This window comes from Mesorhizobium sp. CNPSo 4661 (genome assembly GCF_057784215.1).
Genome location: NZ_JBWGIO010000001.1, coordinates 282,713 through 394,597, shown reverse-complemented (window position 1 = coordinate 394,597; position 111,885 = coordinate 282,713). Strand labels below are relative to the sequence as shown.

Here is a 111,885-nt window from a genome sequence, read left to right as displayed (position 1 = left end):
CAGAGCCATTTGGGTCGAAATGGGCTACGACAGCCACTTTATCCATGATGGCTGCTCACCTTCTTATGCCAATGGCGGTAGACGTATCGAGCGGCTGAATGCAATCGTGGCCAGCTACGTAGGATAATTGACGTTCTTACAGCCATCTGGCTAGGAGGTGCGATGGTTGCGAGCGCTTCCTTTGGCAAAGAGACGCTTGGAACTTCTTGATGTTCGGTTTGCGCAACGATCTCGTCAAACAAGCGCGACCGAGCAGCATCGATTCCAACGGGCTCGCTGCCTTCATCAAAATGCTTCCCGCGAAGCGTCTCCTCCAAATATGAGAGCCCCCATCGCTGGTCGGGCTCAAGGTAGCAACCTTCGCCCCACTCATTCCACGCGTTAATGAAGACAAAGCGGTTGTCTGGATTGGGATGGTCTTGCCGAGCTTGGAAACGCAAGAAGCGAAGCCATTCACCATAAAGTTTAGGTGTTGAGTTAATAACTATGGTCGGATTGTTCTGCCGGCGAGCCGTATTGTCCCATCCTGGAATAATCCCCCTGAACATAGCGAAGGACGGCCTTGGTCGGTTAGCGCTTTGGGCGATCATCTTGCGATAATCAACTATGCCGCCAGAGAAGTTCGGATTCGTGATGGAAGGAAATTCAGAGGGATGATTTTGCGGCCCGTTAAACTTATGAGGCGGGAATTCGACGAGAGAATCAGCTTCAACTTCTTCTGGTGTAGTTATGTCGTAAAAATCCACCACACTAATGTGGATACCCGAGAATCCATGGGCGACGACACGATCTCGCCATATCGAAAACCAACGCTTGGGGTCGGGTATATCCTTCGCCCGATAGACCACTAACAGTGGTTTCCCATTGATCTTGATATACCTGTCATCCCTGAAGTAGCCGACCATTCCATCGATGAATTTTTCGGCGTCCCCTTCAGCATATTTCTGATGAAGTAAGATGTCTTTGGTATTTCCGTCCCAGGCTCGCGTCCAATTTTCGTTGGCCCAACATAGGCAAAACTTGAAATTTATGTCGCTCTCCATAAAGAGATCAACAGGCTTTTCCAGAATTCTTCTGCCGCTAAACCAATAATGATAGAAACAAAACCCATGCAACCCATATAGCTTTGCCATTTCTACCTGCTCACTCATTACGCCAGGGTGAGTGAGATCATAGTATCCGAGTTCCCGCGGTATCTTTGGTTGGCCATGTCCTCCAAAATTTGGAGTCGCGCGAGCCACATTAGACCACTCAGTAAAACCAGGCCCCCACCATTCGGAATTTTCGGCGACTCGGTGAAATTGAGGGAGATAAAACGCAATAAGTTTCGTTTCGTCGTTAACTACGCTTACCGCTTCTTGGCTGTCTGGCTCCTTGGAAAGGGCTTGATATGACGGAGAATTAAGGTCGGCGCCTGGTACAAATCTTGACATACATTCAGGTTGGATTTCGATCATTCGCATTTCCGCCCGGAGAGCCTGTATCTGGCGAATCTTCTCTTCAATGAGCGTTTTCGCCTCTAGAAGTTCTTGGGATGTATTCCTTGCCTCTTCTTTCAAGCGCTGCAGTTCAGCTTGCTCATTCACCAGTTGCTCCGCTTGAACTCGAGTCTCCAAAATCTTTTTCTCGTACTCCGACGTAAGCCTGGCAATCTCGGCACCACGCTGTTCAGCTAATTGCTCTTGTGCAACCCTATCTTGATTCAGAATTTCAAGGCGCGCATTCATTTCGGGGAAGAACGCTTCCCCGAAAATTGGCGACATGGTGTCGAATTCGGCTTTGATGCGATCAAGATTTTCGAGCGCAACTGGGTCAGCATCGTCGGATTTCAGGGCTGTCAAAGCCGCATAGGCATCTTTGATCCAGTCTACGATCCGCGGGTCCGCTTGGAGCAAGTCGGCACTTGCGGCAAAATGTCGATGATCCGCCGAGAAATGTTCAGCGAGTAGCGTCTTCCACTCCGTTGGGGGGTGTGGCCAGTCGATGCGAAGGGAATCTGTGATTCCCTGGATGCCCGAGCGCCAATCGTCGAGCATATTCTCATAAGACAAGAAGATCCGTGGCTGGTCCCGCGTCGCGCGCTCGGCATCCAGTTCATGGCGAAGCCAAAGAAGAGAACTGAAGCCTGCCGTAAATCCGTCCCGGTTCTTCAGTGAGGCGATCACAGCCAACGGATTACGCGAGACCAGCGTATATCGAACGTCGATATGCATTCGTTCGAGAATATCCGCATAGAGCGGCACGAAACGCGAAATGCGAGGTTCCTTCAGAACGAAAAGCGTGGCGCTGCCATACTCTTCGTCGATCACCCTGGCGATCTCGGCCTTGTAGAATTGCAGGCGCGCGGTCCCAAGGTCGTTGACGTCGAACGAGCGCCAATCATCCCAACTGCTGCCGGCCTCGGCAAGCATCTGGTCGTGCAGTTCGATGAGGCGTTGCGGCTCCCAATGTCCCGTCGGATTTGACGGATTCGCCCCCAACAAATTCTTCGGCAGTTCGGCGCCAAGCAGGCTGATCGCCCTCGTCAGCGCGCTGGTGCCCGAGCGGTGCATGCCGAGCACCATGATGCAGGTGCGCTTCGCCGGCTTGGTCTTCGCCGGCTTGGCCTTGGCGCGCTTCTTCGGCGCCGCTTGATCGGCCGGCTGCGCGCTCGCATCGCGCAGTTGCTCCGGTGATGGATTCTCGTTCATGCACTCAATGCCTGTTTCGTCTCGCTGCCCCCCAGCCGCCGAACCACGCTTTCCGCCGATACCCGCCACCCCGGTGCCTGCCACCCGAACACACCGGCAAACTTCGCGCTCGACAGCCGCGAATTGGCCGGGCGCCTCGCCTTGGTCGGATAGTCGCTCGTCGCGATGTCGCGCACGCTCGCGTGCGGGCCACCAAACGCCCGGCTTGTGTCGAGGATGTGACGGGCAAAGCCGCTCCAGTTGGTCTCGCCGCCGCCCGCCAGGTGATAGACGCCGAAGGCGGCGAAATTCCTGTCGGTTTGCAGTCTCGCCGCCGCATGCAGGATCGCCTCGGCGATGTCGAGCGCCGATGTCGGGTTTCCCCACTGATCGGCAACGACCGAAATCTCGTCTCGGCTGGCGGCAAGCCGAAGCATCGTCTTGACGAAGTTGTTGCCGAAGGGGCTGTAGACCCAGGCCGTGCGCAGGATGAGATGGCGCGGGTTGGCGGTCGCTACCGCCTCTTCGCCGGCGAGCTTGGAGGCGCCGTAGACGCCGAGCGGCGCGGTCGGGTCGGTCTCGACATAGGCGCCGTCCTTGGTGCCGTCGAAGACATAGTCGGTCGACAAATGGATGACCGGAACGCCGAGCCTTGCCGCCGCTTCGGCCACCTTGCCGGCGCCGGTTGCGTTCACGGCGAAGGCCAGGTCCTTCTCGTCCTCGGCCTGGTCGACGGCGGTGTAGGCGGCGGCGGAAACGACGATGTCGGGCCTTGCCGCTTCAAGTGCCGCGAACACCGTGTCCGGCCGCGCCAGATCCAGCGCCGGCCGGCCGACGGCGACGACTTCGAGGCCGTCACGGCCCCGCGCCGTCTCGACCAGGCTTGCGGCAACCTGGCCCTCGCGTCCGGTGACGGCAAGCCTCACGTGGCCACCTTCCTGCTCTCGGCCTTGCTTCCGGTCGGGCTGCTTTCGCTCTTTGCGTTTTCGATCGGGGCGCTTTCGGCCGAGCGCGTTTCCACCCTGCCCCGGCCCAGCCGTTCACCGTCATAGCGCTGCTCGCGGATCGGGCCCCACCACCATTTGTTGTCGAGATACCAGTCGACGGTCCTGGCCAGGCCGCTGTCGAAATTCTCCCGCGGCGCCCAGCCGAGGTCGCGCGCGATCTTGGCGGCGTCGATCGCGTAGCGCCGGTCATGGCCGGGGCGGTCGGTGACGAAGGTGATCAGATCGCGGTAGCTTTTGCCGCCTGCGCGCGGCCGCTTCAGATCGAGCAGGCCGCAGATCGTCTCGACGACGCCGAGATTGGTGCGCTCGGAATTGCCGCCGACATTGTAGCTCTCGCCCGGCTGTCCCTTGGTGGCCACCAGTTCCAGCGCGCGCGCGTGATCCTCGACGAACAGCCAGTCGCGCACATTGGCGCCGGCGCCGTAGACGGGCAGCGGCTTCTCGTCGAGCGCGTTGAGGATGACCAGCGGGATCAGCTTTTCAGGAAAATGGTATGGCCCGTAATTGTTCGAGCAGTTGGACAGCACCACCGGCAGGCCGTAGGTCTCGTGCCAGGCCCGCACCAGATGGTCGGACGCCGCCTTCGACGCCGAATAGGGCGAGGACGGCGCGTAAGGCGTCTCCTCGACGAACATGCCGCCATCGAAAGGCAGGTCGCCGAACACCTCGTCGGTCGAGACATGGTGGAAGCGGAAGCCGGGCTTGCGCTCGTCGGACAGCCCCCGCCAGTATTCCAGCGCGGCATTCAGGATGCGATAGGTGCCGACAATGTTGGTCTCGATGAAGGCGCCGGGGCCGTCGATCGAGCGGTCGACATGGCTCTCGGCGGCGAGGTTCATGACGATGTCGATGTCGTCGCGGCGCAATATCTCCAGCACCGCGCGCTCGTCGCAGATGTCGGCCTGCTCGAAACGATAGTTGTGCGCGTTCTCGATCGGCCTGAGCGAAGCGAGGTTGCCGGCATAGGTGAGCTTGTCGAGATTGGTGACGCGGTAGGCCGGATTGGCGCACAGATGCCGGCACACGGCCGAGCCGATGAAGCCGGCGCCACCGGTGACCAGAAAATTCATGCCGCCGTCCCTCCTCACGCGAAGACCTCCGCCGCGCCGAGCAGAGGCGCCTTGCGATCCTTGTCCGAAAGCTGGAACCCGGCGGCAATTGCCGGCCATTCGATGCCGATCGCGGGGTCGTCGAAACGGATCGACCGGTCATGCTCGGGCGAATAGGTGTCGGTCACCTTGTAGAGCACCTCGGTATCCGGCACGAGCGTGACGAAGCCGTGCGCGAAGCCTTTCGGCACCAGGATCTGGTTGCCCTTCTCGGCCGATATCTCCAGCGCCTCCCATTTGCCGAAGGTCGGCGAGGTGCTGCGGATGTCGACCACGACATCGAGCAGGCTGCCCCGGATGACGCGCAGCAGCTTGGCTTGCGCGCGCGGCGGCAGCTGGTAATGCAGGCCGCGCAGCACGCCTGCCGCGGCGGAATAGGAATGGTTGTCCTGAACGAAGACGAGATCGATGCCGGCCTCCGCGAAGCGTTGGGCATTCCAGGTCTCGCTGAAAAAGCCGCGCGCATCGCCATGCCGCTTCGGCACGATCTCCAGCACGCCGTCGAGGCCGAGCGGCCTGACCTCAAGCACCACGTTCCTCCATCAGGTCGGCCACCCGCCGGCGCAGATAGGCTGCATATTCGTTCTTGCCGAGCCGTGCGGCGCGCTCCAGGACCTCGTCGGCGCTGATCCAGTCCTGTTCCAGCGCAATCTCCTCAGGGCACGCGATCTTGATGCCCTGGCGATGCTCGATCGTGCGCACGAAAGACGATGCCTCGAGCAGGCTGTCATGCGTGCCGGTGTCCAGCCAGGCATAGCCGCGGCCGAGGCGGTGAACATGCAACTCGCCACGTTCGAGATAGACATTGTTGACCGCGGTGATCTCGAGCTCGCCGCGCGCCGAAGGACGGATCGTCGAGGCGATGTCGACCACATCGTTGTCGTAGAAATAGAGACCGGTCACGGCCCAGTTGGACTTCGGCTTTTGCGGCTTCTCCTCGATCGTCAGAGCCTTGCCGGTAACCTTGTCGAAGGAGACCACGCCGTAACGCTCGGGATCATCGACATAGTAGGCGAAGACCGAGGCGCCGCCATCGCGCGTCGCAGCCTCGCGGCAGAGCTGCGGCAGGCCGCCGCCGAAATAGATGTTGTCGCCGAGGATCATCGACACGCTGTCCTTGCCGATGAAGTCACGGCCGATGATGAAGGCTTCGGCGAGGCCGTTGGGCTGCGGCTGCTCGGCATAGGACAATTCCAGCCCGAATTCGGAACCGTCGCCCAGCAAAGCCTGGAAGACCGGCAAGTCGCGCGGAGTTGAAATGACCAGAATCTGGCGAATTCCCGCGAGCATCAGAACGCTCAGCGGGTAATAGATCATCGGCTTGTCGTAGATCGGCAGTATCTGCTTAGAAACCGCTAATGTAAGCGGATAAAGGCGTGTTCCGCTGCCACCCGCAAGGATAATTCCTTTCAACAAGCTCTCCTTGAACTACCGCGGCCCCCGCCTCGACGCCAAGTTGCCCGTGCTTAGGTTTCGAGCGCTGGCTTGTCAATGTCGGCTTTGACTGCTTCCCGACGCTGGTTCACCACTTTCTATCATCCGGCATGCGCTGGTTTCGAGCGAAATCCGACCGCGCCATGAAAAAGGGCCGGCGGGCGCCTGTCGCCCGCCGGCCCCTTTTCTCGTCGATCGTTCTCAGCCGCGCTTGAGCAATGCCCACACGGCCGGCACCAGGCTGGCGGCCAGAGCCACCTTGATCAGGTCGCCGACGATGAAAGGCAGGACGCCGAACTGCCAGGACTTTTCCGGCCCGATGAGGATCGCCAGCCAGGCAAAACCCATCGCCATCATCACGACCTCCGCCGTCAGCATGGCGCCGAACAGCTTGAACGGATTGCGGTCCCAGCCGCGATCGGCCGCCCAGCCGGCGATCGCCGCCATGACCACGAAGCCGGCGAGATAGCCGCCCGTCGAGCCCAGCATGTAGGCGATGCCGATGCCCTTTTCCGGCGTGCCCTGGAAGACCGGCAAGCCGAAAGCGCCTTCGGCGAGGTAGAGAAGGAGCGTCGCCACAGCCAGCCGCAGGCCGAACGCCGAGGCGATCAACAGCACAGCGAGCGTCTGCAGCGAAAGGTCGACCGGGCCGAGCACCACTTTGGTCTTGGCCGAAAGCGTGAGCAGCAGGGTTCCGGCGAGCGCCAGGAAGAGCTGCGTCGCGAGCCGGGCAGCGCCCCGATCCGGCAGGGTGAGAGAAACAAGCGGGCGCATCGTGGTTGCAGTTGCCATGGTCTTCCCCGTTCTGGCTAATTCACTGGGTGGCTGATTTGCCGGCTTTAAAGCGCATCGCGCAAGAGCGGATTGAGGCGATGCGCTTCAAAAATTTGTCTTGATGCATGCCGTTCTCCCAAAACCGCTGCGCAGTTTTGGGCGACATGCATTGATTTTCCTATATTGGCTTCCGTATCGGGCGGCAATCACTTTGCCGCATTGCAGCGGAGCTAGCCGGCATGGCCCTTGAATTCGACACCAGCTTCGATCCCGCCTATGGCCGGGCGGTTGCGGTTGCGCCGGACGTGCTGCGCGTCACCGCCAGAAATCCGAGCCCTTTCACCTTCCACGGCACCAACAGCTATCTCGTCGGCCGCGACACGCTGGCGGTGATCGACCCGGGCCCGGAAGACGACGCCCATCTCGAAACGCTGCTCAAGGCGATCGGCGACCGGCCGGTCAGCCACATCTTCGTCAGCCACACCCATCGCGACCATTCGCCGCTCGCGGCTCGATTGAAGGAGCTGACCGGCGCGCCGACGCTTGCCGAAGGCCCGCATCGGCCGGCGCGGCCTTTGCGCATCGGCGAGGTCAATCCGCTCGACGCCAGCGCCGATCTCGGCTTCGCTCCCGATATCGTGCTGGCCGACAATGCGCTGACCCAGGGCGACGGCTGGGCAATCCGCACCGTGCTGACGCCCGGCCACACCGCCAACCACGCCGTGTTTGCCCTCGAAGGAGCCCGAACCCTGTTTTCAGCCGACCATGTCATGGCGTGGTCGACCTCGATCGTTGCGCCGCCGGACGGCGCCATGGCCGACTATATGAGCTCCCTCGACAAGCTCTTGGCGCGCGACGATCGTTTGCTGTTGCCGGGCCATGGCGGACCTGTGAGCGCGCCGCAAAGGTTCATGCGCGGTCTCAAGACACATCGCAAGATGCGCGAAAGGGCGATCCTGGAACGCATCCGCGCCGGAGACCGGACGATCGCGGAAATGGTCGCGGCGATCTATCGCGACACAGACCCGCGGCTGCATGGCGCGGCCGGCCTTTCGGTGCTTGCCCATATCGAGGATCTGGTCGCGCGCGGCTTGATCATCACGGACGGCGATCCGGCCATAGACGGCGTTTTCGCGCCCGCTGCGTAGGCTCTATTCGGCTGGCGCCGCTCCGACTTGCCCGGCGACCTCCTGGTCGAGCTCGCCAAGGAAATCCGTGATGCGGGCGGCATTGTCGCCCAGGTCGTAGCGGCCATAGCGCGAAGCCGAGCGCATGTCGACGATGACCTGCTCGCCGTCGTCGGTGACGCGGATGGCGACGTCGGCCGGCAGTCCGAGCACGAAGCCCTTGGCCAGCGCATTGATCGTCGCCTCGCTCTGACCGTTGATGTCGGGATAAGGCGCCGTCAGCTGCCAATCGCGGCGGTCGAGCACGGTTTCGACAGCGTCGACGACGGTTTCGAAAGGCAGGTTGTAGCTGCGCCCGCTGACCAGCGGATAGGCATCGGCCTGCAGGCTTTGTTCGCCCGGCGTCGGCGGCGACAGCTCGTTCATGTCGCCGGTGCGATCGCTGGTGTCCAACACCGGCGGATCGTCGAGATCGGTCGAGATGTCGCGCAGCGGCGGATAGATCGTCGCCCAGTAGACAGCGACGCCGTAGGGCGCCAGCACCAGAAGCGCCAGCAGCGCGCCGATCGAGAGATCGCGGCCGCCGCGATCGCCGAAACTCCAGACCCTGGACAAACCGAGACCGGCCAGCAACAGGGCAAGCGCCGCCAGCAGCGCCACGAGCGCCAGCACCCACAGGAAGGGCGGCGTCTCGACGAGACCCAGCCTGTAAGCGGCAATGACGGTGAGCAAAAGGACGAGGGAAAATGCCCCGATCCGCCGCGACCAGCCGGCCGCGCTTGACGTCTGCCGTTCAGGAATAGATGCCATTCTTTGCCGTGTCGTCCCAACCCGGGTCGAGAGTTAGCGGGTTTTGGCGCCGGCTTGAAGCCGAAAGATCGAACATTTTTCGTCAATCCGTCGGCAGGCGGTAATCCTTGAACTGGTCGCGCAAGCTGGTCTTCTGGATCTTGCCGGTGGCGGTGTGCGGAATTTCGCCGACGAAGGCCACGTCGTCGGGCATCCACCACTTCGCCACCTTGCCGCTCATGAAGGTGAGGATGTCGCCCTTGCTCGGCTGCCTGCCGGGCTTGCTCACGACGACGAGCAAGGGCCGCTCACCCCATTTCGAATGCGGGATGCCGATGGCCGCCGCCTCAGCCACGTCCGGATGGCCGACAGCGAGATTCTCGAGATCGATGGTCGATATCCATTCGCCGCCCGATTTGATGACGTCCTTGGCGCGATCGGTGATCTGCATGTAGCCGCTGGCGTCGATATGGGCGACATCGCCGGTGTCGAACCAGCCATCGGCATCGAACTGCTCGGCGCCGGCGCCGCCATAATAGGCGCGCGCCACCGCGGGGCCGCGCACCTTGAGATGTCCGAAGGTCTTGCCGTCCCAGGGCAGCGCGTTGTCGTCGTCGTCGGTCACTTTCATTTCGACGCCGAAGGGCGGAAAACCCTGCTTGCCCTGGACATCGAGCCGCGCCTCGCCGGTCAGCGTCTCATATTGAGGCTTCAGGGTGCAGAGCGTGCCCAGCGGCGACATTTCGGTCATGCCCCAGGCATGCACCACCTGCACATCGTAATTTTCCTGGAACTTCGCGGTGATGGCGCGCGGACAGGACGCCCCGCCGATGACGACCTTCTTCAGGTAGGGCAGCTTCTTGCCGGTCTCCTCCAGATATTGCAGCAGCATCATCCACACGGTCGGCACGGCGGCGCTGAACGTCACCTTTTCGGTGTCGAGCAATTCATAGATCGAAGCGCCGTCCATCCTGCAGCCGGGCATCACCAGCTTGGCGCCGATCATCGGCCCGCTCTGGCCGAGACCCCAGGCATTGGCGTGGAACATCGGTACGACAGGCAGGATCACATCCCGGGTGGATATGCCCATGGCGTCAGGCATGGCGGCCATCATGGCGTGGAGAACATTGGAGCGGTGGCTGTAGAGCACGCCCTTCGGGTCGCCCGTCGTGCCCGAGGTGTAGCACATGCCGGCTGCGGTGTTCTCGTCGAAGGTCTTCCAGGCGAAGGCGCCGTCGGCCTCGGCCAGCCATTCTTCATAGGCGACGGCATTTGCCAGCGAGGTTTGCGGCATATGCGCCCGGTCGGTCAGCACGATCACCTTTCTCAGCGACCGGACCGCACCGGCGATCTTTTCCAGGAGCGGCACGAAGGTCAAATCGACGAAGATCGCCTTGTCCTCGGCATTGTTCATGATCCAGGCGATCTGCTCGGGAAACAGCCTCGGGTTGAGCGTATGATAGATCGCGCCGATGCCCATGATGCCGTACCAGGCCTCGATATGGCGAGCCGTGTTCCAGGCAAGGGTCGCGATGCGGTCGCCAAGCCTGAAGCCGTCACGATCCAGCCGCTGCGCGACCTTGAGCGCCCGGTGATGGATTTCGGCAAAGGTGGTGCGCACGATCGGGCCTTCGATCGAACGCGACACGACCTCCCGGCTGCCGTGCTGGCGTTCGGCATGGTCGATCAGCTTGTGGCAAAGCAGCGGCCATTCCTGCATCAATCCGAGCATCTGTTGCTCCCCTTCGCGCATTCGCGTCGTTTGTTTCACGCATTGTGGAACGAACCGGCGGTTTGTCCAGCCGCCATAAGTCGAAGCCCGTGGATGGATCGAAGAACCGGAAAAACCGCCATAATCCGGCCATCGTCGCCGTTAAGTTTCATTAACGGGCTGGGTGAGATTGGCGAATGGAGTGGTTCGCATGGACGCGCAGCTCGACGATAAAGCCCTCGAAAGCACGCTTGCCGAAAGTCTGGACGATCTGACGCCGGACACCAAAATTGTTTCCGATGATGAATTTGCCGAAGTCGTCGGCGGCGCGCTGGAGGCCGTCGGCGGAACGTTACTGTTCAAGATGCGCGTCGAAAACGGCGCCGAGGGCGAGCATGTCGCCGCGGCCTGCATCGGCAATGCCGACAATCGTCAGTTCCTGCTGCTCACGCTGCCGGCCAGCGGAGGCGCGCTAAAGGTCGAGACCGCGGCGAGGAGCACCAATCCGGTGGCGGGCATTGCCGCCGCCTATGCCGGCCTCATGGATGCCTTCAAGACGGCCGCCTGACGCCGACTCGCCCGGGGCGACAGACGTTCAATGAATGGTGATGGCGCCTTGCGCGGCGCAAGCTTGCACGAGGCGGGTGCTCGACACATGTAAGTCTCCCCCAAGGAGACCATTCATGGACAAGCTTGCCAATCCAGCCCCCGGCTTTCAACGCAATCCCGACAAGGTGATCACGGTCGAATCTTATCGCGGCACCGTCACTGTCCGCGCTGGCGACAGGATCATCGCCACATCGACTGCGGCAAAGATTCTCTCGGAGCCACCTTACCCGGCCGTTTTCTACATCCCGTTCGACGATATCGATTTCGGCAAGCTCGCCCCGACCGACCATTCGACACATTGCCCATACAAAGGCGATGCCAGCTACTGGAGCGTCCAGCCGGCCGGCGAAGCCGGCAAGAATGCGATGTGGGCTTATGAGCATCCGTTCGACGAAATGGTCGAGATCCGCAATCACGGCGCGTTCTACACGAACAAGGTGACGGTCGAAGCCACGCCCGGTTGAGCGACAGGCTGGATTATCACAGACGTTTGAGATCGGCCGAAACGCCTTTCCGTCGTCATTCTATGGCGAAGCAAGGAGCGAAGCGACGCGGCGAAGACCATAGAATCCATTCCGTGACTTCGAAGCCACGCCATGGTCCGGAATTCTGCTCCGCTGCGCCCTATGATTAAGGTAACGGAACGGATTCCAGGGTCTTCGCGACGGAGCTGCGCTCCTGCTCCGCCCTGGAATGACGAGGCTACGACCCCTCGCACCGCCCCTCAGTCCGTCGTGCCGTCATTGCCTACGGCATCGTCGAGGCGCACGAAGGTCATGCCCTTCTGCTTCAAGGCGAGCAGCCCCTGGACCACGCCCTCGCCGGCCGCATGGGTCGGCTGGTTGATGTGGGCGATGATGACGTCGCCGTCCTTGGCGGCGCCGATGCGGCGCGCCGTTTCCTTCGCGCCGAGCAGCGAGCCGCCGTCGCCGTTGACCGAGAAGCCGGCGACCTTGAAGCCCAGCCTGCGGATCATGGCGATCGCCGAGGGGCTGTATTCGGCGGTTGCGCCGCGAAACCATTTCGGCGCCGGCCCGCCTGCGCCGGCCAGAGCGGCAGCGCCGGATTCAACCTCGGCCTGCACGGCGTCCGGACTGCCGGCGCTGCGGATGCCATAGATCTTCTGCGGCGTATCGACCGCCGGAATGTGGCGGCCGCCGTGGTTTTCCAGTTCGAACAGATCGGGATGCGCCCGCATGATCTCGACGGCTTCGGCATTGCGCTTCAGCCAGATGCCGGTGACGAAGATAGTCGCCGGTATCCTGTTGTCGACGAGCGCCGAGAGTATCCTCGTGTCGGTCTTTCCGCCGCAGGCATCGAGCGTCAGGGCGACGCGCCCGCCGCCGCCCTCGACGCCCTGCGGCTTCACATGAAGCTTCGGTTCGAGCAAGGCAGTGGCATTGCCCGCCGACGCGGTGAACACCGACAGCGCCATCGCGCAAAGAGAGTTTCGAAACACGCGCATTCCTTATTTCAAGTCCTTCATATCGAACGTTTTGCCACATGAAAACCGCGCCCAAAGGCGACCGGCATCAAGGCGAAAATCAGGATGCCCAACCCGCAAACGCGGAATTTTCCCGCAATATCAAACCGTGCTGTTGAGGGCCACCTCTGTCCGCGACAGAAGCTCGCGCACGGCATCGACGACCGAGGCCACTTCGACGCGCCAGACGCAGCATGCCTTGCTCGGATCGGTCCGGTGACACAGGTCGCCGCCCACGCAGTCGCAAGGCATGGATGGTCGCATCGAAATGCTGGGCGCACCGACCGGCCCCCACCGGATCGGGTTGGTCAGACCAAACAGACCGACCACCGGCGTGCCGGTTGCCGCCGCCATGTGCATCGGGCCGCTTTCGTTGCCGAGAAACAGCCGTGCCTCCTGGAGCAGCGCCAGCAACGTTTCCAGCGATAGCGCCCCTACCAGATTGACGACCGGCGTGCTGACCATGGCCATGATCTGGTCGTTCGCCTCGGCCTCATCGGGACCGCCAACCAGAACGACGGAGAGACCGGTTTCGGTCGATATCGTGTCGATGGCCGCGGCGAAGCGCTCGGGCAGCCACCGGCGCCCCGGGAAGCTCGCACCGGCATGCACCACCATGAAGGCTTTGCGCCGAAGACCGGAGTTGTCCAGCAAGGCCAGGGCCCGCGCCGTTTCCAGCGGCAGCGGCTGGATTGAGGGAGCCTTCACACGCAGATCCACGCCAAGCGCCTCCAGCGGCGAAAGATAGCGATAGAGAAAATGCCTCTCGCCGTAGCCGAACGGCTTTGCCTGGACATTGATGGATTGGCGCTCGAAACGACGCAATGGGTGTTCCGACGGATAGTAGCCGACCCGGGTCTTCGCATTGACGACCATGGCGATGAAATGCGACGTTCTTGAATCGGTCAGGTCAATGGTCATATCGAAGCCGAACCGGCGTAGATTGCGGATTACTCGCCAGAGTTCCAGGCCGCGCTGCAATATAGTGCCGCGCGCACTGCCACGCCTGAAAGTAACGGTCTCAGACGCGATCCCGTGTGCGGTCAGGAAGCTTCCGAAACGGGTCTCGCAAAGGAAGACAACCTTGGCGCCGGGATATGCGATCTGGAGATTCTTCGCCAGCGCGGAGGCAAGAATGAGATCGCCGATGTACTTCGTTTGCAGGATCAGGATCGAGCGGACGGGGCCAACCGGCAACATCCTTGACCGGGCTCCGGACGGATCGGACTCCAGGGAGCTGGGCTGGGACATCGACATGCGGGACCATCACGCGTATTTCAAGGTGATCTCATATACAGGACGATCAGGCCCTGGGCCACAACGACTCTTGCGAGCCACCAAGAGCCTCGAGGCGGCCGACGGGCGGCAGCTCGCGTTCCCGCCCGAGCGGCGAACCGCGCACCAATAAATTCAGTGTCGGAATGTGCCTTGAAACGGTGTCGAGATTCAGGGCCGTCACACGCACGTTCGCGTGACATTGCATACAAAATCGTAAGGAATGCCCTTAAAGCGCGCCGCCCCGAAACGGATTCAGGCGGTGCGCTTCAAGTCTTTGTTTTGATGCATGTCCCAGAACCGCTGCGCACTTCTGGGCGACATGCTCTTTGTTTTGATGCATGTCGTTGTCCCGGAACCGCTGCGCACTTCTGGGCGACATGCATTAGGAACCGCGTTTTGCAGCGCTCTTCGCCGCCGCCACGGCAGCCTGCGCGGCCGCCAGCCTGGCGATCGGCACCCGGTAGGGCGAGCACGACACGTAATCGAGGCCGACCTCCTCGCAGAAACGGATCGAGGCCGGATCGCCGCCATGCTCGCCGCAGATGCCGAGCTTGATGCCGGGCCGCGTCGCCCTGCCTTTTTCTGCCGCGATCCGCACCAGCTCGCCGACGCCGTCGATGTCGAGCGACACGAACGGATCCTGCTCGATGATGCCCTTCTGCCGGTATGTTTCGAGGAAGGACGCGGCATCATCGCGAGAGATACCAAAAGTCGTCTGCGTGAGATCATTGGTGCCGAAGGAGAAGAATTCGGCCGCTTCGGCAATGACATGGGCGCGGATCGCTGCGCGCGGCAGTTCGATCATCGTACCGGTCAGGTAGTCGATCTTGGTGCCGGTCTCCTGCATGACGCTCTGCGCGACCGCATCGATGCGCGCCTTGACGTATTGCAGCTCCTTCACGAGGCCGACCAGCGGCACCATGATCTCCGGCACCACCAGCGCTCCGGCCTTGTGGCCGGCCTCGACCGCCGCCTCGAAGATGGCGCGTGCCTGCATCTCGGCGATCTCCGGATAGGAGACGGCGAGCCGGCAGCCGCGATGGCCGAGCATCGGGTTGAATTCGTGCAGCGCCTCCGTGCGCTGCCTCAGCTTGTCGGCCGACACGTTCATGGCCGAGGCGACCTCGGCGAGCTCGGCCTCGGTCTTCGGCAGGAACTCGTGCAGCGGCGGGTCGAGCAGGCGGATCGTCACCGGCAGGCCGGCCATGATCTCGAACAGTTCGAGGAAGTCCGAGCGCTGCATGGGCAGCAGCTTGTCCAGCGCCGCTCGCCTGTCCTTCTCGGTGTCGGCCAGGATCATCTCGCGCATGGCGACGATGCGGTCGCCATCGAAGAACATGTGCTCGGTGCGGCACAGCCCGATGCCCTCGGCGCCGAAGGAGCGGGCCATGCGCGCGTCGAGCGGCGTTTCCGCATTGGTACGCACCTTCATGCGGCGCGCCGCATCGGCCCATTCCATGATGGCGGCGAAATCGCCCGACAGCTCCGGCTGCAGCATGGCTACAGCGCCTTTTAGCACCTGGCCGTTGCCGCCGTCGATGGTGATGGTGTCGCCCTTGCGGAAGGTCTGGCCCATCGAGAGCAGCGTGCCGGCCTTGTAGTCGACGCGCAGCGAGCCGGCGCCCGACACGCAGGGCTTGCCCATGCCGCGCGCCACCACCGCGGCATGACTGGTCATGCCGCCGCGCGTGGTGAGGATGCCTTCGGCGGCATGCATGCCGTGGATGTCTTCGGGGCTGGTCTCGATGCGCACCAGGATGACTTTACGCCCTTGCGCCCTGGCGTCCTCGGCATCGGCGGACGAAAAGACGATCTCGCCGGTGGCCGCACCCGGCGACGCCGGCAGGCCCATGCCGATGACATCGCGCGCAGCCTTCGGGTCGATGGTCGGATGGAGCAGTTGATCGAGCGAGGCGGGATCGATGCGGGCGACGGCCTCCTCCTTGGTGATCAGCCCGTCCTTCGCCATGTCCACGGCGATCTTCAGCGCCGCCTTGGCGGTGCGCTTTCCAGAGCGGGTCTGCAGCATCCACAATTTACCGCGCTCGATGGTGAATTCGAGGTCCTGCATGTCGCGGTAGTGCTTTTCCAAGCGGTCGGAGATGTCGACGAAAGCCTGGAAGGCGTCGGGCATGAGCTTCTGCAGCGACGGCTTGTCGGAACCGGCGGCGATGCGCGCCGCCTCGGTGATGTTCTGCGGCGTGCGAATGCCGGCCACCACGTCCTCGCCCTGGGCGTTGACCAAGAACTCGCCGTAAAGCTGCCTGTCGCCGGTCGAGGGATTGCGGGTGAAGGCGACGCCGGTCGCGGATGTCTCGCCCATATTGCCGAACACCATGGCCTGGACGTTGACGGCCGTGCCCCAACTTTCCGGGATGTCGTGCAGGCGCCGGTAGGTGATGGCGCGGTTGTTCATCCAGCTCGAGAACACGGCGCCGATCGCGCCCCACAGCTGCTCCCGCGGATCCTGGGGGAAAGGCTTGCCGAGCTCTTCCTCGACCTTGGCCTTGTAGAGCGAAATCACGCTCTGCCATTCCTGGGCCGAAAGCCCGGTGTCGAGCTCGTGGCCGAGGCTCGCCTTCTGGTCCTCGAGGATTTCCTCGAACACCTCATGGTCGAGGCCCATCACGACGTCGGAATACATCTGGATGAAGCGGCGGTAGCTGTCGTAGGCAAAACGCGCATCGCCAGAATCGGCGGCCAAGGCCTCGACCGTCTCGTCGTTGAGGCCGAGATTGAGCACCGTGTCCATCATGCCGGGCATGGAGGCGCGGGCACCGGAGCGCACGGAGACCAGGAGCAGCTTCGACGGATCGCCGAAACGGCGGCCGGTGATGCGGCCGATATGATCGAGGGCGGAGACGACATCCGCCTCGAGCCCGGCGGGATAGGTGCGGCCGTTGGCGTAATAGGCGTTACAGACTTCGGTGGTGATGGTGAAACCGGGCGGCACCGGCAGCCCGAGGCTGCACATCTCGGCCAGATTGGCACCCTTGCCGCCGAGAAGATTGCGGTCACCGGCACGGCCTTCGGCGGCACCGTCGCCGAAGGTGTAAACCCACTTGGTCATGCTAGCCCTCCAGTTCGTGGAAGATAGAACACCCCGGACGATGGCCCGGTTCCCCGCCTTCCCCGACCCGAGCGATAGGATGCTGCAGTGCGAAAGGCAAGGCACTGGCCTGATCGTCGCCGAAACTACAATCGATTAAGCAAAAGCTGCGTCAAAAAGACTTGCCGGAGGGGTCCGGCGCGATATAGAACATAACAGGAACATATTGGAGTAGCGTGATGAAACTCAACGGAAAACTCGACTATCTCGAACTGCCGGCGACGGGCGGCACGCTGGACAGCGTCAAGTCCTTCTACAGCGCCGCTTTTTCATGGTCGTTCACCGACTACGGCCCGACCTATGCCGCCTTTGCCGAAGGGCTCGACGGCGGCTTCCAGACAGACGCCGGCGAAGCCCCGGCCAAGCCATTGCCCGTGCTCTATTCCGAAAACCTTGAGGAAACGCTGGACGCGGGCGAGAATGCCGGCGGCGCCATCGTCAAGCCGATCTTTTCCTTCCCAGGCGGCAGGCGGTTCCACTTCACCGATCCGGCCGGCAACGAACTGGCCGTTTGGGGACATTAGGAAAGACACGGGATTTCGAGTTGTTTTTGCTGTTGACAGCCGGGGGGCAGCCGGGCTCATTCCAATGAGCGGCGGCAATCTTCCAACAGCAAAGCAGACTGATGAAATTCGGCTCAAGCGGCGTTCGGGGTTTGGCTAGCGAATTGGTTGGAAGGCCAAGCGGACTTTATACCGAGGGTTTCGCCCGGCGCTTGCGGTCGACCGGATTTCAGCAGGGCAAGGTCTTCGTCGGGCGTGACCTGCGCGACAGCAGCCAAGCGATTGCGCAAGACTGCATGGCGGCGCTGGCCGCAAGCGGCTTCCAGCCGGTCCATTGCGGCCCCATCCCAACGCCCGCGCTTGCCTATTTTGCCCTCCTGCACGGTGCCGCGGCGCTGATGGTGACCGGATCGCACATTCCCGCCGACCGCAACGGCATCAAGTTCTATGGGCCGAAGGGCGAGATCGACAAGGCGGACGAGGCCGCAATCACGCAGGCGGTCGCCGAGTTGTCGGACCACTATCCCTGGCCGCCGGCCCATGCGGACTGGCAAAGCGGCCATGAACAGGCGCTCGCGGCCTTTCGAGACCGGGTTGGCGGCATTCTCGCCCCTGGCGCCCTTTCGGGCATGAGGCTCGGCGTCTACCAGCACAGCACCGTCGCGGGCGAGTTGCTGGTCGAGGTCCTGAGATCCTTTGGCGCCGACGTGATGCCGATCGGGAAAACGGACGTTTTCGTGCCTGTCGACACGGAGGCCGTCGGCCCGGAAACGATGGCGAAGGTGAAGGACTGGGTGCGCGAATTCAAATTCGACGCCGTGCTTTCCGCCGACGCCGATGCCGACCGTCCTCTCGTCATCGACGACGAGGGCGAGCTGTTCCGCGGCGACCTGATCGGGCTGGCGACGGCGCTCTTCCTCAAGGCCGACATGGTGGTGACGCCCGTAACGTCCAATTCGGGCATTTCACACGCTTTCGGCTTCGAAGTGGTGAGAACGAAGGTTGGATCGCCCTTCGTCATAGCGGGCATGGAGGCCGCGCAATCGACCGGCGGCATCGTCGTCGGTTTCGAAGCCAATGGCGGGGTTCTCCTGGGCTCGGACTGCCTGGTGAACGGCAGGACCTTGTCGGCGCTGCCGACGCGGGATTCGTTCTTGCCCATCCTTGCGGTTCTGGGCACGGCGGGATCGACGGGCAAATCGCTGTCGGGCCTGCGCAAAACCTGGAACCTTCCGGTCTGCGCCAGCGAACGGCTCCAGAATTTCCCTGTCGAGGCATCGCGCGGCTTGATGCGCAAGCTCGCCGACCGCGATGCGTTGCGGCAATTCCTTGCCCCCTTCGGCACCGTCGCGGATGTCGATGAGACCGACGGTCTCAGGGCACGGATGACCAGCGGCGAGATCATCCATTTGAGGCCTTCCGGCAACGCCCCGGAAATTCGTTGCTATGCCGAGGCCGCCAGCGCCGACAAGGCGACCGAAATTGTGGCAATGGCGCTGGAACGGGCGCGGGACACCACACTGGCGGGTGAACCAGAGGCCGTGTAACGAAAGTGACGCCGGCGGTTGCCGCAGGCCTGAAGCGCGGCTGGTTAATAACAAGGGGCTCGCGCACCCGCACTCGCTCTATCCCAGAAAGCATCCATGACAAGGACAGCATTGATAACCGGCATTACGGGGCAGGACGGCGCCTATCTGGCCCAACTCCTGCTTTCGAAGGGTTATAGCGTCCACGGACTGGCGCGACGGTCGAGCACGGCCGTCAACACCGCGCGGCTGAAATGGCTGGGCATCGAGAACGACGTGCGGATCGTGGACGGCGATCTCACGGACCTGTCGGGCCTGATCCGGACCATGCGCGACGTAAGACCGGACGAGGTCTACAACCTTGCCGCTCAGTCTTTCGTCAAATCCTCATGGCAGCAGCCGATCCTGACGGGCAACGTCACCGGCATCGGCGTCACGAATGTTCTCGAGGCGCTGCGTCTCGAAATCCCCGAGGCGCGTTTCTATCAGGCTTCGTCTTCAGAGATGTACGGCCTTATCCAGGAGCCGGTGCAGTCTGAGACCACGCCTTTCCATCCCCGCTCCCCCTATGCGGTGGCGAAGGTCTACGGCCACTGGATCACCGTCAACTATCGCGAAAGCTTCGGCCTGCACGCTTCGAGCGGCATCCTGTTCAATCACGAATCGCCGCTTCGCGGCATCGAATTCGTGACACGCAAAGTCACCGACACCGTCGCGCGCATCAAGAAGGGCCTGGCAAGGGAACTGCGCCTGGGCAACATCGACGCCAGGCGCGACTGGGGCCACTCCAGAGACTGTGTCCGCGCCATGTGGCTGATGCTGCAGCAGGACCAGCCCGATGACTATGTGGTCGCCACCGGCAGGACGACGACGGTGCGCGACATGTGCAGGATCGCGTTCGAGCATGTCGGGCTGAACATGGACGACCATCTCGTCATCGATCCCGACCTGTTCAGGCCGGCGGAAGTCGAAATCCTGCTCGGCAATCCGGCCAAGGCAAAGGCGAAGCTTGGATGGGAAGCGACGATCTCCCTGGAAGAGATGATCCGCGAAATGGTGGACGCAGATCTGGCGCGCCACTTCGCCGCCAGGCGTTGAAGGAAGCGGCCGGCATGCGCGTTTTGATAACCGGTGCCAACGGGTTCGTCGGCCCCTATGTGCGCGACGCGCTGCGCTGCGTTTGCGGCGATGGCGTTGCCGTTGCCGCGACCTCCAAAGATGGCGGTCCGCATCCCGCCTTCGGCCAGGTCGAAGAGCTGGACGTGACGGACCCGGCCGCCGTCCAGGATGCCATTGTCCGTCACCGGCCCAGCCATGTCATTCACCTGGCGGCGGTCGCGGCCCTGGGCGCCGCCCAGGCCGATCCCCGCAACACCTGGCGCATTCATGTGGGCGGCGCGCTCAACGTGGCCAATGCCATAATCGACAAGGCTCCGGGCTGCTGGCTGGTTCATGTCGGGTCGGGCCTGGTCTATGGCGAGAGCGCCAGGACCGGGCGGCCGCTCGACGAAAGCACGCTTCTTGCTCCGATCGACGACTACGCCGTGACCAAAGCCGCGGCCGATCTCGCGCTCGGCGCGCTTTCACGCCAGGGGTTGAAGTGTGTCCGGATGCGCCCCTTCAACCATACCGGTCCGGGTCAGACCGAGGCATTTGCCGTGCCGGCTTTCGCCATGCAGATTGCACGGATCGAAGCAGGCCTGGCTCCGCCGGTTATCCGCGTCGGCAATCTCGATGCGCGGCGCGATTTCCTGGATGCGCGCGACATCGCCGACGCCTATGCGCGCGCGGTGCTGAACAGCCGCGACCTCGCCCCGAACACCATCTTCAATGTCGCATCCGGCGTGTCCTGGCGGATGGGAGACATTCTCGATCGGCTGCTGGCCTGGAGCAGCGTCAAGATAGCCACGGAGCAGGATCCCCTGCGGCTGCGACCGAGCGACCTGCCATGCATCGTCGGCGATGCGACCCACGCCCGGACCCTGCTTGGCTGGGCGCCCGGGCATTCCTTCGAGGATACGCTCGCGGCCGTCCTGGAGGATTGCCGCGCGCGCGTGGCCCAGGTCCCGGAAGCCTGAGCTGACCTGCTCACGGCCGGCACAAGCGCGAGCCGCGCGGCCGCGTGGGGCTTGCGATCCATCCCCGGCGATCGGGACGACGAACCGGCCGGGGAATGGCGGCCCTTATCGCTGCCGATTTTAGTTGATCTCCCGGCATTGAGCTTTGCTCCGCCTCGTCCTATAAGGCCGCGCGCAGCGGGCATGCCCCGCCTGCTGGGGCGTCGCCAAGTGGTAAGGCATCGGTTTTTGGTACCGACATTCCCAGGTTCGAATCCTGGCGCCCCAGCCAACTGTCATCGGTCCGTTCCAGACGCATCGGTTGCCCATCTTGGGAAGGGCACGCGGCGATTGCGGTGAGGCTTGGTCAGCCGATGGCGGCAGGTTTCGGAAGCCATCGCTTTTCGACCAGGCAAACCATCGTGTAGGCAGGATCAAAAACGTTTCCGACGTGATACCGGACAACCTGTCCCATCAGATGCGATGCGGCCGTCGCGGACAATCCATAGTCGCTGGTCAACCAGTTCAGCATATCCGTGGTTGCGTGCTGGAGAGCCTGGTCAAGCGGGCGTGCGTTGCCAACAGAGAAGATGTGCGTCTCGTTCTCACCGCGAGGCCATACCAGCCGCCTGCTTTTTTCCACAGTCAAGCGTAGCTCGACTTCAAAGCAGGTTTCGATCCCGGTTCCGACGATCTCACCATCGCCCTGCGCTGCATGACAATCGCCCGCGAAGAAGAGCGCACCCTCTACGGCAACGGGAAACCAGACGGTCGCGCCGGGCCGAAACCCGCGGTAATCCATGTTGCCGCCGTTTTCCGCGCTGGTTGCGGTGGAGAAGTCCTGGCCCAACGAGGGCGCCACACCAAAGCAACCGATCATCGGCTCGAGCGGCAAAACGAAGCTTTCAAGGCCTTGAGGCGGCTCCTGCAGCACCGCAGTTCGCGATTCCAGATCGATCCGCCAGGTGACTTTATCCCTTGCCGGCAGCCCGCGGGCAGCCTCCGGATCGACGACGTTCGCAGCCAGCGACGAGATCGTCCAGCCGGAAGGGCGGATCGGGTCCATGCGCAGGATGTCCACACGCAGCGCGTCGCCCGGTTCAGCTCCGGTCACGAAGATCGGGCCGTTCATCGGGTTTGGACCATGAGCCAGTCGCGCACCGTTCTTGTCGAAGCCCTGAGCGTCGAGCGTTTCCGTGATCACGATATCGCCGGACGCGATTGCGAGCGCCGGCGCGATCGTACCGAGGACATTGTGCCAAATGGAGTTGATGAGCTTGTGCGTTGCCATCAGATGGCAGTAACGAAGGCGTTGCCGCGCGGCAAGTGGGCGGATTGAGCTCCTGATGCCGATGAGCTTTGCCCCGCCTCGTCCTATTAGGCCGCGCGCAGCGGGCATGCCCCGCCTGCTGGGGCGTCGCCAAGTGGTAAGGCATCGGTTTTTGGTACCGACATTCCCAGGTTCGGTTCCTGGCGCCCCAGCCAGCCCCTCTCGCATGGCTTGCCCCGGCGTGATCCGGCGCAGGGTTGGCCTCGTTTCAGCTGCGCTGCGTGGCGACCTGCCTCGGAATGAGGAATCTTGCCGCAAGAGCGCAGAGCAGGACGGTAAACATCAGGATCAGCGCCACCAGCGCGTTGATATCCGGCGAGAAACCGAGTCGCATCATCGCCCACAGGCGCACCGGCAGCGTCGTCTGGGTGCCGGTGACCAGAATGGTGATCATGGTCTCGTCGAACGAAAGGGCGAAGGCCAGGATGGCGCCGCCGACCATCGCGCTCGACAGGTTGGGCAGGATGACGCGCCAGAAAGTCTGCCATTTGGTCGCGCCTAGGTCGTAGGAGGCCTCGACCAGCGTGCGGCTCATCGACTGCAAGCGCGTCAGCACCGTGCGGTAGACGATGGCGAGCACGAAGACCGTATGGCCTATGACGACCGTCAGCAGCGAGCGTTCGAGCCCGATCTCGCGGAAGAAGATCAACAGCGCCAGGCCGCTGATGATGGGCGGCATCAGGAACGGCAGGAAGACGATGAACTGCAGCAACGAGCGGCCGGCGCCGCGGCCGTGATAATAGAGGGCCAGCAGCGTGCCGCTGACCACCGCAAGCACGACCGTGCATAGCCCGACGACAAGCGTGGTGCGCAGGGCCGCGAGTATCTCGTGGTTCCCGGCCAGTGCGGCATAGGTCGAAACGGTCGGCGAGGACCAGTCGACCTCGCCGCGCGCCACCGGAAAGAAGGACGACACGATCGGCACGAAAAGCGGGCTGTAGAGCAGCACCGCGACCAACGTGGCGACAGCGGCGAGAAGTATCGTGGACAGGCGCGGCGCGACGATCAAAACGAAGCCCCCCGATTGCGCCCGAACCGCTCGCCGGCAAGGATCGCGGCGATGACCACCATGGCCAGCGCCACCGAGAGCGCGGCGCCGAAGGGCCAGTTGAAGGCGGTGCCGAACTGGCTGTAGAGGATGCGGCCGAAAGTGAAGCCGCTGATCCCGCCGACCATCTGCGGCGTCAGGAAATCGCCGATCGCCAGCACGAAGACGAAGCTCGCCGCCGAGGCGACACCGGGCAAGGAAAGCGGCAGGGTGATCCTCAGGAAAGTCTGCAGGTTGCTTGCGCCAAGGTCGTCGGATGCGCGCAGCAGCACCTGCGGTATGCGCTCCAGCGCCAAGAAGATCGGCAGGATCGCGAACGGGATCAAGAGCAGCGTGAGCGTAAGCAGGATGGCGTTCATGTTGAAGACGAACAGCGTCGACGGCTCGGCGATGATGCCCAGTCCCACCAGCGCCTTGTTGAGAAAACCATTGAGGCCGAGGATGCTGCGGATCGCGTAGATCTTGATCACGTAGCTCATCAAGAGCGGCACCATCAGCAGCATCAGCAGCGCGTAGCGCCAGCGGCCGCGCAGCGTGGTCAGGAAATAGGCCGTCGGATATGCGAGCAGGATCGAGATCGCCGCCACGGAAAGGCAAAGCACGATCGTGCGCCAGAACACCGGGAGGAAGACCGGGTCGGTGAAGAAGCGAGCATAGTTGGCAAGCGTCGGCGCATAGGCGATCTGGCCTTGGTCCACGCTGAAGAAGCTATAGACGAGGAAGATCGCCAGCGGCATCAGGACGAACACCACCGGCAGCGCAAAGGCAAGCGCGGTGACCAGCGGCGACCAGCGGATGGCGACGGGACGCGCCAGGCCTGCGCTTCTCATGCCAGCACCAGGTGGCCTTCATGCGGCGCGAAGGAAAGCGCCACGGTGTCGCCAACCCTCAGGGCGCTGCCGTCCACCCGGCTCGGGAAGCGCAACCTGAGGCGCTGCGCGGCATCGCCGCCAGCCATAATGGTGGCTACCGTCGAGGAGCCTGCAAAGGCAAGATCGGCAACGGTGCCGGAAAGACGATTGTCGGCATCGCCGTCGCCGGCAAGGTGCAGTGCTTCGGGGCGGAACGCGGCGAAGCCGCGGGCGCCGGTGGCCGCAGTCTTGAGATGCGGCTGGCCGGCGACCGAACAGACGAGCCGGCCGAGCACCGTCTCGATCGCGCGGAATTCGCCCTGCGCCTCGCCGAGCGTGCCGGCCACGAGATTGTTCTCGCCGAAGAAACGCGCCACGAACTCGCAGTTCGGCTTGTAGTAGAGGTCATGCGGCGCGCCGAGTTGGCGGATGTGGCCGGCCTCCATCACGCAGATCCGGTCGGCCATGCCGATGGCCTCCTCCTGGTCGTGGGTCACGAACAGGAAGGTGGTCTTGACCTCACGCTGGATCGACTTGAGGAATTCCTGCATCTGCCGGCGCAGTTCGAGGTCGAGCGCCGCGAGCGGTTCGTCGAGCAGGACAAGTCGTGGCTGACAGATCAGCGCACGAGCGAGCGCCACGCGCTGCCGCTGGCCGCCCGACAACTGCGCCGGAAAGCGTTCGGCGAAGCGCCCAAGCTGCACCAGCTCCAGTGCCTTGGCGACGCGTTCCGCGATCTCCGGGCGCGGCACGCGGCGAACCGACAGGCCGTAACCGACATTGCCGGCGACGGTAAGATGCGGGAACAGCGCGTAGTCCTGGAACACGGTGTTGAAGGGCCGCCGGTTGATCGGCATGCCGCTGATGTCGCGGCCGTCGAGCCGGATTTCGCCCGAGGTCAGCGGCTCGAGGCCGCCGATCAGCCTGAGCACCGTGGTCTTGCCCGAACCGGACGGCCCGAGCACGGTCAGGAATTCGCCATCGCGGATCGCGAGATCGATGTCGTGCAGCACGGGAACCGTGCCGTAGGATTTCGAGACGGAGCGCAGCGTGAGCAGGTCGCTGTTCAGGTTCATCACAAACTTCCAGAAATACGCTGTTGGCGGCCCGATGCCCGGACCGCCAGGTCCTTGAAAGCTCGGCGGAAGGATATCAGGGCGTCGCCTTGATCTCGTTCCACAGGTCGGAGCGCTTGGTCGGGTCCTCGACATTGTTGAGCCAGACCAGCTTGTCGTTGCTGCCGGCGCTGCTCGATTCGACCACGGTATTGCCGAAGCCGGTCCGCTCGGACAGCGCGCCGCTGACCTTCTTGCTGAGCATGAAGTCGATCCACTTCTCGGCCGCCTCCTTGTCGCGAACCCCTTTCGAGATGACCCAGTTGTCGAGCCAGGCGAGCGCGCCTTCGCTCGGATTGATGTAGGCGACGTGGGCGCCGATCTTCTGCAGGGCCTTGACCTGCTGCTGACCGTAATTGGCCCAGATCAGGGCGACGTCGTTGTTCTGGTAGATCTGCTGGGCCTCGTCGGCGGTGGTATAGAAGCTGAGCACGTTGCGCTTCAGCTCGACCAGCTTGGCCTTGACCGCCGCCATCTGCTCGGCGTCGAGATTGAACGGGTCCTTGTAGCCCAGCGTCAACGCGGTGAAGGAGAAATTGTGCTCGCCATTGTCATAGGCCAGCACCTTGCCTTTGTAGGCCGGATCCCACAGCACCGACATCGAGGTCGGCGCCGGCTTGACCTTGTCGGTGTCGTAGATCAGTCCGATGGAATCGAAGCAGAACGGAATGCCGTAGACCTTGCCGTCCTTGGTGTCGCCGCTGACCTGCGTGAGGTCGCGGAAGCGCGGCAGCACCTCCTTCTGGTTGGGAAGCTTGGCAAGGTCGATCGGGTTGACCAACTCGGCCTTGATGTAGCGCTGCAGTTGCGCGGTGTTGACGGCGAAGACATCGAAGTCCTGCCCTTCGCTGCCCTTGATCTTGGCCCAGATCTCGTCGTCGCTGCCGATGAAGACGACATCGACGCCGATGCCGGTTTCGGCGGTGAAGTCCTTGACCCAGTCCGCATCGGCGTAGCCGTCCCAAGCCAGCACGCGCAGGTTGGCGGCGAGCGCCGACGAAGCCATCAGGCCGATGCCCAGGCCGACACTCGCTATCCCTAGAAGCAGTCTCTTCAACAGCATGATCATTCTCCCATTTGTTGTTGTGATGATCTCAGTCCGCGGGTCTTGCCGTCACAGCGCGGTGACGGCCACCAGCCCCTCGTCCGGCACCGCCTGCATCGGGTTGCGCAACGGCTTGCCGAATTCCGGTGCCTGGATTTCGTATTCGTCGCCTGGTGCCGTCTTGATGCCAGAGGCGTAGCTCATCACCGCTGCGCCGAAGAAATAGGCGTGCAGATCGCCCGGCCGGCGGTGCATCGGGTAGCGGAAATGGTAGTGCTCGAGATTGGCGATCGAATGCGACATGTGCGCTTCGCCGGAGAGGAATTCCTGCTCCCAGATGACAGCGCCGTCCCGCCGGATGCGGGAATGTCCGCGCACCTCCCGCGGCAGCTCGCCGATCAGCAGCTCGGGACCGATCGAGCAGGAGCGGAGTTTCGAGTGCGCGAGGTAGAGATAATTCTCGGCCTCGGTCACGTGGTCGGAATACTCGTTGCCCAGCGCGTAGCCGATGCGGTAGGGGCGGCCATCCGGTCCGTTGAGGTAGAGGCCGACGATCTCGGCCTCCTCGGCACCCGCCTTGGCGAAGGCCGGCAGCGGCAACGCAGCACCAGGCGGGACGACGCAGGTGCCGACGCCCTTGAAGAACCATTCGGGCTGGACGCCCAGCTCTCCCGGCGCGGGTTTGCCCCCCTCCAGCCCCATGCGAAAGATCTTCAGCGAGTCGGATTCGGCGGCGTCCTTGCCGTGGGTCAGCACATGCATCTTGTCGCGCGCGGCGGCGCTTCCCGTATGCGTCAGGCCGGTGCCGGTGATGAGGAAACGCGCCGGCTCCGGATGGTCGACCGGTGCGAGCACGCGGCCTTCACGCAGCAGCTGGTCGTAATCGACTTTCCCGCCGCCGGTCCGCTCCTCGACGAGCGACGCAATGGACCTGCGCTCGGCGATGGCCGCCGTGGCAAGTTCGAGGACGGTTTCGGTTCCGACCAGGAGGTTGAGGTGATCGCCATCGGCGCTGACGCGGCCAACACGACGGCTGCCATCGGGCAATTCGAACTGAACGAGACGCATGATGCTACCTTTTTGCTGCGGTCCGATGGCGGTCACACCCAGCCGCCATCGACGATGAATTGCTGGCTCGAGCACATGCGGCTGTCATCGGCGGCAAGAAACAGCGCCATGCGCGCAATGTCGGAAGGCTGCAGCCTGTCGGGCAGGCACTGCCTTTCCTCGATCTGGCGCTCGCCGGCCGGCGTCAGCCACAGACGCATCTGGCGCTCCGTCATCACCCAGCCAGGCACCATGCAGTTGACGCGGATGCGCTCGGGGCCCAGTTCGCGGGCGAGCGCCCGCGTCATGCCGTAGACGGCCGCCTTCGCCGTCACATAGGCCGGGCAATCCGGATCGCCGACCATCCAGGTGATGGAACCGAAATTGATGATCGAGCCGCCGCCAAGCGCCTTCATCTGCGGGCGCACGGCCTGGGCGGCGAAGAACTGGTGGCGCAGGTTGACGGCCATGCGGTCGTCCCAATAGGCGACGCTGACATCGGCGGTCTGGTGGCGGTCGTCATTGCCGGCATTGTTGCAGAGTACCTGGATGGGGCCATTTCGCTCTCTCCCCTGTTCGACGGCTGCCTGCAGGGCCTCGACATTGCGCAGATCGCAGGGAATGAAGAACGGTTCCGGATGGCCTTGCGCCGCGATCGCCGCCACCAGCCGCAGGGAAGGCTCCGCCGCCGTATCGACGAACGCGACGCGGCTGCCTTGCGCGCAGAAATGGCGCACGAGGCTCTCGCCGATGCCGCTGCCACCGCCGGTTATGAAGACGCTGCGGCCCTTGAGGCTGGGGTAGACGGCGTAGGTTTCGGTGGTCATCGCGGCACCTAATGCGAATGGCGGGGAATGCCGGCGTCGCGGCGGCCGACGAGGAAATCGAAATCGCAACCCCTGTCGGCCTGCAGGACACGTTCGACGTAAAGGCTCTGGTAGCCGCCCTGGGGTGATGCCGGCGGCTTCCAGTCGCCCCGGCGGGCGGCAAGCTCCTCCTCGGAAACCAGCAATTCGAGACGCCGGCCAGCCACGTCGAGCTCGATGAGATCGCCATCGCGAACCAGGGCAAGCACACCGCCCGCCGCCGCTTCCGGAGCGACGTGCAGGACCACGGTGCCATAGGCGGTGCCGCTCATGCGCGCATCGGAGATGCGCACCATGTCGGACACACCCTGCTTCAGGAGCTTGGCCGGCAGCGGCATGTTGCCGACCTCGGCCATGCCTGGGTAGCCGCGCGGCCCGCAATTCTTGAGCACCATCACGCAGGAGGCGTCGATATCGAGGTCGGGATCGTCGATGCGGGCGTAATAGTGCTCGATATTCTCGAAGACGACCGCCCTGCCCCGATGCTGCATCAGCGCCTGGGTCGCCGCCGACGGCTTTATGACGGCGCCATTGGGGGCGAGATTGCCGCGCAGCACCGATATGCCGCCTTCCCTGGTCAGCGGCCGGTCGAGCGGCCGGATCACCTCGCTGTTGTAGTTCGGCGCGCCGTCGACCAGCTGGCCGATGGTCTTCCCACTGACGGTCATGGCGTCGCGATGAAGAAGCCCCACTTCATCAAGCGACGCCATGACCGCAGCCAGCCCCCCGGCATAGTAGAAATCTTCCATCAGGAACCGACCCGACGGCATCAGATCGACGATGGTCGGCACATCGCGACCGAGGCGATCCCAGTCGTCGAGGCTGAGATCGACGCCGACGCGATGCGCGATCGCTATGAGGTGCAGCACCGCGTTGGTCGATCCGCCGATGGCGCCATTGACCCGGATGGCGTTCTCGAAGGCCTGCCGGGTGAGGATCTGCGAAATCGTCACGTCCTTGTGGACCATGTCGACGATCTGCCGGCCGGCCAGCTGCGCAAGCACGCTGCGACGCGAGTCGACTGCCGGTATCGCCGCATTGTCGGGCATGCCGATGCCGAGCGCCTCGACCATGCTGGCCATGGTGGAGGCGGTACCCATGGTCATGCAGCTGCCGGCCGACCGGCTCTGGCCTTGCTCGGCCGCCAGGAAATCCTCGACCTTCATGCGGCCGGCCTTCACCTCCTCGGCGAATTTCCAGACATGGGTGCCGGAACCGATATCCTGGCCGCGGAACTTGCCGTTGAGCATCGGCCCGCCGGACACCGCGATGGTCGGCAGGTTGCATGACGCCGCCCCCATCAGGAGGGCCGGCGTGGTCTTGTCGCATCCGACCAGAAGCACGACGCCATCGATCGGGTTACCGCGGATGGACTCCTCGACATCCATGCTCGCCAGGTTGCGGAACAGCATGGCCGTTGGGCGCATATTGCTTTCGCCGAGCGACATGACCGGGAATTCCACCGGCAGGCCACCGGCCTCATAGACGCCGCGCTTGACGTGATCGGCGAGCGCCCGCAAATGCGCATTGCATGGGGTCAGTTCCGACCAGGTGTTGCAGATGCCGATCACCGGGCGGCCGTCGAACGCGTCGGCCGGAATACCCTGGTTCTTCATCCAGCTGCGATGCATGAAGGCGTTCTTGCCTTCACCGCCGAACCATGCCGTCGATCGCAGCTTTCGCTTCTGCTCGCTCACGATTTCTGTTCCTTACGGCGCCTGTTGCGGTTCTCGACACTGCGGCGAACATCTTCCTCGGCGTTGTCGATGAGCACGAGAAGAGCCTGCTGTGCACCGCCTCCATCGCCGGCGGCGATCTTCTCGGCCACCTCGCGATGCAGCGGCAGCGAGTGGCGCTGCCCCTCCGGATTGTCGTTGGAGAGACGGAAGCTCATCATCAGGGCTGTCTCCACCAACGCCGCCAGAGAGCCGATCAACTCATTGCCCGTCATGCGCAGGATGGTCTGGTGGAAGACGAGGTCGGGCTTGGCGAAGCGGTCGCCGTCGTCACCCACGGCCTCCATTTCGGCGAGGGCGGCATTGAGATCGGCAAGTTGTGCCGGCGTCGCGCGCTTGGCCGCGAGCGCTGCCGACATCGGCTCGATCGCCCGGCGCAGCTCGAATAGGGCCGTGACATCCTCGGCGCTGACGCCCGCCGCGTAGCGCCATGAAAGGACGTCGGGATCAAGGAAGTTCCAGTCGGAGCGCGGGCGCACCCGCGTGCCGGTCTTCGGCCGCGACTCGACCAGCCCCTTGCCCGCCAGGACCTTGATCGCCTCGCGCAGCACGGTGCGGCTGACGCCAAGCATCTCACTGGAATCGTCGGCATTGGGGAGCGCCTCGCCAGGCAGGAAATCGCCCTGCACGATGCGCAACCCGATCTGCTCGACGACCGTCGCATGCAACGCCGTCGAACCGCTGGCGACCGCCGCGACGACCCGCGACGTGCGGGCGGTGCTGAAGGATTTCGTATTCTTCATACTATTCATATGATATGTCTTTATCCGGCCGGCGATGAGAGTCAAGCCATTGGAGGGAGGATGGACGGGAATTTTGAGACGAGAGGCTCGCGTGGGATGGTCGCGATCGCCGATGGCCTGGCGACGGTCGAGATCGCCCCGACCGTCGGCGGCGCGCTGGCATCGTACCGCTGGCAGAGAAATGGGCATTCCGTCGACTGGCTACGTCCCGCTGGGCCCTCCGCGCTCGACAGCCGGTCGGCAAACGTCCGCTTCATGCCGTCGGAAACGATCTCGACGCGATAGCCTCGGCCGGGCCGACCGCCCGCTGCAACCTCGACCTGTCGCGGCGCGGCGCCCCCGGTCGTGATCGCTACGGCCCGGCATGTCGGCCTAAACCTTTTCCACCGACGGGCGTTGTTCGTTCCAGACTAACCGAACACGACAGCTCACGGAGAGGCTCAATCGATGTATTTCATGGCTTTGGCCACCGACTATGACGGCACGCTGGCGCATGACGGGCTGGTCAACGCCAGCACAATCTCGGCGCTGGAGGAGCTCAAGAAATCGGGGCGAAAGCTGATCCTCGTCACAGGTCGCGAATTGCCCGATCTCAAGGAGGTTTTTCCGGAACTTTCCTTGTTCGACAAGGTGGTCGCCGAGAACGGCGCGCTGATCTACACGCCGGCCAGCGAGGAAGAACGCACGATCTCGCCCTCGCCTTCCGTCGATTTCGTCGACAGGCTCAAGAAGCGCGGCGTGAAACCGCTGTCGGTCGGTCGTTCCATCGTCGCCACCTGGGAGCCGCACCAGGCGACCGTGCTCGACGTCATCAAGAAGCTCGGGCTGGAGCTGGAGATCATCTTCAACAAGGGCGCGGTGATGATCCTGCCTTCTGGCATCAACAAGGCGACCGGGCTGGCGGCTGCGCTGGAAGACCTGAAACTGTCGCCGCACAATGTCGTGGCCGTCGGCGACGCCGAGAACGACCACCCTTTCCTGAGAGCCTCGGGCTGCAGCGTCGCGGTCGCCAACGCGCTGCCCGCCGTCAAGGAAACCGCCGACCTCGTCACCAAGGCGCCGCGCGGCAAGGGCGTCGAGGAACTGATCCGCAAGCTGATCAAGCGCGATCACCAAATCGCCAAAAGGCGCCCGCGCGGCGTGTTGCTCGGGACCTCGCGTGGCAAGGAGATTTACCTGTCGCCAACGGAGACGGTGCTGATCGCCGGAAGCTCGGGCATCGGCAAATCGACCCTGGCCACGGCGCTGACCGAGCGGCTGGTCGAGAAAGGCCTGCAGTTCTGCATCTTCGATCCCGAAGGCGACTATGACGGGCTGAAAGGCGCGGTGCCGCTCGGCAACGGCTCGACCGCGCCGAACAAGGAACAATTGCTGGAATTGATCGAGAAGCCCGGGACCAATGTCGTGGTCAACGGGCTGGCGCTGAAGGTCGACGAGCGCCCGGACTTCTTCGCCGAATTGCTGCCTGGCCTCGGCAATGTCCGCTATCGCACGGCCAGGCCGCACTGGCTGATCATCGACGAAGCGCATCATTTGATGCCCAAGCGACGCTGGGATACGCGATCCGTGCTTTCGATCGAGCTGCCCGGCACGGTGCTGATCACCGTGCATCCCGAAGCGATTTCCACCGATGCGTTGCGTCTGGTGACGGCAGTGATCGCGCTCGGACCCAAGGCCAAGGGCGTGATCAAGACCTTCTGCAAGGAAACCGGGCTCAAGGCGCCGAAGGACATTCCGCTGCCCAAGGGCGACCGCGTGCTTTTCTGGCGGCCGCATGAGGCCAAGAAGCCGTTCACGGTGAAGGCGATCGAGCCCAGCCAATCGCTGAAACGGCACAGCCGCAAATATGCCGAGGGCGAGCTCGACGAAGCGGGCAGCTTCTATTTCACCGGACCGAAGAAGGCGATGAATCTGCGGGCTCACAATCTCATCATCTTCGCCCGGATGGCCGAAGGCATCGACGACAAGACCTGGGAATATCACCTGCGCGCCGGCGACTATTCCAAATGGTTCCGTCACCAGATCAGGGACAAGGACCTGGCCCGCGAAACAGCCGAGGCGGAGAAGGACAAGACGCTATCGGCCGACGAGAGTCGCAAGCTGGTGATCGACGCCGTGCGGAGGCGCTATACCGCGCCGGCTACCGCTCCGGAGAAGTAGGCTGGTTGCCTATCGTTGGCTGAGGATTTTCTTGACGAGGTCATCTTTTGTGCCGAGGGTTATGAACAGTTTGTTCTTGTTTTGTTCATAAAATTTGACTAACCTCTTAAGCAGCCACAAAGGTGGGGGAGCTTGATGGTGCAGATTCTCGAATCATCGATAAGGCGTTAGTGCTTTCGCATGAGCCCGTTCGATGCCCACAAGGACGTCCTCTCTGCGCTGGAGTGGAAAAGTTATTCAGTAAGCCGCTCTGATAAAGAGCTCTTGCGCGCATTCGTACTAAGAGCACTGGAGATGCGAGACTGTTCTATCGTGTATGCGAGCGACGCGAGCCGAGCCCCCTTCTACATCGTTTTCGACACGCCAGCCGGCGAGCGACATGGCATCCTCGTATATGCGTTTTTTGCAAATGCGAAACTTATTACAAATCGTCCTGCCGACGAGCATCGATTTCAGGTCAAGTACGGCGGAAATCTCAAAGGCGTGCTTGAAGTCGCGATCGACTCCAGCAGACTTGTCACAACATTGTTCGTGGGCATTGACCTGAAGGAAGGCCTGTTTGTAGCCGCCGATCCGGTGATGAACACCCCAGCACCGATGTCGCGCTCGATCGAGTTCAAGCACGAGCATGTAGAGTCAATTCGGCTGCAAGGTTGGGCTGTCTGGGAGCGCGATAGGCGACCTGGAAAATCAAAAGATCGCCCCACAGCCGAACTTGAGGATTACCGAACCGAGGTTCTGGTCGGAGGCAAGCAAGACCGGTTGCTTGACTTGATTGCTCTGGAGCGGATTGCTTATCGGCTAGACCCAGGCGAGCGGCACCTAGTAGCGGACAAACTCAAGGCACTTAGACCGGCTAAGGCTATTTCACACCCCATCCTCGAAGAATTTGGGATCGCGTCAGACGCCCTCTTTGACCTTATAGAGGGCGCTAGCCGTCTGAAAATGGCGGTCCGCGGATGGGTCGCTGAGGAGCACCTTGCAACTACACTCAGTAAGCTCAAGGGCGTTTCTGAATGTATTCGCCTTGAAGCTGATGGCAAGCCAGATATTTCGCTCAGATGGAAGGGGGGCGCGCCGATCTTGATCGAATGCAAGAACACACTTCGCTCGACCTATTCAGATGGTCGGCCGAAGGTCGATTTTCAGAAGACGCGCGCCTCTAAGGGTGATCCATGCTCTCGTTACTATCGGCCGGAGGACTTCCCGGTTCTAGCAGCATGCCTTCACGCGGTGACGGAGAATTGGGAATTCCGTTTCGCGCTCACTACAGACCTGGAACCGCACAAAACCTGTATCGGCCGAATAGCAAACATGATCGGGGTAGCAGAGCCGATCTTCTCAGTCAGCGCCGAGAAAGTTTTCGAATCGCACTATGCGAGAACCGCGTGAGGTGAACATGACGCTTAAAGCTATTTCCTTGTTCACTGGCATTGGTGGGCTCGATTTCGGATTTGAGGCGGCAGGGTTTGAGACGCGGGTCGCGCTCGATTTTGACGAGACGGCATGTGCAACTCTAAGATTGAATCGAAATTGGCCCGTCCTTGAAGGACCTATCGCCGCGATTTCGTCCGAGACTATCTTGGCGACTGCCGGTCTCAGGCTCGGTGAGGCAGATATTCTGATCGGGGGACCGCCTTGCCAGCCGTTCAGCAAGTCCGGCTATTGGGCTCGAGGCGATTCTCGACGGCTCTCCGATCCCCGCGCTGACACTCTGGTCGAGTATCTTCGGGTACTTCGCGACACACGCCCCAAGACATTCCTTCTAGAGAATGTTCCCGGCCTAACGTATCGAGGTAAGAGCGAAGGAATCGTGGCCTTGCAAGCTGGGGTCGAGGAGATCAATCGCGATCTCGGAACCGACTACGCGCTGGAATGTCGAGCTCTGAATGCAGTGGACTATGGCGTGCCACAGCTCAGGGAACGTGTCTTCATTGTCGGTTCAAGGGACGGGCGGAGCTTCCGATTTCCATCGCCAACGCACTTCCGATCGGACAGCGTCGAAGCTCTCGCCGGTAAGAACCGACACCGCACCGCTTGGGACGCGTTTGCCGATCTCGATCCCATCAAAGACAAGTCATCGCTGAAGGTCAAAGGCAAATGGGCCGATTTACTGCCCTCTATTCCTGAAGGGCAGAACTATCTTTGGCACACCGACCGTGGCGGTGGTGCTGCGCTTTTTGGATGGCGTCGACGCTATTGGAACTTCCTCTTGAAGCTGGCAAAGGACAAGCCATCATGGACTATTCAAGCACAACCGGGTCCGGCTACCGGACCTTTCCATTGGGAAAATAGGCGTCTTTCAAAGGAGGAGCTTTGCCGGCTCCAGACATTCCCGGATGGGCTTCGCTTCAATTGCAACCATGCGGAAATTCAAAAGATGGTCGGCAATGCCGTGCCATCCGCGCTCGCTGAGAGTTTAGCTCGAGAGGTGGCTGCGCAGTTCTTTGGCATCAATGGAGCCCACGGGATGTCAACGTTAGCGCCATCTGCACAGGAAGCTTTTCCGCCCCCCGAAAGGAGACTGCCAGTCGCGAAAAAATTTCTTCACTTAGCCCATAGTGATTCAGCGCATCCCGGCACCGGTCTCGGGCGAGGCGCCGTCTACCGAGAGCGCGAAGCTGCTTGAGAGAGAAGCTCAAGCAACCTTCTTCGCAAGGACTCATCGTGCTGTGTCTCGCATTCCCATATCGTCACAGAGTGCCAGCCTAGCTCACGAAGGCGCATGTCAATTTCTTGATCTCGCATTGCATTACGCTCCAACTTGGGAAGCCAATATTCCAGGCGTGATTTTGGCTTACGCGCAAGGCGGCATCCCGCATGCTGATGCCAAAAGCAGCCGTGAACGAAGATGGCTGTCCTACGCTTCGGAAGAACAATGTCGGGCGAACCCGGCAAATCGTGGCGGTGCAGTCGGAAGCGATAGCCGAGTGCGTGTAGCAGCTTTCGAACCTGGATTTCTGGCCTTGTGTTCTTCTTCCTTATCAAGCGCATGTGGGCGCTGCGCGCTTCAGGCGAAAGACGATCTCCCATGACCCAGAATACTCGATACAGGCAACAGCAGCTACCTTAGGAGGCTATGCCTGCACGATTTTGCTACGTGCAGTTTGATAGGGGCAAACCTAACACTGATCCGCCTCAGCTCGCCTCGCGCATCGCTTCGGCGGCCTGCAGGTCGACCGAGACCAGCTGGCTGACGCCCTGCTCGGCCATGGTGACGCCGAACAGCCGGTCCATGCGCGCCATGGTGATGGGGTTGTGGGTGATGATGACGAAACGCGTCTCGGTGGTCTTCGACATCTCGTCCATCAGATTGCAGAAGCGTTCGACATTGTGGTCGTCGAGCGGCGCGTCGACCTCGTCCAGGACGCAGATCGGCGCCGGATTGGTCAGGAACACGGCGAAGATCAGCGACATCGCCGTCAGCGCCTGCTCGCCGCCCGAAAGCAGCGTCATCGTCTGCGGCTTCTTGCCAGGCGGACGGGCGAGGATTTCCAGCCCCGCCTCCAGCGGATCCTCGGACTCGATCAACTGCAGCTCGGCCGTGCCGCCGCCGAACAGATGCGAGAACAGCCGCTGGAAATGGCCGTTGACAACCTCGAAGGCCGAGAGCAACCGCTCGCGGCCCTCGCGGTTGAGGCTCTGGATCGCCTGGCGCAGTTTTCTGATCGCCTCGATGATGTCCTCTCGCTCGGAGACGATGGTTTCCAGACGCTCCGACAATTCCCGCTGCTCTTCCTCGGCGCGCAGATTGACGGCGCCGAGCCGCTCGCGCTCGATCTTCAGCCGGTCGAGCTGGCGTTCGATCTCGGCCATGTCGGGCATCGGATCGTCGGCTTCGAGGCCGGTATGCTTGATGACCAGATGCGGCGGCGTGTTCAGCGCTTCCTGGATGCGCGCCTCGACCTCGACGCGGCGTTCGTCGGCCGCGGTGAGCCGCTCCTCGGCGCGAACGCGGGTTTCGCGCGATTCGGCGAGCGACTGGATGGCGGCGGTAGCCGCCTTGTCGAGCTCGGCCTGCCTGTTCTCCGCCTCCTGCAGGCGGTCGCCTGCGGCCTGACGCAACGCCTCGGCCTCGGAGAGCTGAGTCAGCAAGGCGCGGCGCTTGGCGTCGATCTCGTCGGGCGCATCGGCCAGCCTCTCGCGCTCTGCTTCGGCCTCGGCCTTGCGCTCGCCAAGGGCGGCGATCTGCGTCGAGGCGTTTTCGGCGCGTTCCAGCCAATTCTTGCGCTCGGCGCCGATGGCATCCAGCCGGCGAATGCGCGCCTCGGCCTCGCGCCGCAGCCCTTCATGCACGGCGCGCGCATCGGCAAGCGTGGCGCGATCGCGCGACACGTTGGCGGAGGCCTGTTCGAGTTGCAATTGCAGATCGCCAAGATCGGGCGCGTCCTTCAGCATCTCCTCGGCTTCGAGGAAGGCGGCCTGCGTCTCCTCATGGCTATCGACGATGCGAGCGCGTGCCTCTTCAAGCGCGGCGCGCCGGCTCAACAGCTCGCCGCCGGCCTTCTCGGCCTCGGCCAGCGCGTTGCGCGCGGCATCCAGCGCATGCTGGGCGTCGCGGCCGGCCTGGCGTGCATTGCGCTCGGCCTCGCTTGCCTGGCGCATCGCCTGCTCGGCATGCGCCAGCGCTTCCTCGGCCTCGCGCACGACGCGCGTCGCCTGCACGGCTTCGGCATCGAGCTCGGCCAGGCGGTTCTTCTGCGCCAGCCGCAGCGCGGCGGCGGTCGGGGCGTCGGCGCTCGCGGTCAGGCCGTCCCAGCGCCACAGCGCGCCGTCGCGGCTGACCAGCCGCTGGCCAGGCGCCAACAGCGCTTGAAGACGGCGGCCATCGGCGGCTTCGACGATACCGATCTGCGCCAAGCGGCGCGCAAGCTGCGCCGGCGCGCGCACGACGCTTGCCAGGCTCTTCACGCCTTCGGGCAGCGACGCATCGCCGGGCTGCACCGCGCTTTCGCCCCAGTGCACCGGGGCGCTGCGGTCGAGCGGAACATCGAGGTCCTCGCCAAGGGCTGCGCCAAGCGCGGTTTCATAGCCGCGCTCGACGCTGATCTGCTCCAGCACCGAAGGGAAAAGATCGCCGCCGCTGGTGGCGTTGAGTATCTTGGCCAGCGTGCGCGCTTCGGTCTCGATGCGCGCCAGTTCCGCCCTGGCGTCCTGCAGCGGAGGCCTTGCGGCGCTTTCGGCGGCGCGCGCCTCGGCGACGGCCTGCTCGGCGGCGATGGTGCCGGCCTCGCTCTCTTCCAGCCGGGCAAGCGCATCTTCGACCAAAAGCCGCTTCTCGGCCGGATCCGGCAGGCCGGAAATGCGCGCGACGATGTCGGAAAGCTCGCGGTCGACCTCGGCGAGCTGGCGGGCGAAGCGGTCGCGACGCTCGGCTGTCTCGCGCAGGCTGCGCTCGATCTGGTGGCGCGAGGCGGCCGCCTCGGCGCGTTCGGCGGTCAGCGCAGCAAGCTTGGCTTCGCTTTGCGACAGCGTCGCGCCGGCCTGTTCGAAAGCGGCGCGCGTGGTCGCCTCGCGCTCGGCGGCACCGGCGTTTTCTGAATTGAGCTCGGCTTCCTCGGTGCGCAGGCGCTCGAGGATATCGGCGTTGTCGCGCACCATCCGCTCCTCGCGGGCGATGTCGGCGTCCAGCTGCTGCAGTCGGCGTTCAAGCTCGGTCTGGCGGGCGCGGATGCGGCCGGCCTCTTCCTCGATCTGCGTCTTGGCGATCGACAGGCGCTGGAAGGCGGCAGCGGCGGCGGCTTCCGCGTCGCGCAGGTCCGGCAGCCGATGCGCGGCGATGCCCTGCTCTCTTGCCGCGGCCATCTGGGCGGCGGCCCGGTCGCCGACCAGCGTGGTGGCGACGGCAAGCGCGGAACGCGCCTCGCCTTCCTGGGTCTTCGCCAGCGTCCAGCGCAGATGCAGCAGCGTCGCTTCGGCCTTGCGGATATCGGCCGACAGGTTCTTGAAGCGCGAGGCCTGGCGCGCCTGGCGCTTCAGGCTCTCGATCTGGCCTTCGAGCTCGCCGACGACGTCGTCCAGGCGCTCGAGGTTCTGCTCGGCCGCCTTGAGCCTGAGTTCGGCCTCATGGCGGCGCGTATGCAGGCCGGAAATACCGGCGGCCTCTTCCAGCAGCGCGCGGCGGGCCTGCGGCTTGGCCTGGATCAGCTCGCCGATGCGGCCTTGCCCGACCATGGAAGGCGAACGGGCGCCGGTCGACTGGTCGGCGAACAGCAACTGCACGTCCTTGGCGCGCGCTTCCTTGCCGTTGATGCGATAGAGCGAGCCCGCCTCGCGCTCGATGCGGCGTGACACCTGCAATTCATCGGCATCGTTGAAGGCGGCGGGCGCCGTGCGGTCGGTGTTGTCGAGGAAAAGCGTGACTTCAGCGGTGTTGCGGGCCGGGCGCGCGCCGGAGCCGGAGAAGATCACGTCGTCCATGCCGGACGCGCGCATGTTCTTGTAGGAGCTTTCGCCCATCACCCAGCGCAAGGCTTCGACGAGGTTCGACTTGCCGCAGCCGTTCGGCCCGACAATGCCGGTCAGCCCGCGTTCGATGACGAACTCACCGGGCTCGACGAAGGATTTGAAACCGAGGAGGCGAAGGCGCGAAAATTTCATTCGCGCCGCCCCTTAAGCGGGTTCCGCAAAAGTGTTCCGCGGTTTTGCGACAAGAACCCGCGACAAGACAAAGGTCCGCGCGCGCCGAAGCCGGACCGCTTCGGCGCGGCCTGGATGTCAGAGCAGAGGGTCGATGATGGCCGACATTTCCTCAATCGACATCGCCCCTTTGTAGGTCTTTCCGTTGATGAAGAAGGTCGGCGTCGAGTCGACCTTGAACTCGTCCGCTCCGCGTTTCTGGACTGCTCTCACATCGTCCAGAAGTTTCTGGTCCGTCAAGCAGGACTCAAAGGACTCCTGTGTAAAACCGGCCAGCTTGGAGATCTGCAGCAGCGCTTCCTTGGTGTTGTTGACGCCAACCCAGCTCGGCTGCTGCTTGAACAGCACGTCGACCATGGCGAAGTAGTTGTCCTTGGAGCAGCGCGCCAGCATGAAGCCGGCCTCGGCGCTCGGATCGAACGGGAACTCGCGCAGGATGTAGCGGGCCTTGCCGGTGTCGATATACTTGGTCTTCAACTCAGGGAAGGTGGTCATGGCAAAATGCGCGCAATGCGGGCAGGTCATAGACGCATATTCGACGATTGTGACCTTGGCGTCATCCTTGCCGAGCTGCTTTTCGGGCAGGGCGCCAGGCTTCAGCAGCTCGGCCATGTCGACGTCGCCGCTCGATTGCGGAACCTGAGCCGCAGCCGGAGTAGCGGCCGGCTTGGCGGGCGTCGACGGATCGGCCGGCTTCACATCGGCGGCCTTCGCCTCCTCGCCGGAGTTGCTGCATGCGGCAAGCAACGCCACCGCAGGAACAGCGGCCAGCGTGGTCAGTACGTTTCTGCGGGACAAGCTATTGCCAAACGGGGCGCGGTTCATGCGAATCACCTGATATGAGTTGGATTTTGCAATGCAGCGGCTAGAAAAGGCGAGAGTTGGCGCGAATTAAGGCATCGCGTTCCCCAATCCAATCGCGAAACTCGGTCATGAGCATCACGAATGCGCGAGATTGGTGACGCATTCATGACGTTTCTTACGACCCTTTGCGCTTCCTTTCACCCATAATCGTGGCGCCGAGCCGCTCCAGCGAAGCGCGCAGGCCGTCATCCTCGATCTTGCCGACCAGATGTGAGAGCTTCGATTTCTCCGCCTCGCTCAAAGGGAGCGGCGCCGGTTTCGGCCGCGCCTTTTGCGAAAGCACCGGCTTTTGCAGGATCTTGATGCGGCCGACCGCGTTGAAACCCAGGAAGGCGTTGACGCGGTTGATCACCTCGCCGGCCTCGTGCTGCAGATGCAATGCCGCCATACCTTCGCAGGCGATGATCAGCGTCGCCGGCTCGAAAGGATCGTCCTCGTGCAGGCGGCGCGGCCACTGGATCTTTTCCGGCCGCGAGTGGGTGGCGAGCCGCGGCCCGGCGATCTCTTCCCAGGACTGCACCAGCCCTATCGAGATGCCGGCGCGCTTCTTCAGCACCGGATCGAGTATCTCGGTGGCGAGATCGCTCACCGGAACGGGATTGCCGAAGGCCCTTTTCCCTGCCATGTGCGTTCTCCAGTTCCCCAACTCATCCGATCAATGGCACCGCTCGATCAGACCCGCAAGGCATCACAGAACGCCGCAGCCGGCGATACCGGATCCGGAGATACCAGCAAAGCTGGATACTTGGATATCGGACCCCGCCTGCTTGCCTGGTATGACGCGCATCATCGCGACCTGCCCTGGCGCGTCACGCCGGTCGCGTTTGCGCGTGGCGTGAGGGCCGATCCCTATCGCGTCTGGATGTCCGAGGTGATGCTGCAGCAGACCACGGTCGAGGCGGTGAAAGCCTATTTCCGCAATTTCGTCGAGAAATGGCCGACGGTCGAAGCGCTGGCCGCGGTGCCCGCCGAGGATGTAATGAAGGCCTGGGCCGGTCTCGGCTATTATTCCAGGGCTCGCAACCTGAAAGCCTGCGCGGACCTCGTGGCGCTCCGGGGCGGCCGCTTCCCTGATACCGAGGCGGGCCTGCGCGAATTGCCGGGGATCGGCGCCTATACGGCGGCGGCGATCGCGGCAATCGCCTTCGACCGGCCGGCGGCGGTCGTGGACGGCAATGTCGAGCGGGTCGTGACCCGTCTCTACGCGATCGAAACACCGCTTAGCGAAGCCAAGCCGCAAATCCGCGCGTTGGTCGAGAAGCTGGTGCCGCAAAACCGGCCCGGCGATTTCGCCCAGGCGATGATGGACCTCGGCGCCACGATCTGCACACCGAAGCGGCCGCGCTGCATGCTCTGCCCGGTGCGCGAGGATTGCAGCGCAATCCTCGCCGGCGACCCGGAACGGTTTCCGGTCCGCCTGCCGAAGGACGACAAGCCGCTGCGCAAGGGTGCGGCCTTCGTCGCCGAGCGCGAGGACGGTGCCATCCTTATGCGCAAAAGGCCGGAGAGGGGCCTGCTCGGCGGCATGACCGAGGTGCCGACGACCGGCTGGACGGCGCGGGTCGACGGCGCCACGACCGCCGACGCCGCGACCTTTCACGCCGATTGGCGGCGTGCCGGCCAGATCGGGCATGTCTTCACCCATTTCGCGCTCGAACTCGAAGTCTTCCATGCCCAAATCAAGGACGATGCGCCGGCAGGACATTTCTGGTCGCTGGCCCATGAAATTTCCGGGGAAGCGCTGCCCACCGTCATGAAAAAGGTAATCGAAGCGGCGATACCGGGCGCGACCAAGAAACCGAAAGGCCCGCAATGACCGAAATCCGCCATATCGTGTTCGACATCGGCAGGGTGCTGATCCACTACGATCCGAATATCCCGTTCAGCCGCCTCATTCCGGATGCCGACGAGCGGAAATGGTTCTTCGACAATGTCTGCACGCATGACTGGAACATCGAGCAGGATCGCGGCCGCACATGGGAAGATGCCGAGGCGCTGCTGATTGCCGAGCATCCCGATCACGCCGAGAACATCCGTAATTTCCGCCGCCATTGGCACGAGATGGTGCCGCATGCCTATGACGACAGCGTCGCCATCATGCTCGGCCTGATCGAGCGCGGCCACGATGTGACCATGCTGACCAACTTCGCCGCCGACACGCTTGCCGAAGCCAGGCAGCGTTTCGACTTTCTCAACCGGCCGCGCGGCGTGACCGTGTCGGCCGACATCCGCCAGATCAAGCCCGACCGCGCCATCTACGATCACCACGTAACCGCATTCGGCCTCGAGCCATCGGCCACGCTGTTCATCGACGACAGCCAGAAGAATGTCGACGGGGCCAAGGCCGCCGGCTGGCAGTCGGTGCTGTTCACCGACGCCAGGACGCTTAAAGCAGACCTTGAGCGGTTCGGGATTGCAGCTTGAACTGAATCGCTTGCGGCGATCCGTTGAAGTGTTGATTCAGGCCCCTGCCCGCTCCATGCCGAGGCGGGCGATGCGGCGCAATTCGTCGATCGGGGTCAGGCCGCCGCTGCGCTCATAGTGCCAGAAGGTCCAGCCGTTGCAGGCGTCGAGACCCTGCACTTCGGCGCCGATCTTGTGGATAGAGCCGGCGCTGTCGCCGATCGCCAGCGTGCCGTCGGCGCGCACTTTCGCGGCCCAGCGCTTCTTGGCGTCGTAGAGCGTGGCGCCCGGCGTCACCAGGCCGTTGTCGATCAGGCTGATGAAGGCGACGCGCGGTTCGGAGCGCTTGCCCGAAAGCACGGTGAGATCGGCGTTTTCCAGCGGGCGCACAGCGGCGATGCGCTCATTGGCGGCGTCGATATAGGCCTGCTCGCGCTCGATGCCGACGAAATGGCGGCCGAGGCGCTTGGCGACGGCGCCGGTGGTGCCGGAACCGAAGAAGGGATCGAGCACGACGTCGCCCGGCTTGGTCGAGGCCATCATGATGCGGGCCAGCAACGCCTCCGGCTTCTGCGTCGGATGCAGCTTGTTGCCGTTCTCGTCCTTCAGCCGCTCGCCGCCGGTGCAGATCGGGAACAGCCAGTCGGAGCGCATCTGCAGATCGTCGTTCGAGGCCTTCAGCGCTTCGTAATTGAAGGTGTAGCCCTTGGCCTTCTGGTCGCGCGAAGCCCAGATCATCGTCTCATGCGCGTTCTGGAAGCGGCGGCCGCGGAAGTTCGGCATCGGGTTGGTCTTGCGCCAGACGACGTCGTTGAGGATCCAGAAGCCGAGATCCTGCATGCGGGCGCCGACGCGGAAGATGTTGTGGTAGGAGCCGATGACCCAGATGGTGCCGCTGGGCTTCAGCACGCGGCGCGCCGCGAGCAGCCAGGCGCGGGTGAAGGCGTCATAGGCCTCGAAACTCTCGAACTGGTCCCAATCGTCGTCGACGGCGTCGACCTTTGACTGGTCGGGCCGATGCAGGTCGCCGTCGAGCTGGAGATTGTAGGGCGGGTCGGCGAAGATGATGTCGACCGACTTTTCCGGCAGCCTGTCGAGGGCGGCGACGCAATCGCCCTTCAGGATGGTGTCCAGCCATTCGGACTGCTGGGGAGCGTGGGAAAGCTCGTCGAGAAGACGCACGGCTGACATCAAAACACCCAAAGGAACGCGTTACGGTTTACTGGCTGTTATGGTTACCGATCAGCGTAAACATTCGGTGAAGACCTGAGACCGGGCTCACGCGGTTTGCGCCCGCCCGCCCGTTGGTGTATGCCGCGCCCGCCTAGAGCCGGATTCAGATTTCAGGTCGACATGACCTGAAATCTGAATCCGGCTCTGGATCAAAGAAATGGAGCATGATGTCGTCCGAAAACCGCTCCACACTTTTCGGCATCATGCTCTAAGCCAGTCAGGCCCTTCCCCAATTTCTTTCGGATTGCCATGCCCCAGCCAGATCTTGTCATTTTCGATTGCGACGGCGTGCTCGTCGATTCCGAAATCGTCGCCGCGCGCGTCGAGGCCGAGCTTTTGACGTCGGCCGGGTTCGAGATATCGGCCGAGGAGCTTGCCGAGACCTATGCCGGCCTGACCTTCAAGGACATCATGCTGCGGGTCGAGGAAAAGTCGCAGATCCCGTTCCAGGCCTCGCTGATCGACCGCGCCGAGGAACTGGTCGACCGCAAGCTGCGCTCGGACGTGCGCATCATCGACGGCGCCCGCGAGGCGGTCGCCGCCGTCACCGCGCCGCGCGCGGTCTGCTCCAATTCGTCGACCGAGCGGGTCGAGTTCATGCTTGAGAAGGTCCGGCTGCTGCCGTTCTTCGCCGGCCGCATCTTTTCCGGCCTCGATATCCCCAGCAAGAAGACCAAGCCGGCGCCGGACGTGTTCCTCTACGCCGCCGAGAAGCTCGGCGCCAACCCGAAGAACACCTTCGTCATCGAGGATTCCGTGCATGGCATCGCCGGCGCCAGGGCGGCCGGCATGCGCGTCATCGGCTTCACCGGCGCCGGGCACAGCTATCCCGGCCACGCCGACGCGCTGACCGAGGCCGGCGCCGAAACGGTCATCCGGCGCTGGGCGGAACTCAACAGCACGATCGCGGCGCTGTCGGAGTGGTCGGAAGACGCCTAGAGCGTTTCACCGTTTCACGGAAACGGCGAACCGCTCTATCCCTTTGTTTTTACGCAATTCCGGACGGAAAACCGCTCACACCTTTCCCGGAATTGCTCTAGGGTTCGTTAGAAGCCTGCCCGGCTGGCCAGTCTAGTTCATGGCCGGAGCGCGCTTCTTCTTCTTGCCTTTCGACTTGTCCGCCGAGGCGGCCGGCGTGTTCTCGTCATAGCCGGCATAGGCCTGGTAGTCGCGCGCGGTCGGCTCCGGCACCACGACATTGCTGTCGACGAAGACGAATTGGGTGGCGGCCGAGGGATCGGTGACCTGCACCTGGTACGGATGCAATTGCGAATAAAGCACCTCGTCGCCGTGCTGGACCGCGATGCGGATCGGCATGGTGACGGTGCCGGGCGCGAACATCGGCCCCGGCACGACCTTGCCGGCGACGGCTATCTTCATCGACATCTGGCCGTTGGCATGGGTGCAATCGCGCGTCACGTCAGTGATGGCGGCCTGGTAGATGACCTTCGACGGATCGTGATCGGGATCGATCGGCTGGCCGTTGGGACCGGTCTGGGCGGCCGCGGCGGCTGCCTCGGCCTCGGCTTGCGCCGCGGGATCAAGCTTCTTTTTCTTCGGCTTCGCCGCGGTGCCCTTGGCGTAGGTGTTGAAATAAGCGGTGCCGTCGCGCAACGTCACCTTCGGGCAATAGGCGCGCAACTGGCTGGCGAGGATCTTGGGATCCTGCGGCGGCGGCGGCGCGGTCGGATCGCTCTTCTTGCCAAAACCCAGGTCCAGTATGCCATTGTCGCCCGATTGGCAGCCGGCGGCGGCGAGCATAAAGCCGGTGAGCGCCAGACCCGCGACAAGACGACGGTTGACCGAATAAAACGCCATGAAACTGCACTTCCCTCTCACAAAGCCGGTGACGTATAGCAACCGCGCGGCAAAAATGCGACTGAGCCGGCTCGGAAAATTAACCAATTGCCGTGGATGACGCGACCGGCAGCAATGGGCCTTTGACGATGCAATATGTGAGTACCCGCGGGGATGCGCCCGCGCTTGGATTTTCCGACGCGGTGCTGGCCGGGCTGGCGCGCGACGGCGGGCTTTATGTGCCGCGCGAGTGGCCGCAATTTTCGGCAGCCGATATCCGCGCAATGCGCGGGCTCGCCTACCCCGACCTTGCCATCCGCGTGCTGACGCCCTTCCTCGGCGGCGACATCGCGGCGCCCGTCTTCGAGCGGCTGGTGCGCGAGGCCTATGCGACTTTCCGGCACGAGGCCGTCTGCCCGCTGGTGCAGACCGGCAAAAACACCTTCGTCCTCGAGTTGTTCCATGGCCCGACGCTGGCCTTCAAGGACGTGGCGATGCAGTTGCTGGCGCGGCTGATGGACCATGTGCTTGCCGAACGCGGACAGCGCGCCACCATCGTCGGCGCGACCTCGGGCGACACCGGGGGTGCCGCGATCGACGCCTTCGCCGGCCGCGACCGCACCGACATCTTCATCCTTTTCCCACACGGCAAGGTCTCGCCGGTGCAGCAGCGCCAGATGACGACGTCGAGCGCGGCAAACGTCCACGCGCTGTCGGTCGAAGGCAATTTCGACGATTGCCAGGGCCTGGTGAAGGACATGTTCAACGATCACGCCTTTCGCGACCGAGTGTCGCTGTCGGGCGTCAATTCGATCAACTGGGCCCGCATCATGGCCCAGATCGTCTATTATTTCTCGTCGGCGCTGTCGCTCGGCGCGCCGGACCGGCCGGTTTCCTTCACCGTGCCGACCGGCAATTTCGGCGATATTTTCGCCGGTTACGCCGCCAAGCGCATGGGCCTGCCGATCGAACGGCTGATCATTGCCACCAACGACAACGATATCCTGGCTCGTACGCTGGCGAGCGGCGAATACCGTACCAAGGGCGTGTTCGCCACGACCTCGCCGTCGATGGACATCCAGGTGTCGTCGAATTTCGAGCGGCTGCTGTTCGAGGCGGCCGGTCGCGACGCCGAGACGGTCAGGCGTTATATGAACGGGCTGAAGCAGTCGGGCGCCTTCACCATCGAGGGAGGCGAGCTCAAGCGCATCCGCGCCGAGTTCGACGCCGGCCGCGCCAGTGTCGACGAGGTCGCCGCGACCATCCGTACGACGCTGGAAGCGAGCAACTACCTGCTCGATCCGCACACGGCCGCCGCCGTTCATGTCGCGGCCGCGCACGCCTCCGGTCCGGTGCCCATGGTGGTGCTCGGCACCGCGCACCCGGCGAAATTCCCGGCAGCGGTCGAGGCCGCGAGCGGCATCGCTCCTGCCCTGCCCGCATGGCTAGGCGGCTTGATGACAGCCGACGAAAAATACACGACACTTCCCTCCGACTTGAAAATGGTGGAAGATTATGTGAACCGCCACTCGCGGGCGGCGCGTTAGGGAGTACTTGCCATATGGGTGTTGAGGTAAGCCGTCTGTCGAACGGCCTGACAGTCGCCACCGAAACCCTTCCAAGCATCGAATCGGTCGCCCTAGGTGCCTGGGTGAAGTCAGGCGCTCGCAACGAGCGCGACGAAGAGCATGGCATGGCCCATCTGCTCGAGCACATGGCGTTCAAGGGCACGAAGCGCCGCAGCGCCTTCGAGATCGCTTCGGAAATCGAGAATGTCGGCGGCGAGATCAACGCCGCCACCAGCGTCGAGACGACCTCCTACTACGCCAGGGTGCTTTCCGGCGACGTGCCGCTGGCGGTCGACATACTGGCCGACATCCTGCAGGAGTCCGAATTCGATCCCGAGGAGCTCGAGCGAGAGCAGCATGTGATCCTGCAGGAGATCGGCGCCGCGCACGACACGCCCGACGACATCGTCTTCGACCGTTTCACCGAAACCGCCTTCCGCCATCAGACCATCGGCCGCTCGATCCTGGGCACGCCGGAGACGGTCAAATCCTTCACCTCCAAGCAGCTGCACGACTTCATCGAGCGGCAATACGACGCCGAGCGGATGGTCATCGTGGCCGCCGGCGACGTCAAGCACGACGCTTTCGTGCGCGAGGTGGAAAAGCAGCTCGGCGGCTTCCGCGCCAAGGCGGCGGGCAATATCCCGCAATATGCGCAATATGTCGGTGGCGACTTCCGCGAGGACCGCGACCTGATGGATGCGCAGATCGTGCTCGGCTTCGAGGGCCGCGCCTACCATGTGCGCGATTTCTACGCCTCGCAGGTGCTGTCGATGATCCTGGGCGGCGGCATGTCGTCGAGGCTGTTCCAGGAGGTGCGGGAGAAGCGCGGCCTCTGCTACTCGGTCTATGCCTTCCACTGGGGTTTTTCCGACACCGGCATCTTCGGCGTGCATGCCGCGACCGGGCAGAGCGACATCGCCAAGCTGGTGCCGGTGATCATCGACGAATTGCAGAAGGCCGGCGAGAGCATCCAGCAGGAAGAGCTCGACCGGGCGCGGGCGCAATACCGCGCCGGCCTCATCATGTCGGCCGAAAGCCCGGCCAGCCGCGCCTCGCAGATCGCAAGGCAGCTGCTGTTGTTCGGACGGCCGATCGCCAAGGAGGAATTGATGGAGCGGCTTTCGGCGCTGACCGTCGAGCGGCTGACCGACCTCTCCTCGCGGCTGTTCTCGACCAAACCGACGCTTACGGCGGTCGGCCCCGTGGGCACGCTTGCGCCCTACGAAGCGATCCTCGAATCGCTTGCGGGCCCGCAGACGGCGGCCCGCCGGCTCGCCGTCTGACCCTAAGCAGGTTGCGCAAAAGTGTCCCACGGTTTTGCGATCAAAACCTTCGAGAAACCAGGGAATCTAGGCAGATATTCGTGGGGCATCCCACGAATATCTGCCTAGAACTGCTCCCGTGTTCGCGCTCCCTTTCTTTCGCCGCGACCTGCCGGCACTGAAGGGCGAAAAGGTCACGCTGCGCGTGCCCCTGACCAACGACTACCGCGAATGGGCGGCGGTGCGCGGCGAAAGCCGCGCCTTCCTCGAACCCTGGGAGCCGCGCTGGCAGCCGGACGAGCTCGACCGCACCGCATGGCGCCTGCGCATCAGCCGCTACCGCGAAGATTACGCGCAAGGCACGGCGATCGCCTTCTTCATCTTCGAAAAATCGAGCGGCAAGCTTGCCGGCGGCATCACGCTCGGCAACATCCGTCACGGCGTCGCGCAGAGCGGCCATATCGGCTACTGGATCGGCGAACGCTTCGGCGGCCACGGCCTGATGACCGAGGCGGTCAAGCTGGTGTCGCGCTTCGCCTTCGATACGCTGCGGTTGCACCGGATCGAAGCTGCCTGTATCCCCGAAAACGCCCGGTCGATCCGTGTGCTTGAAAAAGCCGGATTCCGGCGCGAAGGACTTCTGCGATCCTATCTCAGGATCAACGGCATCTGGCAGGATCACTACCTCTACGCCCGGATCGCGGACGATCCGCCGGGCGATGGAACGAAGGGCTGAATGTGACGAATTTTCCGCGATTCGCGTCGCTGTTCGCCCTTATCCTGGCGGTCGTTGTCACGTTTTTCGCGGCCATGCCGGCTTTCGCCGTCGAGCCGATCAAGATCGCGCGCGACGACAAGGCGCTCGACCTTTCGCGCGCCTTCGACCTGTACCCGAATCAGGGTGAGAATTTCCAGGTCTCGACCGCGCCCGGACCCGACGGTATCGTGCGGCGTATCGAGGTGGAGGCCAAGGACACGCGCTCGAGCGGCGACTGGGCCGTGTTCGCGCTCGCCAACACCACCGACCAGCAGCTCGACCGGCTGATCGTCGCGCCGCATTTCCGCCTGGTGAACTCCGGCATCTTCTGGCCCGATCTCGGCTCGACCCGCATCGCCGCCATCACGCCCAGCGAGGGCTTCGCGCTCGACCGCCAGACAAGTCCCGACGCCGATGTGTTCCGGGTGACGCTGAACCCCGGAACAGTGGTGACCTTCATCGCCGAGCTCGCCTCGCCGAAGCTGCCGCAGATCTATCTCTGGGAGCCGGATTCCTACAAGGACTCGGTCAATTCCTACACACTGTTCCGCGGCATCGTCATCGGCATTTCTGGCCTTCTGGCGCTGTTCCTGACGATCCTGTTCGTGGTCAAGGGAACCTCGATGTTCCCGGCGACCGCGGCACTCGCCTGGGCAGTGCTGGCCTATATCTGCGTCGACTTCGGCTTCCTCAACAAGATCATCGAGATATCGCCTGGCAACGAGCAGATATGGCGGGCTGGCACGGAGGTGGCGCTTGCGGGAACCTTCGTGGTGTTCCTGTTCGCCTATCTCAACCTCAACCGGTGGCATGGCCATTTCAGCTATGGCGCGCTGGTCTGGATCCTCGGACTGCTGTTGATCGCGGGCGTGGCCATCGTCGATCCGGCGGTTGCCGCCGGCATTGCCCGCATTTCGTTCGCCGCCACCGCGCTCACCGGCCTCGGCCTCATCATCTTCCTCGGCATTCGCGGCTATGACCGGGCGATCATGCTGGTACCGAGCTGGGTGATGGTGCTCCTGTGGCTATGCGGGTCGTGGATGGCGATCACCGGCATGCTCGACAACGACATCGCCCAGCCGGCGCTGGGCGGCGGGCTGATCCTGATCATCCTCCTGATCGGCTTCACCGTCATGCAGCACGCCTTTGCCGGCGGCGCGCTGCACCAGGGCCTGTTCTCCGACCTCGAGCGGCAGGCGCTGGCCGTCGCCGGCTCGGGCGACATCGTCTGGGACTGGGACGTGCTGCGCGACCGCGTCGTCACCAAGCCGGACATCAGCCTACAGCTCGGCCTTGCGCCCAACAGCCTTGGAGGGGCTGCCCGCAACTGGCTGCCGGTGCTGCATGCCGACGACCGCGACACGTTCCGCACCACGCTCGACGTGGTGCTGGAGCACCGCCGCGGCAAGGTGGCGCAGAACTTCCGCCTGCGCGGCGCCGACGGCCACTATCACTGGTTCTCGCTGCGCGCCCGGCCGGTGATCGGCTCCGACGGCGAGGTGATCCGCTGCGTCGGCACCATGGTCGACGTCACCGAGCAAAAGAAATCCGAGGAAAGGCTGCTGCACGACGCCGTGCACGACAATCTGACTGGACTGCCGAACCGCGAATTGTTCATGAACCGGCTGGAGGCGATCATCTCGATCGCCCGCACCGAGGACAAGGTGCGGCCGACCGTCTTCATCATCGACATCGACCGCTTCAAGCAGGTCAATGACGGTCTCGGCATTTCCGCCGGCGACACCATTCTTCTCACCGTCGCACGCCGGCTGCACCGCATCTTGAAGCCGAAGGATTCGCTGTCGCGCTTTGCCGGCGACCAGTTCGCGCTGATGCTACTTTCGGAGCAGGATCCGGCCCGCATCGCGGCAATCGCCGACGCCATCAAGCATGCGATCAACAATCCGATCACTTTCGCCAAGCGCGAGATCGTGCTGACCGCCTCGATCGGCCTGATCACCTGGACGACGGCGCAGACCTCGGCCGAGGACATGGTCAAGGACGCCGAGCTTGCCATGCACCAGGCCAAGCGCTTCGGCGGCGACAGGATCGAGCCGTTCCGGCCCGCCTTCCGCACCGTCGGCACCGACCGGCTGCAATTCGAATCAGACCTACGCCGCGCCATCGAGCGACGCGAGTTCACGCTTGCCTACCAGCCGATCGTGCGGTTGGAGGATGGCAGCGTCGCCGGCTTCGAGGCCCTGCTGAGATGGGACCATCCGCGCCGCGGCATGATCCCGCCGGGGGACTTCATCCCGGTGGCCGAGAATTGCGGGCTGATCGTGCAGCTCGGCCTTTTCGCCATGCAGCAGGCGGCCGAGGACCTCGCGGGCTGGCAGAAGCAGATCGGCGACGCGCCGCTGTCGATCTCGGTCAACCTGTCCAGCCGCCAGCTCATTCGCCGCGACTTGGTCAGCGATGTCCGCTCGGTCATCGCGCGCGCCAATCTGAAGCCGCGCTGCTTCCGGCTCGAGCTCACCGAATCCCTGGTGATGGACAATCCCGAGCAGACCGCGCATGTGCTGACCAAGCTGAAGCAGCTCGGCATCGGGTTGTCGCTCGACGATTTCGGCACCGGCTATTCCTCGCTTTCCTATCTGACGCGCTTCCCCTTCGACACGATCAAGATCGACAAGAGCTTCGTCGACGACTCGACGCCGAAGCGCGCGGTGCTGCTCAAATCCATGGTCAACATGGCGCATGAGCTCGGGCTTTCGGTGGTAGCGGAAGGCATTTCGGACGAGAGCGACGCGCTGGAGCTGCGCCAGATGGGCTGTGAATATGTCCAGAGCTTCATGTTCGGCGCGCCGATGCCCGGCGACCAGGTGCTGAAGACGCTCAGGGAGCAGTATCCGCTGACCAAGGCTTAGAGGCCTATCAGCGCTTGGCGGAGACCTCCAACATCGTCATTCTAATGCATGTCGCGCAAAAGTGACCTCGGTTTTGCGGCAACGACATGCATCAAACAAAGGACCTAAAGCGCGTCGCCTGAATCCGTTTCAGCGCGACGCGCTTTAGGGTCTGCGCGCGTCGCTTCGCTCCTGCTTCGCCCTAGAATGACGACGTTGGGGAAGCTCGCGCTAACCTAACAGGATGACGAGCGCGCTATGCGTGCCCCGCGGCGGCGCTGAGATGAGCAAGGTCGATGCCGATCGAGGCGAGGATACGGTCGTATTTGCGCTCGATGTCGGTGTCGAAGAGAAGCTCGGGCGTCGCGGGACAGGTGAGCCAGCCGTTCTCGGCGATCTCGGTTTCGAGCTGGCCGGCGCCCCAGCCGGAATAGCCGAGCGCCATCAGCGCACGACGCGGCCCGCGGCCGGTGGAGATGGCGCGCAGGATGTCGACGGTTGCCGTCAGGCAGATATCGTCGGAGACGTTGAGCGAGGACTCCACGCGATAGTCGCCCGAATGTAGCACGAAGCCGCGGCTGCGGTCGACCGGCCCGCCATTGCGCACGACGAAATCGCGCGTGTGCGCCGGCAGGCGGATCGCTTCCTGCTCGTTCATGATGCCGAGCTGCACAAGCAGGTCCGGAAACAGCATCTGCTGCGTCTGGTTGATGATCAGGCCCATCGCGCCCTCGTCGCTGTGGGCGCAGATGTAGATGACGGAGCGCGCGAAACGGTCGTCCTTCATGCCGGGCATGGCAATCAGGAACTGGTCGTCGAGGAAACCGCGTCCGGCGGCTCCCTTCTTGTGGCGCAGCAAGTCCATGGCTTGAGCGTAACGCGTTTCGGCCGCGCCGAAAAGATGGCGCCGGTCCCGGATGTAACGCAAATATGATACCGGAAAAGCGATGAAGTCATTGCGCGGCCAAGAACGGACGGTCAAATCACCGCATGCGATACATGAAAATACTGGTTCTCGGCGTCGTTTTCGGGTGGGCTGCAAGCCTCCCGGCCGAGGCCTCCTCCTCGATCTGGTACAACAGTGAAGGCGGCAAGGTTCGGCTGGTGACCACCGGCAAGCCCGACGAGGCCGGCAAGATCCACGGCGTGCTCGACATCGCCTTGAAGTCCGGCTGGAAGACCTATTGGCGCGATCCGGGCGACGCCGGCGTGCCGCCGCAGCTCGACATATCCGGCAGCACCAACATCGCCGACGCCCAATTGTCGTTCCCGCCGCCGCAGCGCCATGACGACGGCTACGGCAAATGGGCCGGCTATGACCGTCCGGTATCGCTGCCGGTGACCTTCACGCTGTCTTCGCCCGACCAGCCGGCGACCATCGACGCGCATGTCTTCCTCGGCATCTGCGAGACGATCTGCATTCCGGTGCAGACCCGGCTCAGCGTCGACCCCGGGGCCGATCCGGACAACGCGACCGACGCGGCTCTGGTGAAAACCGCGCTCGCGACGCTGCCCTCTCCGGCCCGGTCCGATTTCGGCGTCAGCGTGCTGCCCGGCGACCACGAGACGCTTGTCGTCCAGGCGCAGTCGCCCGGCGACCCGGCATCGGTCGATTTCTTCATCGCCGGCGAGCGGGACTACATGTTCGGCGCGCCGGTGCGCAGCGAGAAGGACGGCAAGCTCGTCTTCACCGTGCCGATCCTCGACCGGCCGTCGGCGACGCCGACCGATGGCGGGCTCTATTACACGCTGACCAGCGCCGAGGGTTCGGTGGACGGGCTGCTGCCTTTCCCTTGATCCAGCATTTGGCCAGCGGTTGCGGGAAATCGTCCGGTCCGATATCGAAGGCATCGACCCTTCCACATCCCCCCAAGCGAGGCTCCCCATGACCATAGCGGTTGGCGAAAAACTGCCCGACGTGACCTTCAAGACGATGACCGCCGATGGCGCGAAGGACATAAAGGGCAACGAGATCTTCGCCGGCAAGAAGGTGGTTCTGTTCGGTGTTCCCGGCGCTTTCACGCCCACCTGCAGCAACAACCATTTGCCGGGCTATCTCGAAAACCATGACGCCATTCTGGCGCGCGGCGTCGACACGATCGCCGTCGTCTCGGTCAACGACGTGCATGTCATGGGCGCCTGGGCGCGCTTCTCCGGGGGTGAAGGCAAGATCCTCTATCTCGCCGATGGCAGCGGCGATTTCGCCAAGGCCGTGGGGCTCGACAACGATCTTTCCGCAACCGGCATGGGCCTGCGCTCCAAGCGGTTTTCGATGATCGTCGACGACGGCAAGGTCACCGCGCTCAATGTCGAGACAAAGCCCGGCGTCAACGAGAGCGGCGCGGCCAAGATCCTCGAGCAGCTCTAGATCAGGATGACGTTTCGTTGACGGGATCATGCTCTGATGTTTGACACAATCTGGCGCGCGATGGCGATCGGCATCGGCGCCACGGTGTTCATGGATATCTGGGCGATTATCCTCAACAAGGCGATCGGCCAGCCTTTACCCAATTGGGGCATGGTTGGACGCTGGGTCCGGCATCTGCCCGAGAAGGTCTTCCACGACGATATCGGCAAGGCCGCGCCCTATGCGCATGAAAAGGCGCTCGGCTGGGCCTTCCACTATCTGGTCGGTATCCTCTACGGCGTGGTCCTGGTGGTGCTCGCCGGCGCAGGCTGGCTGGCGGCGCCGACCTTCCTGCCGGCCTTCATCCTCGGCATCGTCACGGTCGGAGCCGGCTGGTTCCTGCTGGCTCCAGGCATGGGCGCCGGCTGGGCGACATCCAGGCTCCCCAACCCGACGAAAGTGCGTGCGCTCAATCTCGTGGCGCACACGGTGTTCGCGCTCGGCATGTTCTCGACGGCGCTGCTGATCCGCTGACGTTTCCGTCATCGCCAGTGATGAGTTCAAATCAGAACAGACGGCTTAGATCCCTGCGTCCGTCGACGACGCGAATAATCTCGACCAATTCTACCGGGCCATTATCCGTGTCGGGTATTGTTTCATAGAGCAGCACAAATGGCGCTGCCACCAGCATGCGCGTCGCCGCTCGAATGTCAGGCCGCCTTACGCCCAAACGTGGCTGGTCCGCCAATTGCAGAGCCCGGTCCTCTATCCAATCATAGTAGCGATCGGCGGCCCTTGTGCTTTCACTGCCGATGGTCACATAAATGTCGATTAGATCGACTCTGGCCGCTGGCGACCATACTACCTCAACGGCCATTCGACGCAGCGTCCTTCAGCCTCTGCCGAGCTTCCTTTCTAAGGGCGTCAAAGTCCAACGGCTCCGGTTTTCCGCTTGCCTTGCCTTCGTCCCAGAGCCGCTGCAGTCGCCGAACATCCTCTTGTCGCAGTTCGCGTTTTGTCAGCCAATCCCGCACCGCTTCGCGTACGATTTCGCTCGTGGTGGCGTATTCACCAGTTTCTACGGCCTCCCGCATCACAGCCGCCTGCTGCGTTGTGACCGCCACGCTGATTTTTTCCACGTTTGCCATGGGCCATTATCCTTGCTCTATAGTAGTAAATAATACTCCCTTTGCAGAACCGCAATCAATGGCGCTGCTGGTCCACTGACGATCAATGGCCGCGATGCGGCGCCGGATCGTCGATCGGCCGCCAGCCGTGCAGGATGAGGCGCGCGCCGATATCCCAGGCGAAGTAGTTGCCGCCGCCCGCCGGCTGATCCGCGATGCGGCTGATTTCCCGTCCACTGAAATGGAGGAGCAACAGCGTGCCGACACCGCCATGGCCGACGAAGGCGATGTTGGATTCACCGGCCGCAAGCGCGGCTTCGACCTCCCCCACAATGCGGCTCTGCGCGTCTATCGCCCGTTCCCAGCCTCGGATGCTCTCGTGCGGCCTGGCGAAGAACTGATCGGCAACCGCCTCGAATTCCTGCGGCGGCAGGAAGCCGGTTGCCGACCGGTCGTTCTCGTGCATCCGCTCGCGCACCTCGACCGCAAGGCCGAGATGGTCCGCCAGGGTTTCCGCGGTTTCGATCGCCTTGCGTTCGGCGGACGACACGACGCGCCGGATCGAGCCGATCCAGGGCTGATCGAGCATGGCGACGGCCCTTGCCCGGCCGATGTCGGACAATCCCCATTCAGGCACGGGAACGCCGGCGTCGATGCGCACCTGGGGGTGTGTGATGTAATAGGCTATCGGCACGACATGCTTCTCCGGTCAGAGTGCAAGCCAGCCCGCCGAAATCAATAGCTCTGGGTGGAGCGACGTGCCCTTGGGGTTGCCGGCTGGCTTGCCGGTGTGGCCGGCCTCGGCGCCGCTGCCGGCTTCGGCATTGCAGAGGTGGCCGGCCCTTTCTTGAACGGCGCCATGCCTTCGCGCGCGAGCTCGTCGGCGCGCTCGTTCTCGGGATGACCGGCATGGCCCCTGACCCAGTTCCAGGTCACCTTGTGGCGCCGGTTGGCTGCGTCGAGCGCCTGCCATAGTTCGCCGTTCTTCACCGGCTTCTTGTCGGCGGTCTTCCAGCCGTTCTTCTTCCAGCCATGGATCCATTTGGAAATACCGTCCATGACGTATTTGCTGTCGGTGTAGAGATCGACCGTGCAAGGTTCCTTCAGCGCATCGAGCGCGGTGATGGCGGCAAGCAGCTCCATGCGGTTGTTGGTCGTCTCGGACTCGCCACCCGACAATTCCTTGGTCTTGCCGTTGAAGCGCAGGATGGCGCCCCAGCCGCCCGGCCCCGGGTTGCCGGAGCAGGCGCCGTCGGTGAAGATTTCAACGTGCTTGCTCATGTCAGTCCGTATTCGGAAGGAGATCGGATCGCGCGGTGAAAGCGCATGCGGCGGATATATTCGGTCGGATCGCGCTTCATCACCAGCCCGCCATCGGGAATGGTCAGCCAGTCATAGAGGCGGGTCAGCATGAAGCGCAGCGCCGAGCCGCGCGCCAGCATCGGCAGCGCCGCCTTCTCGTCACCCTGAAGCGGCCGCACCGATTGGTAGCCGGCGAGCAGCGCCGCCCCCTTTGTCAGGTTGAAGGAAAAATCCTTCTCGAAGCACCAGGCGTTGAGGCAGGTGGCGACATCATAGGCGTAGAGGTCGTCGCAGGCGAAATAGAAGTCGATCAGCCCGGACAGTTTCTCGCCGAGGAAGAAGACATTGTCCGGGAACAGATCGGCGTGAATGATGCCTTGCGGCAGGCTCGCCGGCCAGTTGCGCTCGAAATCCTGGAAGTCGGCGTCGACCTCGGCCGCCAAGCCCGGCTCGACCTCGTCGGCGCGTTCGCGCGAGGCAGCCCAGAGCTTGCGCCAGCCGTCGATCGCCAGCGCGTTCGGCCGTCTCATCTGGAAATCCTGGCCGGCGAGATGGAGACTGGCGAGCGCCTTGCCCACTTCCGCGCAATGCGCGGCCGTCGGCCGCCTGAGCGACAGGCCTTCGAGGAAGGTGATGATGACGGCGGGCCGGCCGGCAAGCGTGCCGATGACGGTGCCGTCATGCGCGGTGACCGGCAGCGGGCAGGAAATGCCCTTCCTGGCGAGATGGCCCATCAGGCCGAGAAAGAACGGCAGGTCGGCCTTGTCGACGCGCTTTTCGTAGAGCGTCAGGATGTAGGAGCCGGTCGAGGCGTGGACCAGGAAGTTGGAATTCTCGGTGCCTTCGGCGATGCCCTTGTAGGAGAGCAGCTCGCCGACCGGATAGGCCTTCAGGAACGCACTGAGTTCGTTCTCGTTGACGTCGGTGTAGACGGCCATCCGTTTTCACGCCGCTCCATTGACGAAGGCCATGTCGGCCGCCGTCAGTTCGACATCGCGCAACACCCGCATCACCGGAAAATCCTCCGTTTCCGTGGCCGTTATGGCCAGATCGATGGTGACGTCGAAACGCTGCCGGAACGCGTCGATGATCTCATCGACAATGATCTCCGGCGCCGAGGCACCGGCCGACAGGCCGAGCGTCCTGATCCCGGCGATCTCATCCCACGGAATTTCCGCGGCGCGCTGCACGAGAAGCGACATCGTCGCGCCCGCGCGCTCCGCCACTTCGACAAGGCGACGCGAGTTGGACGAATTGGGAGCGCCGACGACAAGGAAAAGATCGGCGCCCGCCGCCGTCTCCTTCACCGCTTCCTGGCGGTTGGTGGTGGCGTAGCAGATCGATTCGGCCGCGGCCGCGTGCAGTTCGGGAAACCGCTCCTGCAGCGCCCGGATGATGCCGGCGGTGTCCTCGACGGACAAGGTCGTCTGGGTAACGAAGCCGAGGGCAGAGGCATCGACCGGCACGAAGCGCGCCGCATCGGCCTCGGTCTCGATCAGCGTCACGGCGCCTTCCGGCAATTGGCCCATCGTGCCGATCACTTCCGGGTGCCCGGCGTGGCCGATCAAAAGCACATGGCGACCGAGCCGCTGGTGACGCATCGCCTGCTTGTGCACCTTGGAGACCAGCGGGCACGTGGCATCGAGGTAGAAGAGATTGCGCGCCTCGGCATCCGCCGGCACCGACTTCGGCACGCCATGCGCGGAAAATACCACCGGCGACTGACGATGCTCCGGCGGAATCTCGGACAGTTCCTCGATGAAGACGGCGCCCAGGCTCTGCAGGCCTTCGACGACGTAACGGTTGTGCACGATCTCGTGGCGGACATAGACCGGCGCGCCGTATTTCTTCAGCGCCAGCACGACGATCTGGATGGCGCGATCGACGCCGGCGCAGAAGCCGCGCGGCTGGCAGAGCCTGATCGTAAGCGGTGGCTTTTTCTCAGTCATGAATGCGAGGCCGGTTCAGTCGGAAAGCTGGAGGGAAATGAGGCGTGCACCCCTGCCCTGTCAAGAGCGGCAGGCTTCACGCTTCCTTCGCTGGACGGCGAAGCCTGAGGATGAGAACCGCTGCAAGGGCGGCGGCCAAGCCATACCAGGTGACCGCGTATTGCAAATGGTTGTTCGGGAGGTCGATGATGGTGACGCCGCCGACCGGCAGGCCGCCCGGGTTCGGCGTCTTGTCGGCATCGATGAAGAACGGCACCAGCACGAAGCCGGCAGGCAGGCCAGCGGTCGCCCCCATGACGTCGCGATCCTTCCAGAAGAAGATATTCTTGGCGACATCATTATCGGGGAGCATCATCGACGGCTTTGCGGGCAGCGGATTGCGGGCAAGCCCTGTCAGCGTCACCTTGCCGGCAACCTCACCTTGTTGGCGCTTGGCAGGATCCTTGAGATCGTAGGGAACGAAGCCTCGGTTGACGAGCACGAAGCGGCCGTCCTCCAACTGCAGGGGCGTGTAGACGTTGAAGCCCGTGTCGCCTTGCCAGGTGGAAAAGAAATGGCGCTCGCCCCGGTGCAGGAAAGTGCCGGTCACCGTCACCGGCGTGTAATCGACATCATGGGAAGCGGCGAATTCCTTCTCGATTTCGGCCAGCGGCAACGGTGTGGAATGGGTGCGCTTGTCGATGGTCGCGAGCAGGCTTTCCTTCCAGTGCAGGCGCTGCACCTGCCAGGTGCCGAGCCCGATCAGGACGGCGAACAGCACGAGGCCAAGGCCGAGCAGCAACGCCGAGCGCGGCCGCGAACGGCCGGCGGCCAAACCGGTCGTTTCGGTCATTCGCTGGAATCCAGCCTGCCCTCGGAGGCCTTCCTCGAATACTGCAAGGTGATCAGCACGCCCTTGATCAGGCGCAGCGCCGTCAGGCAGAGCACCAGCGCCAGCGGTATCCACAACATGAAGTGCAGCCAGAGCGGCGGACTGAACGTCACCTCCATCCACAGCGCGAGGCCGACAACGACGAAGCCGATGATCAGGATGACGAACACCGCCGGGCCGTCGCCGGCATCGGCGAAGGAATAGTCGAGCCCGCAATTGTAGCAGCGCTTGCCGACAGTCAGGAAACCCGAGAACAGCTTGCCTTCGCCGCAGCGCGGGCAGCGGCCATGCAGGCCGGCAGAGATCGGATCGATGGGTGGCCAGATCGCCTTATCTTCACTCATTTTATGATCTCGATCGGTGTGCCGTCGGCCACCATTGTCCAGATTTCATCCATATCGGAGTTCGTAACTGCAATACAGCCGTCGGTCCAGTCGACCATTTGAAGCACCCTGCCCAGCCAACCGAAACCATTCGGCTGGCCGTGGATCATGATGAAGCCGCCAGGATCGACGCCCAGCGCTGTCGCCGCCGCCTTATCGTCGGCATTTGGATAGGAGATATGGATCGACCTGTGCGCGACGCTGTTGGGGTTGCGCCAGTCGAGCACATAGCGCCCCTCCGGCGTTCGCTCGTCCCCCTCGCGGTGCTTGCGGCCGACCGGATCGCCGCCGAGCGCGATGCTGTAGCGGCGCAGAATTTGGCCGCCGCCGATCAGTTGCAACTGCCGTTGCGATTTCTCGACACGCACCAGATCGACCGTTTGCCCGGGCCACATCCCCCTGTCGAACAGTGGGCTCGTGGTGGTCAGATACGCGCAGATGATCAAGGGAATCTTCGCCCACATGACCTAGCGATGGCCGGCCATTGCGCCGAAAAGAAGAAGGCGGCCGCGTCGCCGCGGCCGCCTTCCAAAACTCCTGAAAAACTGCTGAAAGCAAATTCCGGAAAATCGCTACGCGCTTTCCCAGAATTGCTTTTTATCAGTGGCCTTCGATCAGCGCGCCGTTCGAGGCCCAGACATAGATCGCGCTGAACAGGAACAGCCAGACCACGTCGACGAAGTGCCAGTACCAGGCTGCCGCCTCGAAGCCGAAATGCTGCTTCGGCGTGAAGTCGCCGCGCATCGCACGCACCAGGCAGACGAGCAGGAAGATGGTGCCGATGATGACGTGGAAACCGTGGAAGCCGGTGGCCATGAAGAAGGTGGCGCCGTAGATCGAATCCTTGAACGCGAAGGGCGCGTGCATGTACTCGTAGGCCTGCACCATGGTGAACAGCATGCCGAGGCCGACGGTCAGCACCAGGCCGTTGATCAGGCCCTTGCGGTCGCCATGCAGCAGCGCGTGGTGCGCCCAGGTCACCGTCGTGCCCGACAGAAGCAGGATGATGGTGTTGTAGAGCGGCAGGTGGAAGGGATCGAGAACCTCCAGCCCCTTCGGCGGCCAGACGCCGCCGGTGAAGGCGGTGCGTGCATATTGCGAGGCTTCGCCGGGGAACAGGCTGGCGTCGAAGAAGGCCCAGAACCAGGCGACGAAGAACATCACCTCCGAGGCGATGAACATGATCATCCCATAGCGCAGGTGCAGCGACACGACGCGCGTATGGTGACCCTCATGCGCTTCCTTGATGGTGTCCGACCACCAGGCGAACATCGTGTAGAGCACGATGATCAGGCCGATGAAGAACAGCCACGGATTGGCGATGTTGTGGCCGAAGACCGGGAAGTTGCCGGCCTTCAGATACTGCATCAGGCAGACGCCGCCGACGGCGGTCACCAAGGCGCCGATCGAACCCAGGAAGGGCCACGGGCTGGGGTTGACGAGATGGTAGTCGTGTTGTGGTTTTGCGTGCGCGTCTGCCATATCAACCCCCGAGGCTTGCTTCGGAATCTGGAACTTTGTTGCTGCTGCCAGCGGCCGGCGCCGACGAGGCGACCGGCTGTTTCTTTTCGACCGGGAACATCGTGTAGGACAGGGTGATGGTCTTCAAGTCCTTGAGTTCCGGTACGTTGACGATGTCTGGATCGACATAGAACACGACCGGCATGTCCAGCGTCTCGCCGGGCTTCAGCGTCGTGTCGGTGAAGCAGAAGCACTCCACCTTGTTGAAATAGGCGCCAGCCATCTCCGGCTGCACGTTGAACGAAGCGCGGCCGGTGATGGCGCGGTCGAACTTGTTGGTCGCGCTGTAATGCGCCTGCGCCGTCGCGCCGATCTTGATCGTCACCGAGCGGGCGACAGGCTCGAACTGCCACGGAATGCCATTGGTGTTGGCATCGAAGCGGATGGTGATGTCGCGGTCGAGCACGCGGCCGGCATATTGCTTCTCGGCGCGCTGCGTGGTGCCGCCATAGCCGGTGACCTGGCAGAACATCTTGTAGAGCGGCACCGCCGCATAGGCCATGCCGACCATGCCGGTGAAGAAGGCCAGGCAGACGGCGGCGACGATGCCGTTGTTGACCTTGCGGGGCTTGCTGCTGGTCTCGCCGCCCATCAGCCGCCTCCCAACAGGCCGGAGCCGGTGATGCTGGCCCCGCTGTGGCCGAAGCGCACGATTGTGGCGGCATAGAAGATGATGACCAATGCCGCCAGCGCGATGCCGATGGCGATGGAGCGGTTGCGGCGTGCCTTCTGCTGGCGTTCGGTCAGCGTGACCAGCTCGAGTTTCTTGTCGGCCACGGTCACACTCCCCCCATCATGAGGGCGCGACCGACCACGCAGTCGACGAGATAGGCGGCAAAGATGGCGAAGAGATAGAGCAGCGAGTAGCCGAACAGGGCCTTGGCCGGCTTCATCGCACGGTCGTCATCAGCCATGGCAAGCACTTTCCAGGCATACCAGACGAAGCCCGCGCCGAGGACCGCCGAGACGACGCCATAGCCGGCCGTGGTGTAGCCGAGCGCCCAAGGCAGCACGCCGACCGGCGCCAGGATCAGCGCATAGGCAAAGATTTGCCGACGGGTAGAGGCCTGGCCGGCGACATTCGGCATCATCGGGATGCCGGCGCGGGCGTAGTCGTCGGACTTGAACAGCGCCAGCGCCCAGAAATGCGGCGGCGTCCACAGGAATATGATCAGGAACAGGATCACGCTTTCGAGGCTGACCGAGCCGGTCACCGCGGCCCAGCCGATCACCGGCGGGAAGGCCCCGGCGGCGCCGCCGATGACGATGTTCTGCGGCGTCCAGCGCTTCAGCCACATGGTGTAGATGACGGCGTAGAAGAAGATGGTGAAGGCGAGGAGCGATGCCGACAGCCAGTTGACCAGCACGCCGAGCGTCATCACCGACAGCACCGACAGCACCAGGCCGAAGCTCAACGCCTCGCCCGGCGTGACACGGCCGGCCGGTACCGGACGACCGGCAGTCCTGGTCATCACCGCGTCGATATCGGCGTCGTACCACATGTTGAGCGCGCCGGAAGCGCCGGCGCCGATGGCAATCGCCAGGATGGCGATCATCGCCAGCAGCGGGTTGATGGCAACGGGCGCCGCGACGAGGCCGACAAAGGCCGTGAAGACGACCAGCGACATGACGCGCGGCTTCAACAGGGCGAAGAAATCGCCCGCGGTCGCTTCCGACATGCGAAAGCCCGCTTCCTCCATCAATCTGTCTTCGGCAAGGGCCATGCGTACTTAAAGTCCATCATTCCGTTGGCCAAGACCGCCGGACAAGCCGGCGGTCTCGTATGCGTCGGGACGCTGCCTACTTGATCTTCGGCAGCTGTTCCCACTGGTGGAACGGCGGCGGCGAAGGCAGCTGCCATTCGAGCGTGGTGGCACCCTCGCCCCACGGATTGGCGCCGGCGACGCGCTTCTTCTGGAAGGCCTCGAACACGCCGTAGAGGAAGATCGCAACACCGACGGCCGCGATGTAGGAGCCGTAGGAAGACACCATGTTCCAGCCGGCGAACGCGTCCGGATAGTCGACGGTGCGGCGCGGCATGCCGGCGAGGCCGAGGAAGTGCTGCGGGAAGAAGATCAGATTGACGCCGACGAACGTGACCCAGAAGTGGGTGTTGGCGATCATCGGCGAGTACATGTAGCCGGTCATCTTCGGGAACCAGTAGTACCAGCCGGCGAAGATGGCGAACACGGCGCCCAGCGACAGCACGTAGTGGAAGTGGGCGATCACGAAATAGGTGTCGTGCAGCGAGCGGTCGAGGCCGGCATTGGCCAGCTGAACGCCGGTGACGCCACCGATGGTGAACAGGAAGATAAAGCCCAGCGCCCACAGCATCGGCGGCTTGAAGGAGATCGAACCGCCCCACATGGTGGCGATCCAGGAGAAGATCTTCACGCCGGTCGGCACCGCGATGACCATGGTGGCGAACACGAAGTAGCGCTGCGTGTCGAGCGACAGGCCGGTCGTATACATGTGGTGCGCCCAGACGATGAAGCCGACGGCGCCGATCGCCACCATGGCGTAGGCCATGCCGAGATAACCGAAGACGGGCTTCTTCGAGAAGGTCGAGACGATATGGCTGACGATGCCGAAGCCCGGCAGGATCAGGATGTACACTTCGGGGTGGCCGAAGAACCAGAACAGGTGCTGGAAGAGGATCGGGTCACCGCCATTGTCCGGCACGAAGAAGGAAGTGCCGAAATTGCGATCGGTGAGCAGCATGGTGATCGCGCCCGCCAGGACCGGCAGCGACAGGAGCAGCAGGAAGGCGGTGATCAGCACCGCCCAGGCAAACAGCGGCATCTTGTGCAGCGTCATGCCGGGAGCGCGCATGTTGAAGATGGTGGTGATGAAGTTGATGGCGCCGAGGATCGACGACGCGCCGGCGATATGAATCGACAGGATCGCCAGATCCATCGCGGGGCCAGGCTGGCCGGAGGTCGAGAGCGGCGGATAGATCGTCCAGCCGCCGCCGACGCCGAATGCGCCCGGCGCGCTCGGCAGGAACATCGAGGAGAGCAGCAGGATGAAGGCCGGCGGCAGCAGCCAGAACGAGATGTTGTTCATGCGCGGGAAGGCCATGTCCGGCGCGCCGATCATGATCGGCACCATCCAGTTGGCGAAGCCGCCGATGAGCGCCGGCATGACCATGAAGAAGATCATGATCAGGCCGTGCGCGGCGCCGAAGGCGTTGTACATGCTCTTGCCGCCGTCGATGGCGGCGTCGCCCTGCATGCCGTAGACCATCTGGGCGAGGCCGCTGAAGATCTGGATGCCCGGCTCCTGCAGCTCCATGCGGATGGCGACCGAGAGCGCGCCGCCGACGATGCCGGCCATGATCGCGAAGATCAGGTAGAGCGTGCCGATGTCCTTGTGGTTGGTCGAGTAGACCCAGCGGACCCAGCCATGCGGCCTGTGGTCGCCGTGATCGTGAGCTGCAGCCTCTGCCATGTTCCGCTCCGTTCCCTAAATCCTGCTAACCCGCGGCATCAGTTGCCGGCGGCCGCTACCTTGTTGGTACCATCGATCTCGGCCATCAGCGCCTTGTTGGCGGCGGGCACGTTGGTCTTGGCCGTATCCAGCCAGGTCTTGAACTGCGCGTCGGACACGACGCGCACCGCGATCGGCATGAAGGCATGGTCCTTGCCGCAGAGCTGCGAGCACTGGCCGTAATAGAGGCCTTCCTTCTCCGCCTTGAACCAAGTCTCGTTGGTGCGGCCAGGAACGGCGTCCATCTTGATGCCGAAGGACGGCACGGCGAAGGAGTGGATGACGTCGGTGGCGGTGATCAGCACGCGGGTCGTGGTGTTGACCGGGACAACCAGCTCGTTGTCGACCGCCAGCAGCCGCGGATAGAGGGCGCGATCCTCCTTGCCAGCCTTGGCGCGGTCGGCATCCTGAAGGACCGCCGAGTTGAACGAGAAGGTCTTGTCGACCTGGTACTCGTAATCCCAGTTCCACTGGTTGCCGGTCGCCTTGACGGTGAGCTTGGCTTCCTCCGGCGGCGTGTACTGCGCGGTGAGCAGCTGGAAGGAGGGAATGGCGATGAGCAAGAGCACGATCACCGGCCCGACCGTCCAGATCACTTCGATCAGCGTGTTGTGGCTGGTCCTGGATGGCACCGGATTGGCGCTGGCGCGGAACCTGACGATGCAGACCAGCAGCAGCAGCAGAACGAGGATGGTGATCGGGACGATGAACCACATGGTGTAGTTCCCGAACCGCTCGATCTGCCGCATCATGTCGGTCGCGGGAGCCTGGAAGGTCATCTCCCATTCCCGCGGCTGGTCGGCACGGGCCGCAGCACTGGAGAAGAGCACGGCCGATGCTGCCGTACCTGCCAAGAATTCAGCGCTTGCCAGGAATTTCCTCATCGCCCTCTCGTCTCCCACTTCCCGCGATCTGATCGCACCAATAACGGACGACGCCGGAATTGGGAATCCCGGTCTGTCCCTAGGCTGGTTCAAACCATACTCTATTTCCCTCCGCAAGAAAGGAGCGGAGGAAACCGTGCGGCATTTTTGCGCGCACGCCGAAGGCCGTGTTCGGCGCTCGCCATGCTATATGCGCAGCGGTCGCAATTCGGGCGAATTTGCTTTGGAAAAGCATGTAATTGCCGGTATCGGGGCGGACCGGCGGCGGTCTCGTCCTTTACTTGGCCCCGGCGCGGCTTAAAGTGCCGTGATTCGCAATGGAGCCGTTATGACTTCCTGGCTTTCGAGAACCCTGGCGAAGGTCGTCCTTGCCGTCGCCTTGCTCGGTGTCGGCGTAGCCGTCGGCGCCGCCGCCTCGCCGAACAACGCCTCGCCGCCGAGCGGCACGGTGAAGTCGACGCATGGCGCATGGTCGATCATCTGCGATACGCCTGCCGGTGCTACCTCCGAACAATGCGTGATGATGCAGAACGTCGTCGCCGAGGATCGCCCTGAAATGGGGCTTTCAGTCGTTGTGCTGCGCACCGCCGACAACAAGGCCGAGATCCTGCGCGTGCTGGCGCCGCTCGGCGTGCTGCTGCCCAACGGCCTCGGCCTCAATGTCGACGGCAAGGATATCGGCCGCGCCTATTTCGTGCGCTGCTTCCAGGACGGCTGCTATGCCGAGGTGATCCTCGAAAAGCCGCTGCTCGACACGCTGAAGAGCGGCACCTCGGCCACCTTCATCGTCTTCCAGACGCCCGAGGAAGGCATCGGCATTCCCGTCGATCTCAAGGGCTTTGCGGACGGCTTCGCCGCCCTACCTTGATCTTGTCGCCATGCGCCGCGGCCATTCCCGACGCTGAGGTCGGACGGCGAATGCGGATTTGGTGGCAGGAGGTTCCATGCGCACGTCGTTGTCCGCTTTCATGGCTGGCCTGGCGCTGGCCGGTGCGGTCTCTGTCGCCCGGGCCGAGGATGCCGAAATCCTCCAGAGGCCCGACCCGGCGGCGATCCTCGACATCGCCAAGGGCTTCGGCTCGGCCAGGATGGACAAGGACGACAATGGCGATCCGATGCTTTCAGGGCGGATCGAGGGCGTCAAATACGTGATCTACTTCTACGGCTGCGAGGATCACGAGAACTGCAAATCGCTGCAATTCTCGACAGGCTACACCGACCCGCTGAGCGCCGACCAGGCCAACGCCTGGAACGCGAAATACCGCTGGGTGAAGGCCTATGCGGGCGACGGCTCGAATTTCAGGATGGATGTCAGCTTTGCCGGCGGCATCACGAGGGCCAATGTCGAGGAGCAGTTTTCCAACTGGAACGCGATGGCCGCCAACATCAGGGACTTCGTCGCCGGCAAGTGACGGCGACGCAATCGTCAGCTTGATCCTGTTGGCGATTGTGCAACGGCGGCTTCGCGCCTACATCCCCCAGATCAAAGAGGTAGAGCATGATGTCGTCCGAAAACCGCTTCACACTTTTCGGCATCATGCTCTAGAACGATTTGTTTCCACGAATGGATTTGCCATGACCAGCCTGATCGGCCAATTCGACATTTCCGACGATCGCGTCAAGGAGATCGTCGCCGACACAATCAAGGGCGCCGACGACGGCGAGTTGTTCCTCGAATACAGCGAGAGCGAAGCGCTGATGTTCGACAATGGCCGGCTGAAGACGGCCAATTTCAACACCGACCAAGGGTTCGGCCTGCGCGCCGTGGCCGGCGAGGCCAGCGGCTATGCGCATTCCAGCGATCTCTCCGAAGCCTCGCTCAAGCGCGCGGCCGACGCCGTCTCGGCGGTAAAGGGCGGCTATTCCGGCCAGCTCGCCGGCGCGCCCGCACGCACCAACCGTCACCTCTATGGCGACGAGAACCCGATCCCCTCGCCTTCCTTCGAGGTCAAGGCCAAGCTCTTGCAGGAGATCGACGGCTGGCTGCGGGCGAAGGATCCGCGCGTGCGCCAGGTGACGGCGTCGCTCGCCGCCTCGTGGCAGCATGTCGAGATCGTGCGCGGCGACGGGCAGATCGTGCGCGACATCCGCCCGCTGGTCCGGATCAACGTTTCCGTCGTGGTCGGCGATGGCGACCGGCAGGAGAGCGGCTCCTACGGCATGGGCGGCCGCAAGAGTTTTGGCGAGTTCGTCAGTGAGGAAAGCTGGAAGCATGCCGCCAGCGAGGCGCTACGGCAGGCGCTGGTCAACCTGGAAGCGGTCCCGGCGCCCGCCGGCACGTTCGATATCGTGCTGTCCAGCGGCTGGCCGGGCGTGATGCTGCACGAGGCTGTCGGCCACGGACTGGAAGGCGACTTCAACCGCAAGAAGACATCGGCCTTCGCCGGCCTGATGGGCCAGCAGGTGGCGGCGAAAGGCGTCACCGTGGTCGACGACGGCACCATCCCCGAGCGGCGCGGCTCGCTCACCGTCGACGACGAAGGAACGCCTTCGGCGCGCAACGTGTTGATCGAGGACGGCAAACTGGTCGGCTATATGCAGGACCGACAGAACGCCCGGCTGATGGGCATGACGGCGACGGGCAACGGCCGCCGCGAGGGCTATGCGCACCAGCCGATGCCGCGCATGACCAACACCTACATGACCTCCGGCGACATGGAGCCGGAAGAGATCATCGCCTCGGTCAAGAACGGCGTCTACGCCGTTTCCTTCGGCGGCGGCCAGGTCGACATCACGTCAGGCAAGTTCGTGTTCGGCTGCACCGAGGCCTACATGATCGAGAACGGCAAGGTGACGCAGCCGATCAAGGGCGCGATGCTGATCGGCAACGGGCCGGACGCCATGCACCGCGTCAGCATGATCGGCAACGACATGAAGCTCGACAACGGCATCGGCATGTGCGGCAAGGCCGGACAGGGCGTGCCCGTCGGCGTCGGCCAGCCGCATCTGCGGATGAACCAGATGACGGTTGGCGGCACCAGGGTTTGAGCGCGTGAACGCTGGAAAGGCCACAATGTCGGCTTCTGAAAAGCTACCCATTGTCTCGACAAAAGAGATAGCCTGCGGGCCGGTGCCATCGACCAATGTCCAAACCCAAGATCGTCATCCTGACGGGCGCCGGCATCTCGGCGGAATCGGGCGTCGCGACGTTTCGCGATCCGAAGGGGGTGTGGGCTAGTTTCGACTTTGAGGAGGTCGCGACCCCGCAGGGCTTCGCCCGCAACCCAACCAAGGTGCAGGACTTCTACAACATGCGCAGGCGGCAGCTTGGCGACGTCAAGCCCAATGCCGCGCATGAGGCGCTGGCCAGGCTCGAGCAAGCCTTTCCCCGCGAAGTCCTGGTCGTCACCCAGAACATCGACGACCTGCATGAGCGTGCCGGCTCGCGAAAGCTGATCCACATGCATGGCGAGCTCTGTCGCGCGCTTTGCCAAGATTGCAGCGCCAGCAGCGCCTGGGCCGACGACATCGCCGACCATTCCGAGTGTCCGGCCTGCGGCGCCAGGGGACGGCTGCGGCCAGACGTCGTGTGGTTCGGCGAGATGCCCTATCGCATGGAAGAGATCAGCGAAGCGCTGGGCGGCTGCGACCTCTTCGCGGCGATCGGGACGAGCGGCAGCGTCTATCCGGCCGCCGGCTTCGTAGAAGAGGCACGCATCGCCGGCGCCTTGACCGTCGAGCTCAACCTGAAATGCGCCGGCTGGGCTTCCCGTTTCGACGAGCAACTGGAAGGGCCGGCGACGCAAGTGGTGCCCGCCTTCGTCGAGCGCATCCTTTCGGGCACGGGCTGATGGTTTCCAGCCCGAACTTCCCGCCGGCACCTTGAAGTGAACACAATCGTGTTAGGACATTATTAATTGTTTAATTGGCCGGGCCGGCGTTTGCGCATTAGCCTGTCGCCAGTCTCCTCGTTGCGGTGGTGTTGGCAGTGAAGCGATCCCCTGGTGTCTCGACCTCTTCTCTCCTCCTTGGCTTCATTTCGTTGGTTGGCGTTTCGTCGCTGCAAGTCGGCCCAGCGGCCGCGCAGTCGTCGCTGGTCAAACTAGCGTCGACGCGGCCTGCGGCCAGTTCCGCCACCGTCGGCGGCAGCACCAGCGTCCCATATGGCTGGCTCGATTTCTGCCATCGCCGGCCGAAAGAGTGCAAGGTGCCCGCCTTGCCTGCCGCCAGCGTCAAGCTGACCGCGCAGAACATGAGCATCCTCAAGCGGGTAAACCAGAAGGCGAACCGCTCCATCAAGCCGGTCAGCAACTATGACCACTGGGGCACGATGATGGACCACTGGGACTATCCGGTGGACGGCAAGGGCGATTGCAAGATCTACGCGCTCTACAAGCGCAAGCTTCTCCAGGAGGCAGGATTTCCCCGTCAGGCGCTGTTGATGACGGTGGTGCGCGACCTTCACAATGAGGGCCACACCATCCTGACGGTGAAGACCGACAAGGGCGATCTCGTCCTGGACAATATGGTCGACGAAATCCGCCCCTGGAACGCCACCGGCTATTATTTTCTAAAGCGCCAGTCGCAGCAGAACCCGAACACCTGGGTGTCGATCAATCAGCGCGGCGGTACGGCGAAACGGCTGACGCCGAGTTCGTAGGCAAAGCGGCCGCTTGGAGAGATCTGCCCTTCGCCTTTAACACGATGGTCCGCGCCATGGACTCGTGGCCGCCTCTCGCAGGTTCATGGGTCGGAAGATCCGGCCCATGAAAGGATCGCTTCCGTCCGACAGCGGCAAGCCTATTGCTTGCAGGGCGGCTCGCCCGGATGCCCGCAGCTCGGCTTCTTGTTGCCTTGCGGCGGCTGCTCCTTGGGCTGCTGCGTCAGACGCCGCTCCTGCTGCTGGACCTGGAACTTCGGCTGCGCATGGAACTCCGGTTTCGGCGGCTTGGCGAACACCTGCACATTCGGCTTTTCCTGCAGCTTGAGCTGGCGCTGCGCATTCTCGTTGGGCCTGTTTACCTTGAAGTTCTGCTGGACCTCCGCGCCACCAGAATCTGCACCACCGTTTTGCAATTTGCGGAACTTCTTGTTCCCGTTTGGTGAGCCCTGATTCTGGTCGGAGAACACGTTCGGATTGTTCTTCCCGAGGCGCTCCTGCACACTAGGCCGATTGTTGGTTGGCAAACCGTTGACGGTTGGCAGCTTGCGGAACTTCTTGCCCTTGTCGCTTCCGTCGGCCGAGCCTTGATCGCTCGGTCCGACGACGGACTGGCCTGCCGTCAGATCCTTGCGTGTCAGCTTCTTCGGTTTGCCTCCGTTCTGATCGGACAACACTTTCGTATTGTTCTTCCCGAACTTCTGCTGGGCGCTCTGTCCGTTCTCGGCCGGCAGACCGTTGACGGTCGGCAGCTTGCGGAACTTGCCATTCTTGCCCTGACCGTTGCCGGCTCCGTTCTGCTGACCGCTACCGGTAACGGCGGCACCGGCATTTCCGGTTGCCTGCTGGTTGGTTCCCGGGGTGCCCTGCTTGCCGAGCAGCTTCTTCGACTTGTCGTTGGGGAAATTCTGGCCATTCAGCACCGGCTTGCCGTTGACGAGCGGCAACGTCTTGCCGTTCGTTCCCGGCAGTGCGTGATCGGTCGAGAGCTTGCCCAGTGTTTTCGAAAGCGGCGCCGCACCGCCTGGCTGCTGGCCTTGCGCCGCACCTTGGCCGATCTTGCCCTGAACGGGATTCTGGTTGGACAACGCCGCCCGCTTCTGCAACAGCGGCGGCAGCGCCACCTTGGTAGCCAGAGCCGCGGCACCCAGCCCAACCGCGCCGGCGGTCAGCTTCTGGCCGGTGGTGAGGCCGCCACCCTGCCCTTGCTGATTGTTCTCGTTGATCGTCGTGTTGTTGATAACGGTCGTGTTGTGGATGTTGTTGAAGATGAAATTGTCCGGCGGCGGCACGATGTTATGCGGCGGCCTGACCCATACCGGCACGGGCACGAAGACCGGCGTCGGCAGGACGAAGACGTCGACCGGTGGCGGAGGCGGCGCCAGCACGACAAAATCCGGCGGCGGCGGCGGCAGGAAGATCACCGTAACCGGAGGCGGCGGGTCGAAGTCGAAATCCGGGTCGTCGAAATAGAGCACCGGCCGGTCGACATAGATGATTTCCTCCGGCGGAGGCGGCGGCAAATCATAGTCATAGACGGTGAATTCCTCCGGCGGCTCCAGCGCAGCATCGAAATGCTCGAGCCGACGACGCGCGTCCCAAGCGTGCGGGCCATGCGGATAGCGCCGCAGATAAGACCAATAGGCCTCCGGCGTGTCCCGCAGCCATGTCTCGCGCCAGGTGATCGCCTCGCGCCGCGCCGCGATGATGGCGCGCACCCGCTTGGCCATGGGATCGTGCGGATAGGCGACGAGGAAATCCTGGTAGCCGCGCATGGTATCGCGGTCGAGAGCCGCGACATAGGCGTCGTGCGCATCGAAGTCGCGTATTTCCCGAGTGCGGTTGGACCGGGATTCGGCCTCCGAAACCTTGGGCGCAGGCGCGTCCGGGGCACGATCGAAGAAGACGAAAGGCACATTGATCTTCGAGGCATTCCACGGCACTTGCGCGCCTTGCGTCACCTCGTTGACCCGCAGCCGCGTGCGGTCGAACACGTCGTCGAGCGACAACCCGCCTTCGCGTATCATCTCGGCCAGCGCCTGAGCATAGGCGCCATAGGGGCCCTTGCCTTCAGGCGCGACCGTTCCGGGGGCGGCATTGAACGCAATCAGCATGTTCGGGTCGGGGTCGACCAGCGCGAGGCCGCCAGCCAGCGGCTGGCTCATTTGTGGGAAGTCATTCGGGCGCGCCGCGTCGAGGACCACGATATTGACCTTCGCCGGCAGTCCCGCCAGCGACTTGGTGACATCGGACAGCCGCATGGCTTGAAGCGGCACGTCGGCCGGATTGGCGATCTGGGCGTCGACCGGCAAGAAATAATTCTCGCCTTCGAACTGCACCCCGCGGCCGGCGAGGTACACGAAAATGACCGCATCGGGACCTGCGGCGGAGACCTTTCCAAGGAAATCACGCAACGCGCCGCGCAGTGATTCCTGATCCACATCGCGGGCCCCAACCACATCGAAACCGGCCGCCTGCAGGGTCTGAGCGATCAGTCCGCCGTCGTTGGCGGCTGTCGCGAGCTCTCCGGATTGATAGGCGCCATTGCCGATGACGAAGGCTAGCCGCTTTTCACCTTGCGCCAGCGCTCCGGCCGCGGAACCGACCGCGAATATGACGAGAACGACGACGAGACCGAGGAATTTCTGAAGCGTGCGCATTGCAATCCGCCATCCATTCAAAGTGGTAACGCTCCAGAGGTCGGAACGTTTCCCGAACCGCCAAAATTTAAGTCCCGCAAAAAGGCGGCTTTAGGGCGCAATTTCGTCGAAGGAACAGAGGCTTCACAAAATTTCTTGCCAACCGCCAGTCGTAGGCTATCGCCGCCGCTTCGGCTTCTCCAGCAATGCCACCGCCTCGACATGCGACGACCACAGGAACTGGTCGATCGGCGTGACGCTCTTCAGTTGATAGCCGCCGTCGATGAGGGTGCGCAGATCCCGCGCCAGCGTCACCGGATTGCAGGAGACGGCGGCGACCAGCGGCACGTCGGAACGGGCGATCTGCTTCGACTGGTCCTCGGCGCCGGCGCGCGGCGGATCGAAGACCAGCCCGTCGAAGACGTTCAACTCCTTGAAGGTCAGCGGCCGGCGGAAGAGGTCGCGGCGTTCGCTGGTCACCCGCTTCAGACCGGTGGCGAAGCGGTAGGCGCGGTCGAGCGCGGCAAGCGCCGGCGCATCGCCTTCGACGGCATGGACCTCCGATTTCGCGCCAAGCCGCAGCGCAAAGCTGCCGCAGCCGGCGAACAGGTCCGCGACCTTCCTGGCGCGCGACAGATGCTGGCTGACGAGACCAGCCATTGCCTGCTCGGCGGCTTCCGTCGCCTGCAGGAAGGCGCCGGGCGGCAGAGCGACAGCAACCGATCCGAATTGCACCATCGGTTTCTTAGGCTCGACGACGATCTCGCCATCGACGGAAAGCCGCGCCAGACCCTCGGCCATGACGAAGTTCGAAGCGATGCGGCGCTGGTGGTCGCCAAGCTTACCGGCATCATGGACGGCAATGTCGAGGCCCGAGGCGGTGACGGTCACGGTCATATGAAACGCCTTCGACGTCGCGCAGACCAAGCCGGCCAGGGCGCGCAATTTGTCGAGCGCCGCAACGATCGCCGGCAGCGAGATCGGGCATTCCTCGATCGGGATGATCTCGGAGGACAGCGCGCGCACGAAGCCGAGCAGCATCCCGGTTTCGGTGCGCCTGGCGCTGAACGTGACGCGGCGACGGGTGTGCGGCGCGCAAGGCACCAGCGCGGCGATGTCACAGGCGATGCCCTTGGTCTTCAGGGCCTGCGCGACTTTCTCGCGCTTCCATTGCCGGTAGGCTTCCGCTTCGAAATGCTGGAGCGCGCAGCCGCCGCATTCGGTGAAATGGCGGCAGGCCGGGTCGATCCTGAGCGGCGAGGCTTCCAGCACCGACATCAGCGTGGCACGGTCCTTCTGGCGCGCGGCCATGACCGCCTCGCCCGGCAGCGTGAACGGGACGAAGACCTCCCCGCCCTCCGCATTGGCGATGCCGTCGCCCTGCGAGCCGAGCCTTGCGATCGTCAAGCGTGTGCTCATCACCCGTCCTTCGTGGCGGCGAGCAGGAACTCGCGGTTGCCGTCGCCGCCTTCGATCGGCGACGGGTGGAGTCCCAAGACCCGCCAGCCGGAAATACCAGCGAGCCAATCGCGCAGGTTAGCTGCAATGCGCGCTGCATCGCCTGGATCTTTGAGCAGGCCGCCCTTGCCGATCGCCTCGCGGCCGGCCTCGAATTGCGGCTTGACCAGGAGAATTGCCCTGGCGCCCTCGCCCGCCAATTCCAGCGCCGGCGGCAGCGCCAGCTTCAGCGAAATGAACGAGACGTCGCAGACCAGGAAACCGGGGATGCGGCCGCCGAGATCGGCTGCCGTCAAATCGCGGGCGTTCAGCCCTTCGATCACCGTCACGCGCGGGTCGCCGGCAAGGTCGGGATGCATCTGGCCGTGGCCGACATCGATCGCCGTGACATGCGTGGCGCCGCGCTCGAGCAGCACCTGGGTGAAGCCGCCGGTCGAGGCGCCGACGTCGAGCGCTTCGCTGCCGGAAGGATCGAGGCCGAAATGGTCGAGGCCGGCGATCAGCTTCAGCGCCGCGCGCGAGACATAGGCCCGCGCCGGATCGTCGATGGCGACCAGGCAGTCCGGCGCGACAGGCTGGCCGGGCTTGCGGGCGACGATGCCGTCGACCGTCACCGTGCCGCGCTCGATCGCGTCGCGGGCGCGCGAGCGGCTGGCGAACAGGCCGCGCCCGACGAGCAATTCGTCGAGCCGCTGGCGCTGGCTGGCTGGCAAAGGGGAACTCATCGGCCTTCATTGGCGAATGCCGGGCGCGAACGCAATGGGTTTGAATATCGGGCAGCAGGCTGCAGAATGCCGGCGGGAACAGGCCATTCGTCAGCCAATGGAGGTGGCAATGCTGAAAGGTACCTGTCATTGCGGCGCGGCGCACTGGACGCTGGAAGGCGATCCCGGCGGAATCACCGCATGCAATTGCACGCTTTGCCGGCGCTACGGCGCACTCTGGGCCTATGACTATCTCGACGAGCGCATCCATATCGCGGGACCGCTGAAATCCTACACGCGCGCCGAGGTGGCGAAGCCCGCGCTGGAAATCCTGTTCTGCCCGACCTGTGCCTGCGTGATCGCCTGGCGCGGCATGCGTTCCGACGAGAGCGGCCGCATGCGCATCGCCGTCAATGTCAGGCTGGCGCCGCCGCAGGACGTCGCCGACCTGCCGATCGACCATTTCGACGGCCTCGACAGTTTTGACGACCTGCCGCGCGACGGGCGCTGCGTGCGGGATATGTGGTTTTAAAGCATGTCTCCCGAAAGTGGTCCCGGTTTCGGGACAAAGACATGCTTAAGATCAAAGACTTAAAGCAGGTTGCGTGAATCCTTTTTCACGCGACCTGCTTTAAAAGACAGTTCGCGAAACCTGGCGCTCGACGGCCGGCGTCAGGCCGTCATTGCCGGATGCTTCCTTGCGCGGCGGCTCAACCGAAGTGGGCGCGACAGGCGCAGCATCCGGCACCACGACGAGTTGAGGAACCTGCTTGTAGGAGAAGGTGCCGCGGATGTTGCCCATCTTGCCGGCGACGATCTCCATCGCCGCCTTTTCGAGATTGCGGTCGTAACGCGTCTCGGCTGCCGCCGGCGCAGCCATGGCAGCCAGCAAGGCCATGCCGCAAAGGAACGCCTTCATTGTTCTTACCCCGTGCCTGGGACCAAGGTCTTAGCAGGGCGCCGTTGAAAATCGGCCAAGAGACAGGGTAAGCGAACCGCCAAATGGAAGCGTTAACAACTAGTTACGATCTTGAAGTGACGCAATTCCGGACGCAAAACCACGCACACTTTTGCTGGAATTGCTTCCGGCAGCCGGCAAACCGATTCAGCGTGTTGAAGCCTTGATTCAGGCGCGCTGCGCCTGCACGCCGCGACCGAGCGCAGCAAAGACCGTGCGCACGATACCTGCAGAATCCAGGCCGGCATCGGCATACATCTTCTCCGGCTTGGCATGATCGGTGAACATGTCCGGCAGCACCAGCGGGCGCACCTTGAGGCCGCTTTCCAGCAGGCCTTCATGGGCAAGGAAATGCAGCACCTGGCTGGCGAAGCCGCCGATAGCGCCTTCCTCCACGGTCACCAGCACCTCGTGTGAACGGGCGAGCCGGCGGATCAGATCTTCGTCCAGCGGCTTGGCGAAGCGGGCGTCGGCAACCGTGGTGGACAGGCCTGCCGCGCCGAGCTCCTCGGCCGCCAATAGGCAATCCTGCAGCCGCGTGCCGAAGGAAAGCAGCGCGACCTTTGTCCCTTCCTTCAGGACGCGGCCCTTGCCGATTTCGAGCACCGCGCCGCGCTCCGGCATGTCGACGCCGACGCCGTTGCCGCGCGGATAGCGGAAGGCGATCGGACCGTCATCATAGGACGCCGCGGTGCGCACCATGTGGCGCAGTTCCGCCTCATCGGCCGCGGCCATGACGACGAAGCCCGGCAGCGTGGTGAGGAAGGTCGTGTCGAAGGCGCCGCAATGGGTGGCGCCGTCGGCGCCGACGAAACCGGCGCGGTCGATCGGGAAGCGTACCGGCAATTTCTGGATTGCAACGTCGTGCACGACCTGGTCGTAAGCGCGCTGCAGGAAGGTGGAATAGATGGCGGCGAAGGGCTTGTAGCCTTCGGTGGCCAGCCCCGCCGCGAAGGTCACGGCATGCTGCTCGGCAATGCCGACATCGAAGGTCCGCTGCGGAAACACCTCACCGAACAGATCGAGGCCGGTGCCGCTCGGCATGGCGGCGGTGATGGCGACGATGCGGTCGTCCTCGCGCGCTTCCTGGATCAGGCTTTCGGCGAAGACCTTGGTGTAGGCCGGTGCATTGGCCGGCGCCTTGGCCTGCGCGCCGGTGATGACGTCGAACTTGTTGACGCCGTGATATTTGTCGGCCGCGGCCTCCGCCGGCGCGTAGCCCTTGCCCTTCTGGGTCACGACATGGATCAGCACCGGGCCCTTGCCGTTGTCGCGCACATTCTTCAGCACCGGGATGAGATGCTCCAGATTGTGTCCGTCGATGGGGCCGATATGGTAGAAGCCGAGCTCCTCGAACAGTGTGCCGCCGGTGACGTAGCCGCGCGCATGCTCGACGGCGCGGGTAATGGCGCGGTCGGCGCGCTTGCCGAGATAGGATGTCAGCTTCTTGCCGAAGTCGCGCAGGCCCAGATAAGCCTTGCCGGAGGCGAGCCTGGCCAGATAGGCGCTCATGGCGCCGGTCGGCGGCGCGATCGACATGTCGTTGTCGTTGAGGATGACGATCAGCCGGGCATCGAGCGCGCCGGCATTGTTCAGCGCCTCGAAGGCCATGCCTGCCGACATCGAGCCGTCGCCGATGACGGCAATGACATTGTTGCGCCCGCCTGACAGGTCGCGCCCCATGGCCATACCGAGGCCGGCCGAGATCGATGTCGAGGAGTGTGCCGCGCCAAACGGGTCGTATTCGCTCTCGGCCCGCCGGGTGAAACCGGAGAGGCCGCCTTCCTGGCGCAGCGTACGGATGCGGTCGCGGCGGCCGGTCAGGATCTTGTGCGGATAGGCCTGGTGGCCGACGTCCCAGATCAGCCGGTCGTCCGGCGTGTTGAAGACATAATGCAGCGCGACGGTCAGTTCGACGACGCCGAGGCCGGCACCGAGATGGCCGCCGGTCTGCGACACGGCGTCGATAAGTTCGGCGCGCAGTTCCGCGGCAAGCTGCGGCAACGCGCCCTCATCGAGCGTCCGCAGGTCCGCCGGAATGCGGACCTTGTCAAGCAGCGGCGTGTCTGGCTTCACTCGGGCGCGTCCTGCCTCAATTGATCGAACACGGCGCTACCAGCAAATTGCGCCTTAATCATGCGCCGGAATAGGCCGCCGGCGGGCGAATGTAAATGCGCGCCAGTGACGCGCAGGCATTGCTCGTTTCGGTGAACCATCGCAAACGTCTGCATTGGCGAAGCCTTCCCAATGTCGTCATTCCAGGGCGAAGCAGGAGCGAAGCTCCGTCGCGGAGACCCTGGAATCCATTCCGTGACTTCAAACCAAGCGTGCAGCGGAGCAGAATTCTGCACCGTTGCAATGCTCGGAGGTCACGGAATGGATCCTCGGGTCTACGCGCGTCGCTTCGCTCCTTGCTTCGCCCGTGGATGACGACGCGACCGATGTATTCAGCCAATCGCCACGGCATGCGACCTTGCTGACGCAGGCATGTCCGGGCAGTCGAAATTCTGCGCTACTAACCTTCCGGCAGCGGAATGAACTCTTCCTCATCGCCAGGAACGATATCGAAGCGGCCCGTCTTCCATTCCTGCTTGGCCTGCTCGATGCGTTCCTTCGAGGACGAGACGAAATTCCACCAGATGTAGCGCTTGGAGCCGAGCGAGGCGCCGCCGAACAGCATGAAATGCGCGCCGCGCTCCGAGGAAACGACGATCTCCTCGCCCGGCTTGAACACCAGGAGCCGCTCGGCCGGGAAAACATCGCCGGCGATCGAAACGTCGCCTTCCAGCGTGTAGATGGCGCGCTCCTCGGCATCGGCCGGAATCTTCACGCTGGCGCCCGCCGCCAGGCTGAGATCGGCGTAAAGCGTATCCGAAGCGGTCGCAACGGGCGAGCGCAGGCTCTCGAATTCGCCGATGACGACGCGACCGCTGACGCCCTCAGCATCGATTTCAGGCAGGCGGGCCATCGAGGTGTTGGCGAACACCGGGGCAATTTCTTCCTTGCCGTCGGGCAGCGCCAACCAGGTCTGCAGGCCGGAGACCGACATCGGCGCGCCGCGCAGTTCCTCCGGCGTGCGCTCGGAATGAACGATGCCGCGTCCGGCGGTCATCAGGTTCACGTCGCCGGGCGCGATCACCATTTCGGTACCGAGCGAGTCGCGGTGCCTGATCTTGCCGTCGAACAGATAGGTGACGGTGGAAAGCCCGATATGCGGATGCGGGCGCACGTCGAGCGCATGACCGGCGCGCAGGATGGCCGGTCCCATGCGGTCGAAGAAGATGAACGGCCCGACCAGACGGCGCTTTGCCGTCGGCAAGGCGCGTCGCACCTCGAAACCGCCGATATCCTTGGCGTTCGGAACGACCATCAGCTCGATCTGGTCGCAGGCGAAGGCATCGCCGGGCTCAGGATCGTTTCCCGGAAAGAAGCTCATGACCGTCCCTCAGGCGAAGCGCAGCGCCGACCTGGCTTTCGCCTTGGCGGCCTCTTCCTCGCGGTTGCGCGGTTCCTGGCTGGTTTCGAGCGAGTCGATCAATTCGCGCGCGATCGCGGCGATCGCCTCCACCGCATGGTGGAAGGCATGTTCGTTGCGCTTGGACGGCTTGGTCGAGCCGCTGAGCTTGCGCACGAACTGAAGCGCAGCATCATGCACTTCGTCATTGGTCGCCGGCGGTTCGAAATTGGCCAGGGTCTTGATGTTGCGGCACATGGCTTGAACTCCTTACCTGCTTGCTCTGCCCACCCTATTCCAAATCAGTCCGCGTCCAGCGGCTCCGTTCCTGCCGGCTTGCCGTCGCGCGACAGCCTGATCTTCTCGACCTTGTCCTCGGCGGCCTTCAGCAGCCGGTCGCAGTGCGCCTTCAGCGCCTCGCCGCGCTCGTAGATCCTGATCGACTGGTCGAGCAGGACGTCGCCGCGCTCCAGATCGTCGACGATCTTCTCCAGCGCGTCGAGCGCCTGCTCGAAGCTCATCGCCTTGACGTCCTCATTGCCTTCCACTGCCATACCCTATCCCTTCATCAGCCGCCCGACATGGGCGGCGACTGAAAATGCCAGTCCCTGCAGATCGTAGCCGCCTTCCAGCAGGCTGACGAGCCTGTTGGAGCTGTGGCGCCCGGCGCGCTCCATCAGCTGGCCGGTCGCCCAGTCGAAATCGTCCTCAGTCAGGTTGATCTCGGCGAGCGGATCGCGGTGGTGCGCGTCGAAGCCGGCGGAAATGATGATGAGGTCCGGCGCGAACGCATCGATGGAGGGCAGCACGCGTGACAGGAAGGCATCGCGGAACAGGTCGCTGCCGGTCTGCGGCGCGAGCGGCGCGTTGACGATGTTGCCGGCGCCGGTCTCGCTCTTCGCGCCGGTGCCAGGATAAAGCGGCATCTGGTGCGTCGAGCAATAGAGCACCGACGGGTCGTCCCAAAAAATGTCCTGGGTGCCGTTGCCGTGGTGGACGTCCCAGTCGACGATGGCGACGCGCTCGGCCTGGTGCTTCTTCTGCGCGTAGCGGGCAGCGATCGCGGCCGTGTTGAACAGGCAAAAGCCCATCGCGGTGGTCTTTTCAGCATGGTGACCCGGCGGACGCGCGGCGACGAAGACATTGGCGGCGCGGCCTTCGAAGACATCGTCGACCGCGGCGTTGGCGCCCCCGATGGCCGTCACCGCGGCCTGCCAGCTTTTCGGGCTGGCGCTGGTATCGGCGTCGATCGAGACGATGCCGTTCTCAGGGATCGCCGCGCGCACGCGCTCGACGAAATCCTCGGGGTGCGCATAGAGGATGGTTTTCTCGTCGCCTTCGGGCGCCTTGACGCGGTCGAGCGCCGAAAAAGCCTCGTCGTCGAGCACACGCTCGATGGCGCGCAGGCGGTCGGGCCGCTCGGGATGTCCGGGCGGCGTAAGATGTTCCAGGAAGATCGGGTGCGTGTAGAGACGGGTGGCCATGGCGCCTAATCTAGGCACCGGCGGCACGGATGACCATGTTTGAAAGCCGAATGGCTGGGGAAAATTGCGCCAACCCGTGTCGCTGGCACCATTGGCGCAGCCCAAGCTTCGCGGTAAGGTCTCGTCGCTGCCTGGTGCCCGCGACGCGGGAGAATCGGGAACACGGTTGAAATCCGTGGCGTGCCCAACGCTGTGAGGGGGACCGCGCCGGCAAGAGCCACTGTCGATGACGGGAAGGCGCCGGTGCGGGACGATCCCGAGCCAGAAGACCGGCCTGGCAGACATGGTTTTCCGCTTGGTCAGGCGGGAGACTGCTTATCGCAAGGGGAAAAGCGATGACGGCAGCAGCGATCGCCACGAGCGGCGACGACTTTGACCAATTGGCGCGCGACGCGGTCTACAGGGCGATGTTCACCAGGCGTGACGTGCGCAGCCATTTTGTCTCCGACGATCTCGATGACAGCGTGCTGGCGCGGCTGATCACCGCGGCCCATCACGCGCCGTCGGTGGGCTACATGCAGCCGTGGAACTTCATCGTCATCCGCGACGCGGCAAGGCGGCGGCAGGTGCGCGATCTGTTCCTCGCCGCGCGCGAACAGGAACTGCCGGCGATCGAGGCGGAACGGCAGGCGCTCTACCGCAAGCTGAAGCTCGAAGGCATCTGCGAAAGCGCGCTCAACCTGTGCATCACCTGCGACCGGCAGCGCTCGAAAGACTCTCCGCTCGGGCGCTGGCACAACCCCGAGATGGATCTCTACAGCACCGTCTGCGCGGTGCAGAATTTCTGGCTGGCGGCGCGGGCGGAAGGTGTCGGCGTCGGCTGGGTCAGCATCATTGAGACCGAGGCGCTGAAGCAGCTCTTGTCGATCCCGGAGCATGTCACGCCGATCGCCTATCTGTGCGTCGGCCGCGTGTCGCAATTCGCGCCGAAACCGGACCTCGAGGCGCATGGCTGGGGCAAGCGCCTGCCGCTGCCGGAGCTGGTGATGAGCGAGACTTTCTGCGGCGCCGGCGAAGCGCCGCTCAAATCGGCAATCGCGAGGCTTCGTGACGTCGACCAGCCGACGCCATAATCAGGCGGCCCGAGGCGTATCCCAGCGCGAGCCGCCGAAGGAGCCCAACGCCTTGTCGCGCAGTTCCCTGAACTTGGACGAGGCCTCGGCGAGCCGGCGGTCCCATTCGGGATTGGGCGTCTGGCCTTCGATGGCTTCGAAATAGACCTGCATCAGCGAGGCGATGGCGAAGGGCTCGATGAAGGCCGCCTTGAAGGCCCAGGCAAACACGATCGCCAGCACGAAGGCCCAGCCGGCAAGCTGTCCCGGCATGACCCAGAGGATCGCGGCCGCGGGCGCCAGCATCAACAGGAAGATGACGAAGGACACGCCCCACATGATCACCGCTAGCCAGACGGCGTTCTTGATCATGTGCTTGCCGTTCTGCGCGTAAAGCACGACGCCTTGGCGCGCCGTCTCGAAAGGCGAATTCGAATTGATGCGGATGTTGTAGCCGAGGATGATCTCGTCGACATAGGTCAGCGACAGGCGGATCACCGTGTTGATGAAGCTGACGAGACCGCTCAGGCCCGGAATGGGCAGGAAGGCGGCGATGCCGCCGATCAGGCCGGTGATGGCGCGGATGGCGCCCTTGACCAGCTGGTCGACGACGAAAAGGATGTTGGCCTCGGCGAAACGCTGGGTGACCACTTCCTTGGCATAGGCGATCTGCCCTTGGCCGTCGGGAACGTCATGACCGTCGATCAGATGCACCATGACGGCGATATGACCGGCCTTGAGCACGTAGAGAATGTATTCGCGGATCCAGTAGACGGCGATCGAGACGATGCCGAAGCCGACCACGCCGCCCCAGAGCGCGAAAGACGTCGGTCCGTCCGGGTCGGTCGAGATGTGGCCGACGCCGTAGCCGACGCTGGCGCCGGTTCCGGTCGCCATGATGTAGGCGACCGTGATGCCGAAATAGACGATCATGCGAAAGACGATGAACGGCCATGTCCGCATCATGATGGACACCGACCTGGCGATGCTGAAGTCCCACATGCCCCGACTCTCCCACCCGCGCATGACCCCGAAAATCGGAATCGATTTTCGGAAAAGGATCATGCGCCAAATCAAGTTTTACAGCGTCCTTTGCGCGTTCAAAGAACGCGCGGCGCTGTAAGAGAATGGCTGGGGAGGATGCGCTCACCCGATCGATTGTCAATCACGGCAGGGTTGCGAGGGCCTGAAACCAGTGCACAACCCGACGGCTTGGTCAGCCAAACGTGCCGTCAAGTTTTTCTGCGCAAGCCTTCGAGCAGTTGCTTGAACGCCGCGATCGCCTTCTTCGACGTCGCTTCGGGGTCACCGGAATTGGCGATACGCTGCGCGGCCTGGCTGCTGGCGCCGTTGATCAGCAGTGCGGTCGTCTCGGGATCAAGCTCCGGAACGACCACGCCATCGTCCTGCAGCTTCGTCAGATGGTTGGTCATCGAGGCGATGCAGGCACTGGCATTGGGCCATTGCGCCGGGTCGCCGAGCACCGCCGGGCCGTCGCGGAACATGATGCGCTGGATTTCCGGCTCCAGCGCCATCTCGATATAGGTGGTGCATTCGTCGACGAAATGCTGCCAGCGGGTCGGCGCTTTCGACGCCACCTCGTTCACCCGCACGGCCATTTCGCCGTCGATCTCGGCGATCACCGCCTGCAGCAGCCCCTTCTTGTCGCCGAAATGATGGTAGAGCGCGCCGCGGGTCAGCCCGGCAGACGCGGTGAAATCGTCCATCGAGGACTCGGCATAGCCGACCGTGCCGAAAGCATGGCGGGCGGCCGCGATCAGCTTGGCGCGCGTCTCGGCGATCATCTCCTTGCGCGGTCTGTGCATGCCTCTGGCCCCATTCACATACGTCTCGTATGCCAATTGACATACGCTGCGTATGAACTATCTGACTTTCATACGCAGCGTATGTAGTTGCGATATGTTATGTTGTCGAGGAGCAAGACCATGCGAAACCCTTATTCGGACATCTTTCGGGCTCCCGGCACGAAAGGCTTCGCCGCGGCCGCCTTCATCGCGCGGCTGCCGATCGCCATGGCGCCGATCGGCATCGTGGCGATGCTGTCGCAGACGCATGGCGAATACTGGCTGGCCGGCGCCGTCTCGGCCACCTACGCGCTGGTCAACGCCTTCCTGTCGCCGCAGGTGTCGCGGCTGGTCGACCGGCGCGGCCAGACGGCGATCGCCGCGCCGATGACGCTCGTCTCGGTCATTTCCTTCGCGACACTGATCGTCGCGGCTAACCAACAGTGGCCGGCCTGGACCTTGTTCCTTTCCGCTCTGCTTGCCGCCGCCATGCCCAGCATCCCGGCATTGGTCAGGGCACGCTGGACCGAGATCTTTCGCGATCGTCCCGAGTTGAACACCGCCTTCGCCTTCGAATCGGCGGCGGACGAGCTGGTCTATGTCGCAGGCGCCTCGCTGTCGGTGGGCTTGAGCGCGGCGCTGTTTCCCGAAGCCGGCATGGTGGTCAGCACGTTGCTGCTCGCGCTCGGCACGGCGGCATTCCTGCTGCAGCGTTCGTCCGAACCACCCATCCGCCCGGCGGAACATGGGGCGACCGGTTCGGCGATCCGCCTGCGGCCAGTGCAGATCATCACCTTCGCGCTGATCTTCGTCGGCGCGACCTTCGCGACGACCGAAGTGACGACGGTCGCCATTACAAAGCAGCTCGGCCAGCCTGAAGCGGCAAGCCTCGTCATCGGCGTCTATGCGCTGGGATCCTTCGTGCTCGGCATCATCGTCGGCGCGCTCAGGCTGAAGGCACCGCTGCAACGGCAACTGGCTGTCGCAGTCAGCGTGATCGCGCTCACCACGCTGCCGCTGCTTTTCGCCGACACTGTGCCGACGCTGGCGCTCGCGGTGTTCGTGAGCGGCGTCGCGATCTCGCCGACCTTCATCACCGCTTTCGGCCTGATCGAACGCCACGTGCCGCCGGCGATGCTCACCGAAGGCGTCACCTGGGTGACCACCGGCATCGGCATCGGCATAGCGCTCGGCTCCTTCGCCGCCGGCTGGATGGTTGACAGTTTCGGTCCGCAGAGCGGGTTCTGGGTGTCGGTGGCGGCAGGCGCGATCGCGCTGGCCACCGTGCTCGCCGGGCAACGCCGGTTGGCGACGGACGATTGCGACGTGGACAGAGGCGAGGCGGTGATCCCGGCGCAGTGACGGCCAAAAGCGTGGCCAGCCATCCGTTGATCATCGCAGAGGTTGGAAGTTGGCCGTAGCCTCTATGACTTCGTCATCCACGGGCGGAGCGACGCGAAGCGGAGCGCAGACCCGAGGATCCATTCCGTTACCTCGATCGTAGAGCGCAGCGGAGCAGAATTCTGAACCGTCGCGGCGCTTCGAAGTCACGGCATGGATCCTCGGGTCTGCGCGCGGCGCTTCGCTCCTTGCTCCGCCCGTGGATGACGACGTCGCGGGGGTTCAGCGAGCTACAAAATTTCGGTCTTGGCGATGTGGATGCCAAACCCCTCGAGACCGACATAGTGGCGCTCGCGCGAGGCGATCAGGTTGATCGAGGAGATGCCCAAGTCCTTGAGGATCTGGGCGCCGAGGCCGATCTCGCGCCACTCGTTCTCGCGGCGGCGGGCTTCCTCGTGGTCCTCGCGGTCGCCGCTCTGCGGCCGATTGCGCTCCTGGTGGGCGACGCCGACGGACCCCTCGCGCAGATAGACGATGACGCCGCGCCGGCGCTCGCCCATCGCCTTCATGATGCCGTCGAGGCGATGGCTGGTGCCGAAGACGTCGGTGACAACATCTTCGGAATGCAGGCGCACCGGCACGTCCTCGCCGTCGCGGATATCGCCGAAGACGACCGCGACATGGTGCATGGAATCCCAGGGCAGCGTGTAGGTGAAGACCTGCGCCTTGCCGCCGGGCGTGTCGATGTCGGAGCAGGCGACGCGCTCGACCAGCGTTTCCTTGCGCTGACGGTAGGCGATGAGGTCGGCGACCGAAACCTGCCTCAGGCCATGTTGTTCCGCGAAAGCCTGCACTTCCGGGCCGCGCTTGACGGTGCCGTCGTCGTTGACCAGCTCGGAGATGACGCCGACCGGCGGCAGGCCGGCAAGCTTGCAGAGATCGACCGCGGCTTCGGTGTGGCCGGAGCGCATCAAGACGCCGCCTTCGCGCGCGATCAGCGGGAAGATGTGGCCGGGGCGCACGAAATCCGACGGGCCGACATTGCCATTGGCAAGGTTTCGCACGGTCAGCGTGCGATCGTCGGCGGAAATGCCTGTTGTCGTGCCATGCTTGAAATCGACGCTGACCGTGAAGGCGGTGGTGTGGGCGGAGTCATTGTCCGCCACCATCGGCGCCAAGTTCAGCCGCCTGGCGTCCTCGCGCAGCATCGGCGTGCAGACGATGCCGGAGGTGTTGCGCACGATAAAGGCCATCTTCTCCGGCGTGCAGTGGACGGCGGCGACGATCAGGTCGCCCTCGTTCTCACGCCCGTCATCGTCCATGACGACGACGATCTCGCCGCGCTCGAAGGCGCGGATCGCTTCGACGATCTTCTTCTGGTCGTAGGGCATTGGGCGCTCGCTTCGCTCGCAGGGAATAGGGGTTAGGCAGTAGGCAGTAGAAGGAAGAAACGGCTGTGTCGGGCGGCCTACTGCCTAATCCCTACTGCCTACTCCCTTCCCTGTCTGTCCTCTGTGCCGCAGATAATGATCGGCGATCGCGCAGGCAACCATGGCCTCGCCGATCGGCACCGCGCGGATGCCGACGCAAGGATCGTGGCGGCCCTTGGTCATCACCTCGACATCGTGACCGTCCTTGTCGATCGACCGGCGCGGGGTCAGGATCGACGAGGTCGGCTTGACGGCGAAGCGGGCGACGATCGCCTGTCCAGTCGAGATGCCGCCCAGGATGCCGCCGGCATTGTTGGACAAAAACACCGGCTTGCCGTCATTGCCCATGCGCATCTCGTCGGCGTTCTGCTCGCCGGTGATACGGGCCGCCTCGAAGCCGTTGCCGATTTCGACGCCCTTGACCGCGTTGATCGACATCAGGCCGGACGCGATGTCCTGATCGAGCTTGGCGTAGATCGGCGCGCCGAGGCCCGGCGGCACGCCGTCGGCGACGATCTCGATCACCGCGCCGACCGAGGAGCCGGCCTTGCGTATGCCGTCGAGATAGGCGGTGAAGACCGGAACCGAGGCCGGATCGGGCGTGAAGAACGGGTTTTCGGCGTCGCCGATGAAATTCCAGTTCCAGTTGCCGCGATCGATCGACTTCTCGCCCATCGAGACCAGCGCGCCGCGCACCGTCATGCCGGGAACTATCCTGCGCGCCAGGGCGCCCGCCGCGACCCTGGCCGCCGTCTCGCGCGCCGAGGAGCGGCCGCCGCCGCGATGGTCGCGCAGGCCGTATTTGACGTCGTAGGTGTAGTCGGCATGACCCGGCCGGTACTGGCGGGCGATCTCGCCATAATCCTTGGAGCGCTGGTCGACATTCTCGATCAGCATCGATACCGGCGTGCCGGTGGTGATCATCGTCTCGCCGTCCTCGTCGAGGATGAAACCGGACAGTATCTTGACCTCGTCCGGCTCGCGGCGCTGGGTGACGAAGCGCGACTGTCCAGGACGGCGGCGGTCGAGCTCGGCCTGGATATCCTCGCGCTTGAAGCGAATGCCGGGCGGGCAGCCATCGACAACGCAGCCGAGCGCGGCGCCGTGGCTTTCACCCCAGGTGGTGACGCGGAAGAGATGGCCGAATGTGTTGTGCGACATGAGAATACGCCCTGCCCCGGCGGCAAAGCCGGTTAGGCTGCCTTCTATTGGCGTTTTCCACAGTGGTCAAACGACTGCATCAAACTGTGATCTGCCGGATTTAGTTTTGACACATTCGGTTGGTTTCTGCTCTCCTCCATCCGCCGTTGAGGATCCGCCGCTGACCAGCCGGCGCAATGACCAAAGAGGACGACGATGCGTACCCTGATTGGCGCCGCCTGCGCCATGTTGCTGATTTCCACCGCCGCCGCGTTCGCCGGCCAGACCGAAGGCCTGATCAAGAAGGTCGACAAGGACACGCTGACGCTGACGCTTGACGACGGCAAGGCCTACAAGCTCAACGCCGAGACCGATATCGACTCGCTGAAGCCGGGCATGGACATCGTCATCGCCTTCGACGTGACCAATGGCGAGAATGTCGTCACCGATATGCAGTTGCCCGACAGCGACCAGAACTAGTCCGACGCGAAGCCCGCACTGCACCGGGACCAACCTTAGACATTGGCCGAAACGCCGAAGCTTCGTCATTCTAGGGCGAAGCAAGGAGCGTAGCGACGCGCGCAGACCCTAGAATGACGATGCTAACCTTCACAACCACTCCAGGCTGCGGCCTTCCAGTCGCAGCAGGCGATCCTGCGGGATCTCCAGGCCGGCGGCTTCCTGCTTGGAAATGCCGGTAACGAAGCGGAAGAAGCAGCGCATGACGCCGCCATGGGTCACGCAGACGGTAGGCTGGCGCAGCCCGTCGAACCACGGCTTGATCCGGTCGAGCAGCATCTCGTAGCTTTCGGCGCCCTCGCCGGGCGGCTGGAAATCCCACTTGGAAGCGCGTCGGCCGTCGGTTGAACCGGGAGCACGTTCCTCGAGTTCGGCGAAGGTAAAACCCTGCCAGTCGCCGAAGCTTATCTCCACAAGGCGCGCATCGGTGCGGTAGGCGGTGGGATCGAGCCCCATCGCTTCGCGCATCAATTCCATCGTCTCGCGCGTGCGCCGCATCGGGCTGGCGACAAAATCGAAATCCGCAGGATTTCTGATTAGCTGCGCCAACCGTCGGCCATTTTGCGTGGCCTGCTCGCGGCCGAATGCGTTGATGTCGGTGTCGGCCTGGCCCTGCAGGCGGTGCTCGGCATTCCACTCGGTCTGGCCGTGGCGCGCGATGTAGACGAGCGGATACATCAGGTCTTCCAAGGTCGAGCCAGGGCCTGGGACGAAGGATCGGCGAAGGAGAGGATCAGTCCTTGACGGTCGAGATATCCGGCGCGTCGACCGCCTTCATGCCGACGACATGGTAGCCGGAATCGACGTGGTGGACCTCGCCGGTCACGCCGCGCGACAGGTCCGACAGGAAATAGACGCCGGAATCGCCGACCTCTTCCTGGGTGACCGTCTGCTTCAGCGGCGAATTGTACTCGTTCCACTTCAGGATATAGCGGAAGTCGCCGATACCGGAGGCGGCAAGCGTCTTGATCGGTCCGGCGGAGATGGCGTTGACGCGGATCTTCTTGGCACCCAGGTCGACGGCGAGGTAGCGCACGCTGGCTTCGAGCGCCGCCTTGGCGACGCCCATGACGTTGTAATGCGGCATCACCTTCTCGGCGCCGTAATAGGTCAGCGTCAGCAGCGAACCGCCATCGGTCATCAGCGGCTCGGCGCGCTTGGCGATGGTGGTGAAGGAATAGACCGAGATGTCCATGGTGCGCAGGAAATTGTCGCGCGTCGTCTCGACATAGCGGCCGGTGAGCTCGTCCTTGTCGGAGAAGGCGATGGCATGGACGAGGAAGTCGAGCTTGCCCCAATGCTTGGCAATGTCGGCAAAGACGGCGTCCAGGCTTTCCGGGTCGGTCACGTCGCAATGTCCGGCGACATGCGCGTTGAGTTCGGCCGCGAGCGGCTCGACGCGCTTCTTGAAGGCTTCGCCCTGATAGGTCAGCGCGATTTCGGCGCCATGATCGGCGCATGCCTTGGCGATGCCGAAAGCGATCGACCGATTGTTCGCGACGCCGAGGATCAGGCCCCGCTTACCGGCCATCAGGCCCTGTCCAGCTGCCATGTGCAAGCTCTCCGCAAGAATATCTGCTTTGTGGAGAGCCCTATCGCACAGGCACAAAGCCCCTTCAAGCGCCCAAAAGACACTGTAACAGGAACAAAATTCCCTCAATCAGCCTTTTCGGCCGCGCATCAGGGCCTCAAGCTCGGCATTGCCGCCTTCCGGCAGCATCAATCGCACATGGGCATAGAGATCGCCATGGCCGCCAGCCTTTTCCGGCAGGCCCCTGCCCTTGAGGCGCAGCACCTTGTCCGAGCTCGACCATGCTGGGACGTTGACCGCGAGCTTGCCGGTCGGCGTCTCGACCGCCACCTTGGCGCCGAGGACGGCGTCGGCCAGGGAGACGGGCAGGTCGACATGCAGGTCGCGCCCCTCGATGCGGTAGCGCGGATGGCGGCGGATGTGGATCTTGACCAGCGCATCGCCCGGCTGGCCCGGACCCTGCCCGCCCTGACCCTTCAGGCGAATCGTCTGGCCGTCCTCGACATAGGCCGGCAGCTTCACCGCCACCTTGCGGCCGTCGGGGAACATCGCCGTCACCTTGTCGGCGGTGGCTGCCTCCTCGACGCTGATGTCCATGGTGACGTTGAGGTCGGCAGCCTGCGCCGGCTGGCGGCGGTCGCCTGGCCCGGCCGCCCTTGCGCCGGCGCCGCGGGCGCCGGAAAAAGCATCGCCGAATATCTGGCTGAAGATATCGCTGTTGCCGTCGAACGGATCGCCGCCCGGACGCCCGGTGCGGAATTCGAAATGCGCGCCGCCCGGGCCCTGCTGACGGCGGAACCCGGCGAACGGGTCGCCGCCGGCCGCGCCTTCAAAACCCTGGAATTTCGGCTTGCCCTCGGCGTCGATCTCGCCGCGGTCGAAGGCGCCGCGCGTCTTCTCGTCGCCCACGACTTCGTAAGCCTGGTTGACGGCCGCAAAACGGTCCTTCGCTTTGGGATCATTCGGATTCTGGTCCGGATGATGCTTCTTGGCGAGCTTGCGGTAAGCCGATTTTATGTCCTTCGCCGATGCGTTCTTGGCAACGCCCAGCACCTCATAGGGGTCGCGCATGCTTCCTGCCTGCAAGAGAGAATGGATTTGTGGTCGCCCCCTATATGCGCTCGCATAGGAAGAAATTCCAGTGCCACAAGAGGGATTGGTCCTCGAAAGTTAGAGCGCGCCCAAATCAGAGCGCCTTGAATTCCTGCATGCGCCAGCCACCGGCGCCGGCCAGGCACAACTCACCCTTGTAGAGCGCGACGCCGTCGAAACTCTCGCGCGTGGCGCTGAAGCGGCGGCAGGTCAGGCCGCCATCCTTCAGCTCCAGCAGTTCGGTGATCGCCCCGCGCGAGCCGGTGCCGGCGTTGGCCCATGGCACCGCCTGGCCACCAAGTTCCTTGATGTCGGCGGAAGAAACGGCATTGCCGATGGTGGTCTGGTCGGAATCCTTGTCGCCGGCGGCCGGGGCGGCGGGCGAGGACGGGGCGCTGGAGGTGATGATCGAGCGATCGACCTCGGCCTTTTCCAGGCTGAAACCGCCTGCGCCGCAGGCGGCAAGCGGGAGCGTCAATGTCACGAGCACGACCTTGACGCTGGCCGAAGCGATAACGCCCCATTGCCTGCTGTCAAAAGCTTGCGCGATACGCGACAATCGGCCAACTCCTCCCGCAACGGTAAAAATTTGGAAAACTATGAACGAAACCGAGTTAACAAGCAGTGACTTCACCGAGGCGGCGGAGCCGTTCAGGCTCTTTGCCGCATGGCTGGAGGACGCCACGAAAAGCGAGATCAACGATGCCAACGGCGTCGCCCTGGCGACCGTCGACGCCGACGGCATGCCGGATGTGCGGATGGTGCTGCTCAAGGGGTTCGACGAAAAAGGCTTTGTCTTCTACACGAATTTCGAGAGCGCCAAGGGCCGCGAGATTCTTGGCAGCATGAAGGCGGCGATGTGCTTCCACTGGAAATCGCTGCGCCGCCAGGTGCGGGTGCGCGGGCCGGTGGAGATCGTCAGCGACGCCGAGGCCGACGCCTATTATGCCACCCGTCCGCGCGGCAGCCGCATCGGCGCCTGGGCCTCGAAACAGTCGCGGCCACTGGAAAGCCGCTTCGCGCTGGAGAAGGCGGTGGCCGAATATACGGCGCGCTATGCCATCGGCGAGATCCCGCGGCCGAAACACTGGTCGGGCTTCCGCATCCTGCCGCAGACGATCGAGTTCTGGCATGACCGGCCCTTCCGGCTGCATGACCGGGTCGTCTTTTCGCGCAATGCCGCCGGTGGCTGGGACAAGAGCCGGCTCTATCCCTAACCCCGAACGCCTGCCGGAAATCAGTCCTTTTCCAGCTGGAACAGCAGGAAGCGCGGCCGCTCGCTGGCGACGCCGACGGCAGGGCGTATCGATTTGGTGGCTTCCTTCGGCACCAGGAACGTCTCGCGCAGATTGAGGGTGTCGCCCCTCTTGGCGCCCGAGAAGATCGCCGAGATGCAGTTCCCGACATTGTCGGGGGTCTTCAGCGAGACGATCGAGGTCGGTAACCAGCGCCGGCCGTCCTTGTCGATCAGCGTGACCTTGCAGCCGAGCCAGAGTTTTTGCAGGTCCGGATCGCCGACCTTGACCTGGAAGTCGGCCAGCACGGGCACGGAGTCCGGCGGCAGGTTCGACATGCCGAAGGCGCCGCGCAAATCGGTCAGTTTCCAGTCGCTGCCGCCGAAATGCGCGCTCTGCCCCCACACGACGCGGCGCGCGAACAGGTCGCTGTCGCCGAGCAGCGCCTTGACGCTGTCATAGGACTCCACGGCCAAGGCGAGCGGGATCAGGAGCGCGAGCGACCACAGGCTGCGCCGCCGCCATTTCCGCTCTCCTGCCCTATTCTCCTGATCCAGAGCCTCTGCCGTCATTCGCTTTCCTCAGAGTGGCTCAGCCATATCCAGCATGTCGACCGTGCCGGGAGGCAGGCCGTCCGGCGCGACTGCCACCGGCCCAAGCGCGATTTCGGCCTGGGAGTCCAGCGCCGCCATCAGCTTCTCCGAAACGAGCAAGGTCGCGTCGCTCACCTGGTCCGGCCGCATTTCGAAGATCAGCCTCGCCTTCCTCGGCAGGCCGGGATCGATCGCGACCGGCAAAAGCCCGTTCATGAAGGACAGCCTCTCGGTCTGGTCGTAGGCAAGACCGAGAGGCCCGCGCCAGGACGCGACACCAATGGTTGTCGACTCGGAGCGCGCCGCGAACTCGACCGTCACCACGGCCCAGACGCCGCCGGTGGTCAGGACCTTTTGTTGGCCGAACTGATCGACCTTCAGCTTGCGGGCGAACTCGACTTTCTCGGCATGGACCTCGAAGGCGCGCCCGACAACGGTATCGCCGAGTTTGCCGTGCGCGGGGATCGGCCCGATCAGGTCGCCGTAACGCGGCTTCGATGTCTGCAGGCCGTAGCAGAAAACCATGGCGACAAGCAGGAGGGCGATGTTGGCCGATTTTCGCATCATGGGCCCATCATGGCTGGATATCCGCGCTGTCGGGCCCGGCGCCGACGGCAATGGTCAGCGTGCCGGCCGGCGTGGGATTGAACCAGCCCGGCAGGCCGTAGAGATTGTCGCGCGGCTTGTAGGTCTTGCGGATGACCGTCAGGCCGGAACTGGCAGGTGCCGCCGCTCCATCCGGCAATTGCCAGATATAGGCCATGCGCTCCGGCATGCCGGGATGCAGTTCGGGCGACATCGTGGAATCGCGCGTCAGCACGATGAAGGGTTTGGTGGCCGGATCGACCGTCGCCGGGCTTGCCTGCAGCACGTCGAAATAGTCCTTGGTCGACTTTGCGGTGCGGTTGGTCATTTCGAGCTCGAGGACCAGCGCCTTGCCGCCCGGCTTGAGCAACGTCCCGTAGGCGTATTTTTCCGTGGTGACATAGGCCTTCAATGGCCGCAGCAGCCACTCGCCGGTGTCGATCCGGCTTGCCGGCGCCAGAACCGGCAACGGCTCATGCCTCGCGCCGAAGGCGCCAAGGACACCCGCGACGGCAATTGCGGCTGCCGTGCCGATGCCGGCGACGGTCCACGCCTTCAGCCGTGAGCGGACGCTTTCAAGCATTCTGCGCCTCGATTTCCGTGGCGTCGGCCGGCCCGGCCGGCTCGGCGCTCCCGCTGGCCTGGCGCTTGGGCAGTGCAAAGGCCGTTTCGAGGACCGCGGCGAGGAAGCAAATGCGCAGCGGCTCGACCAGGATGCCGGTCGAGGAATCCTGGAATGGGCTGCCGAACAGCAGCGACACGCCTTGCGAGAGCACCTGCCAGGTGTCGAGCTCATGCGGTCCGATGAGCCGCGTCATGCCGAGCCACGCCCAGGCGGCGAGCCAGTCGATCAGGCGGTAGCCGACGATCAGCGTCACGATAAGCACGACGCCCGAGCTCAGCGTGATGCGCACGCCGTTGGCTAAAGGCAGGTAACGCGAGCGGTAGCCGGAGATGAAATGGTCGGCGAAGTCGCGCAGGAATTTCGGGATGGCGCGATAGCGTTCGCCAGCGCGTTCAACCCGCCGGTGCATGCGCATCAGTTCCTTGTCGTCGCGCACGTCATAGCCGTAGATCAGCGCCGCCAGCACCAGCCAGATCACCGGCAAGAGCATGTAGAAGAACAGGTTCACCAGCCTGGTCGTGGTGTCGATGGAGGTGACCTCGGCCGGCACCATCGGATCGGCGAAAGCGCTGGCGATGGGATGCGCGACGCCATCAGCCGCCGCCTGCAGGGCGGAAAAGATGTTGCGGCTCATGATCCAGGCGACGGCCTCGTCCTTCCAGCGCGAGATCACATAGAGACCGATGAAGATCCAATTGGTCTCGCAGATGACCACGACGATCTGCCAGAAGGAGCGCGAGCCGCCGCGCTTCTGCATGGCGGTGGCGAAGCGCCTGATCAGCCAGGAGATGACGACCGACACGATCAGCCAGCGCGAATCCAGCACATCGAGCACGCTGCCGGCGCCTTCGCCGAAGGGCGTCATGTCGAGCGTGACGCGCGAATATTGCCGCACCGTGTCGCCGAGAAAGCCCCAGGCGGCGTAGTAGGCGAAGAAGGGCAGCAGCGCGACGGCGACCATGCGCGCCAACCGCGCGCTACCGCTCCGTGGCCCGGTTTCGCTTTCGCTCTGGGCCGACTGCTGCGCGACGCGCACGGCAGGCAGCGCGGGCAGCAGGGTCTGGAACATGGCGACGGTGACGATGAGCTGGGTCAGCGCGACCAGCGTCAGCAGAGCGAGACCGGCCATGTGGTTGAGCAGGGCTGCGCGCGCCGCGACCTGCATGAACAGGTCGCCGAACACGATGCCCAGAAGCACCATGGCGACCAGCTGCGGCCAGAAGCGCCACCAAAGTTTCATGGTGAGCGCCAGCGGTCTTACGGCAATGGCAAGCATGTCGGACGTTCAATCCGTCAGTGCGTGCCTCGTCATTTCGGAAGCTTGCTTGTCAGCGGCAATTTTGCGGGCCATGTCCACTCCAGGCGACTAGAGCGCTTCGCACTCCAGTCCTTGTCTTGGCGCAATTCCGGACGGAAAACCGCTACGCACTTTTCCTGGAATTGCTGTAGGCCCCCGCCCCGTCGGCTTCGTGAGATAGGGCGCGAAAACGATGGTGTACAGACCAAAAATCGCGTCTGACGCGAGTTTCGCTCGAAGCTGCCACAACCTGACAGTGTCGTGAACTCAGCCCGCCTTCCTGCGCGTCATGAAAGCGGTGAGCGCGGCGCGCGCCTCTTCGGAGGTCAGCCGCTCGCGGAAACGCTCGCTTTCGACCTTGATGCGAGCGATCAATTCCTCGCGCGGCTCGCGCATCAGGTCGCGCGCGATCTTCAGTGCCTGCGGCGGCTTGGCGGCGATATTGTTGGCGGCGGCCAGCACCGCGCCTTCCAGCGCGTCTTCCGACACGACGTCGTAGATCATGCCGGCGGCCTTGGCGCGCTCGGCCGAAAAGCCCTCGCCGAGGCCGAGCAGCGCGAAGGCGCCCTGACGGCCGAGGAGTTGCGGGGCGATCAGGCTCGAGCCGGCTTCCGGCACCAGGCCGAGATCGACGAAGGGCGTGCGGAACAGCGTGCGCGGCGTGGCGAAGGTCAGGTCGCAATGCAGATTGAGCGTCGTGCCGATGCCGACCGCGATGCCATCGACGCCCGACACCATCGGCTTTTCCGACCTGGCCAGCGCCATCAGGAAATCCCAGACCTCGTTGCCGCCCTCGCCGCCGGTGGCGATGACCAGGAAATCGGCGAGGTCGTTGCCGGAGGAGAAGGCGCCCGGAACGCCGAGGAAGACATGCACGCGGACCGCCGGATCGGCATCGCCTTCGGCAAGGGCCGTCGACATTTTCGCGTACATGGCGCGCGTCAGCGCGTTCTTCTTGTCCGCACGGTTGATGCGGATGATCTGCACGGCGCCCTGGCGCTCGACGAGGATATGGTCTGTCACGGTTGGTCCTTTGAACGTCGGGATGCTTAAGCGGAAATCAGTGCCTTGCCGGCGGCGGCGAGGCTTTCTGCGCCGTCGATGACGCGCTCCTTCAGGGCGCGCGTTTCGCCGAGCAGGTTTTCGGCAAAGAAGCGGCAGAGCGCGATGCGGCCACGGTCGGCCAGCCCGCCCTGCGCCAGATAGGCACCGCCGGCGGCGAGCGAGATCAGGCGCAGATAGGGCGTGGCGCCGGCCATCGCGGCGTCGATCTTGCCGTCGGCGGTGAGCTTCTGCAGGAAGCGCGTCGCCTCGTCGAGATCGCTGAGTGATCGGTCGAGATTGTCGGCGGTACGGCCGAAGCCGTCGATGTTGGAGGTGCGCACCGCATCGGCCACGGCTTTCAATTCGCCGATATAGCGATGCACATGCTCTCCGCCGCCAAGCGGCAGTTTTCGCGCCACGAGGTCGATTGCCTGGATGCCGTTGGTGCCTTCATAGATCGGCGCGATGCGGGCATCGCGATAAAGCGCCGCGGCGCCCGTCTCCTCGATGAAGCCCATGCCGCCATGCACCTGGACGCCCAGCGAGGCGACCTCGACGCCGACATCGGTCGAGAAGGCCTTCGCCAGCGGCGTCAGCAGGTTGGCGCGGTCGCGCCAGGTGGCGGCGGCCTCGCCCTCGCCGACGCGGGCGCGGTCGATGGCATGGGCGCAGGAATAGCTGATCGAGCGGGCGATCTGGGTCAGCGCCTTCATAGTCAAGAGATTGCGCTGCACGTCCGGGTGATGGACGATCGGCGCCATGCCGGAACCGGAATAGTCCGATGCCTTGCCCTGGCGGCGCTCATTGGCATAGGCGATCGCCTTCTGGGTGGCGGTCTCGGCAACCGCCACGCCCTGCATGCCGACGGCCAGGCGAGCGTTGTTCATCATGGTGAACATGCAGGCCAGCCCCTTGTTCTCCTCGCCGATCAGCCAGCCGATGGCCCCGGGTGCCGCGCCCTGAAAGCCGTCGCCATAGATCATGGTGCAGGTCGGCGAGGCATGGATGCCGAGCTTGTGCTCGAGGCCGGAACAGAAGACGTCGTTGCGGCCGCCGAGCGAGCCGTCGTCATTGACGAAAAACTTCGGCACCAAAAACAGCGAGATGCCGCGCGTTCCGGCGGGCGCGTCGGGCAATCGCGCCAGCACCATATGCACGATGTTGTCGGTGAAATCGTGCTCGCCATAGGTGATGAAGATTTTTTGGCCGAAGATGCGATAGGTGCCGTCGCCGACCGGCTCGGCGCGGCTGCGCAAGGCGGCGAGGTCCGAGCCGGCCTGCGGCTCGGTCAGGTTCATCGTGCCCATCCACTCGCCTGAGACGAGTTTGGCCAGATATTTTTGCTTCAGCGCCTCGGAAGCATGTTTGTCGAGCGCCTCGACCGCGCCCATGGTGAGCGTCGGGCCGATGCCGAAAGCCATGGCGGCGGAATTCCACATTTCGAGCGCTGCGACGCCGAGCATCGTCGGCAGGCCCTGGCCGCCGAACTCCTCCGGTCCAGACAGCGCGTTCCAGCCGCCGTCGATCCAGCGCCGGTAGAGCTCCTTCCAGCCGGGCGGCGTAGTGACGGCCGCGTCCTTCAGCACCGCGCCATGCGCGTCGCCGATCTTGTAGAGCGGGGCGACCTCCTCGCTCGCGAAACGCCCCGCCTCGGCCAGGATCGCGTCGACGAGATCCTCGCCGAGATCGCCGAAGGTGCCGGCGTCCAGCGCCGGCTTCAGCCCGGCCACCTGCTTCAGCGTGAAGGCGATGTCCTCGACCGGTGCGCGATACATGTCTGCTCCTCCTCCGTTCCAGCCAACCGTAGTACATGGCCGAAGCGAAACCATGTGTCGATTTCGCACCTTCTTTTTACGTAAACGTCAAATTTTGTCACGCGGATTTTGCAGGATCGTCATCTACGGGCGGAGCGGGAGCGTAGACCTGACGAGCGTTTCGACCAAGCGAAGGTCGGAACGCTTTGCCCCCCATGGAAACAATCGCAAACTTCGAAGATTAGCCGCAGCGCCTGAGCTTCGTCATCCACGGGCGGAGCGGGAGCGAAGCGGACGCGTAGACCCGAGGATCCATTCCGTGACCCCGCGCGAAGGGTGCAACGGAGCAGAATTCTGGGCCGTGGAAACGCTTTGAAGTCACGGAATGGATCCTCGGGTCTGCGCGCGTCGCTTCGCTCCTTGCTCCGCCCGTGGATGACGAACCCGCGAAGGTTTGACCGATTTTCAGGACCCGAAACTGCGCTTCAAAATTTGCAGTGAGGAACTACATCCCGCTATAGTCTGCCGAGGCAGATTACAGACAAACCGGACACCAGCCATGCTTGCCAGACCCGACGCCTATCGCTGCCTCGAATGCGGCCTGCCCTACCGGGCTCCAGGCTTCCACTACTATCACGGCATGCTTGAGGAAGGCCCAGCCTACTGGACCGATCGCGGCATATTGTGCTCGCCGCAATGCTCGCTTGCGCATCACAACAAGCGCAGGGCCGAAGGCACGCTGCCGCAGGAGCCGGCGCCCGATCCGTTCGAGGTGCCGACAGTCTTCCGGCGCTGACGCCTTACCGATCCCTCAGCGCAAGCTGCGCCCCACCGCCTGCAGCGCCAGGAAGGCTTCGTAACGCTTGTCGTGCCAGGCGCGGACGTCGCCCGTCGCGGGTGTGAAAACATCACCAAGCCGGGACATGGATGGCATGGCGGTCGATAGGTCCGCGTACCGGCGCGCCGCGACCGCTCCGAGCATCGCGGCGCCGAGCAGCACCGGCTCCGGCGACTGCGAGGCGGCCACCGGCAGGCCGGCGGCGTCGGCAAGCAGCTGGCGCACCAGCGGCGACTGGCCGGCGCCGCCGCTGATGACGATGGTGTCGACGACGTGGCCGGACGAGGCCATAGCCGCCACGATCTGGCGAACGCCGTAGCCGAGGCCGCAAAGTCCGGCCACGTAAAGGCCGACGAGACTCTCGACGGAACGGTCGGTGCCGAGCCCGGCGATCAGGCCGCGCGCATCCGGATCAGCCAACGGCGAACGATTGCCGAGGAATTCGGGCACGACATGGATGCTTCCCGCAAGCGTGGCGGCGACCGACAGGTCGGGCGAACCCGCCGTGGCGGCCGCGGCGAGCCAATCGACCAGCGATTTGCGTTCGGCTGCAGCGCGCGCGGAAGCCTCGGCCTGGGCCGGGTGGAAATGCACCAGCAGATCGATGGCCGCGCCGGCCGCCGACTGGCCGCCCTCGCTCAGCCAGAACCCCGGCACCATGGCGGAATAATAGGGTCCCCATACACCCGGCACGAAGGCCGGACCTTCACTGCTCGCCATGGTGCAGGCCGAGGTGCCGAGCACATAGGCCATGCGCGAGACGATGGTGCCGGCATCGCCCGCGGCGCCGACGGTGCCGACGCCGCCGGCATGGGCGTCAATCAGCCCGGCGGCCACGATCGTGCCCGCAACCAGTCCCAGTTCGGCGGCGGCCGCCTCTGTCAGGCCGGCGCCCACCGCCGTGCCGGGATCGACCACATCCGTGCCGATACGGACAAAACCCTCGTCCGCTAGCTCGCCAACTCCCACCGCATGGAAATAGCTGTCGTCCCAGCGCCGTTCATGGCTGAGATAGGTCCATTTGCAGGCCAGCGTGCAGACCGAGCGGGCAAGGCTGCCCGTGGCGCGCCAGGTCAGGTAATCGGCCAGGTCGAAGAAATGCCGCGCTCTGGCAAAGGTCTCGGGCAGGTTCTCCTTCAGCCATAGAAGCTTCGGCGTCTCCATCTCCGGCGAGATGACGCCGCCGACATAGTCGAGGACCGGATGCCGCAGCGCGTTGATGCGCCTGGTCTGGTCGAGGGCGCGATGATCCATCCAGACGATGATGTTTCGGTCGCTGTCTCCCGAGCGGCCTACCGGCAAAGGCTCGCCATCGTCGCCGACCACCACCAGCGAACAGGTCGCGTCGAAGCCGATGCCACCGATGTCCCGGGGATCGACGCCCGATTTCCCGACCGCCTCGCGCACGCTGGCGCATGCCGCCTGCCAGATGTCGCGACTGGATTGCTCGGCGATCTCGCCGGACTCGACGAAGAGAGCAATGTCGCGCTTGGCGGAAGCCAGGAGTTGGCCATGCTCGTCAAAGACGCCGGCGCGCGCGCTGCCGGTGCCGACATCGATGCCGAGGAAGTGGGAAGGCATGGGGGACCTCGGGGTGAACGGTGAATGGTGAATGGTGAATGGTGAGTAGTTAGTAGTTAGTAGTTAGTAGCGAGTTGAGTAGACGATTTTCTATTCACTATTCACTATTCACTATTCACTACTCACTACAAATCGTTGCTCTGCGGCAGGATCACCAGATCGCGAATGGTGATGTTCCTTGGTCGCGTGAGCATGAACAGGACGGCGTCCGCGACCTCGGTGGGCTGCATCAGGCCACCGGCCGCCAGCTCGTCCTCGAGCTTCTGCTTCGGCCAATCGCTGATCAGCGCCGTCACCACCGGCCCCGGCGCCACGGCGCCGACGCGCAGGCCGTGCTTGGCCACCTGCCGGCGCAGCGTGTGGACGAAGGCCTGGATGGCATGCTTGGAGGCCGTGTAGACCGGCTCCCAGACGACGGGGACCAAGCCGGCGATGGAGCTGGTGACGACGATGTCGCCGGTCTTGCGTCCGACCATATGCGGCAGCACGGCGTGCACCGAGCGGAACACCGAATTGATGTTGAGATTCAGCATGCGGTCCCACGCGTCGGGATCGCCGTTGAGAATCTCGCCGCCGACATAGGAGCCGGCATTGGCGTGGAAGATGTCGAGCTGGCCGGTCTTGTCGAGGATGCCGGGCAGCATGGTCGCCACGCTGGCCGGGCTGGTGAGGTCGACCACCAGCGGGATGGCGCCGGAGCCGAGCTCGGCGACGACCTCCTTCAGCCTGTCCTCGGCGCGGTCGACCAGCACGACGCGGGCGCCGGCTGTCAGCATTGCCCTGGCGCATTCGAGGCCGATGCCCGATGCCGCGCCGGTGACCGCGGCGACTTTTCCCGAAAGATCGTGAGCCATGTGTACCCTTCTCGTTTGAAACTGTTCAGGCGCGGCCGTGCGAAGCACGGGACCTGCGCGCGAGGGAGTCGACGATCACGGCGATGGCCAGAACGGCACCGGTGATCATGTAGCGAAGCGACGAGGACAGATCGAGCAGCGTCAGGCCGCTGGCGATCGACTGGATGACGATGATGCCAAGCAGCGCGGAATAGGCGCTGCCACGACCGCCGAACAGGCTGGTGCCGCCGATGACCGCGGCCGCGATGGCGTTCAGGTTCACGTCGCCGGTGCCGGCCTGCTGGCTGGCGGAAGCGAGCCGCGCCGCGGCCAGCACGCCGCCGAGCGCGGCGAAGAGCGAGCATAGGGCGAAGGCGCTGAGATAGATGGCGCGCACCTTGATGCCGGCGCGCCGCGCCGCCTCGCGGTTGCCGCCGACGGCGGTCATCGAACGCCCCCATTTGGTCCGGGTGAGCGCATAATTCATCGCCACGACGAGGCCGACGAACAGGCCGAACATCCACGGGATGCCGCGCGACTGGTTGAGGTAGGCGACGATCAGCTCGAGGCCGATGGTGATAGTGGCGACGCGCAGGATGAGCCCCGTCGCGGACGGGGTCGACAGATTGGCCGCGCGGCGGCGCGCGAAGGTGCGAAGCCCGGAAACCAGCATCGCCAGGCCGGGGATCGCGGCAAGCGTGTGGGAGACCCATTTCGGCATCACCATCAGCTGGCCGAAATCCACCAGGGCCGAGCCGTAAGGCAGGTTGATCGATCCGGTGGAGCCGAGGATGTAGAGCTGCATGCCCAGCACCGCGAGCAGGCCGGCCAGCGTCGAAACGAAGCTGGGCATGCCGAGCCGGTTGAACAGCAGGGCATAGAGCGAGCCGATCAGGGCGCCGAAGGCCAGCGCCGCCAAGATGGCGAGCGCCACAGGCCAGCCCTGGTTGACCCAGAGCGTGCCGACCATCGCCGAGGCGAAGCCGCTGATCGAGCCGACGGAAAGGTCGATCTCGCCGACCATCAGCACGCAGACGATGCCAAGCGCGATGACGCCGACGGTCGAGCAATCGAACAGGAGGTTGACCAGATTGCTGCTCGAAACGAACACCGGGTTGAGGCTGGTGAACACGGTCCAGATGACGACGAGGCCGACGACGACCGGCAGCGAGCCGAGATCGCCGCTGCGCACGCGATCGAGGAAGGCGCGGAGCGCGCCGCCGACGCCGGTGTCATGCTTCACCCGCGTATCGGCGCGGTCGAGCGCCAGCGGGGCGGAGGCGCCTTGCTTGACGTCCGTCATGGGTGTTGCTCCCCCGCCTGTTCGCTGTCGCTGTGATCGCGCTCCATGCGCAGGCGCTCGGCGCGGCGCGACACCGCGTTGTTGGACGCGCCGGTGATGGCGCTGACGAGGTCCTGGTTCGAGGCATCGGGTTCAAAGACGCCGTTGTTGCGCCCCAGCCTGAGAACGACGATGCGGTCGGCGACGGCGCGGACATCTTCCATGTTGTGGCTGATCATCACGACGCCGAGGCCGCGCGCGCGGACGCGGTCGATGAGGTTGAGCACCTCCGCCGTCTGGGCGACGCCGAGGGCCGCGGTCGGCTCATCGAGCAGGATGAGCTTCGGTTCGAGCAGCAGCGAGCGCGCTATCGCCACCGTCTGGCGCTGGCCGCCGGACAGCGAGGCGACCGCCTCGCGCACGCTCGGGATGCGCGCCGACAATTCGTTGAGCAGCGTCCAGGCCCGCATCTCCATCGCCACTTCGTCCAGCCGGAGCGGGCTGAGCTCGTTGCCGAGGAAAATGTTGGCGACGACGTCGAGATTCTCGCAGAGCGCAAGATCTTGGAAAACCGTGGCGATGCCGAGCGTCAGCGCCGCGCGCGGGTCGGGCAGCGTCACCGCCTTGCCGCGGAAATTGATCGTTCCCGAGCTCGGCTGATGCACGCCGGCGAGGATCTTGACCAGCGTCGACTTTCCGGCGCCGTTGTCCCCGACCAGGGCCACGACCTCGCCGGCATGGACGTCGAAATCGATATCGGTCAGCGCCGAAACGGCGCCGAAATGCTTCGATATCCCGCGCAGGCTGAGCACCAGCTCGCCGACGGAAGCCGACCTTTCAGGACTCTCGTTCATGCGCCGCCTTTCTTGACAGTGTTTCCTGGACATCCGGCCGCCGACGGGCGGCCGGATGTCACGCGATCAGTTGGTGATGCCGAGCTTCTTGCAGCCCTCGGCATAGCGGTCGACGCAGAGCTCGGCGGCCGTGTTGATCTTCTTGTCGATGATCTCGGCCTTGAGGTTCTCCTGCGTCACCACCGCCGGCGTGAAGAGCTGCGAGGGCGTGTCGTAGAGCGTCATCTCGGCCTTCGGCGTCTCGCCCGACAACAGCTTGACGGCGACGTTGGCCGCCGCGGCCGCGACGATCTCGCTCGGCTTGGAGATGGTGTTGTACTGGTCGCCGGCGATGATCAACTGCAGCGCGGCGATCGTGGCGTCGTTGCCGGTCACCGGCGGAACCGGATCGACGCCGGCTGCCTTGAAGGCGGCGATCGCGCCGCCGCCGGTGCCGTCATTGGCGGCGACGACGCCTAGGATCTTGGCGCCGAAGCGGGTGACCTGTCCGCTCGCCCATTGCTGGGCCTTCGGCGGCGCCCATTCCGGCGTGTCGAACTCGGCCAGGATCGGGTAGCCGCTGTTGTCGAGACCCTCATGGATGCCCTTCTTGATCAGGCCGGCGGCGGCATCGGTCGGCGAGCCGTTGATCTGCAGCAGGCCGCCGCCGGCCGGGTCGACCTTCAGCGCCTTGAGATGCTCGACCAGCGAATCGGCAATGGCCTTGCCGATGCCTTCATTGTTGAAGGACACGTAGAAATCGGCGGGCGCCGTCGGGATGGGCCGGTCGTAGGCGATCACCTTGACGCCCTGGCTCTGCGCCAGCTTGACCAGCGAAGCGGCGGCGGTCGAATCCACGGGATCGAGCACGATGGCCTTGGCGCCCTGCGAGATCACCGAATTGAACTGCTGCTGCTGGCGCGCCGCGTCGGCATCGGCGTTCTGGTAGATCACCTTGCAGCCCGGGCAGAGCATCTTCATCTCGGCGACGAAGCCCGGATAGTCGTGCTGCTCGTAGCGGGTCGATGCCTGGTCGGGCATCAGGAAGGCAACCGTGGCGTCAGTGACCGTGGCGGCGAATGCCGCCGTGCTGCCGAGCAGCGAGACCGCGAAAACGGCCGCGATCGTCGATTTCAAGGCAAACGGCGATTTCCATGTATATCTGGTCATTCGAATGTCTCCGTTTCGAGAAATGGTTTCACGATGACCTGCGCGGGACGACGCGTCAGGCCTTGACTGCATGTCGAACTGTTGAAAGGAGTATTGTCAGCAGCGGCCGAGGATCGATCGATCCCGATAAGCCACGCAGATATCCTCCTGAGCATGCTGGATTTCGGGCAAACGAACCCCAGCACCGGGTGCCCTGCACCCCGCGTCTTTCCTTCCCTGAATGTTTCTTTGTTTGATGCAATTCCGGGCGGAAAATCTTTTCAGACTGGAATTGCTTCAGGCTCCTCCCGCTTCCTCCCTGTTAGGCGGCAATCTCCGCGTTGATGTTCTCAGCCAGCAAGGCCCTAAAGCGCGAAGGCGACATGCCCTTCTGCGCCAGGAACTGACGGTTGAAATTCGAGATGTTGTTGTAGCCCGCGGCGTAGCAGATTTCGGTGATCGACATCTGGCCTTCGCTCATCAGCAGCTGGCAGGCGAGGTTGATGCGCAGGCGGTTGACATACTGCACCAGCGCCATTCCGGTGTGCCGGCGGAAGCTGCGCGAGAAGGCGCTCGGGCTGCGCCCGGCGATCTCGGCCAGAGTGCCTTCGCTGAAGGGTTCGGTCAGGTGGCAGTTGATATAAGCGAGCGCCTGGTTGATGCCGGCCGACATGAAGCCGGACGGGTCGGGCAGATAGCCGGCGCTGGCCAGCGTGCGGACATCGCCGGCGCGGTTCAAAATGTCGAGCACGGCCATGAACAGCGACAGGCGGCGCACGCCCTGCGCCTCGGTCAGCTCCGCCAGCAAGGGCGCCGCAAGCTCGGCCGTCGCCGCCGAGAACAGCGCGCCGCGGCGGCTGGTTTCAAGGATGCCGGCGCAGGCGGCAAGCTCGGGCAAGGCGGCGGAAGCGTCGGCGATGAATTCTTCGGAGAACTGCACGACACGGCCGCGCAGCGGCACGGTCTCGCCCGGCGGCACGTCGCTGACCCAGTTGTGCGGCAGGTTGGGCCCGGTGAGCACCAGATTGCCCGGCTCGAACTCGCCGATGAAGTCGCCGACAAAATAACGGCCGGTGGTGGCGACAACCAGATGCAGTTCGTATTCGGGATGGAAGTGCCAGCGCACGGTGCGGAAAGGATAGCCGTGGGCCCAGGCCTTGAACGACTCTCCTTGTCTGATCTGGACGACTTCCAGGTCCGGATTCATCTTCATTTTCCTCCCCGCGCGGGTCCGGTCTTGTGACCGGTTGCTGCGCTTCGTTTGGGCAAACCGTGTATTCCCACTGGCCACCGCGATGGAAAGCTTAGGCGGCAATTGAAGCGCCTGCCACCACGGCTTGTCCACCCGACCGATACTTTTTTGACGTTTTGGAGCGGACCGAAGCAAGCCGATGTTGTGAAAGCAATTCCTTAACCATAGCGGTTCAGGATCGTCCCCTGGTCAGTGGGGACACCCTGATTGAAAAAGCCGGCGCGCCCTCTTCGCCGCCTGGCGCTTCTCGCGGCGGCGGTTGCGCTCGGCACGGCGGCACAGGCCTCGGATTTCTCCGAGCCGTGGAAGAATGCCGACCGCCCGCTGGTGATCGACGCCTACGAATACAATTCCATCGACTGGCAGCAGCTCGTCACCGACAAGCGCATCGCCGGCTTCATCAACAAGGCGTCCGACGGGCTGCCGCCACCTTACTTCTGCTTCGGGGCCGAGGCCGACGTCAAACTCTGCAAGGCGCAATGGAAGCGCTATGCGGTGACGCGCGAATTGTTCCAGACGCGCAAGGTCGTGGCCAAGGCGCTCGGCCTGAAATGGGGCGCCTATCATCTCGCCCGCCCCGGCAACCCGGTCGAGCAGGCCAACAATTTCATCGATTTCGCCGAACCGGCTCCGGATGAGCTGATGGCCCTCGACATCGAAGGCATCGATGCCACGCAATGGATGTCGCTGGAGGACGCGGAGGAATTCGTGCGCCAGGTGCATCGTCGCCTCGGCCGTTTCCCGGTCCTCTATGTCAACGGCAAGACGGCCCAGTACATCGCCGACAACCGTTACCAGTACCGCCTCTTATCACGGCTGCCGCTCTGGTATGCGCGCTACAAGCCGGACATCGACGTGCATTTCCCGATGGGCAACTGGCAGGGCTATGCGCTGTGGCAATTTTCGGCGCAGGCCAATTGCGGCCGTTTCCGCTGCCCCTATCGCGTGCCGGGCACGCCCCACGACATCGACGTTTCCGTCGCGCCGATGAGCGCCGACGAACTGCGCCAGGAATGGGCCTTTGGCGGACTGCTCGACGTGCCGGCCGACTACCTCGCCTCGATCCCGGTGCCGGTACCACGTGAGACGGCGCTGGCCGGCAAGGTGACCATCACCTATGCCGACGTGGCGACGCCGCCGACCGTCGAGGAGATGGTCGCCGTGCTCGGATCGCGCTGGGAAAGATTCCGCGACGGATTCCGCATGCCGGTGGTGAAGACGGTGCCACAGCGGCCGGGCTTCGGCATCGTGCAATATGTCGCCTGGAAACGCACCGAGCAGCGCACACCCGAGCAGATCGACGCGGCTCTCGCGGCGGCCGATCCGGTCAATACCGCATCGACCGCTCTCGACCACAAGCGACACTGAGCCCCAAGCATCATCAACGATGGTTGCCCAGGCTGGCATACATGCCGGTGGTGCGGAACTGCGTCGGGTTGATGCCGTAGCAGCGGCGAAAGACTTTTGAGAAGTAGTTCGCGTCCTCGAAGCCGCACAGCACCGCGACTTCCTTCACCGGCAGGAAATCCGCCTTGGTGAGCAGCTTCGCCGCGCGCTGCAAGCGCTGCTGCAGGACGAATTCCGCCGGCGGCAGCCCCTCGCTCTCGGCGAAGCAGCGCGAGAAATGGGCTCGGCTCAGGCCGCTGATCTCGACCAGCTCCGCCACCGGCAGCGGCTTGTCGAGATTGGCGTTGATGTGGTCGATGACCGGCTGCATGGCGCTCTGCTTCTCGGCGAAGGCGTGCGAGCCGAAGACGTCGTCGTAAAGCGCCATCGCCGCCTCATAGGCGATCGCCGACGCGGCGCCCGGTGAACCCGCCCCCTTGATGAGCCGCAGGCTGCAGTCGGCAAGGTGATCGACGGTGGCCGGCTGCAGCCGGAACACCGGGCCCGAAACGCTGAGGATCGACTTGTGGATGCGCAGTGCCTCCTCGCCATTCATCGAGATCCAGAAATATTCCCAGCGGTCGCCCTTGGCCAACCAGTAGCGATGATTGTGCGGCACCAGCACCAGCAGCGTGTCGTTCGCCTGCAGACGGTAGTTGCGGCTCTCGTAGCGCAATTGGCCGGTGCCGCTGATCGTATGCTGGAGCACGGTGAACGGGGTCTGGCCGCGCTTCCTGCCGTCCCAGTCGTAGGTCTCGTCCTCGCGCAGCTCATAGCCGGTGCTGGTCGGCATGGCATGCAGGCGCTGGCGGCCGCGCGGCAGCGAGATCGTGCGCATCAGCTTTCCGTTGGCGATCAGGTCCCGCAGCACAAAATTACCCTCGAAAGCATAATCCTTCTCTGGCCGCGCCGGCGAATAAGCGCATAATCCGGCCCTCAAGACGCGAAAGACCCGCGGTCGAGGAGCGGGCGGGAGGAGAAAAAGCCGGATTTCCGGCTTTGAATGGCGGGCGCGCTGTTGCGTGCGGCCATATCCTCCCTTGTTGCTCCTTGCCTAGCATTCGATTGGATCGAGGTGAAGGTGATGAGTTTCAAAATCGCTATTATCGGCGCCGGCAGCGTCGGATTCACCAAGAAGCTGTTCACCGACATCCTGTGCGTGCCGGAATTCAAGGACATCGAATTCGCGCTGACCGATGTCAGCGAGCACAATCTCGGCATGATCAAGGCGATCCTCGACCGGATCGTCGAGGCGAACAAATTGCCGACGAAGGTGACGGCGACCACGAACCGCCGCGAGGCGCTGGAGGGCGCGCGCTACATCATCAGCTGCGTGCGCGTCGGCGGGCTTGAAGCCTATGCCGACGACATCCGCATCCCGCTGAAATATGGCATCGACCAGTGCGTCGGCGACACGATCTGCGCCGGCGGCATCCTCTACGGCCAGCGCAACATTCCAGTGATCCTCGACTTCTGCAAAGACATTCGCGAGGTCGCCGACACGAACGCCAAGTTCCTCAACTACGCCAACCCGATGGCGATGAACACCTGGGCCGCGATCGAATACGGCAAGGTCGATACGGTCGGGCTCTGCCACGGCGTGCAGCACGGCGCCGAACAGATCGCCGAAGTGCTCGGCGCGAAGTCGCCCAGGGAGCTCGACTATATCTGCTCCGGCATCAACCACCAGACCTGGTTCATCGGGCTCAGGCTGAACGGCCGGCCGATCGGCAAGGACGAGCTAGTCGCCGCCTTCGAGGCGCATCCGGTCTATTCGAAGCAGGAGAAGCTGCGCATCGACGTTTTGAAGCGTTTCGGCGTCTATTCCACCGAAAGCAACGGCCATCTGTCGGAATACCTGCCCTGGTACCGCAAGCGTCCCGACGAGATCACGCGCTGGATCGACATGTCCGACTGGATCCATGGCGAGACCGGCGGTTATCTGCGCTACTCGACCGAGACCCGCAACTGGTTCGAGACCGAATATCCGCAATTCCTCGAAGCGGCCTCGAAGCCGATCGACCCGGCGAAGCGCTCCAACGAGCATGCCAGCCGCATCCTCGAGGCGCTGGAGACCAACCGCGTCTATCGCGGTCACTTCAACGTCAAGAACGACGGCGTGATCACCAACCTGCCGCAGGACGCCATCATCGAATCGCCCGGCTTCGTCGACCGTTTCGGCATCAACATGGCGGCCGGCATCACGCTGCCGGAGGCCTGCGCCGCAACCTGCATGGCTTCGATCAACGTGCAACGCATGTCTGTGCATGCGGCCATTTCCGGCGACATCGACCTCTTGAAGCTCGCCGTGCTGCACGATCCGCTGGTGGGCGCCGTGTCAACCCCGGAAGAAGTCTGGCAGATGGTGGACGAAATGGTTGTCGCCCAGGCTCAATGGCTGCCGCAATATGCCGATGCCATTCCGGCGGCGAAGGAGCGGCTTTCGAAATCCAAGGTCAAGACCCGCGAATGGGCGGGCGCGGCGCGGCGGAGCGTGCGTTCGATCGAGGAATTGCGCGCCGAAAAGGCGGCGCTCAAACAGGCCGGCTGAGATCGCCCGGGCATGCTGACGGACGCGCAGGAGGCACGTCCGCCAAAGTCGGCCATTCAGAACAAGAAGCGGGCAGCAGCAGGCGTCCAAACAACTGGGAGGAGACGATGAGGACCTTACGCAGAATAGGCTTTGCCGCCGGACTGGCGATGAGCGTTGCCATTCCGGCATACGCCTTGGCATCCGAACCGACGATCCCGCCCGAGCCGGCGACGTTTCCGGCCGAAGGCAAGATCCACTATGTGGCGCGCGATTCCATCCTGGAGTTCAAGGCGCTGCCGCAATATCACGAGCCGGACTGGGTGACGGAGAGATACGTCAAGACCGGCAAGCTACCGCCGGTCAAGGACCGCCTGCCCAAGGAACCGCTGGTCTTCAAGACCGGCAACATGCCGGACGGCATCGGCGTCTATGGCGACACGATGCGCCATGTCATCGGCGGCAGGCCGGAAGGCTGGAACTACGGCGCCGGCCAGACGCAGGGCTGGGGCGGCATCGACATCGGCCTGTCCGAATGCCTGACGCGCACTGCGCCGCTGTTCCAGGTCGAGGCCAAGGACACCGAGCCGCTGCCCAACCTCGCCAAGAGCTGGGACTGGTCGAGCGACGGCCACAAGCTGACCATGCATCTGATCGAAGGCGCCAAATGGTCCGACGGCGCTCCCTTCAACGCCGACGACGTCATGTTCTACTGGGACGACGAGGTGGTCGATCCAAACGTCTCGCCGCTGAACGGCGCCACGCCGGAAACGTTTGGGGTCGGCACGACGCTGAAGAAGATCGACGACAACACCGTCGAGTGGACGTTCAAGGACGCCTTCCCGCGGCAATATCTCTATGCGATGGCCTACGGCACCTTCTGCCCCGGCCCGTCGCATATCCTCAAGCCGCAGCATCCGAAATATTCGAAGAACACCTACGACCAGTTCAAGAACGCCTTCCCGCCCGAATATATGAACATGCCGGTGATGGGCGCCTGGGTGCCGGTCGAGTACCGGCCGGACGACATCATCGTCATGCGCCGCAACCCCTACTATTGGAAGGTGGACGAGAAGGGCAACCAGCTGCCTTATCTCAACGAGTTGCACTACAAGCTGTCGACCTGGGCCGACCGCGACGTCCAGGCGGTGGCGGGCTCCGGAGACTTCTCCAATCTCGAGCAACCGGAGAATTTCGTCGCTTCACTGAAACGAGCGGCGGAAGCCAATGCGCCGGCCAGGCTCGCCTTCGGTCCGCGGCTGATCGGCTACAATCTGCGCTTGAACTTCTCCGCCAATGGCTGGGGCAACCCGGACGAGCGTGGCCAGGCGATCCGCGAGCTGAACCGTAACGAGGATTTCCGCAAGGCCGTGACCATGGCGATCGACCGCAAGGCGCTCGGCGGATCACTGGTCAAGGGGCCGTTCACCGCCATCTATCCCGGCGGCTTCTCCTCCGGCACCAGCTTCTATGACCGCAAGTCGACG

The 111,885-nt window shown here is 63.8% G+C and carries 109 protein-coding genes, 2 tRNA genes and 1 riboswitch (2 of these 112 only partly in view); of the genes, 37 read left to right on the top strand and 74 right to left on the bottom strand.

Features of this window, described 5'->3' with window-relative positions; genetic code table 11:
• The 8 genes from AC0YKC_RS01845 to AC0YKC_RS01810 all read right to left on the bottom strand — a co-directional run.
• Window positions 1–46, bottom strand: partial view of a rhamnan synthesis F family protein gene (locus AC0YKC_RS01845; RefSeq protein ID WP_488509537.1) — the 5' portion only. 1,646 nt of this gene lie to the left of the window's left edge; the window shows 46 of its 1,692 coding nt (coding positions 1–46); the start codon lies at window positions 44–46; its stop codon lies off the left edge, out of view.
• Window positions 39–2,690 (bottom strand): glycoside hydrolase family 99-like domain-containing protein, encoded by a 2,652-nt coding sequence (locus AC0YKC_RS01840; RefSeq protein ID WP_488509534.1) that lies wholly within the window; start codon window positions 2,688–2,690, stop codon window positions 39–41. The genes AC0YKC_RS01845 and AC0YKC_RS01840 overlap by 8 nt, the downstream gene beginning before the upstream one ends.
• Window positions 2,687–3,595: a dTDP-4-dehydrorhamnose reductase gene (gene rfbD, locus AC0YKC_RS01835; RefSeq protein WP_488509531.1), complete on the bottom strand. Its 909-nt coding sequence runs from the start codon at window positions 3,593–3,595 to the stop codon at window positions 2,687–2,689. Before rfbD ends, AC0YKC_RS01840 begins: the two co-directional genes overlap by 4 nt.
• On the bottom strand, window positions 3,592–4,746 hold the full coding sequence (rfbB, locus tag AC0YKC_RS01830; protein ID WP_488509529.1) for a dTDP-glucose 4,6-dehydratase: 1,155 nt from the start codon (window positions 4,744–4,746) through the stop codon (window positions 3,592–3,594). Before rfbB ends, rfbD begins: the two co-directional genes overlap by 4 nt.
• 14 nt (window positions 4,747–4,760) lie before the next feature.
• Window positions 4,761–5,315 carry a dTDP-4-dehydrorhamnose 3,5-epimerase gene (rfbC, locus tag AC0YKC_RS01825; RefSeq protein ID WP_488509527.1) on the bottom strand — a complete coding sequence of 185 codons (555 nt, stop codon included), beginning with the start codon at window positions 5,313–5,315 and terminating at the stop codon, window positions 4,761–4,763.
• The gene (gene rfbA, locus AC0YKC_RS01820) at window positions 5,308–6,198 is read right to left on the bottom strand and encodes a glucose-1-phosphate thymidylyltransferase RfbA (RefSeq protein ID WP_488509525.1); all 891 of its coding nucleotides are present in this window, start codon (window positions 6,196–6,198) and stop codon (window positions 5,308–5,310) included. Before rfbA ends, rfbC begins: the two co-directional genes overlap by 8 nt.
• A gap of 222 nt (window positions 6,199–6,420) precedes the next feature.
• A complete protein-coding gene (locus AC0YKC_RS01815; protein WP_488509522.1) occupies window positions 6,421–7,011 on the bottom strand; it encodes a biotin transporter BioY in 591 nt (196 codons plus the stop codon).
• A 22-nt stretch (window positions 7,012–7,033) separates the two neighbouring features.
• Window positions 7,034–7,159 carry a hypothetical protein gene (locus AC0YKC_RS01810; protein ID WP_434721743.1) on the bottom strand — a complete coding sequence of 42 codons (126 nt, stop codon included), beginning with the start codon at window positions 7,157–7,159 and terminating at the stop codon, window positions 7,034–7,036.
• A gap of 73 nt (window positions 7,160–7,232) precedes the next feature.
• On the opposite strand from AC0YKC_RS01810, the gene AC0YKC_RS01805 reads away from it, so the two are divergent.
• Entirely contained in the window at window positions 7,233–8,141 is a 909-nt protein-coding gene (locus tag AC0YKC_RS01805) for an MBL fold metallo-hydrolase (RefSeq protein ID WP_488509520.1), read from the top strand.
• Between the two features lie 3 nt (window positions 8,142–8,144).
• Here AC0YKC_RS01805 and AC0YKC_RS01800 read toward each other — a convergent pair whose 3' ends face one another.
• Window positions 8,145–8,930, bottom strand: a complete 786-nt coding sequence (locus tag AC0YKC_RS01800) for a DUF1499 domain-containing protein (protein ID WP_488509517.1) — start codon at window positions 8,928–8,930, stop codon at window positions 8,145–8,147.
• 82 nt (window positions 8,931–9,012) lie between these two features.
• A complete protein-coding gene (locus tag AC0YKC_RS01795; RefSeq protein ID WP_488509515.1) occupies window positions 9,013–10,641 on the bottom strand; it encodes a fatty-acid--CoA ligase in 1,629 nt (542 codons plus the stop codon).
• Window positions 10,642–10,831: 190 nt separating this feature from the next.
• On the opposite strand from AC0YKC_RS01795, the gene AC0YKC_RS01790 reads away from it, so the two are divergent.
• Together AC0YKC_RS01790 and AC0YKC_RS01785 are read left to right on the top strand one after the other, a co-directional pair.
• The gene (locus AC0YKC_RS01790) at window positions 10,832–11,188 is read left to right on the top strand and encodes a hypothetical protein (protein WP_320294813.1); all 357 of its coding nucleotides are present in this window, start codon (window positions 10,832–10,834) and stop codon (window positions 11,186–11,188) included.
• Window positions 11,189–11,303: 115 nt separating this feature from the next.
• On the top strand, window positions 11,304–11,693 hold the full coding sequence (locus AC0YKC_RS01785) for a DUF427 domain-containing protein (protein WP_320294812.1): 390 nt from the start codon (window positions 11,304–11,306) through the stop codon (window positions 11,691–11,693).
• A gap of 260 nt (window positions 11,694–11,953) precedes the next feature.
• On the opposite strand, the gene AC0YKC_RS01780 is transcribed toward AC0YKC_RS01785, so the two are convergent.
• From AC0YKC_RS01780 to ppdK, 3 genes are all read right to left on the bottom strand, one after another.
• Complete coding sequence (locus AC0YKC_RS01780) at window positions 11,954–12,664, bottom strand: polysaccharide deacetylase family protein (RefSeq protein WP_488509624.1); 711 nt, start codon at window positions 12,662–12,664, stop codon at window positions 11,954–11,956.
• Window positions 12,665–12,814: 150 nt separating this feature from the next.
• Window positions 12,815–13,912 carry a glycosyltransferase family 9 protein gene (locus tag AC0YKC_RS01775; protein ID WP_488509512.1) on the bottom strand — a complete coding sequence of 366 codons (1,098 nt, stop codon included), beginning with the start codon at window positions 13,910–13,912 and terminating at the stop codon, window positions 12,815–12,817.
• Window positions 13,913–14,372: 460 nt separating this feature from the next.
• Window positions 14,373–17,060, bottom strand: coding sequence for a pyruvate, phosphate dikinase (ppdK, locus tag AC0YKC_RS01770; protein WP_488509509.1), 2,688 nt, complete (start codon window positions 17,058–17,060; stop codon window positions 14,373–14,375).
• A 218-nt stretch (window positions 17,061–17,278) separates the two neighbouring features.
• On the opposite strand from ppdK, the gene AC0YKC_RS01765 reads away from it, so the two are divergent.
• The 5 genes from AC0YKC_RS01765 (at window position 17,279) to AC0YKC_RS01745 (ending at window position 21,477) form a co-directional block, all read left to right on the top strand.
• Window positions 17,279–17,623, top strand: coding sequence for a VOC family protein (locus tag AC0YKC_RS01765; protein WP_488509507.1), 345 nt, complete (start codon window positions 17,279–17,281; stop codon window positions 17,621–17,623).
• Between the two features lie 101 nt (window positions 17,624–17,724).
• The gene (locus AC0YKC_RS01760; RefSeq protein ID WP_488509505.1) at window positions 17,725–19,149 is read left to right on the top strand and encodes a phosphomannomutase; all 1,425 of its coding nucleotides are present in this window, start codon (window positions 17,725–17,727) and stop codon (window positions 19,147–19,149) included.
• Window positions 19,150–19,245: 96 nt separating this feature from the next.
• A complete protein-coding gene (gene gmd, locus AC0YKC_RS01755) occupies window positions 19,246–20,226 on the top strand; it encodes a GDP-mannose 4,6-dehydratase (protein WP_488509503.1) in 981 nt (326 codons plus the stop codon).
• The gene (locus AC0YKC_RS01750) at window positions 20,223–21,206 is read left to right on the top strand and encodes an NAD-dependent epimerase/dehydratase family protein (protein ID WP_488509500.1); all 984 of its coding nucleotides are present in this window, start codon (window positions 20,223–20,225) and stop codon (window positions 21,204–21,206) included. Before gmd ends, AC0YKC_RS01750 begins: the two co-directional genes overlap by 4 nt.
• 196 nt (window positions 21,207–21,402) lie before the next feature.
• Window positions 21,403–21,477, top strand: a tRNA-Gln gene (locus tag AC0YKC_RS01745).
• 75 nt (window positions 21,478–21,552) lie between these two features.
• Here AC0YKC_RS01745 and AC0YKC_RS01740 read toward each other — a convergent pair.
• Window positions 21,553–22,476, bottom strand: coding sequence for an acetamidase/formamidase family protein (locus AC0YKC_RS01740; RefSeq protein ID WP_488509498.1), 924 nt, complete (start codon window positions 22,474–22,476; stop codon window positions 21,553–21,555).
• A gap of 119 nt (window positions 22,477–22,595) precedes the next feature.
• Here AC0YKC_RS01740 and AC0YKC_RS01735 point away from each other — a divergent pair.
• Window positions 22,596–22,670, top strand: a tRNA-Gln gene (locus tag AC0YKC_RS01735).
• A gap of 53 nt (window positions 22,671–22,723) precedes the next feature.
• On the opposite strand, the gene AC0YKC_RS01730 is transcribed toward AC0YKC_RS01735, so the two are convergent.
• The 8 genes from AC0YKC_RS01730 to AC0YKC_RS01695 all read right to left on the bottom strand — a co-directional run bounded on the left by AC0YKC_RS01730 (window position 22,724) and on the right by AC0YKC_RS01695 (window position 30,975).
• On the bottom strand, window positions 22,724–23,524 hold the full coding sequence (locus tag AC0YKC_RS01730; protein ID WP_488509496.1) for an ABC transporter permease: 801 nt from the start codon (window positions 23,522–23,524) through the stop codon (window positions 22,724–22,726).
• Window positions 23,521–24,393, bottom strand: coding sequence for an ABC transporter permease (locus AC0YKC_RS01725; RefSeq protein WP_488509494.1), 873 nt, complete (start codon window positions 24,391–24,393; stop codon window positions 23,521–23,523). The genes AC0YKC_RS01730 and AC0YKC_RS01725 overlap by 4 nt, the downstream gene beginning before the upstream one ends.
• Complete coding sequence (locus AC0YKC_RS01720) at window positions 24,390–25,490, bottom strand: ABC transporter ATP-binding protein (RefSeq protein WP_488509491.1); 1,101 nt, start codon at window positions 25,488–25,490, stop codon at window positions 24,390–24,392. The genes AC0YKC_RS01725 and AC0YKC_RS01720 overlap by 4 nt, the downstream gene beginning before the upstream one ends.
• A 76-nt stretch (window positions 25,491–25,566) precedes the next feature.
• Entirely contained in the window at window positions 25,567–26,592 is a 1,026-nt protein-coding gene (locus AC0YKC_RS01715; protein WP_320294800.1) for an ABC transporter substrate-binding protein, read from the bottom strand.
• A 51-nt stretch (window positions 26,593–26,643) separates the two neighbouring features.
• Window positions 26,644–27,642: an AraD1 family protein gene (gene araD1, locus AC0YKC_RS01710; RefSeq protein ID WP_434721727.1), complete on the bottom strand. Its 999-nt coding sequence runs from the start codon at window positions 27,640–27,642 to the stop codon at window positions 26,644–26,646.
• A 32-nt stretch (window positions 27,643–27,674) separates the two neighbouring features.
• Window positions 27,675–28,448: an SDR family NAD(P)-dependent oxidoreductase gene (locus AC0YKC_RS01705; RefSeq protein WP_488509488.1), complete on the bottom strand. Its 774-nt coding sequence runs from the start codon at window positions 28,446–28,448 to the stop codon at window positions 27,675–27,677.
• 8 nt (window positions 28,449–28,456) lie between these two features.
• A complete protein-coding gene (locus tag AC0YKC_RS01700) occupies window positions 28,457–30,184 on the bottom strand; it encodes an IlvD/Edd family dehydratase (protein ID WP_488509486.1) in 1,728 nt (575 codons plus the stop codon).
• Window positions 30,181–30,975: a FadR/GntR family transcriptional regulator gene (locus tag AC0YKC_RS01695; protein ID WP_320294796.1), complete on the bottom strand. Its 795-nt coding sequence runs from the start codon at window positions 30,973–30,975 to the stop codon at window positions 30,181–30,183. Before AC0YKC_RS01695 ends, AC0YKC_RS01700 begins: the two co-directional genes overlap by 4 nt.
• Before the next feature lie 51 nt (window positions 30,976–31,026).
• On the opposite strand from AC0YKC_RS01695, the gene AC0YKC_RS01690 reads away from it, so the two are divergent.
• From AC0YKC_RS01690 to AC0YKC_RS01675, 4 genes are all read left to right on the top strand, one after another.
• Window positions 31,027–31,251, top strand: coding sequence for a hypothetical protein (locus tag AC0YKC_RS01690; RefSeq protein WP_488509484.1), 225 nt, complete (start codon window positions 31,027–31,029; stop codon window positions 31,249–31,251).
• Window positions 31,252–31,413: 162 nt separating this feature from the next.
• Complete coding sequence (locus tag AC0YKC_RS01685; protein ID WP_488509482.1) at window positions 31,414–33,126, top strand: HAD family hydrolase; 1,713 nt, start codon at window positions 31,414–31,416, stop codon at window positions 33,124–33,126.
• 180 nt (window positions 33,127–33,306) lie between these two features.
• Entirely contained in the window at window positions 33,307–34,518 is a 1,212-nt protein-coding gene (locus tag AC0YKC_RS01680) for a hypothetical protein (RefSeq protein WP_488509478.1), read from the top strand.
• A gap of 7 nt (window positions 34,519–34,525) precedes the next feature.
• Window positions 34,526–35,755, top strand: coding sequence for a DNA cytosine methyltransferase (locus AC0YKC_RS01675; protein WP_488509476.1), 1,230 nt, complete (start codon window positions 34,526–34,528; stop codon window positions 35,753–35,755).
• On the opposite strand, the gene AC0YKC_RS01670 is transcribed toward AC0YKC_RS01675, so the two are convergent.
• The 4 genes from AC0YKC_RS01670 to AC0YKC_RS01655 form a co-directional block, all read right to left on the bottom strand.
• Window positions 35,731–36,159 (bottom strand): very short patch repair endonuclease, encoded by a 429-nt coding sequence (locus AC0YKC_RS01670; RefSeq protein ID WP_488509474.1) that lies wholly within the window; start codon window positions 36,157–36,159, stop codon window positions 35,731–35,733. The two genes, AC0YKC_RS01675 and AC0YKC_RS01670, sit on opposite strands and share 25 nt — an antisense overlap.
• 105 nt (window positions 36,160–36,264) lie before the next feature.
• Complete coding sequence (gene smc, locus AC0YKC_RS01665; RefSeq protein ID WP_488509472.1) at window positions 36,265–39,726, bottom strand: chromosome segregation protein SMC; 3,462 nt, start codon at window positions 39,724–39,726, stop codon at window positions 36,265–36,267.
• Window positions 39,727–39,843: 117 nt separating this feature from the next.
• Entirely contained in the window at window positions 39,844–40,590 is a 747-nt protein-coding gene (locus AC0YKC_RS01660) for a DsbA family protein (protein ID WP_320294792.1), read from the bottom strand.
• 154 nt (window positions 40,591–40,744) lie between these two features.
• Window positions 40,745–41,254 carry a DUF721 domain-containing protein gene (locus tag AC0YKC_RS01655; protein ID WP_434721722.1) on the bottom strand — a complete coding sequence of 170 codons (510 nt, stop codon included), beginning with the start codon at window positions 41,252–41,254 and terminating at the stop codon, window positions 40,745–40,747.
• 33 nt (window positions 41,255–41,287) lie between these two features.
• On the opposite strand from AC0YKC_RS01655, the gene mutY reads away from it, so the two are divergent.
• Together mutY and AC0YKC_RS01645 are read left to right on the top strand one after the other, a co-directional pair.
• Window positions 41,288–42,445 carry an A/G-specific adenine glycosylase gene (gene mutY, locus AC0YKC_RS01650; RefSeq protein WP_488509470.1) on the top strand — a complete coding sequence of 386 codons (1,158 nt, stop codon included), beginning with the start codon at window positions 41,288–41,290 and terminating at the stop codon, window positions 42,443–42,445.
• Entirely contained in the window at window positions 42,442–43,053 is a 612-nt protein-coding gene (locus tag AC0YKC_RS01645; protein WP_488509468.1) for an HAD family hydrolase, read from the top strand. Before mutY ends, AC0YKC_RS01645 begins: the two co-directional genes overlap by 4 nt.
• 36 nt (window positions 43,054–43,089) lie before the next feature.
• Here the strand turns inward: AC0YKC_RS01645 and AC0YKC_RS01640 are convergent, their stop codons facing one another.
• A complete protein-coding gene (locus AC0YKC_RS01640; protein WP_434721720.1) occupies window positions 43,090–44,223 on the bottom strand; it encodes a site-specific DNA-methyltransferase in 1,134 nt (377 codons plus the stop codon).
• A 291-nt stretch (window positions 44,224–44,514) separates the two neighbouring features.
• Here AC0YKC_RS01640 and AC0YKC_RS01635 point away from each other — a divergent pair, with 291 nt between their 5' ends.
• A complete protein-coding gene (locus tag AC0YKC_RS01635) occupies window positions 44,515–45,204 on the top strand; it encodes an HAD family hydrolase (protein WP_320294787.1) in 690 nt (229 codons plus the stop codon).
• A gap of 132 nt (window positions 45,205–45,336) precedes the next feature.
• On the opposite strand, the gene AC0YKC_RS01630 is transcribed toward AC0YKC_RS01635, so the two are convergent.
• Window positions 45,337–46,083: a hypothetical protein gene (locus AC0YKC_RS01630; RefSeq protein ID WP_488509465.1), complete on the bottom strand. Its 747-nt coding sequence runs from the start codon at window positions 46,081–46,083 to the stop codon at window positions 45,337–45,339.
• 128 nt (window positions 46,084–46,211) lie between these two features.
• Between AC0YKC_RS01630 and thrC the strand changes: the two genes are divergently transcribed.
• The 4 genes from thrC (at window position 46,212) to AC0YKC_RS01610 (ending at window position 52,522) form a co-directional block, all read left to right on the top strand.
• On the top strand, window positions 46,212–47,609 hold the full coding sequence (gene thrC / locus AC0YKC_RS01625; RefSeq protein ID WP_488509463.1) for a threonine synthase: 1,398 nt from the start codon (window positions 46,212–46,214) through the stop codon (window positions 47,607–47,609).
• Window positions 47,610–47,623: 14 nt separating this feature from the next.
• The gene (locus AC0YKC_RS01620) at window positions 47,624–48,916 is read left to right on the top strand and encodes a M16 family metallopeptidase (RefSeq protein ID WP_320294782.1); all 1,293 of its coding nucleotides are present in this window, start codon (window positions 47,624–47,626) and stop codon (window positions 48,914–48,916) included.
• 118 nt (window positions 48,917–49,034) lie between these two features.
• Window positions 49,035–49,631, top strand: a complete 597-nt coding sequence (locus AC0YKC_RS01615; protein WP_320294781.1) for a GNAT family N-acetyltransferase — start codon at window positions 49,035–49,037, stop codon at window positions 49,629–49,631.
• A 2-nt stretch (window positions 49,632–49,633) separates the two neighbouring features.
• Entirely contained in the window at window positions 49,634–52,522 is a 2,889-nt protein-coding gene (locus AC0YKC_RS01610; protein ID WP_488509461.1) for an EAL domain-containing protein, read from the top strand.
• 235 nt (window positions 52,523–52,757) lie between these two features.
• Here the strand turns inward: AC0YKC_RS01610 and AC0YKC_RS01605 are convergent, their stop codons facing one another.
• Window positions 52,758–53,366: a YqgE/AlgH family protein gene (locus tag AC0YKC_RS01605; RefSeq protein WP_320294779.1), complete on the bottom strand. Its 609-nt coding sequence runs from the start codon at window positions 53,364–53,366 to the stop codon at window positions 52,758–52,760.
• Window positions 53,367–53,491: 125 nt separating this feature from the next.
• On the opposite strand from AC0YKC_RS01605, the gene AC0YKC_RS01600 reads away from it, so the two are divergent.
• The 3 genes from AC0YKC_RS01600 to AC0YKC_RS01590 all read left to right on the top strand — a co-directional run bounded on the left by AC0YKC_RS01600 (window position 53,492) and on the right by AC0YKC_RS01590 (window position 55,382).
• Window positions 53,492–54,298: a protein-disulfide reductase DsbD domain-containing protein gene (locus tag AC0YKC_RS01600; protein ID WP_320294778.1), complete on the top strand. Its 807-nt coding sequence runs from the start codon at window positions 53,492–53,494 to the stop codon at window positions 54,296–54,298.
• Window positions 54,299–54,386: 88 nt separating this feature from the next.
• The gene (locus AC0YKC_RS01595; protein ID WP_320294777.1) at window positions 54,387–54,869 is read left to right on the top strand and encodes a peroxiredoxin; all 483 of its coding nucleotides are present in this window, start codon (window positions 54,387–54,389) and stop codon (window positions 54,867–54,869) included.
• Between the two features lie 36 nt (window positions 54,870–54,905).
• A complete protein-coding gene (locus AC0YKC_RS01590) occupies window positions 54,906–55,382 on the top strand; it encodes a DUF2938 domain-containing protein (RefSeq protein WP_488509458.1) in 477 nt (158 codons plus the stop codon).
• A 31-nt stretch (window positions 55,383–55,413) separates the two neighbouring features.
• On the opposite strand, the gene AC0YKC_RS01585 is transcribed toward AC0YKC_RS01590, so the two are convergent.
• The 15 genes from AC0YKC_RS01585 to coxB all read right to left on the bottom strand — a co-directional run bounded on the left by AC0YKC_RS01585 (window position 55,414) and on the right by coxB (window position 66,374).
• The gene (locus tag AC0YKC_RS01585; RefSeq protein ID WP_434721715.1) at window positions 55,414–55,725 is read right to left on the bottom strand and encodes a type II toxin-antitoxin system RelE/ParE family toxin; all 312 of its coding nucleotides are present in this window, start codon (window positions 55,723–55,725) and stop codon (window positions 55,414–55,416) included.
• Window positions 55,715–55,996, bottom strand: coding sequence for a ribbon-helix-helix domain-containing protein (locus AC0YKC_RS01580; protein ID WP_488509456.1), 282 nt, complete (start codon window positions 55,994–55,996; stop codon window positions 55,715–55,717). Before AC0YKC_RS01580 ends, AC0YKC_RS01585 begins: the two co-directional genes overlap by 11 nt.
• Before the next feature lie 82 nt (window positions 55,997–56,078).
• Window positions 56,079–56,669 carry a histidine phosphatase family protein gene (locus AC0YKC_RS01575; RefSeq protein ID WP_488509455.1) on the bottom strand — a complete coding sequence of 197 codons (591 nt, stop codon included), beginning with the start codon at window positions 56,667–56,669 and terminating at the stop codon, window positions 56,079–56,081.
• Between the two features lie 41 nt (window positions 56,670–56,710).
• The gene (gene rnhA, locus AC0YKC_RS01570; protein ID WP_488509453.1) at window positions 56,711–57,256 is read right to left on the bottom strand and encodes a ribonuclease HI; all 546 of its coding nucleotides are present in this window, start codon (window positions 57,254–57,256) and stop codon (window positions 56,711–56,713) included.
• Entirely contained in the window at window positions 57,253–58,215 is a 963-nt protein-coding gene (locus AC0YKC_RS01565) for a homoserine kinase (protein WP_488509451.1), read from the bottom strand. The genes rnhA and AC0YKC_RS01565 overlap by 4 nt, the downstream gene beginning before the upstream one ends.
• Before the next feature lie 6 nt (window positions 58,216–58,221).
• A complete protein-coding gene (ispH, locus tag AC0YKC_RS01560) occupies window positions 58,222–59,226 on the bottom strand; it encodes a 4-hydroxy-3-methylbut-2-enyl diphosphate reductase (protein WP_434721712.1) in 1,005 nt (334 codons plus the stop codon).
• Between the two features lie 76 nt (window positions 59,227–59,302).
• The gene (locus AC0YKC_RS01555; protein WP_488509449.1) at window positions 59,303–60,058 is read right to left on the bottom strand and encodes an SURF1 family protein; all 756 of its coding nucleotides are present in this window, start codon (window positions 60,056–60,058) and stop codon (window positions 59,303–59,305) included.
• Window positions 60,055–60,441: a DUF983 domain-containing protein gene (locus AC0YKC_RS01550; RefSeq protein ID WP_320294770.1), complete on the bottom strand. Its 387-nt coding sequence runs from the start codon at window positions 60,439–60,441 to the stop codon at window positions 60,055–60,057. The genes AC0YKC_RS01555 and AC0YKC_RS01550 overlap by 4 nt, the downstream gene beginning before the upstream one ends.
• On the bottom strand, window positions 60,438–60,875 hold the full coding sequence (locus AC0YKC_RS01545) for a L,D-transpeptidase family protein (protein ID WP_488509618.1): 438 nt from the start codon (window positions 60,873–60,875) through the stop codon (window positions 60,438–60,440). Before AC0YKC_RS01545 ends, AC0YKC_RS01550 begins: the two co-directional genes overlap by 4 nt.
• Window positions 60,876–61,080: 205 nt before the next feature.
• Window positions 61,081–61,962, bottom strand: a complete 882-nt coding sequence (locus tag AC0YKC_RS01540; protein WP_320294769.1) for a cytochrome c oxidase subunit 3 — start codon at window positions 61,960–61,962, stop codon at window positions 61,081–61,083.
• Window position 61,963: 1 nt separating this feature from the next.
• On the bottom strand, window positions 61,964–62,593 hold the full coding sequence (locus AC0YKC_RS01535; protein ID WP_320294768.1) for a cytochrome c oxidase assembly protein: 630 nt from the start codon (window positions 62,591–62,593) through the stop codon (window positions 61,964–61,966).
• Window positions 62,593–62,784 carry a hypothetical protein gene (locus AC0YKC_RS01530; RefSeq protein ID WP_320294767.1) on the bottom strand — a complete coding sequence of 64 codons (192 nt, stop codon included), beginning with the start codon at window positions 62,782–62,784 and terminating at the stop codon, window positions 62,593–62,595. Before AC0YKC_RS01530 ends, AC0YKC_RS01535 begins: the two co-directional genes overlap by 1 nt.
• Entirely contained in the window at window positions 62,781–63,725 is a 945-nt protein-coding gene (locus AC0YKC_RS01525; protein WP_434721708.1) for a heme o synthase, read from the bottom strand. The genes AC0YKC_RS01530 and AC0YKC_RS01525 overlap by 4 nt, the downstream gene beginning before the upstream one ends.
• Window positions 63,726–63,801: 76 nt before the next feature.
• The gene (gene ctaD, locus AC0YKC_RS01520; protein ID WP_320294765.1) at window positions 63,802–65,451 is read right to left on the bottom strand and encodes a cytochrome c oxidase subunit I; all 1,650 of its coding nucleotides are present in this window, start codon (window positions 65,449–65,451) and stop codon (window positions 63,802–63,804) included.
• Between the two features lie 38 nt (window positions 65,452–65,489).
• On the bottom strand, window positions 65,490–66,374 hold the full coding sequence (coxB, locus tag AC0YKC_RS01515) for a cytochrome c oxidase subunit II (protein ID WP_320294764.1): 885 nt from the start codon (window positions 66,372–66,374) through the stop codon (window positions 65,490–65,492).
• Between the two features lie 328 nt (window positions 66,375–66,702).
• On the opposite strand from coxB, the gene AC0YKC_RS01510 reads away from it, so the two are divergent.
• The 5 genes from AC0YKC_RS01510 to AC0YKC_RS01490 all read left to right on the top strand — a co-directional run bounded on the left by AC0YKC_RS01510 (window position 66,703) and on the right by AC0YKC_RS01490 (window position 70,974).
• A complete protein-coding gene (locus AC0YKC_RS01510; protein WP_140681830.1) occupies window positions 66,703–67,242 on the top strand; it encodes an invasion associated locus B family protein in 540 nt (179 codons plus the stop codon).
• Between the two features lie 76 nt (window positions 67,243–67,318).
• Entirely contained in the window at window positions 67,319–67,786 is a 468-nt protein-coding gene (locus AC0YKC_RS01505) for a YbjN domain-containing protein (protein ID WP_488509443.1), read from the top strand.
• A gap of 163 nt (window positions 67,787–67,949) precedes the next feature.
• Window positions 67,950–69,362, top strand: a complete 1,413-nt coding sequence (tldD, locus tag AC0YKC_RS01500; RefSeq protein WP_488509441.1) for a metalloprotease TldD — start codon at window positions 67,950–67,952, stop codon at window positions 69,360–69,362.
• Window positions 69,363–69,457: 95 nt separating this feature from the next.
• Window positions 69,458–70,165, top strand: coding sequence for an NAD-dependent deacylase (locus AC0YKC_RS01495; RefSeq protein ID WP_320294761.1), 708 nt, complete (start codon window positions 69,458–69,460; stop codon window positions 70,163–70,165).
• Between the two features lie 191 nt (window positions 70,166–70,356).
• Window positions 70,357–70,974 (top strand): transglutaminase-like cysteine peptidase, encoded by a 618-nt coding sequence (locus AC0YKC_RS01490; protein WP_434721703.1) that lies wholly within the window; start codon window positions 70,357–70,359, stop codon window positions 70,972–70,974.
• Between the two features lie 140 nt (window positions 70,975–71,114).
• On the opposite strand, the gene AC0YKC_RS01485 is transcribed toward AC0YKC_RS01490, so the two are convergent.
• From AC0YKC_RS01485 to AC0YKC_RS01475, 3 genes are all read right to left on the bottom strand, one after another.
• On the bottom strand, window positions 71,115–73,634 hold the full coding sequence (locus tag AC0YKC_RS01485; protein WP_488509437.1) for a caspase family protein: 2,520 nt from the start codon (window positions 73,632–73,634) through the stop codon (window positions 71,115–71,117).
• 156 nt (window positions 73,635–73,790) lie between these two features.
• Window positions 73,791–75,032 (bottom strand): class I SAM-dependent RNA methyltransferase, encoded by a 1,242-nt coding sequence (locus AC0YKC_RS01480; protein ID WP_434721701.1) that lies wholly within the window; start codon window positions 75,030–75,032, stop codon window positions 73,791–73,793.
• Complete coding sequence (locus AC0YKC_RS01475; RefSeq protein WP_488509434.1) at window positions 75,032–75,796, bottom strand: TlyA family RNA methyltransferase; 765 nt, start codon at window positions 75,794–75,796, stop codon at window positions 75,032–75,034. The genes AC0YKC_RS01480 and AC0YKC_RS01475 overlap by 1 nt, the downstream gene beginning before the upstream one ends.
• A 109-nt stretch (window positions 75,797–75,905) precedes the next feature.
• On the opposite strand from AC0YKC_RS01475, the gene AC0YKC_RS01470 reads away from it, so the two are divergent.
• On the top strand, window positions 75,906–76,307 hold the full coding sequence (locus tag AC0YKC_RS01470; RefSeq protein ID WP_488509432.1) for a GFA family protein: 402 nt from the start codon (window positions 75,906–75,908) through the stop codon (window positions 76,305–76,307).
• A gap of 99 nt (window positions 76,308–76,406) precedes the next feature.
• Here AC0YKC_RS01470 and AC0YKC_RS01465 read toward each other — a convergent pair whose 3' ends face one another.
• The 6 genes from AC0YKC_RS01465 to AC0YKC_RS01440 all read right to left on the bottom strand — a co-directional run bounded on the left by AC0YKC_RS01465 (window position 76,407) and on the right by AC0YKC_RS01440 (window position 81,671).
• Window positions 76,407–76,694, bottom strand: coding sequence for a hypothetical protein (locus tag AC0YKC_RS01465; RefSeq protein WP_434721698.1), 288 nt, complete (start codon window positions 76,692–76,694; stop codon window positions 76,407–76,409).
• Between the two features lie 207 nt (window positions 76,695–76,901).
• Window positions 76,902–78,809 carry a 1-deoxy-D-xylulose-5-phosphate synthase gene (gene dxs / locus AC0YKC_RS01460; RefSeq protein ID WP_488509429.1) on the bottom strand — a complete coding sequence of 636 codons (1,908 nt, stop codon included), beginning with the start codon at window positions 78,807–78,809 and terminating at the stop codon, window positions 76,902–76,904.
• Between the two features lie 439 nt (window positions 78,810–79,248).
• Complete coding sequence (locus AC0YKC_RS01455; protein ID WP_488509427.1) at window positions 79,249–80,169, bottom strand: pirin family protein; 921 nt, start codon at window positions 80,167–80,169, stop codon at window positions 79,249–79,251.
• A 9-nt stretch (window positions 80,170–80,178) separates the two neighbouring features.
• Entirely contained in the window at window positions 80,179–80,445 is a 267-nt protein-coding gene (locus AC0YKC_RS01450) for a DUF2277 domain-containing protein (protein WP_434721695.1), read from the bottom strand.
• 44 nt (window positions 80,446–80,489) lie between these two features.
• The gene (locus AC0YKC_RS01445) at window positions 80,490–80,741 is read right to left on the bottom strand and encodes an exodeoxyribonuclease VII small subunit (RefSeq protein ID WP_488509424.1); all 252 of its coding nucleotides are present in this window, start codon (window positions 80,739–80,741) and stop codon (window positions 80,490–80,492) included.
• A 3-nt stretch (window positions 80,742–80,744) separates the two neighbouring features.
• Window positions 80,745–81,671, bottom strand: a complete 927-nt coding sequence (locus AC0YKC_RS01440) for a histone deacetylase family protein (RefSeq protein WP_434721694.1) — start codon at window positions 81,669–81,671, stop codon at window positions 80,745–80,747.
• A gap of 115 nt (window positions 81,672–81,786) precedes the next feature.
• Window positions 81,787–81,963, top strand: a riboswitch (cobalamin riboswitch).
• A 43-nt stretch (window positions 81,964–82,006) separates the two neighbouring features.
• Here AC0YKC_RS01440 and bluB point away from each other — a divergent pair.
• Entirely contained in the window at window positions 82,007–82,744 is a 738-nt protein-coding gene (bluB, locus tag AC0YKC_RS01435; protein ID WP_488509422.1) for a 5,6-dimethylbenzimidazole synthase, read from the top strand.
• Here the strand turns inward: bluB and AC0YKC_RS01430 are convergent, their stop codons facing one another.
• Both AC0YKC_RS01430 and AC0YKC_RS01425 read right to left on the bottom strand, forming a co-directional pair.
• Window positions 82,745–83,725 carry a hypothetical protein gene (locus tag AC0YKC_RS01430; RefSeq protein ID WP_488509420.1) on the bottom strand — a complete coding sequence of 327 codons (981 nt, stop codon included), beginning with the start codon at window positions 83,723–83,725 and terminating at the stop codon, window positions 82,745–82,747. It abuts the gene before it with no gap.
• Window positions 83,726–83,955: 230 nt separating this feature from the next.
• A complete protein-coding gene (locus AC0YKC_RS01425; RefSeq protein WP_320294748.1) occupies window positions 83,956–84,549 on the bottom strand; it encodes a TetR/AcrR family transcriptional regulator in 594 nt (197 codons plus the stop codon).
• A 120-nt stretch (window positions 84,550–84,669) separates the two neighbouring features.
• Between AC0YKC_RS01425 and AC0YKC_RS01420 the strand changes: the two genes are divergently transcribed.
• Window positions 84,670–85,890 (top strand): MFS transporter, encoded by a 1,221-nt coding sequence (locus AC0YKC_RS01420; protein WP_488509418.1) that lies wholly within the window; start codon window positions 84,670–84,672, stop codon window positions 85,888–85,890.
• Between the two features lie 269 nt (window positions 85,891–86,159).
• Here the strand turns inward: AC0YKC_RS01420 and ribB are convergent, their stop codons facing one another.
• Window positions 86,160–87,260: a 3,4-dihydroxy-2-butanone-4-phosphate synthase gene (gene ribB, locus AC0YKC_RS01415; protein ID WP_488509416.1), complete on the bottom strand. Its 1,101-nt coding sequence runs from the start codon at window positions 87,258–87,260 to the stop codon at window positions 86,160–86,162.
• A gap of 84 nt (window positions 87,261–87,344) precedes the next feature.
• Entirely contained in the window at window positions 87,345–88,460 is a 1,116-nt protein-coding gene (gene aroC, locus AC0YKC_RS01410; RefSeq protein ID WP_434721689.1) for a chorismate synthase, read from the bottom strand.
• Between the two features lie 195 nt (window positions 88,461–88,655).
• Here aroC and AC0YKC_RS01405 point away from each other — a divergent pair, with 195 nt between their 5' ends.
• Window positions 88,656–88,919: a DUF1344 domain-containing protein gene (locus AC0YKC_RS01405; protein ID WP_140783436.1), complete on the top strand. Its 264-nt coding sequence runs from the start codon at window positions 88,656–88,658 to the stop codon at window positions 88,917–88,919.
• A gap of 129 nt (window positions 88,920–89,048) precedes the next feature.
• Here the strand turns inward: AC0YKC_RS01405 and AC0YKC_RS01400 are convergent, their stop codons facing one another.
• From AC0YKC_RS01400 to AC0YKC_RS01385, 4 genes are all read right to left on the bottom strand, one after another.
• On the bottom strand, window positions 89,049–89,636 hold the full coding sequence (locus tag AC0YKC_RS01400; protein ID WP_320294744.1) for a histidine phosphatase family protein: 588 nt from the start codon (window positions 89,634–89,636) through the stop codon (window positions 89,049–89,051).
• A gap of 55 nt (window positions 89,637–89,691) precedes the next feature.
• Window positions 89,692–90,510 carry an enoyl-ACP reductase FabI gene (fabI, locus tag AC0YKC_RS01395; protein WP_224669765.1) on the bottom strand — a complete coding sequence of 273 codons (819 nt, stop codon included), beginning with the start codon at window positions 90,508–90,510 and terminating at the stop codon, window positions 89,692–89,694.
• Between the two features lie 108 nt (window positions 90,511–90,618).
• Complete coding sequence (locus tag AC0YKC_RS01390) at window positions 90,619–91,560, bottom strand: DnaJ C-terminal domain-containing protein (RefSeq protein WP_434721688.1); 942 nt, start codon at window positions 91,558–91,560, stop codon at window positions 90,619–90,621.
• Window positions 91,561–91,675: 115 nt separating this feature from the next.
• Window positions 91,676–92,140, bottom strand: coding sequence for an RT0821/Lpp0805 family surface protein (locus AC0YKC_RS01385; protein WP_488509408.1), 465 nt, complete (start codon window positions 92,138–92,140; stop codon window positions 91,676–91,678).
• Window positions 92,141–92,180: 40 nt separating this feature from the next.
• Between AC0YKC_RS01385 and pdxH the strand changes: the two genes are divergently transcribed.
• A complete protein-coding gene (pdxH, locus tag AC0YKC_RS01380) occupies window positions 92,181–92,798 on the top strand; it encodes a pyridoxamine 5'-phosphate oxidase (protein ID WP_320294741.1) in 618 nt (205 codons plus the stop codon).
• Between the two features lie 20 nt (window positions 92,799–92,818).
• Here the strand turns inward: pdxH and AC0YKC_RS01375 are convergent, their stop codons facing one another.
• The 6 genes from AC0YKC_RS01375 to AC0YKC_RS01350 all read right to left on the bottom strand — a co-directional run bounded on the left by AC0YKC_RS01375 (window position 92,819) and on the right by AC0YKC_RS01350 (window position 98,735).
• Entirely contained in the window at window positions 92,819–93,388 is a 570-nt protein-coding gene (locus tag AC0YKC_RS01375) for a hypothetical protein (protein WP_488509406.1), read from the bottom strand.
• 9 nt (window positions 93,389–93,397) lie between these two features.
• Window positions 93,398–93,976, bottom strand: a complete 579-nt coding sequence (locus AC0YKC_RS01370) for a hypothetical protein (protein WP_488509404.1) — start codon at window positions 93,974–93,976, stop codon at window positions 93,398–93,400.
• Window positions 93,977–93,983: 7 nt separating this feature from the next.
• Window positions 93,984–94,577, bottom strand: coding sequence for a hypothetical protein (locus AC0YKC_RS01365; RefSeq protein ID WP_488509402.1), 594 nt, complete (start codon window positions 94,575–94,577; stop codon window positions 93,984–93,986).
• Window positions 94,570–95,895 carry a hypothetical protein gene (locus AC0YKC_RS01360; protein ID WP_488509400.1) on the bottom strand — a complete coding sequence of 442 codons (1,326 nt, stop codon included), beginning with the start codon at window positions 95,893–95,895 and terminating at the stop codon, window positions 94,570–94,572. Before AC0YKC_RS01360 ends, AC0YKC_RS01365 begins: the two co-directional genes overlap by 8 nt.
• A 288-nt stretch (window positions 95,896–96,183) precedes the next feature.
• Window positions 96,184–96,939, bottom strand: coding sequence for a crotonase/enoyl-CoA hydratase family protein (locus AC0YKC_RS01355; RefSeq protein ID WP_488509398.1), 756 nt, complete (start codon window positions 96,937–96,939; stop codon window positions 96,184–96,186).
• Window positions 96,940–96,965: 26 nt separating this feature from the next.
• A complete protein-coding gene (locus AC0YKC_RS01350; RefSeq protein WP_320294735.1) occupies window positions 96,966–98,735 on the bottom strand; it encodes an acyl-CoA dehydrogenase family protein in 1,770 nt (589 codons plus the stop codon).
• 538 nt (window positions 98,736–99,273) lie between these two features.
• On the opposite strand from AC0YKC_RS01350, the gene AC0YKC_RS01345 reads away from it, so the two are divergent.
• Window positions 99,274–99,510, top strand: coding sequence for a hypothetical protein (locus AC0YKC_RS01345; protein ID WP_488509395.1), 237 nt, complete (start codon window positions 99,274–99,276; stop codon window positions 99,508–99,510).
• A gap of 15 nt (window positions 99,511–99,525) precedes the next feature.
• Here AC0YKC_RS01345 and AC0YKC_RS01340 read toward each other — a convergent pair whose 3' ends face one another.
• From AC0YKC_RS01340 to AC0YKC_RS01315, 6 genes are all read right to left on the bottom strand, one after another.
• Window positions 99,526–101,133 carry an FGGY-family carbohydrate kinase gene (locus AC0YKC_RS01340; RefSeq protein WP_488509392.1) on the bottom strand — a complete coding sequence of 536 codons (1,608 nt, stop codon included), beginning with the start codon at window positions 101,131–101,133 and terminating at the stop codon, window positions 99,526–99,528.
• Window positions 101,134–101,258: 125 nt separating this feature from the next.
• Window positions 101,259–101,987 (bottom strand): SDR family oxidoreductase, encoded by a 729-nt coding sequence (locus AC0YKC_RS01335; protein ID WP_320294732.1) that lies wholly within the window; start codon window positions 101,985–101,987, stop codon window positions 101,259–101,261.
• Between the two features lie 25 nt (window positions 101,988–102,012).
• Entirely contained in the window at window positions 102,013–103,269 is a 1,257-nt protein-coding gene (locus tag AC0YKC_RS01330; protein WP_320294731.1) for a sugar ABC transporter permease, read from the bottom strand.
• Entirely contained in the window at window positions 103,266–104,102 is an 837-nt protein-coding gene (locus tag AC0YKC_RS01325) for an ATP-binding cassette domain-containing protein (RefSeq protein WP_488509389.1), read from the bottom strand. Before AC0YKC_RS01325 ends, AC0YKC_RS01330 begins: the two co-directional genes overlap by 4 nt.
• Window positions 104,103–104,168: 66 nt before the next feature.
• Window positions 104,169–105,251, bottom strand: a complete 1,083-nt coding sequence (locus AC0YKC_RS01320; protein ID WP_488509387.1) for an ABC transporter substrate-binding protein — start codon at window positions 105,249–105,251, stop codon at window positions 104,169–104,171.
• A 301-nt stretch (window positions 105,252–105,552) separates the two neighbouring features.
• Window positions 105,553–106,437 (bottom strand): AraC family transcriptional regulator, encoded by an 885-nt coding sequence (locus AC0YKC_RS01315; RefSeq protein ID WP_320295035.1) that lies wholly within the window; start codon window positions 106,435–106,437, stop codon window positions 105,553–105,555.
• 252 nt (window positions 106,438–106,689) lie between these two features.
• Between AC0YKC_RS01315 and AC0YKC_RS01310 the strand changes: the two genes are divergently transcribed.
• Window positions 106,690–107,850 carry a glycoside hydrolase family 25 protein gene (locus tag AC0YKC_RS01310; protein WP_488509384.1) on the top strand — a complete coding sequence of 387 codons (1,161 nt, stop codon included), beginning with the start codon at window positions 106,690–106,692 and terminating at the stop codon, window positions 107,848–107,850.
• 13 nt (window positions 107,851–107,863) lie between these two features.
• Here the strand turns inward: AC0YKC_RS01310 and AC0YKC_RS01305 are convergent, their stop codons facing one another.
• On the bottom strand, window positions 107,864–108,739 hold the full coding sequence (locus AC0YKC_RS01305; protein WP_488509382.1) for an AraC family ligand binding domain-containing protein: 876 nt from the start codon (window positions 108,737–108,739) through the stop codon (window positions 107,864–107,866).
• 213 nt (window positions 108,740–108,952) lie between these two features.
• Between AC0YKC_RS01305 and melA the strand changes: the two genes are divergently transcribed.
• Both melA and AC0YKC_RS01295 read left to right on the top strand, forming a co-directional pair.
• Entirely contained in the window at window positions 108,953–110,419 is a 1,467-nt protein-coding gene (gene melA, locus AC0YKC_RS01300; RefSeq protein WP_488509381.1) for an alpha-galactosidase, read from the top strand.
• Window positions 110,420–110,526: 107 nt separating this feature from the next.
• On the top strand, window positions 110,527–111,885 hold the 5' portion of the coding sequence (locus AC0YKC_RS01295) for an ABC transporter substrate-binding protein (RefSeq protein WP_488509379.1). It continues 720 nt past the right edge of the window; 1,359 of the gene's 2,079 nt are visible here — the first part of the coding sequence; the start codon lies at window positions 110,527–110,529; its stop codon lies beyond the right edge, outside the window.

Bases quoted from the DNA above. Each gene is read 5' to 3' on its own strand.
- AC0YKC_RS01840 (WP_488509534.1), bottom strand. From the start codon at position 2,690: ATGAACGAGAATCCATCACCGGAGCAACTGCGCGATGCGAGCGCGCAG.
- rfbB (WP_488509529.1), bottom strand. From the start codon at position 4,746: ATGAATTTTCTGGTCACCGGTGGCGCCGGCTTCATCGGCTCGGCCGTG.
- AC0YKC_RS01815 (WP_488509522.1), bottom strand. From the start codon at position 7,011: ATGGCAACTGCAACCACGATGCGCCCGCTTGTTTCTCTCACCCTGCCG.
- AC0YKC_RS01810 (WP_434721743.1), bottom strand. From the start codon at position 7,159: ATGTCGCCCAAAACTGCGCAGCGGTTTTGGGAGAACGGCATGCATCAA.
- AC0YKC_RS01805 (WP_488509520.1), top strand. From the start codon at position 7,233: ATGGCCCTTGAATTCGACACCAGCTTCGATCCCGCCTATGGCCGGGCG.
- AC0YKC_RS01800 (WP_488509517.1), bottom strand. From the start codon at position 8,930: ATGGCATCTATTCCTGAACGGCAGACGTCAAGCGCGGCCGGCTGGTCG.
- AC0YKC_RS01795 (WP_488509515.1), bottom strand. From the start codon at position 10,641: ATGCTCGGATTGATGCAGGAATGGCCGCTGCTTTGCCACAAGCTGATC.
- AC0YKC_RS01790 (WP_320294813.1), top strand. From the start codon at position 10,832: ATGGACGCGCAGCTCGACGATAAAGCCCTCGAAAGCACGCTTGCCGAA.
- AC0YKC_RS01785 (WP_320294812.1), top strand. From the start codon at position 11,304: ATGGACAAGCTTGCCAATCCAGCCCCCGGCTTTCAACGCAATCCCGAC.
- AC0YKC_RS01780 (WP_488509624.1), bottom strand. From the start codon at position 12,664: ATGGCGCTGTCGGTGTTCACCGCGTCGGCGGGCAATGCCACTGCCTTG.
- AC0YKC_RS01775 (WP_488509512.1), bottom strand. From the start codon at position 13,912: ATGTTGCCGGTTGGCCCCGTCCGCTCGATCCTGATCCTGCAAACGAAG.
- ppdK (WP_488509509.1), bottom strand. From the start codon at position 17,060: ATGACCAAGTGGGTTTACACCTTCGGCGACGGTGCCGCCGAAGGCCGT.
- AC0YKC_RS01765 (WP_488509507.1), top strand. From the start codon at position 17,279: ATGAAACTCAACGGAAAACTCGACTATCTCGAACTGCCGGCGACGGGC.
- AC0YKC_RS01760 (WP_488509505.1), top strand. From the start codon at position 17,725: ATGAAATTCGGCTCAAGCGGCGTTCGGGGTTTGGCTAGCGAATTGGTT.
- gmd (WP_488509503.1), top strand. From the start codon at position 19,246: ATGACAAGGACAGCATTGATAACCGGCATTACGGGGCAGGACGGCGCC.
- AC0YKC_RS01740 (WP_488509498.1), bottom strand. From the start codon at position 22,476: ATGGCAACGCACAAGCTCATCAACTCCATTTGGCACAATGTCCTCGGT.
- AC0YKC_RS01725 (WP_488509494.1), bottom strand. From the start codon at position 24,393: ATGAGAAGCGCAGGCCTGGCGCGTCCCGTCGCCATCCGCTGGTCGCCG.
- AC0YKC_RS01720 (WP_488509491.1), bottom strand. From the start codon at position 25,490: ATGAACCTGAACAGCGACCTGCTCACGCTGCGCTCCGTCTCGAAATCC.
- AC0YKC_RS01715 (WP_320294800.1), bottom strand. From the start codon at position 26,592: ATGCTGTTGAAGAGACTGCTTCTAGGGATAGCGAGTGTCGGCCTGGGC.
- araD1 (WP_434721727.1), bottom strand. From the start codon at position 27,642: ATGCGTCTCGTTCAGTTCGAATTGCCCGATGGCAGCCGTCGTGTTGGC.
- AC0YKC_RS01705 (WP_488509488.1), bottom strand. From the start codon at position 28,448: ATGACCACCGAAACCTACGCCGTCTACCCCAGCCTCAAGGGCCGCAGC.
- AC0YKC_RS01695 (WP_320294796.1), bottom strand. From the start codon at position 30,975: ATGAATAGTATGAAGAATACGAAATCCTTCAGCACCGCCCGCACGTCG.
- AC0YKC_RS01690 (WP_488509484.1), top strand. From the start codon at position 31,027: ATGGACGGGAATTTTGAGACGAGAGGCTCGCGTGGGATGGTCGCGATC.
- AC0YKC_RS01685 (WP_488509482.1), top strand. From the start codon at position 31,414: ATGTATTTCATGGCTTTGGCCACCGACTATGACGGCACGCTGGCGCAT.
- AC0YKC_RS01680 (WP_488509478.1), top strand. From the start codon at position 33,307: ATGAGCCCGTTCGATGCCCACAAGGACGTCCTCTCTGCGCTGGAGTGG.
- AC0YKC_RS01675 (WP_488509476.1), top strand. From the start codon at position 34,526: ATGACGCTTAAAGCTATTTCCTTGTTCACTGGCATTGGTGGGCTCGAT.
- AC0YKC_RS01670 (WP_488509474.1), bottom strand. From the start codon at position 36,159: ATGGGAGATCGTCTTTCGCCTGAAGCGCGCAGCGCCCACATGCGCTTG.
- smc (WP_488509472.1), bottom strand. From the start codon at position 39,726: ATGAAATTTTCGCGCCTTCGCCTCCTCGGTTTCAAATCCTTCGTCGAG.
- AC0YKC_RS01660 (WP_320294792.1), bottom strand. From the start codon at position 40,590: ATGAACCGCGCCCCGTTTGGCAATAGCTTGTCCCGCAGAAACGTACTG.
- AC0YKC_RS01655 (WP_434721722.1), bottom strand. From the start codon at position 41,254: ATGGCAGGGAAAAGGGCCTTCGGCAATCCCGTTCCGGTGAGCGATCTC.
- mutY (WP_488509470.1), top strand. From the start codon at position 41,288: ATGGCACCGCTCGATCAGACCCGCAAGGCATCACAGAACGCCGCAGCC.
- AC0YKC_RS01645 (WP_488509468.1), top strand. From the start codon at position 42,442: ATGACCGAAATCCGCCATATCGTGTTCGACATCGGCAGGGTGCTGATC.
- AC0YKC_RS01640 (WP_434721720.1), bottom strand. From the start codon at position 44,223: ATGTCAGCCGTGCGTCTTCTCGACGAGCTTTCCCACGCTCCCCAGCAG.
- AC0YKC_RS01635 (WP_320294787.1), top strand. From the start codon at position 44,515: ATGCCCCAGCCAGATCTTGTCATTTTCGATTGCGACGGCGTGCTCGTC.
- AC0YKC_RS01630 (WP_488509465.1), bottom strand. From the start codon at position 46,083: ATGGCGTTTTATTCGGTCAACCGTCGTCTTGTCGCGGGTCTGGCGCTC.
- thrC (WP_488509463.1), top strand. From the start codon at position 46,212: ATGCAATATGTGAGTACCCGCGGGGATGCGCCCGCGCTTGGATTTTCC.
- AC0YKC_RS01620 (WP_320294782.1), top strand. From the start codon at position 47,624: ATGGGTGTTGAGGTAAGCCGTCTGTCGAACGGCCTGACAGTCGCCACC.
- AC0YKC_RS01605 (WP_320294779.1), bottom strand. From the start codon at position 53,366: ATGGACTTGCTGCGCCACAAGAAGGGAGCCGCCGGACGCGGTTTCCTC.
- AC0YKC_RS01600 (WP_320294778.1), top strand. From the start codon at position 53,492: ATGCGATACATGAAAATACTGGTTCTCGGCGTCGTTTTCGGGTGGGCT.
- AC0YKC_RS01595 (WP_320294777.1), top strand. From the start codon at position 54,387: ATGACCATAGCGGTTGGCGAAAAACTGCCCGACGTGACCTTCAAGACG.
- AC0YKC_RS01590 (WP_488509458.1), top strand. From the start codon at position 54,906: ATGTTTGACACAATCTGGCGCGCGATGGCGATCGGCATCGGCGCCACG.
- AC0YKC_RS01585 (WP_434721715.1), bottom strand. From the start codon at position 55,725: ATGGCCGTTGAGGTAGTATGGTCGCCAGCGGCCAGAGTCGATCTAATC.
- AC0YKC_RS01580 (WP_488509456.1), bottom strand. From the start codon at position 55,996: ATGGCAAACGTGGAAAAAATCAGCGTGGCGGTCACAACGCAGCAGGCG.
- rnhA (WP_488509453.1), bottom strand. From the start codon at position 57,256: ATGAGCAAGCACGTTGAAATCTTCACCGACGGCGCCTGCTCCGGCAAC.
- AC0YKC_RS01565 (WP_488509451.1), bottom strand. From the start codon at position 58,215: ATGGCCGTCTACACCGACGTCAACGAGAACGAACTCAGTGCGTTCCTG.
- ispH (WP_434721712.1), bottom strand. From the start codon at position 59,226: ATGACTGAGAAAAAGCCACCGCTTACGATCAGGCTCTGCCAGCCGCGC.
- AC0YKC_RS01555 (WP_488509449.1), bottom strand. From the start codon at position 60,058: ATGACCGAAACGACCGGTTTGGCCGCCGGCCGTTCGCGGCCGCGCTCG.
- AC0YKC_RS01550 (WP_320294770.1), bottom strand. From the start codon at position 60,441: ATGAGTGAAGATAAGGCGATCTGGCCACCCATCGATCCGATCTCTGCC.
- AC0YKC_RS01545 (WP_488509618.1), bottom strand. From the start codon at position 60,875: ATGTGGCCCGGGCAAACGGTCGATCTGGTGCGTGTCGAGAAATCGCAA.
- AC0YKC_RS01540 (WP_320294769.1), bottom strand. From the start codon at position 61,962: ATGGCAGACGCGCACGCAAAACCACAACACGACTACCATCTCGTCAAC.
- AC0YKC_RS01535 (WP_320294768.1), bottom strand. From the start codon at position 62,593: ATGGGCGGCGAGACCAGCAGCAAGCCCCGCAAGGTCAACAACGGCATC.
- AC0YKC_RS01525 (WP_434721708.1), bottom strand. From the start codon at position 63,725: ATGGCCCTTGCCGAAGACAGATTGATGGAGGAAGCGGGCTTTCGCATG.
- ctaD (WP_320294765.1), bottom strand. From the start codon at position 65,451: ATGGCAGAGGCTGCAGCTCACGATCACGGCGACCACAGGCCGCATGGC.
- coxB (WP_320294764.1), bottom strand. From the start codon at position 66,374: ATGAGGAAATTCCTGGCAAGCGCTGAATTCTTGGCAGGTACGGCAGCA.
- AC0YKC_RS01510 (WP_140681830.1), top strand. From the start codon at position 66,703: ATGACTTCCTGGCTTTCGAGAACCCTGGCGAAGGTCGTCCTTGCCGTC.
- AC0YKC_RS01505 (WP_488509443.1), top strand. From the start codon at position 67,319: ATGCGCACGTCGTTGTCCGCTTTCATGGCTGGCCTGGCGCTGGCCGGT.
- tldD (WP_488509441.1), top strand. From the start codon at position 67,950: ATGACCAGCCTGATCGGCCAATTCGACATTTCCGACGATCGCGTCAAG.
- AC0YKC_RS01495 (WP_320294761.1), top strand. From the start codon at position 69,458: ATGTCCAAACCCAAGATCGTCATCCTGACGGGCGCCGGCATCTCGGCG.
- AC0YKC_RS01485 (WP_488509437.1), bottom strand. From the start codon at position 73,634: ATGCGCACGCTTCAGAAATTCCTCGGTCTCGTCGTCGTTCTCGTCATA.
- AC0YKC_RS01480 (WP_434721701.1), bottom strand. From the start codon at position 75,032: ATGAGCACACGCTTGACGATCGCAAGGCTCGGCTCGCAGGGCGACGGC.
- AC0YKC_RS01475 (WP_488509434.1), bottom strand. From the start codon at position 75,796: ATGAGTTCCCCTTTGCCAGCCAGCCAGCGCCAGCGGCTCGACGAATTG.
- AC0YKC_RS01470 (WP_488509432.1), top strand. From the start codon at position 75,906: ATGCTGAAAGGTACCTGTCATTGCGGCGCGGCGCACTGGACGCTGGAA.
- AC0YKC_RS01465 (WP_434721698.1), bottom strand. From the start codon at position 76,694: ATGAAGGCGTTCCTTTGCGGCATGGCCTTGCTGGCTGCCATGGCTGCG.
- AC0YKC_RS01455 (WP_488509427.1), bottom strand. From the start codon at position 80,169: ATGAGCTTCTTTCCGGGAAACGATCCTGAGCCCGGCGATGCCTTCGCC.
- AC0YKC_RS01450 (WP_434721695.1), bottom strand. From the start codon at position 80,445: ATGTGCCGCAACATCAAGACCCTGGCCAATTTCGAACCGCCGGCGACC.
- AC0YKC_RS01445 (WP_488509424.1), bottom strand. From the start codon at position 80,741: ATGGCAGTGGAAGGCAATGAGGACGTCAAGGCGATGAGCTTCGAGCAG.
- AC0YKC_RS01440 (WP_434721694.1), bottom strand. From the start codon at position 81,671: ATGGCCACCCGTCTCTACACGCACCCGATCTTCCTGGAACATCTTACG.
- bluB (WP_488509422.1), top strand. From the start codon at position 82,007: ATGACGGCAGCAGCGATCGCCACGAGCGGCGACGACTTTGACCAATTG.
- AC0YKC_RS01430 (WP_488509420.1), bottom strand. From the start codon at position 83,725: ATGTGGGACTTCAGCATCGCCAGGTCGGTGTCCATCATGATGCGGACA.
- AC0YKC_RS01425 (WP_320294748.1), bottom strand. From the start codon at position 84,549: ATGCACAGACCGCGCAAGGAGATGATCGCCGAGACGCGCGCCAAGCTG.
- AC0YKC_RS01420 (WP_488509418.1), top strand. From the start codon at position 84,670: ATGCGAAACCCTTATTCGGACATCTTTCGGGCTCCCGGCACGAAAGGC.
- ribB (WP_488509416.1), bottom strand. From the start codon at position 87,260: ATGCCCTACGACCAGAAGAAGATCGTCGAAGCGATCCGCGCCTTCGAG.
- aroC (WP_434721689.1), bottom strand. From the start codon at position 88,460: ATGTCGCACAACACATTCGGCCATCTCTTCCGCGTCACCACCTGGGGT.
- AC0YKC_RS01405 (WP_140783436.1), top strand. From the start codon at position 88,656: ATGCGTACCCTGATTGGCGCCGCCTGCGCCATGTTGCTGATTTCCACC.
- AC0YKC_RS01400 (WP_320294744.1), bottom strand. From the start codon at position 89,636: ATGTATCCGCTCGTCTACATCGCGCGCCACGGCCAGACCGAGTGGAAT.
- fabI (WP_224669765.1), bottom strand. From the start codon at position 90,510: ATGGCAGCTGGACAGGGCCTGATGGCCGGTAAGCGGGGCCTGATCCTC.
- AC0YKC_RS01390 (WP_434721688.1), bottom strand. From the start codon at position 91,560: ATGCGCGACCCCTATGAGGTGCTGGGCGTTGCCAAGAACGCATCGGCG.
- pdxH (WP_320294741.1), top strand. From the start codon at position 92,181: ATGAACGAAACCGAGTTAACAAGCAGTGACTTCACCGAGGCGGCGGAG.
- AC0YKC_RS01375 (WP_488509406.1), bottom strand. From the start codon at position 93,388: ATGACGGCAGAGGCTCTGGATCAGGAGAATAGGGCAGGAGAGCGGAAA.
- AC0YKC_RS01370 (WP_488509404.1), bottom strand. From the start codon at position 93,976: ATGATGCGAAAATCGGCCAACATCGCCCTCCTGCTTGTCGCCATGGTT.
- AC0YKC_RS01365 (WP_488509402.1), bottom strand. From the start codon at position 94,577: ATGCTTGAAAGCGTCCGCTCACGGCTGAAGGCGTGGACCGTCGCCGGC.
- AC0YKC_RS01360 (WP_488509400.1), bottom strand. From the start codon at position 95,895: ATGCTTGCCATTGCCGTAAGACCGCTGGCGCTCACCATGAAACTTTGG.
- AC0YKC_RS01350 (WP_320294735.1), bottom strand. From the start codon at position 98,735: ATGTATCGCGCACCGGTCGAGGACATCGCCTTCACGCTGAAGCAGGTG.
- AC0YKC_RS01345 (WP_488509395.1), top strand. From the start codon at position 99,274: ATGCTTGCCAGACCCGACGCCTATCGCTGCCTCGAATGCGGCCTGCCC.
- AC0YKC_RS01340 (WP_488509392.1), bottom strand. From the start codon at position 101,133: ATGCCTTCCCACTTCCTCGGCATCGATGTCGGCACCGGCAGCGCGCGC.
- AC0YKC_RS01335 (WP_320294732.1), bottom strand. From the start codon at position 101,987: ATGGCTCACGATCTTTCGGGAAAAGTCGCCGCGGTCACCGGCGCGGCA.
- AC0YKC_RS01330 (WP_320294731.1), bottom strand. From the start codon at position 103,269: ATGACGGACGTCAAGCAAGGCGCCTCCGCCCCGCTGGCGCTCGACCGC.
- AC0YKC_RS01325 (WP_488509389.1), bottom strand. From the start codon at position 104,102: ATGAACGAGAGTCCTGAAAGGTCGGCTTCCGTCGGCGAGCTGGTGCTC.
- AC0YKC_RS01320 (WP_488509387.1), bottom strand. From the start codon at position 105,251: ATGACCAGATATACATGGAAATCGCCGTTTGCCTTGAAATCGACGATC.
- AC0YKC_RS01315 (WP_320295035.1), bottom strand. From the start codon at position 106,437: ATGAATCCGGACCTGGAAGTCGTCCAGATCAGACAAGGAGAGTCGTTC.
- melA (WP_488509381.1), top strand. From the start codon at position 108,953: ATGAGTTTCAAAATCGCTATTATCGGCGCCGGCAGCGTCGGATTCACC.